Source organism: Kitasatospora sp. NPDC001132, assembly GCF_053598415.1.
In genome coordinates, this window is the sequence record NZ_JBSFKF010000013.1 from 56931 (window position 1) to 170324 (window position 113394).

The following is a 113394-nucleotide window of genomic DNA, read 5'->3' on the forward strand; positions in this document are numbered from 1 at the left end:
CACCGCTACGTCTTCGCGGTGCACGCGCTGGACGTCGAGAAGCTGGACGTCACCGCCGACACCCCGCCGGCCCAGGTGGGCTTCAACCTCACCTTCCACACCCTGGGCCGGGCGCTGCTGACCGCCGAGTACGGGGTCTGAGCCTTGGCCGTGTCCGATCGTCCGGTCGAGGTCTGGCGGCTGCCCGAGGAGGACGTCCGGGCCGGCCGCCGGGCCCTGACCTGGACGGTCGGGCCGGGCGGGGAACTGGCCGTCCTGGTGGTGCCGGAGCAGTACGCGGCGCCGGCCGGATCGTGGCCGTACGCCCGGCTGCCGTTCGACGGCGAGGTGGTGGTGCGCGGCCCGCAGGGCGAGTGGCGGGTGCCGCTGGCGGGGGTCGGGGTCCCGCCCGACCTCCTGGCGCTGCTGCCGGGCGGGCGGGTGCTGCTGGCCGGGTGCCGGGCCGAGGAGTCGACGGACGGCTGGGAGCGCAACGGCCTGGTGTTCGGGCCGGACGGCAGCCCGGCCCGGGAGCTGCAACTCGGCGATGACGTCCAGGCGTTGACCACCGACCGGGACGGCCGGATCTGGCTGGCCTTCGGGGACGAGGGCAACTACGGCGACAACCCGCTGGCCCGGTGCGGTCTGCTCGGGCTGGACACCGCCGGGCGGATCGTCTGGCGGCCGGACTTCAGGGAGCTGGGCGACGAACCGCTGGAGGGCCTCGCCGCCGCCACCGAGGGACGGCGGACCTGGCTGGCCTGGTACGGGGAGCGCAGCCACCTCACCGGTATCGACCCCGCCGAGGGCAAGCCCGTCGTCATGCGACTGCCGGCCCGGCAACCGGTCGGCTTCGCGATCGCCGGGGACCGCGCCGTGTTCCTCCAGCCAGGCGGCGAGCTGCTGCGCTGCGAGCGGGAGAGCCGGAAGGGCTGGCGGGAGGTGCGCCGCGAGCGGGTGGGCGGCCTCGGGGAGCTCGACCGGGAGCGCGCGTACGGCCGGGACGGGGCGCTCTGGTTCCGCTCCGGCAACGGCTGGTACCGGGTCGGGGCCTAGACCTGGGCCTGATCCCCCGCCGTGTGCTGGGCGTGGGACCGGTCCTCCGGGCCCGCCGCGTGCTGGGCGCGGGCGGCGAGTCGGCGCAGGTGCTCGCGCAGCGCCGGCGGCTCGTGCACCTCGAAGGCGCAGTCCAGCGACAGCAGCCGCATCGCCGTCCACTCCAGCGAGTCCGAGCGGGAGCGGAGCCGGCAGCTGTGCGCGTCGATCGGCTCGACCTCCGCGTCGCCCGGCCGCAGGCTGTGGCCGACCCGCTCGGCGGGGGCGTGCACGGTGGCGACCACGGTGCCGCTCGGTGACGGGCGGCGCAGCTTGCCCGCCACGTACGCGGCGGCGTCCTCGGCGGGGAGCGGGCGCGGGGTGAAGCGCACGCCGGTGGTGGCCGGGCCGCTCACCCGGTCGACCCGGAAGAGCCGCCAGTCCGAGCGGTCCAGGTCGTAGCCGACCAGGTACCAGCGGCGGCCGACCGAGACCAGCCGCTCGGGCTCGACCTGCCGCTTGGTCTCGGCGCCGTCGTACGCCCGGTAGCCGAAGCGCAGCCGTTCCCGGGCGGTGACGGCGCGGGCGAGCACGGTGAGGTCCTCCGGGTCGACGGTCGGGCCGTCCCCGGTGAGCAGCGGCACGGTCGCGGAGTTGAGCGTCCCGACCCGGTGCCGCAGCCGGCCCGGCAGCACCTGGAGCAGCTTGCCGAGTGCCCGTACCGAGGCCTCCTCGATGCCGACCACGGCGTGCCCGGCTGCCGCGCGGAGCCCGACCGCGATGGCCACCGCCTCCTCGTCGTCCAGCAGCAGCGGGGGCATCGCCGTGCCCGCGACCAGCCGGTAGCCGCCGTCCGCGCCCATGCTGGCCCGCACCGGGTAGCCGAGCTCGCGCAGCCGGTCGATGTCGCGCCGGATGGTGCGGGGGCTGACGCCGAGACGTTCGGCGAGCTCGCTGCCGGGCCACTCGCGCGGCGTCTGGAGCAGGGACAGGAGGCTCAGCAGCCGGGCAGGGGTGTCGGTCATGCCGTCCAGCATGCCGTCCCGGCGGGCGGCGGCGGGCGGCTGCCAACTGGGACAGGTTCTGACCTACATGCCCCGTACTGTCATGGGCGTGGAGAAGAGCGTCCCGGACGTGCGTAAGAAAGAGGACAACCGAATGAGCACCGCGGCAGCGGACCGGAGGAGGTGGATCGCGCTGACGATCGTGATGGTCGCCTCCTTCATGGACCTGGTGGACGTGACCATCGTCAACATCGCGATCCCGAGCATCCAGCAGGACACCGGCGCCTCCTTCAGCGCCATCCAGTGGGTCACCGGCGGCTACGCGCTGGCCTTCGCGATCGGCCTGATCACCGGCGGCCGGCTGGGCGACATCCACGGCCGCAAGCGGGTGTTCCTGATCGGGATCGGCGGCTTCACGCTGGCCTCGGCGCTGTGCGGGCTGGCCTCCGGCCCGGAGATGCTGGTCGCGACCCGACTGCTCCAGGGCGGAACGGCGGCGCTGATGGTGCCGCAGGTGCTGTCGATCATCCACGCGACCTTCCCGGCGGAGGAGCGCGGCAAGGTGTTCGGCCTGTTCGGCGCCGTGGTCGGCCTGGGCGCGGTCTCCGGCCCGCTGATCGGCGCGCTGCTCACCGAGTGGGACCTGTTCGGCCTGGCCTGGCGCCCGATCTTCCTGATCAACCTGCCGGTCGGCATCGCCGGGCTGCTGCTCGGCCGCCGCTTCATCGACGAGTCGAAGGCCGACCAGGCGCTGAAGCTGGACCTGGTGGGCGTGGCGCTGGCCAGCCTCGGCCTGCTGATGCTGATCTACCCGCTGACGCACGGCCGGGAGGCCGGCTGGCCGCTGTGGGGCTACCTGTCGATGGCCGGCAGCCTGCCGGTGTTCGCGCTGTTCGTGGCGTACGAGCGGGTCAAGACGCGGCGGGACGGCTCGCCGCTGGTGGAGCTGGCGCTGTTCCGGGTGAAGTCCTTCGCGGCCGGGATCTGCGTGCAGCTGGCCTTCGGCGTGGCGCTCGGCATCTACTTCCTGGTCTGGACCCTCTACATGCAGGTGGGGCTGGGCTGGAGCCCGCTCAAGGCCGGTGCGACCGGCATCCCGTTCTCGATCGCGGTCTCCACGGCGGCCGGGCTGTCGGTGCAGAAGCTGGTGCCGCGGTTCGGGCGGAAGGTGCTGCAGACCGGTGCGCTGGTGATGGCGGCGGGCGTGCTCGTCTACATCTGGGAGGCGGACCGGTACGGGACGGCGATCACGGCCTGGCAGATGGCGCTGCCGCTGGTGGTGATGGGCCTCGGGATGGGGCTGATCGTCGCGCCGATCACCGACGCGGTGCTGGCGGAGGTGCCGCGCGAACACGCCGGTTCGGCGTCCGGGCTGATCAACACGGTGCAGCAGGTGGGCAACGCGCTCGGGCTCGGCCTGGTCTCGGTGGCCTTCTTCGGGGCGATGGACGACGTCGTCGCGCCGGAGGCGCTCGGGACGGCGTTCGGCGGGGCCTTCGTGCACGCGATGTGGTGGGTCGCCGGGGTGCTGCTCGCCGTGTTCCTGCTGATGTTCGCGCTGCCGCGGCGACGCAAGGCGGCCGGTTCTGCCGGGGCGGCGGCCGGATCGGTCGGTGCCGACGGCTCGGCCGGTTCCACCGCGGAGGAGCAGGAGCCGGTCCTGCTCTGACGGAGTGCTCCCGTGCGCGGGCCCCGGTCGCGCGGCGCGGCCGGGGCCCGCGTCGCGCTCTGGGAGGGCCCGGTCGGCGTACGGCCGGCGGGGCGGGCGGTCGGGTGGGTCGGTCCGGCCAGTCGGGTCGGTCCGATCGGTCTGACCAGTCGGGTCGGTCGGTCGGTGATCAGCGCGCACCGGTCGGGGCGGCGGCGGAGGCGACGGATGTGCGGGTGGTGGTGCGCGGCTTGGCGGCGGCCTTGGCCTCCTTCGCCACGCGTTTCATCTCCTGCTTGAACTCCCGTACCAGGACCAGCGATTCGGGCCCGGTGATGTCGGCCACCGAGCGGTGCGCGCCCTCCTCGCCGTACACCCCGGCCGCCTCGCGCCAGCCCTCCGGCCGTACCCCGTACTGCTTGCCGAGCAGGGCCAGGAAGATCTGCGACTTCTGCTTGCCGAAGCCGGGCAGGGCGTTGAGGCGGCTGAGCAGCTCCTTGCCGGTGCGGACGTTCTTCCAGAGCGCGGCGGCGTCGCCGTCGTACTGCGCGACGAGGAACTGGCAGAGCTGCTGCACCCGCTTGGCCATCGCGGCCGGGTAGCGGTGGACCGCGGGCTTCGCGGAGAGGAGCGCGACGAACTCCTCCGGGTTGTAGGTGGCGATCTCGTGGGCGTCCAGGTCGTCGTGGCCGAGGCGCTGGGCGATGGTCAGCGGGCCGGTGAACGCCCACTCCATCGGGACCTGCTGGTCCAGCAGCATGCCGACGAGCGCGGCGAGCGCGCTGCGTCCGAGCAGTTCGTCGGCCTCGGGCTGCTGTGCGAGCCGAACGGTGACGTTCATGGGCTTGCCCTCCTCGGAGTTGACGTCGGGTCGGCGCCCAGTCTGGTGGAAGCGGCGTTGCCGTACGCAGTCAACACGCCCGTCACCGGGGATCTTGTCTCTTCAAGGCCTTGCCGGATCTGCATTGTTCGTTGGCGGAGCGGTTGTCGAGGACAACGGTGGAGTGGCGCGGAATGGCGCCCGCCGCGGCCTCCCTCGCCCTCGGCCTCGCGTCCTGAACCGGGGCCGCCCCTACGGGTCTTGCGCGTGGGGGCGGTTGTCGGGGTGTGCGGGGGCGGGGAGGGCGCTCGGCCGGGTGGGTGGATTTTGGGAGGGGCGGTGAGTCATTTCATATGACTATTTTTGTTGTGCCGGTGCGGTGACCTGACGGCAAGTCATTCTTGGTCCATCCGAAGCATCCAGAAAGGCCCGCCCGCCGTGACCCAGCCGTTCGAACTGCCCTCCTTCTACGTGCCGCACCCGGCACGCCTCAACCCCCATCTGGACGAGGCACGGGCCCACTCCACCGCCTGGGCCCGGAAGATGGGGATGCTGGAGGGATCAGGAATCTGGGACCAGGCCGACCTGGACGCCCACGACTACGGCCTGCTCTGCGCGTACACCCACCCCGACGCGTCGGCCGAGGCGCTTTCGCTGGTCACCGACTGGTACGTGTGGGTCTTCTTCTTCGACGACTACTTCCTCGACATGTTCAAGCGCACCAACGACCGCGACGCGGGCAAGGCCCACCTCGACCGGCTGCCGCTGTTCATGCCCGCCGACCCGGGCGCCGAGCTGCCCGAGCCGGAGAACCCGGTCGAGGCGGGGCTGGCCGACCTGTGGCGGCGCACCGTGCCGGCGATGGGCGAGGACTGGCGGACCCGGTTCGCCGCGAGCACCCGGAACCTGCTCGACGAGTCGCTGTGGGAGCTCGCCAACATCGGCGAGGGCCGGGTGGCGAACCCGGTGGAGTACATCGAGATGCGCCGCAAGGTCGGCGGTGCGCCCTGGTCAGCGCAGCTGGTCGAGTACGCGGCCGACGCCGAGGTGCCGCAGGAGGTGTCGGGCTCGCGGGCGCTGCGGGTGCTGATGGACGCCTTCTCCGACGGCGTGCACCTGCGCAACGACATCTTCTCGTACCAGCGGGAAGTGGAGGACGAGGGCGAGCTGAGCAACGGCGTCCTGGTGCTGGAGCGGTTCCTGGAGTGCTCCACCCAGGAGGCCGCCGAGGCGGTCAACGACCTGCTCACCTCACGGCTCCAGCAGTTCGAGAACACCGTGTTCACCGAACTGCCGGTGCTGTTCGCGGAGACCGGGCTCGACCCGGCGGGCCGCGCCCGGGTGATGGCGTACGTCAAGGGCCTCCAGGACTGGCAGTCCGGCGGGCACGAGTGGCACCTGCGCTCCAGCCGGTACATGAACGGTGGTGGGGCGGCCGGTGGTTCGGGCGGTGAGGTGGCGCCCGGATCGGGCGGGGCCGGGGGCGGCAACTGGTGGGACCAGTACGCGATCGGGGGCATCGGCACCTCGGCGCTGGACATCCTGCGCAGCACCGCCATGACGGCTCCGGCAGGCCCGGCAGGCCCGGCGGCCTCGGTGGGGAAGCGCGCGACGGCGGCGGCCAGGGGCGCGGCGGGCCCGGAGGGACGGCGGGCGCGGTCGTACGGCCACGTGCCGTACCGGGCGGTCGGGCCCTCCAGGCTGCCCGAGTTCAGGTTGCCGTACGAGCTCCGGCTGAGCCCCCACCTGGACGGCGCCCGGGAGCGCGTGGTCGAGTGGGCGGAGCGGATGGGACTGCTCTCGGCGGAGCCGGGCGCCCCCGCGTCCGGCATCTGGGACGCCGCGTCGATGCGCGACTACGACCTCCCGCTCTGCGCGGCCGGCATCCACCCGGACGCCACGGCCGACCAACTCGACATCGCCTCGGCCTGGTTGGCCTGGGGCACCTGGGCCGACGACTACTACCCCCGGGCCTTCGGGCACACCCGTGACCTGGGCGGCGCCAAGGCCGCCAACGCGCGGCTGTCGCTGTTCATGCCAGTGGACGGCACTCCCGCACCGGAGCCCGCCAACGCGCTGGAGCGCGGCCTCGCCGACATCTGGGAGCGCACCGCCGGTCCGATGACCGTCGAGGCCAGGGGCCGGTTCCGGACGGCGGTCGAGGCGATGCTGGACAGCTGGATCTGGGAGCTGGCCAACCAGATCCAGAACCGGATCCCGGACCCGGTGGACTACCTGGAGATGCGCCGCTCCACCTTCGGCTCCGAGCTCACCACGAGCCTCTCCCGCCTCGGCCACGGGGAGTCCGTGCCGCCGGAGGTGTACGACCACGGCTCGATGCGCGCGCTGGAGAGCTCCGCGATGGACTACGCGTGCATGATGAACGACCTCTTCTCGTACCAGAAGGAGGTCGAGTACGAGGGCGAGCTGCACAACACCGTCCTGGTGGTGCAGAACTTCTTCAACTGCGACTACGAAGCGGCGGTCCGGATCGTCGACGACCTGATGCACTCGCGGCTGGACCAGTTCCAGCACGTCGCGCAGAAGGAACTCCCGGTCATGTACGCGGACTTCGGGCTGGAGCAGGCGGCCCGGGAACTGCTCGACGGATACGTGGGCGAACTGCAGAACTGGCTCGCGGGCATCCTGGGTTGGCACGAGGGCTGCCGGCGGTACGGGACGGCCGACCTGGAGCGGCACTTCGGCGCGGGACGGGACCTGGCGGAGGCCTCGGGGGCCCGGAGGGCGGCCACGGCGGCGGCCGCCGAGGCGCGTACGGGTCCGGCGGGTCCGGCGGGGCCGGTGGGTCTGGTGGCGCCCTCGGTGCCCACGGTCGCGGCGATGCCCCCGGTACCGCTCGGCCCGACCGGCCTGGGGACGGCCTCACTGCGCCTGTCGGCCGGCGGCTGACGTTGCGGGGGCGTACCCGCGCGGGCCATCCCGTGCGGGTGCGCCGCGTCGTGGCTAGGCTGGCGAACCGGGGGTGGCACGCGCCCTCCCGGCGCGCGCACTTCGCCACACACGAGGGCAGAAAGATGGCTGCGCTACCTGAGGGCACACCCTGCTGGGCCGACGCGATGTTCACCGACCTGGAGGGCGCGAAGGCCTTCTACGGCCACGTACTGGGCTGGACCTTCGGCGAGAGTTCGTCGGAGTTCGGCAACTACACCCAGGCGTACTCGGGCGGCAAGGCAGTCGCCGCGATCGTGCCACCGATGCCCGGCGCGGAGGCCAAGTCCACCTGGTGCCTGTACCTGGCCTCGCCGGACGCCGGAGCCACCGCGGCGCGGATCCGCGCCAACGGCGGGGAGGTGGCCATGGGGCCGCTGCAGGTCGGCGACTTCGGCACGATGGTGCTCGCCAAGGACCCGGCCGGCGTGGTGTTCGGGGTCTGGCAGGCCGGGCGGCACGAGGGCTTCGAGAAGCAGGGCGAGCCCGGCGCCTACAGCTGGGCCGAGCTGGTGACCCGTGAGCCCGCGAAGGCGGACGCCTTCTTTCCGGCCGTGTTCCCGTACGGCGTGCGGAAGATGGAGGGCGGGGACTTCGACTACCGGCTGTTCCAGGTCGGGGATCGGCCGGTGCTGGGCCGGATGGGCGCGGAGGGCGACTTCCTGCCGCCCGAGGCGCCCTCGTACGTCAGCATCTACTTCGCGGTGGACGACACCGACGCCGCGATCGGACGGCTGACGGAGCGCGGAGGCAAGGTGCACTTCGGGCCGATGGACAGCCCGTTCGGCCGGTTCGCGGCGGTCGGCGACCAGCAGGGCGCGGCCTTCGGGCTGATCGACCTCGGACGGACGGTCGGCGATCAGCCGAAGACGGTGAAGGCCTGACGGGCGGCGGATCGGCGTGCTGAACGACGGGACGACCGAGGGGAGTTGCTGATGGATGAGCGCGAGGAACTCGTCGAGACGCTGGACAAGCACCGCGGCCTGCTGCGGCGCACCGTCCGGGACCTCACCGACGCGCAGGCGGCCGAACGCACCACGGTCAGCGACCTGAGCCTCGGCGGACTGATCAAGCACGTGGCGGCGGTCGAGGCGCGCTGGGCGCGGTTCATCACCGGCGGCGCGGAGGCGATGCGGGGCAGGGAGGGCGAGCACGGCCCCGGCGAAGCGGAGGCCTGGGCGGCCCAGTTCCGGATGGCGGAGGGCGACACGCTTGCCGGACTGCTCACCGAGTACGAGCGGGTGGCGCACGAGACGGACGAGCTGATCCGGACCCTGCCCGACCTCGGCCTCGCCCATGAGCTGCCGGCCGCGCCCTGGTTCCCGCCGGGGACGGCCTGGTCGGCCCGGCGGGTGGTGCTGCACCTGATCGCCGAGACCTCGCAGCACGCCGGGCACGCGGACATCATCCGGGAGTCGCTGGACGGGGCGAAGACGATGGGCTGAGCGGGACCGGGCCGGTCGGGTGGCGCTGCTGGGGGCGGGTGGACGCCCCCCGCCACCAGGCGGCTCGACGCTTCAGGGCAACTCGACGCCGAGGAGCTCGCGCAGCGCCCGACCGCCGTCCGGAGTGACCCGAAGCGCCCGGCCGGAGCCGATCCGCTCCACCCAGGCACGGTCCAACGCGGCCCGGCAGAGCGCCGCGCCCAGCGCCCCGCCCAGGTGCGGGCGGCGCTCCGTCCAGTCCAGGCAGCCGCGCACCACCGGGCGCCCGCCCGGACGGCCCGAGCGCGGCGGCAACTCGATCGCCTGCGCGGCCAGCCAGTCCCGGCCGCGCTCGGTGACGGCCAGCCCGCCCTCCTCGGTGACCAGGCCGCGAGCGAGCAGCGCGTCCGACACGGCGACGCCGAGGCGGCCGGCCAGGTGGTCGTAGCAGGTGCGGGCGCGGGCCTCGGCGCTCAGTCGGGTGGCCTCGCCGAGGGTCCGGGGTGCGGTCGTGCGGCCGGGGCCGGACTCGGCGAAGACGGTGAGGTCCTCGATCAGCGTGGCCACCGCGGGCGTGGCCAGCTGGACGTACCGGTGCCGGCCCTGCCGCTCCTCGGCCAGCAGCCCGCCCGCGATCAGCCGGGACAGGTGCTCGCTGGCCGTGGACGGCGCGACGCGCGCGTGCCGGGCCAGCTCGCCGGCGGTCCAGGCGCGGCCGTCGAGCAGCGCGGTGCAGATGGCGGCGCGGGTGGGGTCGGCGAGCAGGGCGGCGAAGGCGGCTAGCGTCATGCCTCCATGGTCGGGCCACGGGGGCGTGTTCGAGGGACTGAGCGCGGGTGGGGCCGAGTGCGGAAGGTCTGGCGCGGCCGGGTGCGGAGGTTCAGGCGCGGCCGCGTGCGGGGGCCGGGGCGGTCGCCGGGGCGGGGCCGCGTGGGGGAGCGGAGCCGGGGACATGCCTCCAGGATCGCCCCGGCACGGTTCGGCCGGCGCCGAAACGACCCGCGGCCACGATGGCGGCATGAGCGAAACCACGGCGGTCGCCGGCCCCGCGACCATGACCTTCTCCCGCTACGACGACGTCACGGCGGCGCTGGCCGACCCTGCGCTGGTCCCGCCGCCCGCCGAACCCGCGGCGCCCGGCGCCGCCCCCGGCACGGTGGCCTGGCTGCGCTCCACCGTCGCCCGGTTCAGCTCGGGTGCGCCGCACGACCGGCGCCGGGCGCTGGTGCTGGCCGACCTGGAGCGCCTTGACCCGGACCGGCTGCGGGTGGCCGCGGCCGCCGGCTTCGAGCCCGACGTCCGGCTGCGGGTGGTCCGGGTGCTCGCGGCGGAGCTCGGCCTGGCCGACCCGGAGGCGGTGGCGCGGGACGTCGCGACCGTCTCCCGGGCGTACTTCGCCGACGGCCCGCACTCCCCGGCGGAGGACGCGGCGGTCACCCGGCTGCTGCCCGCGATGGGGGACGGGGACGAGGAGACCGCCGCGAACCGGATCGGCCTGCTCGTCCAGGCCTGCGACGCCACCGCCGCCCTGGTCGAGGGCGCCCGTGGGCACGAGGACGGTCTGGCCGGCGTGCTGCGCGCGGACCCGCCGATCCGGACGATGCGTCGGCTCGCCGTCCGGGCGACCGCGCTCGGCGAGGTCGTGGTACCGGCCGGGACGCTCGTCCTGCTCGACATCCAGGCCGCCCAGTCCGGCGCGCCCGAGGGTGTCGCGCTCACCTTCGGTGCACCGCCCAGGAGTTGCCCGGGCCGCTCGCAGGCCCTGGTCATCGCCGAGGGCATCCTGTACGGCGCCTCCGATCCGGCGGACACCGATGCGTCCGCTGCTGCGCCGCCGTTCGTGCGGGACCTCGGAAAGGGTGAACTCGCCGCGCTGGTACCGGCGATGGTCGACCACGTGCTCGCGCTGGCGGCGGGCTGGACGGCCTGGGACGGTCGCCCGATCGTCAACGCCGACGGGCGGACCTACGCCCCGCACAAGGCGGTTCGCCGCATCGCCGACCATCTCCTGGACCACCTGGCCGAGTTGGAGGCCCGACTGGCGGGCCGGCCGACCGAGCCCGACCACTGGCACGCCTCCGGCGCCACCACCCCCGCCGACCTCGCCCCGTTCACCATCGCCGACCTGGACGAGGCCCGCAGCCGACTGATCCGGCTGGCCGCGATCTGGTCGCAGCGGATCGCCGCGCTGCCGGACGAACGGCTGGACGACTCGCCGGGGACGGGCTGGAGCTTCCGGGAGCTCGTCGGGCACGTCGCCGAGGCGGGGTACTACTACGCGGAATCGGTCGGGAGCACGTCCTGCGCGACCGCCGACCCGGTGGGCACAACCGCCGACCCGGCCGGTGTCGCCGGAGACCGTACGAACGACCCGACGGAGACGACCCGATGACCCCCTTCGCCGCCCTGCACCACCGCCCCGGCCGCCCGCTGCTGCTCCCCAACGCCTGGGACCACGCCTCGGCTCTCGCCCTCGCCGCCCAGGGCCACCCCGCGATCGGCACCACCAGCCTGGGCGTGGCGGCCGTCGCGGGCTTGCCCGACGGCGCCGCCGCCACCCGCGAGGAGACCGTACGGCTGGCGCGCCGGCTCGGGTGCGCCGACTTCCTGCTCAGCGTCGACGTGGAGGCCGGTTTCAGTGACGACCCGGACGAAGTCGCCGAGCTCGCAGTGGAGTTGGAGGCGGCCGGGGCGGTCGGCATCAACCTGGAGGACGGTCGGGCGGACGGCTCGCTGACCCCGTCCGCCCGTCATGCCGCGAAGATCGCGGCGGTGAAGGCGGCCGTGCCGGAGCTGTTCGTCAATGCCCGCACCGACACCTACTGGTGCGGGCAGGATGACCCCGAGACGGAGGCGCTCCGGCGCCTGGAGGTCTACCAGCAGGCGGGCGCGGACGGCGTGTTCGTCCCCGGACTGTCCGATCCGGCGGCCATCGGCCGGCTGGTCGGCGCGCTCGCCGTCCCGCTCAACATCCTCTGGACGCCGGCCGGCCCGGGCCTCGCCGAGCTGGCCGCGCTCGGGGTGGCCCGGGTCAGCCTCGGCTCACTGCTGTACCGCGCGGCACTGGCGGCGGCGGTGGCCACGGCGGCGGCCGTCGCGGTGGGCGAGCCGGTCGGTTCGGTGCCGGGGTATGCGGAGGTGCAGGCGCTCAGCGGGAGTTGAGCACCCCTAGGGCAAAGGCGCCTGCCCATGGGGGAGTTGATCCCCCGAGGGGAGCCGAGTCCCCCGGGGGGAGCCGAGTCCCCCGAGGGGAGTCGAGCCCCCCGAGGGGAGTCGAGCCCCCCGGGGGGCCGGCGTCCTCAGGCCTGGCGGCTGGCGGCCAGAGCCGCCTCGACCCCGTCCAGGATGACGTTGACGCCGCGGGCGAAGCTGCTGTCCCGGCCCGCGGCGACCTCGTCCGGAACCTCGGTGGTGTACAGCCGGTGCAGCCGGGGGAAGTCCTTGGTGGCCTCGATGACGGCGGGCAGCAGCTGGTTCATCCACTCCTGCTCGTCCTGGCCGCTGCGGGCCAGCGCGTTCACCCAGGAGGCCTCCACGGCGGCGGTCCCGATGGTGTAGCCCATGACCGCGCTCATCGCGTCGTTCGCCTGGCCGACCTCGAAGCCGGCCGTCTCCAGCACGGCCAGCAGGGCGTCGGAGAGCCGCATCCAGTTGGGGCCGAGGTAGATCATCCCGACGTCGCCGATCACCGAGACCATCCACGGGTGGCGCATGATGGCCGCGCGCATGCTCTCGGCGCACTCCATGACCGTCGCGCGCCAGACCTTCGGGTCCTCGGAGCCCTCGGCCCGGGGCTGCGGGAGGGTGCCGAAGACCTGGTCGACGACCAGGGCGAGCAGCTCGTCCTTGTTGGCGACGTGGGTGTAGAGCGAGGTCGCGCCGGCGTTCAGTCGGGCGGCGAGCTTGCGCATGCTCAGCGCCTCGATGCCGTCGGAGTCCAGCAGCGCGAAGGCCTCGGCGACGATCTGCTCGCGGCTGAGGGAGGGCTGCTCCCTCCGTCGCTGGGGCCGGTTCCACGGCAGGGGGATGCCCGGGGTCGTACCGTCCTCTGATTTGGCCGCCATGTGGGCCCTCCTCACCAGTCGTCCGGACCCGGTCCGGTCCGGCGCAGCCCGCAGCGGCTGCTGCGAACAGTGTACGGCGATGCGAACGGTGTGCGGAGGTCGAACGGTGTACGCGGTTGCGAACAGTGTGCGGTGTCCGTACAGTGTTCGGAGCGGCGCACACCGTACCCCAGGGGACGGAGGTCGGTGTGCCCGCGCCGACTTCCGCGCGGCCGACGGCCCGCGCCCGATCCGGAGTTCATCCGCAGTCCAAAGGGGGAAACGCCGTGGAACGTCATCCACAGCGCTGGCTCATCCTGGTCGTGCTCTGCCTGAGCAGCCTGGTGCTGGTGATCGACAACATGGTGCTCACGGTGTCCATCCCGCCGATCGCGGAGGACCTCAAGGCCGGGGCGCAGGACATCCAGTGGATCATCGACTCGTACATCCTGGTCTTCGCCGGCCTGCTGCTCACCTCGGGCAGCCTCTCCGACCGCTTCGGACGCAGGAAGGTGATGATCGTCGGCCTCGTGCTGTTCGGTGCGGCCTCACTGGTCGCGGCGTACGCCGGAAGCCCCGGTGAGCTGATCGCCGGGCGCGTCCTGATGGGCGTCGGCGGTGCGCTGGTCATGCCGAGCACGCTCTCCATCCTGATCACCGTCTTCGACGACGAGGAGCGCCCGAAGGCGATCGCCGCCTGGACCGCGGTGGCCATGATCGGCCTGGTCGGCGGTCCGGTGCTGGGCGGCGCGCTGATCGCGCACTTCTGGTGGGGCGCGGTCTTCCTGCTCAACGTGCCGATCGCGGCGGTCGCCATCCTCGCCGCGGTGCTGCTGATGCCGGAGTCCAAGGGGCCGTGGCGCCGTCCCGACCTGCTGGGCATGGTGCTGTCGATGATCGGCATGGCGGCCCTGGTCTGGTCGATCATCGTGGTGCCCCGGGACGGCTTCACCAGCCCGAGCACCCTCGGCGCGCTCCTCCTCGCCGTGGCCGCGCTGGTCGGCTTCGCCGTCCGGCAGGTCCGCACCGACTCGCCGATGGTGCCGCTGAAGCTGTTCCGCAACCGGGTCTTCACCGGCGCCAGCTTCTCGCTCGTCCTGCTGACCTTCGCCACCGGCGGACTGATGCTGGTCCTCACCCAGTACCTCCAGTTCGTGCTGGAGTTCTCGCCCACCGACACCGGCCTCGCCTTCATCCCGCTGGCCATCGCCTCGCTGGTGTTCAACGCGCTGGGCGCGGTGCTCGGCAAGAAGGTCCCGGCGCGGGTGCTCACCTCGATCGGCATGCTGATCATCGCGGGCGGCTTCGGGCTGCTGGCCACCCTCTCGGTCGGCGACGGCTTCACCAAGGTCGCCCTGGCCATGCTGGTGCTCGGCATCGGCTCCGGCCTCGGCATGCCGGCCGCCGCCAACGCGCTGATGGGCGCCATCCCCAGCGAGCACGCCGGCGTCGGCTCCGCGCTCAACGACACCATCCAGCAGTCCGGCGCGGCGCTCGGCGTGGCCATCCTCGGCACCGTGCTCTCCAGCACCTACACCGGCGCGATGCCCGCCGCCGCCCCCGAGGCCGCCCGCCACGACATCACCGGTGCGCTCGCGGTGGCCGGCTCCACCGGGGACGGCGGGCTGGTCGCGGCCGCCCGGGAGGCGTTCAACACCGCCACCTCCACCACCTTCACGGTGGGCGGTCTCGCGGTCGTCGCGGCCGCGGCACTCACCCTGGTGCTGATGCGCGACGGGCGGAAGGGCCCCGACGCGGGGGTCGAGGGGCCGGCGGAGCCCGCGTCCTCGCCGGTCGGCTGACCTCCCCCCTCCGGGCCGATGGCCCCGGCCGCCCCACCGCGGCCGGGGCCATCGGCGTGCGCGCGTCCCCGGCCCGCGGCGCGTAGCCTCACGCCATGCACTCGTCCTCGGCGTACCAGGAGCGCGCGTCCCGGCTGCCCGGCGCGGTCGTGTGGACGAAGCGCGCCGTCGGGCGTACGGGCGCGGCCCGGGTGCCCGTTCCTACAGCCACCCTGCCTGCCCGTGCGGCGCCCGCCCTGCCTGCCCGTGCGGCGCCCGCCCTGCCCGTCCGTGCGGCGCCCGCCCTGCCCGTCCTGCCCGACGGCTGCATGGACCTGCTGTGGACGGAGGGCCGGCTGCTGGTCGCCGGACCGGACAGCCACGCCTTCCACCCCGACCCCGCACTGCGCGGCCCGTGGGCGGGCGTACGCTTCCACCCCGGCGCCGCCCCCGCGCTGCTCGGCGTACCGGCCCACGAACTCCTCGACCGCCGCGTCGAGTTGGCCGACCTGTGGCCGTCCTCCGCGGTCCGGCGTCTCACCGAACGCATCGACGCCGCTCCCGATCCGGCCGCCGCACTGGAGGCCCTGGCCCTGCGGCTGGCGGCCGAGGCCCGGCCCGAGGACCCACTGGTCCGCGCCGTGGCCGCCTCGCTCGCCGCCGGACGCTCCGTCGCCGCGACGGCCGAGACGGTCGGCCTCGGAGCACGCCAACTCCACCGCCGCTCGCTGGCCGCCTTCGGCTACGGTCCCAAGACCCTCGCCCGGATCCTGCGCATGCAGCGCGCCCTGGCCCTCGCCCGCGGCGGCGTCCCGCTGGCCGACACGGCGGCCCGCACCGGCTACGCGGACCAGGCCCACCTGGCCCGCGACGTACGGCAGTTGGCGGGCCTGCCGGTGACCGCGCTGCTGCGCTCCTAGGGGGTGTCGCCCTGGCTCGCCCGCAGGGGCGCGAGCAGATCCACCCCGTTGCCGTCCGGATCGTGCACCACGGCGTACCGCTGTCCCCAGAAGGCGTCCCACGGCGCCAGCTCCCCGTGGTACCCGGCGCCGGTCAACTCCCCGTACAACGCGTCCACCCCCGCAGGGCTCCCGCAGTGGAACGCCAGCGCCGTCCGGGTGCCGCCGCTCGGCGGCCGCCAACCGGGATGGAACGACCGAATGGTGGCCTCGGCATCGAGCACCAGCAGCGGCCCGCCCGGCAACTCGCCCTCGACGTGCGGCTCCCCCTCCGCCCCCTCGGGAAACCCCACCCCCAACCGCCGGTAGAAGGCAACCGACGCGGCCACATCCGAAACGGCCAACCCGACGAAGGCGAACCGCGGTACACGTGTGCTGTCCATGCCCGCCACGCTAGACACCTGCCGCCCACCCGGTCTTGAACGAATCGGACACCCACCGCCGCCCGCAGCCCCGGGCGCACGGGAGGTCGGGCGGGCGGTCTCCGCCGTTCCGGGCCTGACGGGCCACGTCACGGCCCCGGGGCTCAGCCGCCGCCGTAGGTGCTCTGGGTCACGGCGAAGACGTTGCGTCCGCCCGTGGTCTCCTGCAGCGACCACAGCAGGTCGGGGTTGGTGGCGTCCTCCCAGTAGGAGAGGCTCTCGCCGCCGCTCACCCAGGCGAAGGTCGAGGGGCCCGCGGTCGGGGTCCAGTAGTAGAGCTGCTTCTGTCCCGAGGAGTTGAACCACCACCGGCCGTTGTGGGAGGCCACCCCGTTGAGCCTGTACCAGGGCAGCTGGAGGGCCTGGCTGGCGGTCGTCGTCGCGGCGAACGTCGTCGCCCCGGTCGCGAACGGGAAGCGGACGGCCCTCGACGGGCGGTTGGGGTAGTCGGTGCAGCCCGACTGGCAGGTGTACTCCGTCATCACGATCGACTTGCTGACCCGGTCGAGGGAGACCGAGGACCACACCAGCTTGTCGGCGGCGGTGGTCTGCGCGGTGATCGTGCCGACCTGGGGCAGCACGTAGGCGTAGTTGTGGGCGTAGTAGGTGGTGCCGGACTGGCGGCCGATCTGGTCGGCGGTGCCACCGGTGTCGGTGTTCAGGATCTTGCGCATGTCGAAGACGCGCATCCCGCGCCCGGTGTCGGCGACGTAGAGGTAGTCGCCGTACCAGGAGACGCCGCCGGCGTGGATCGGGATGTCCTTGAAGTCCGGCGCTGCCGCGGTGCCGGTCGGCTCCACGAGGAGGATCTTGCGGTAGGTGTTGGGGTAGGTGGCGTCCCAGTCGGCCAGGGTGATCCGGCTGCGCTGCTGGGCGCCGTCGCAGCCGTCCTTGGTGTACCAGCTCACCAGCACGAGCTGGTGGCCGTCGTAGTTGCCGCTGTTCGCCGTCCCCACGGCGTCCCGGCTCGTCGTGATGCCCTGCGGGACGCTCTGGCAGTCGGAGTTGTCGCCGTCGTCGAACCGGAAACCGGTGGACAGGCCGGCGACGGAGAAGGACGAGGGGAGCGCCTGCCGGGTGTGGTTCGCGTTCTCCATCACCGTGTGCACGGCGGAGGTGCCCAACGTCGTGACGAGGGCCGAGTTGAGCGTGTCGAACCGGTGGTAGTCCGCGGTGAGGGTGTAGTCGGACGCGGTCAGGGCCGTCGGCGCCGTGGCGGCCGCCGCCGGAGGCGCCCCGGCGAGCGCGCCGGTGACGAGCAGGCCGGCTGCCAACACCGTTCGTGCCGCGGTTCTGATGTGACGGATCATCAAGGCTTGCCTCTCCGTGTGAATGGATCAACGGGGCCACTCACGCTAGGGGCGCTCTGAGCATGTCCGCAACACCCCGAGGCGGCCGGGGCGGCGCCCGAAGCCGCTGCCGCTCGGCCGAACGCCAGCACCTCGACCGCCTGCTCCGTCGGCTCCGTACCGCGCACGTTCCCGCCCCCGGCCCGGCGCAGGACCCGGAAGTCATCGGGAAGCGGGGGCGGCAGTGGCCTCCAGCGTCTTCCGGATCGTCCGGACTCCCTGGTCGACCATCGCGGCGATGGGCTCCGCCAGGCCGTGCGGCTGCACGTCGGTGATCCAGACGAAGCGGCTGCGGACGCCGGCTTCGGCGAACACCTGCGTGGAGGCGTGGTGGTGGAGGACGTTCAGGGAGCCGCCCCCCACCGCGTAGGCGATGCGCCGGGCGCCGTCGCCCAGCGAGACGATGAGCTCGCGCACCACCGTGCCGTCCTCGAAGGTCACCACTCGGACGTCGCCTTCGACGCGGGTGTCGGTGACGAAGCCGGGGGCGAGTCTGCGGTGGACCTCACCCCAGTCGCGGATCGCTGCCCAGACCTCTTCGGGGGTGGCGTCGATCGGGACGGCTCGGTGGATGGTTGCCACGGGGATTCTCCGTTCGTCTCGGACGGTCAGTTGGTGGCGGTCGTGGCGGGGATCAGGCAGAAGGGGCCGCCCTGGGGGTCGGTGAGGACGACCCACTGACCCTCGCCCGGCTGGAAGGCGGGCCGGGAGGTTCCGAGGGCGAGCAGTTCCTCGACCGCGCGGTCCAGGTCGGGGACGGTGAAGTCGAGGTGCAGGCGGGTGCTCCCCTCGGGCCACCCCGGCGTCCGGTAGCCCTCGACACGGCCGCCACCTCGGCCACACCCCGACCGCCCTGCGCCGCCTGCTGGCACCCGGCGAACGGGACGAGGATCGGCTGACAGTCGGATGACGGGTTGCAGCGGGTCCGAGCAAAAATCGGGACCACGGAACGACGAAGGCCCGGGCCGCGTGATGCGGTCCGGGCCTCCGTGAAGGCGGAGAACACGAGATTCGAACTCGTGAGGGGTTGCCCCCAACACGCTTTCCAATTCTCCCGAACGCTGTTCGTCGGGGTTCACACCCGTCCTGACCAGTGGCGGAGCGAACCGCTGGGCGGCGGCCGAACCCGGCTGGACGGGGGTGAATGAGACCAGAACTGAGACCGGGGCGTGTGTCTCTCTGGTCGTCTCAGGCTCTACTTGCCGTAGTGGTAACGGCATGCGATGACGCACAGGGTGTCGGCCTGCTCGTCAAGGATGTAGACCAGGCGGTGTTCCTGATCGATCCGGCGGGACCAGGCCCCGGCGAGCTCGTGCCGCAAGGGTTCGGGTTTGCCGATGCCCTCGTTGCCGTTTCGGCGGATGTCGTCGATCAGCAGGTTGATGCGCTTGAGAAGGCGGCGATCGTCGGCCTGCCAGGACAGGTAGTCGCTCCAGCCGCGCTCGGTGAACTGGACCTTCACGCGCTCTGCTCGGTGAGGTCTTCGGGGTCGATCAGTTCGCGGGTCACCGCACGGCCCTCCCGGTACTCCTGCAGGGAGCGGCGGAGGTGGTCGGCGTTGGCCGGGGAGCGCAGCAGGTAGTCGGTCTCGCGGAGCGAGGCGTACTCGGCCAGCGAGACGACGACCAGAGGCTCGTGGCCGGCGCGTGTGATGACGAGCTCTTCGGCGTCGCTCTCGACGGCATCGAGCGCGGCGGCGAGATTGCCGCGGAGCTCGGTGGCACTCATCGTCTTCATGTTGTACAGAATAACGTACATCGATTGAGCGGGCCAGAGAGTAAACGACGAAGGCCCGGGCCGCTGAGCGGTCCGGGCCTTCGATCAAGGCGGAGGATACGAGATTCGAACTCGTGAGGGGTTGCCCCCAACACGCTTTCCAAGCGTGCGCCCTAGGCCTCTAGGCGAATCCTCCGAGGGAGAGCTTAGTACATGTTTCGGGGTGCTCGCGACCACCTATCCCGCAGGCGGGAGGGTGGGGGTGGCCTGTGGATCGTCGGGCCGCGGATCCGGTAGTGTGGGGGTCAGCCCCTCGTGTGGCGTCATCTCTCTGAACCCCCCCAGGGCCGGAAGGCAGCAAGGGTAGGAGGGCTCTGGCGGGTGCACGGGGGGTCTTTGCGTTCCCGGAGCCCGGTGGGGGTGAGGGGCGACGCGTTTGTCGGCCCGTCCCGATATCGTCGGTGGTGTGTCCCTAGCCCTGTACCGCCGCTACCGCCCCGAGACCTTCGCGGAGGTCATCGGGCAGGAGCACGTGACCGCCCCGCTCCAGCAGGCCCTGCGCAACAACAGGGTCAACCACGCGTACCTGTTCAGCGGGCCGCGCGGCTGTGGCAAGACGACGAGCGCGCGCATCCTGGCCCGTTGCCTCAACTGTGAGCAGGGGCCGACGCCGACGCCCTGCGGGGAGTGCCAGTCCTGCCGGGACCTCGCGACCGGCGGGCCAGGGTCGATCGACGTGATCGAGATCGACGCCGCCTCGCACGGTGGTGTGGACGACGCGCGCGAGCTGCGCGAGCGGGCGTTCTTCGCGCCGGTGCACAGCCGGTACAAGATCTTCATTCTGGACGAGGCGCACATGGTGACCTCGGCCGGTTTCAACGCGCTGCTGAAGGTGGTCGAGGAGCCGCCGGAGCACCTCAAGTTCATCTTCGCGACCACCGAGCCGGAGAAGGTGATCGGGACGATCCGGTCCCGGACGCACCACTACCCGTTCCGGCTGGTTCCGCCCGGCACGCTGCGCGACTACCTGGCGGAGGTGTGCGGCCGGGAGGAGATCCAGGTCGAGGACTCCGTGTTCCCGCTGGTGGTGCGGGCGGGTGCCGGGTCGGTGCGCGACTCGATGTCGGTCATGGACCAGCTGCTGGCCGGGGCTGCGGAGAGCGGCGTCACGTACCAGATGGCCACGGCGCTGCTCGGGTACACCGACTCCGCGCTGCTGGACGAGGTGGTGGACGCCTTCGCCGCGCACGACGGGGCGACGGTGTTCCAGGTGATCGACCGGGTGGTCGAGGGCGGGCACGACCCGCGCCGCTTCGTCACCGACCTGCTGGAGCGGCTGCGCGACCTGGTGATCCTGGCCACCGTGCCGGACGCCGGGGAGAAGGGGCTGATCGACGCCCCGGCCGACCGCGTCGCGGTGATGCAGGCGCAGGCGGACGCGTTCGGCGCGGCCGAGCTGAGCCGGGCCGCCGACCTCGTCAACACCGGGCTGACCGAGATGCGCGGCAACGCGGCGCCCCGGCTGCAGCTGGAGCTGATCTGCGCCCGGGTGATGCTGCCGGGCGCGTACAGCGACGAGCTGTCGCTGCAGGCGCGGCTGGACAAGCTGGAGCGGCGGGCCGCGGCGGGCGGGTTCGCCGCGCCGCTGGCGGCTCCGGTGGGCATGCCGACGGCGGCTCCGATGGCGGCCGCGCCGGTGGCCGAGGCTCTGGCGGCTCCCGCCCCGATGCCGGCCGCACAGCCCGTACCCGCTCCGCAGCCCGCACCGGCTCCGCAGCCCGCCGCGCCCGCCGGGCCGGCGCCGGGTGCCTGGCCGATCCCGCGTAGCTTCCCACCCGCCGGCGGTGCCCCCGTCGGCGGTGCCCCCGCGGCGCCGCCCGTGGCGCAGCCGCAGGCCGCCCCGGCCCAGGCGCCGGCTCCCGCTCCCGTGCCCGCTCCGGCCCCCGCCCCGGCGGCTCCGGGTGGGAAGCCTTCGGCCTCCGCGCAGCAGGGGGCCGCGCAGGTGCGGCAGCTGTGGCCGCAGATCCTGGAGGCGGTGAAGAACCGCCGGCGCTTCACCTGGATCCTGCTCAGCCAGAACGGCCAGGTGGCCGGGTTCGACGGCAGCGTGCTCCAGGTGTCCTTCATCAACGCCGGCGCCCGGGACAGCTTCGTCGGCAGCAACAGCGACGACGTGCTGCGTTCCGCGCTGGCCGACGCGCTGGGCGTGGACTGGCGGATCGAGTGCATCGTGGACCCGTCCGGCGGCGCCGGAGGCCCGGGTGGCGGTGCGCCGGGTGGCGGCGCCCAGAGTGGCGGTGGCTGGGGAGCCCCGGCCCGTCCGGCGGCCGCCGCGCCGTCGATGCCCGCCCCCGCGCCGACGCCCGTGCAGGCTCCGCCGGTCCAGGCCGCGCCGGCGCCCGTCCAGGTGCAGCCCGCGCAGCCCGCGCCGGTGCAGGCCCCGCCGCCCGCGGCGCCGGCCCGTCCGGTGCAGTCGGTGGCCCCGGAGGACGACATCCCGGAGGCGGACGACCCGGACCTCAAGGAGGACGTGTTCTCCGGCCAGGAGCTGATCATCCGCGAGCTGGGGGCGACGGTGCTGGAGGAGATCCACCACCAGGGCTCCTGAGCGGAGCCCTGAGCGGACCCTGAACCGGGCCCCTTTCCGGGGCCCGGAGCAGCGGGCAGCACGTAGGCTCGGCGGTGACGCACGAAGCACCGCAAGACAGCCGTGACAGCAAGGAGACAGCCGTGTTCCCCGGTGGTGGCCAGCCCAACATGCAGCAGCTGCTGAAGCAGGCGCAGAAGATGCAGCAGGATCTCGCGAAGGCCCAGCAGGAGCTGGCCGAGACGAAGGTGAACGGTACGGCGGGCGGCGGCCTGGTCGAGGCGACGGTGACCGGCGCCGGTGAGCTGGTGGCGCTGACCATCGCCCCGGCGGCCGTGGACCCGGAGGACACCGAGACCTTGGCCGACCTGGTCCTGGCGGCCGTACGGGACGCCAGCCAGACCGCGCAGAAGATGCAGGCCGAGCGCATGGGCCCGCTGACCCAGGGCCTGGGCGGCGGCATCCCCGGTCTGCCGTTCTAACCTCGGCTTCGAGTTCCAGAAGGTCTGAAGTTCAGACGACAGACCCATGTGATTTATGTGGGAGTCGGGCGTCGGGCGCTGTGTCCGACGCCCGATTCGTTGGATGATGGCACCGGAGCACCACCGGCCATCCGGTGCCATCGACGAGCCGGTGCGCCGACCAACCGGCACCACCGACCAACCGGTACCGCCGGACGACCGGCACCACCGACCATCCGAGGGAAGGCGCGACGTTGTACGAGGGCGTGGTTCAGGACCTGATCGACGAACTGGGCAGGCTGCCCGGCGTCGGGCCCAAGAGCGCCCAGCGGATCGCCTTCCACGTGTTGCAGGCCGACCCGACCGACGTGCGCCGGCTGGCGCACGCCCTGCTGGAGGTCAAGGACAAGGTCCGCTTCTGCGTGGTCTGCGGCAACGTCGCGGAGGCCGAGCAGTGCCGGGTCTGCCTGGACCCCCGCCGCGACCTCGCCGTCATCTGCGTGGTCGAGGAGCCCAAGGACGTCGTCGCCATCGAGCGCACCCGTGAGTTCCGCGGCCGCTACCACGTGCTGGGCGGCGCGATCAGCCCCATCGAGGGCGTCGGCCCGGACGACCTGCGCATCCGCGAGCTGCTGTCGCGGCTTGCGGACGGCACGGTCACCGAGCTGATCCTGGCCACCGACCCCAACCTGGAGGGGGAGGCGACCGCCACCTACCTGGCCCGGCTCTGCAAGCCGATGGGCCTGAAGGTGACCCGTCTGGCGAGCGGCCTGCCCGTCGGCGGGGATCTGGAGTACGCGGACGAGGTCACCCTCGGCCGCGCCTTCGAAGGGAGACGACTGCTCGATGTCTGACCGGACGATCAACCAGCAGCCCCACACCCCCCGCCAGCAGTCCCACGGGGAACCGGGGGCACACGCCCCGCACGCAGGGGCACACGCCCCGCACGCGGACGTCCACGCCCCGCACACCCACGGCCACGGTTCGGAGCCGGACGACTTCGCCGTGCAGATCGCCGACTCGGTGGAGAGCTTCGTGCTCGCCGTCACCGAGGTCGCCAAGGGCGACGAGCCCGGCAGCGCGGTCTCGCTGCTGCTCCTGGAGGTCTCGCAGCTGCTGCTGGCGGGCGGCCGACTGGGCGCGATCGAGGACGTCGTCCCGGAGGACCGCTTCGAGCCCGACGCGGGCCCCGAGCCGGACGGCGAGCAGCTGCGCGAGCGCCTCGCCGAGCTGCTCGCGCCGATCGACGTCTACCACGAGGTCTTCGACCCGTACGGTCCGCCGGAGAAGCCCAACGCCTTCCGGATCTCGGACGACCTGGCCGGCGTGGTCAGCGAGCTCCAGCACGGCCTGACCCACTACCGCGAGGGCCGGGTCAGCGAGGCGCTGTGGTGGTGGCAGTTCTCGTACCTCTCCAACTGGGGCACGACCTGTACGGCGGTGCTGCGGGCCCTGCAGTCGCTGATCGCCCACGTCCGGCTGGACAGCCCGATCGGCGCGGTGCCGGACGGCGCGGACACCGACGACGACGGGCTCACCGACGAGCAGCTGGAGCAGCAGGCGGGCGACCTGATGGCGGCCGAGCTCGGTCTGGGCCGCTAGGCAGCAGGTCGCAGCCGGTACAGGAACGTCTGCAGGCGGCCAGGCGGCCAGGCGATAGGCGACCGGCGGCAGGCGACCGGCGACTGGCGACCGGCGGAATTCAGCAATGGCGGGCCCGGATTGTGACGGATGCCTCAGCGCCCGGCCGGAAAAGAAAATCCGGCCGGATCGCCGCCCCCCGATCCGCCGATTCTTCGGAACCGCGCCGAATCGCCCGCAGACCTGACGGCGGAGCCACCCGCACGCCGCTCACGTGCTGAAACTACCGTCTCACCATATGGAAAGCGCCAGTCGGAGCACCCCTGCTCGGTAGACTGACGACGACCGCACCCCCCTCTTCCCAGGGGGGTACGGGGGCCCGTAGCCCCCGGAAAAGACTTCGAGTCGAGGAGCGCACGTGGGCCTTGTCGTGCAGAAGTACGGCGGCTCATCCGTTGCGGATGCCGAAGGCATCAAGCGCGTGGCCCGCCGAATCGTTGACGCCAAGAAGGCCGGCCATGAGGTCGTCGTCGTGGTGTCCGCGATGGGCGACACGACGGACGAGCTCATCGAACTCGCCGAGCAGGTGTCACCGCTGCCTGCCGGCCGTGAGTTCGACATGCTGCTGACCGCTGGAGAGCGCATCTCCATGGCGCTGCTGGCCATGGCGATCAAATCCCTGGGGCACGAGGCGCAGTCCTTCACGGGCAGCCAGGCCGGTGTCATCACCGACTCCGTCCACAACAAGGCGCGCATCATCGACGTGACGCCGGGCCGCATCCGCACCGCCCTGGACCAGGGCAACATCGCGATCGTGGCCGGTTTCCAGGGCGTCTCCCAGACCAGCAAGGACATCACCACGCTGGGCCGGGGCGGCTCGGACACCACCGCCGTGGCGCTCGCCGCCGCGCTCAAGGCCGAGGTCTGCGAGATCTACACCGACGTGGACGGCGTGTTCACCGCCGACCCGCGCGTGGTGAAGAAGGCCCGCAAGATCGACTGGATCGCCTACGAGGACATGCTGGAGCTGGCCTCGTCGGGCTCCAAGGTCCTGCTCGATCGGTGTGTCGAGTACGCCCGTCGCTACAACATCCCGATTCACGTACGCTCGTCCTTCTCGGGTCTTCCCGGGACGATCGTCAGCAATGACAACCCGAACCAGCCCGAAGGGGGCGAGATGGAGCAGGCCATCATCTCCGGAGTCGCCCACGACACCTCCGAGGCCAAGGTCACGGTCGTCGGCGTGCCCGACAAGCCGGGCGAGGCGGCGCGCATCTTCCGCGCCATCGCCGACGCCGAGGTCAACATCGACATGGTGGTGCAGAACGTCTCCGCCGCATCGACCGGCCTGACCGACATCTCCTTCACCCTGCCCAAGACCGAGGGCCAGAAGGCCATCGACGCACTGGGCCGGGTCAAGGAGGGCATCGGCTACGAGTCGCTGCGCTACGACGACGCGATCGGCAAGATCTCGCTGGTCGGCGCCGGCATGCGTTCCAACCCCGGGGTCACGGCGACCTTCTTCGAGGCGCTGTCCGCCGCGGGCGTCAACATCGAGCTGATCTCCACCTCGGAGATCCGCATCTCGGTGGTCACCCGCGCGGATGACGTCCCGGAGGCCGTTCGGGCCGTGCACAGCGCCTTCGGCCTGGACAGCGAGAGCGACGAGGCCGTCGTCTACGGCGGCACCGGGCGATGACCCGGGAGCGGAGCGGGAGCGCCGGGCGATGACCCGGGCACCGGGCCGGGACGCCGGGCGATGACCCGGCGTCCGAACCTCGCCGTCGTCGGCGCCACCGGCGCGGTCGGCGAGGTGCTGCTCGGGCTGCTCTCCCTCCGCCAGGACGTCTGGGGCGAGATCCGTCTCGTCGCCTCCCCGCGCTCGGCCGACCGTACGGCGGTGGTGCGCGGGGAGTCCGTCCGGGTCGTCCCGCTGGCCGAGGAGGCCTTCGAGGGGGTCGACGTGGCGGTGTTCGCCGTCCCCGACCAGGTCTCCGCCCAGTGGGCGCCGATCGCGGCGGCCAAGGGCGTCGTGGTGATCGACGACTCGGCCGTCTTCCGCACTGCCGAGGACGTGCCGCTGGTCGTCCCCGAGGTCAACGCGGCCGCGCTGCGGATCCGCCCGCGCGGGATCGTCGCCAGTCCGGCCGGCACCACCCTCGCGATGATCGCCGTACTCGGCGCGCTGCACGCCGAGTACGGGCTGGCGCAGCTGGTGGTCGCCTCCTACCAGGCCGCCGACGGCGAGGGCCGCGCCGGCGAGGCGGCGCTGCGCGCGCAGACCGCTCTGGTGGCGGGCGCCGAGGTCGGTCGGCAGACCGGTGACCTGCGCGCGCTGATCGCCGATCAGGGTCCTTTCGCCGCCCCGCTCGCGTTCAACGCGGTGCCCTGGACCGGCGGTCTGTGCGAGGGCGGCTGGTCGGCCGAGGAGATGGGCATCCGCGACGAGTCCCGCAAGGTCCTCGGCCTTCCCGCCCTGAAGGTCTCGGCGACCTGTGTCCACATCCCGGTCGTCCGCACCCACGCGCTGGCGGTGCACGCCCGGTTCGAACGGGAGGTCACCCAGGAGCATGCGCAGGACATCCTGCGGGACGCGCCCGGCGTGGTCCTCTACGACGACCCGGCGGCGGGCGAGTTCCCGACGCCGAACGACGTGGTCGGAACGGACCCGGTCTGGGTCGGGAGGGTCCGGCGGGCGCTGGACGAACCGGACGCGCTGGACCTCTTCCTGTGCGGGGACAATCTGCGCAAGGGCGCGGCGCTCAACCTGGTGCAGCTGGCCGAACTGGTGGCGGCGGAGCTGACGGCGGGCCAACCGACCGAGTAGGCATCGGGTTTCCCCACCTGTCTCCCCAGCTGTCCATACCTGTGTCCGCTCCTCGACACAATCTGTCCGGAATCCCGTGGGAATCCCCTGGAGCCCGCTTCCGCCGATGCGGAAGAATGGGCCCCGGGCCGGGCAACCATGACAGGGGATCGAGTGTCCAACGTGCGTGGCGAACGTGATGGTGGGGGCAAGGGCGGGCATCCCGGCGAGAGCCGCGGTGTCCTTCCCGTCGCGCGCCCCGTGGCCTGCGAGTAGGCCGGAAGAAGACCAGATGACGGCGGCCGCACCCGGTGCGGCGGACTCCGGCGCGGGTACCGACGCGGGTACCAGCGAGGACCTGCTCACCGCGACCTACCAGGCGCACTACCGCTCGCTGCTGCGGCTCGCCGCGCTGCTCCTCGACGACCTCTCGACCTGCGAGGACGTCGTCCAGGAGGCGTTCATCCGGGTGCACGCCGCCCGGCGCCGGGTGCGAGAGCCCGAGAAGACCCTGGCCTACCTCAGGCAGACGGTCGTCAACCTGTCCCGCTCCACGCTGCGCCGCCGCATCCTCGGGCTGCGACTGCTGCCGAAGCCCATGCCTGACATGGCCAGTGCAGAAGAAGGTGCCTACGATGCCCTGGAGCGCGACCAGTTGAAGGCCGCGCTACGTGGTCTGCAACGCCGTCAGCGGGAGGTTCTGGTGCTGCGTTACTTCGTGGACATGACGGAGGCGCAGGTCGCCGAGACCCTGGGCATCTCGCTCGGCTCGGTGAAGGCCTACGGCTCGCGTGGACTCGCCGCCCTCCGCGTCCAGATGGAGGCCGGACATGGCTGAGGCGGACGGCGCCTCCGGCCCGAACGGGCCTGACGCCTCCATCCCGAACGCGCCCGTCCCGAACGCGCCCGTCCCGAACGCGCCCGTCCCGAACGCGCCCGTCCCGAACGCGCCCGGCGCCGCGAACGTGCCCGTCCCGAACGTGCCCGGCGCCGCGAACGCGTCGTCGTCCGAGGCGGACTCCCTGACCCCGGAGCTGCCGGACCTCTCCACCGAGGAACGGGCGCTGCGCGAACTGCTGCACGGCGCCGTCTCCGGCATCCAGCCCGCGGCCGAGGCGCTGCCGCGGATCCGCCGGGCGGTGCCCCGCCGCCAGGCCGCCCGGCGCGGTGCCTGGACCGGGGTGGCCGCACTCGCCTTCGTCGTCGCGATCGGCCTGCCCGTCCTGCACGAGGGGGAGCACCTCGGGCTCTCCGGCGGCCCCGGATCGGCGGACGCCAAGAGCCCGGCCGCCACCTCCTCCAGCGGCGTCACCGGAAGCGCCGGTGGCACTGGCGGGGCCTCGCACGGGGACCCGAGCGGCACCGGAGGGGTCACGTCGCCGTCCGGTTCGGCCACGGCCCCGCACACCCCCGGCGGCGGGCTGACGCACACCGACGGCGGCATCGCGCCCTCCGGCACCGGCGGCGCCGACGGCGGCGGCATCGTCCCGCTCTGCACCCGGAAGGACCTCGGCGAGGGCGTCTCGCAGGTCGGCGCGGCCGACGGCACCGGGCGGATCTACGGCTCCTTCACGGTCTACAACGTCTCCGGGCACAGCTGCCGGCTCGGTGGGCCGGGCTCGGTGGCGGTCACCGCCGTCAGCGGCGGCGACCGCGGCCGCGTCCACTCCGCCGACCACGCCCCGGGCGACCCGGCCGCCGACCTGCCCGCGATGGACGGGGAGCCGCCGGTGCTCGCGCCGCGGGCCGGGTACCGGGTGCCGTTCGCCTGGGTCCCCGAACGGACCTGCACCGGCTCCGGCTCCCTGACCACCCCGGCTTCGAACGGCGTCAACCAGGTGGCCCTGCGCTCGGACGTCCCGGCCGCCGTCGAGCCCGGCGCCCCGGGCTCCGTCACCAGCGACGCGCCCAGCGCCAACCCGCCGGCCTCCTCGTCCCCGTCGGCGGACCCCACCACGGCCCCCAGCCCGAGCGCCAGCCCGACCGGGAACCCGCCCACCACGGCGCCCACCGTGACCATCGCCCACACTCCCGCCCCCGGCAGCCCGGCGGTCGCCACGGCGATCCTGCCCGTGTCGTGCGGCGGCACCGTCTACCGCGGCGGCGTCCAGGGCCTGGGCGGCCCGGCGCCGCAGCCGTCGGGTTCACCGACGGCGGGGTGACCGCCCGGCGGTGACCGGCGGTGACCGGCGGTGCCCGGCGTGCTCGGCGGGTCGTAGCGGGTCGGAGGCCGCCGGGTACGGGGCCCGGGGGGCGGGCCGGGTGTGAGGAGTGGATACCGTGGGGGTGTGTACCGGTTCCTCCTGACTCCGCGCTGGCTCGGCGGCACCGTCGTGGCCGTGGCGGCCGTGGCGGTCTGCCTGTTCCTGGGATCCTGGCAGCTCGGCCGGTTCGAGGACCGGGTGTCCACGCACCAGGAGACCAAGCAGGCGATCACCGCTTCGAGTGATGCCCGGCCGCTCGACGCGCTGCTCAACCAGGCGACCCCGCAGGTGACCACCGAGACCGTCGGCAGGACCGTCACGGTGACCGGCAGCTACGACACCGAACACCAACTGCTCGTCCCCAACCGCGTGGTGGACGGCAAGCAGGGCTACTACGTGCTCACCCCGCTGCGCACCCCCGACGGACACGCCGTCGCCGTGGTGCGCGGCTGGGCGCCCGGAACCCCGGCCGCCGCCGGGCCGCCGCCGGGCGGAGAGGTGACGGTGACCGGGCGCCTGCAGGCCAACGAGGCCGTGGGCAGCAACGGCGCGGTGGCGGGCGGCCTGCCTGCCGGGCAGCTCGGCATGATCAACCGGGCGTCGCTGCTGAACGTGCTGGAGTACGACGGCTGGTACGACGGCTGGGTGGCCGCCGACGACGTGCCCGCCGGGCTGGCCTCCGTACCGAGCGTGCAGCCGCAGGGCGGGGACGGGCTCACCCTGCGCGCCTTCCAGAACCTGGGCTACACCCTGGAGTGGTTCGTCTTCGCGGGGTTCGTCGTCTTCATGTGGTTCCGCCTGGTGCGCCGCGAGGCGGAGGCGGAGCAGGACCGGGCCCTCGGACTGGACCCGGTCCTGGACTGACCGGCGGAGTCCCGCTCCGCCCCCGGCTCAGCGCTTGGTCGGCAGGGCCGGCGCCGGCGTCGGCTTGACCGCCGGCGGGGGCGGCGTCGGAGTGGGCGTCGGGATCGCCGGCTGGGTCGGGAGCAGCGACTGGGTCGGCGAGGACGAGCCGGTGGGCAGCGGCGTCGGGTCGCTGTGGCAGTGGCCGTTGCCGCTGCCGCCGTGGTCGTCGTCGGAGTCGTAGTGGTCGATGTGGTGGTGCACGGTGCGACCGCTCTTCGACCCCTTGGAGCCCTTCGAGCCCGAGGAACCCTTGGAGCCGCCGGACCCCTTCGATCCCTTGGCGAGTTCGACGGTGCCGTCCGGGTCGGTCGGCTCGTACGCCGTCAGCAGCACGGATGTGCCCGCGGCCCCGCCGCCGACCGTGCTCCCCGTGCTCCCCGCGCCCGGTGCGCTCGCCTTGGTCGCGGTGGCGGGCGGTGCTGCGGGCGGTGCGGCGGGCGGTGTGGCAGTGGGTGCGGCGGGCGGTGTGGCGGCCGAGCTCGTGGGCACGACCGCCGAGGGGCTCGGCACCACCGGGCCCGCCGGGGGCGGGCAGGAGGCCTCGTTCTGCTGCGAGCCCGAGCAGCCGGTGAGCACCAGGGCCCCGGCGACCGCCGCCCCCGCGAGCATCAGCAGGCGTCTCACGCCTGCCCTCCGGCGCCGCTCGCGTCGGCCTCCGCCGGCGCCGCGCCCAGGTGCCGCCGGACGAAGTCGATCTCCAGCCGCAGCTGCTTGATCCGCTCCTCCACCACCAGAGACCCGTGCCCCGCGTCGAAGCGGTACACCTCGTGCGGCTTGCCGAGCCGCTCCAGCTGCTCGACGTAGTTGTCGATCTGCCGGATCGGGCAGCGCGGGTCGTTGACCCCGGCGCTGATGTACACCGGCACCCGCACCTGCTCGACGTAGGTCAGTGGCGAGGAGGCGGTGAAGCGCTCCGGGACCTCCTCCGGGGTGCCGCCGAAGAGCGTGCGGTCCAGCGACTTGAGCGCCTCCATCTCGTCGGCGTACGCCGTGTGGTAGTCCGCGACCGGCACGGCGGCCACGCCGAGGGCCCAGCTGTCGGGCTGGACGCCGAGGCCGAGCAGGGTCAGGTAGCCGCCCCAGCTGCCGCCGGTGAGCACCAGCCGGGCCGGGTCGGCGAGCCCGCTGTCGACGGCCCAGGCGCGGACCGCCGCGATGTCCTCCAGCTCGATCAGGCCGACCCGCTCGTGCAGCGCGTCCGTCCAGGCCTGGCCGTAGCCGGTCGAGCCGCGGTAGTTGACCCGGACCACCGCGAAGCCGTGGTCCAGCCAGGCGGCCGGGCCGGCGGCGAAGGAGTCGCTGTCGTGGTGGGTCGGGCCGCCGTGGATCTCGAACACGGTCGGGTACGGGCCCTGCGCGGGCGTCGTCGGCCGCTGCACCAGGGCGTGCACCCGCCCGCCGGGGCCGTCCACCCAGACGTCCTCGACCGGCACCGAACCGGGCGGCACCGTGCCGGGCGCCCGCAGCACGACCGTCCCGGAGGTGGAGCGGACGGCGGAGGGCTCGGCGGCGGAGGACCACAGGTACTCGACGGTGCCGTCCGGGCGGGCGGTGGCGCCGCCGACGGTGCCGCGCGGGGTGTCCAGGCGGGTCAGCAGGCCGTCGGCGAGTCCGTACGAGAACAGCTCGCTGCGCGCCTCGTACTCGTGCTCCACCAGCAGTTCCTCGGCGCCGGGGCGCCACTGCGCGGAGACGTCGCCGGGCAGTTCGCGGCCCTGCTCGTCGCGCAGCGGGAGGGCGGTCTCGACGCCGGTGGCGACGTCCCAGATCATCGGCTCCCAGCGGCCGGTGCGCTGGTGGGCGACCAGCAGGCGGGTGTCGCCCTCGACCGGGGCGAAGCCCAGGCAGGCGACGCCGCGCGGCTCGTCCCGGCCGGTGACCTCGTCCAGCTCGGCGACGGTCTCGACGCCGCCTTCCCCGGTGATCCGGACGACCCGGATCGCGGAGTGCATCGCGTCGCCGTGCTCGGTGTGGTCGATGGCGAGCAGTGTGCTGTCGTGGCTGAGGTCGCCGACGCCGCCGTACTCCTCGTGCCGGTAGATCTCGACCGGCCCGGCGCTGCCGGGGCGGTACAGGTGCAGGGTGGTGCCGTCCTCGTCGGTGGAGCGGCCGACGACCACGGTGCCGTCGCGGCCGAGTGCCAGGCCGGCCGAGTAGGAGGCGGCGAGGCCGGGCACGGCCTCCTCGTCGGGACCGCCCGCGAACGGCTGGCGGCGCCAGACGCCGAACTCGTCGCCGTCGTGGTCGTCGAACCACCAGACCCAGTCGCCGTCGGGGGACAGCTCGGCGTCGGTGGTGCCGTTCGGACGGTCGGTGACCTGGCGGTGGGCGCCGGTGGCGCGGTCCCAGGCGTAGACCTCGTAGGTGCCGGTCGCGTTGGACACGTACAGCGCCCGGTCCGGGGCGTCCTCGGCCCAGTCGGGCAGCGACACCCGGGCCGCCCTGAACCTCTGCTCCCACGCCGGGACGGCGCTCTTCTCCTCGCTCATCCGACCATCCAACCCGATCGGGGGGAGGGAAGGGAACGGGCGGGTGGGCTTCGGCCCGCCCGCCCGGGGTGCCGGCGGGCGCGGTGAAGACCGGCCCGGCGCCGAGGGCATCCGGACCGCGGCCGAACCGGAGGTGCAGGGGGGACCAGGAAGAAGGAGCCCTGGCCGAGCCAGAAGGCGAGTTGGGCGAGCAGGCCGGCGCCGAAGGAGCGGCTGCGGAACAGCCGGGTGTCGACCAGCGGGGTGTCGGCGGTGGCGCCTTGACCGGTGGCGCTGGAGGTGGCGTTCGGGCGCTTGACGGGGGAGCCGGTGGCAGCGCGGCCGGTGACGGACCGGCGGGCGGCGGGGCGCGGCCGACCGGCTGCTGGTCGGCCTCGCCGGACTCGGACTGCTCGCCGAACTCGCAGCAGACCAGCCGCGGTTGTGCGTCCTGGGCGACATCCAGTGGCTGGGCTGGACCGGGCCTCACTGGACGCGCTGCTGCTGGCCGCCCGTCGGTTCCAGGCCGAGGGGGCGTCCTGCTGCTCGCCGCCCGCACCGGCGGGGTGTCCGCGTCCGGGGCCGGCGGCGCCCGCACCGAACTCTCCGCCACCGGCACCCCGGCCCTCAACCCCGGCCGACACCCCGCAGCGCCCCCTCACCCCCAGGGACTCCAGATCGCCCGCCTCGCCGCCCAGGGCCTCACCAACCGCGATATCCGCCGCCCGCTCTTCCTCAGCCCCCGTACGGTCGCCCACCACCTCTACGGGGCCTACCGGAAGCTCGACATCACCTCCCGCACCGGACTCACCACCGTCCTCCGACCGGACCCCGGCCACGACGCGGGTGAACCACGCGCGGGCCCGGATCGGCGGAACGCCACGGAAGGAAGTGCACAGGGCACGGAAGGAGGAAGGTGCTCGGACGGATCCCCGTCGCCGGGTCGGCTGAGGCACGGTCACCCGGTGGGCGGGCACAACGACAGAGGCCCTATCGGATCTCTCCGATAGGGCCTCTGCACTGGGTCGGGGTGGCGGGATTTGAACCCACGGCCTCTTCGTCCCGAATTACGGGCAGGGTGGTCGCTGAGGTCATCTGCGCACGTCAGAGGTGGTGCCAGGGGCGCCGAGGGTCACTGCTGGACGGGGCGGTTGCTGTACTTTGCTGCTGTACAGCGGACGCGCGCCAGTGGCTCGTCAGCGGTCAGGCTTTTTCGGCAAGCCCCCGTGCCAGTGCTCCGTCGGCTCCTTCGCGTCGGCCGCTGGTCGGGCTGGAGTGTCACCAGGGGCGGTAGCCGTTCCGTTCCGGGTGTCTGCCTGGGGCGCACGGGTAGTGGTCGGTTGGGGGCCGGATTCGCTACCCGCGGGCCGGTCGGGTGCGCCGGTTTCACTGCTTCGGGCAGGCGGTCGCGGTTGCCGATGACGGTCGCATCGGTAGCGGGGTGAGGGGTGTGCAGACTGGGGTGGCGAGTCCGATGAGTTCCACCAGGCCTACGCCGCCGGTCGGGGGGAGGAGTGCCGACCAGTTGTTGGCCAGCCAGACGTTGCCGGACTGGTCGAGCTGCACTGCCGTGAGGTGCTGGATCGCTGCGTTGCGGAACCCCTGTGAGGGGGACAGGAACGTGCCGGTGGAGGTGCCGTTCGGGCAGGCGGCGGTGTTCTCGCCGCACAGCAGCCATACGGACGGGGCGCCGAAGCCGGCGACCCATACGCGGTCGGACCCGTCCACGGCCACGGACCAGGGGGCGACCGTGATCGGCAGCTTGTGCTCACCGGCGATGGTTCCATCGGGCCGGATCTCGGTGACGGTGTTGCTGAAGAAGTCGGGCACCCAGACGTTGTTCCTGGAATCGATGGCAAGTCCCAGGGGCCAGCTGAACGAGCTGCTCTTGACGGGCGAGAACGCGGTCGGTTTGAAGTCGGGGCCGATGACGGTGACGCCTCCACCGAACTCGACGTTGGAATCGGGCACGCGCGTTTCGTAGAGTTTGGCGCCGCTGAGGCGGGCGTTGGTGACCCAGGCCCGTCCCTGGCCGTCGATCTGGACGGCGAACGGGTGGTCGAGGCCGCCGCCGGTGATCGTGATCGCCTTCGAGGGGTCGCCGTGCGGGTAAACGATCACGCTGCCCTGGCCGGGCGCGCCTTTGATGCCATAGAAGTTGGCGATCCACACGTTGCCCTTCTGGTCGACGGCGACACCCTGCGGATGGTCGGGGCCGCCGTTCTTCCAGCCCGTGTCGGGCGACAGCGGGGTTCCGGAGGCCGAGTACTTCGAGATCGCGTCGCCCCCGTAGCTGCTCACCCACGCGGAGCCGTCATGGTCGATCGCGATACCCCAGGCCCCGGCCTTCATGCCGCCGCCGCTGATGGGACTCCCAAGGGTGGGGCGGCCGACCGGGTCGAGCACGGTGACGTAGGGGCTCGGGTCCCTGGTGCCGGCCTGCCAGTTGTTGGTCGCCCAGGCGTTTCCCTTGGCGTCGAACGCGATGCGCCCGGGGGCGTAGAGGCCGGTGTCGGTGTAGCGCAGCGCCAGGATCCAGGACGTGGGGGCCGCGGTGAGCGCGGGAGAGAAGGCGTTCGCCGTCTGCGCGAGGGCGTAGAGCTCGGCCGGGGAGAGTGTCGGGTTGTGGACGAGGTTGAGGGCCGCCTGCACCGTGTCGACCGGGGTGGTGCCACCGGGCGGTGTGGCGAGGCGGAGCACGTCCCCGCAGTGCGGGGCGTTCGGCGTCGCGCAGAGCGAGAGCAGGTTGGCGAGCGTGCCAAGGGTGGCGAGTGTCTCGTTGTTGGTGCCGTTGTCCTGGTTCGTGACGACTCCGCCCGGCTTGCCGGTGGCCGGATCGGCGAGGTTGAACGATGTCGCCGCGGCGTTCTGCAGCCCGGGGCTCGGACCGGAGATGCCGTGCTGGTCGCTGAACTGGGCCAAGGCGTAGGTGGCGGCGACGGTGGTGAGTTCGTTGACCTTCACCGCGCTCAGGGCCCGCTGGGGGACGCCACCTCCGGCGCCGATGCCGACGACGGAACGCAGCCGGAGCCCGGGAGTGTCCGCAGGCGCGGCCTCGACGTACAGCACTCCGTCTGTCGGCTGGGCGTAGGAGATGTTGAAGGAGCCGGTCGCGTCGGTTGTGGCGCGGCCCAGTGCCTCGGTTCCCTGGCGGGTTCCGACGAAGAGCGTCACCTGGGCCCCGTGTAGCGCGTTGCCCGCTCCTGCGACTGTTCCCGCCAGTGTGCTCGGGGTGGCGGCGGGAGCGTCTTGCGGGGCGCTGCAGGAGGTCAGAGCGGCGACGAGCGAGGCAGCCGCGGTGGCTGAGACGGCCGCGGTCCACCTTCGTGCACGGCGGGACGTGCCGAGTGCTGACCTGCGAGCGCGCATGATGGGGGTGGTCATCGTTGTAGGACCTTTCAAACAGAGCAGCCCGGCCGGGATGGACCATGGCCTTCACCCGGAGTTCGCCCGATCGGTGCCCAGGCCGCCAGACGTCAGCCGATCGGGATGTTCCTGCAGCCTTGTCGGGCAGCCGGAAGAGCGGCGAAGCGGATCGGGGCGATCATGCGCTCGCGTTCGGCTGCTTCTCGTCCGGTCCGGTTCCTGCTTGCGGCTTCCTCAGCGAGAACCAGCCCACCTTGGCGCCCAGCAGCCAGATCACGCCCAGATACAGGTCCGGGCCCACCTGGCGGATCTCATCGCGCACGCCGCGAGCGACGAGGGATGTTCTGGAGTAGTCGATGACGATGCACTCCTCGCCGTCCAGCCGACTCGGTCCCGGAGCGACCGTGGCGAGGACGGCGAGCGCGTCCAGTGCGGACAGCCGATTGCTCAGGTACCCGCCAGTGCGGTCGAAGACCTTTCCCCGCCACACGGCCAGGCGCACCAACGCGGCGATCGGTCGGGTCACGCCCGTGCCCGCGCCGATGATGGCGGTGCCCTCCATCGGGCCGTCGGGAATGTCACCGGGCGGGCTCGTACGGAAGAGTTCCCCCAGACGATCCTCGTCGGCCGTCAGCAACTCGGCCTCGGTGAGCGTCACGATCATCCTCCAGGTGGTTGCCTTGCCGGCTGCCTACCGCCTTCGCTCCGTCGTTCCTTGAGCAGGCCAGTGAGGTGTCCAACCCCTGGCGGTCCCGCAGCAGGACCGTGGCGTCGAGAGCCCGTCGGCGATCCAGCCAGGTCCGCTCCGCGGGTAGGGGCAACCGACGTGCGATCCGGCTGCCAGCCTTGGCCATGTGTCAACCATGGGCGCTTTGAGTCCGATCCACCTCCGCTGTTGAGCCGAACAGCTGACGGCCGCCGTGAGGAAGGTCGACCCAGCGGGCGTCCCGCAGTCGCTGCTGCGGGACGCCCGTGGGAGGCAGCCGACCTCCTGGTGCTGTGCGTTGGCATGGGAGGCCTTCGGCAGCAGGGCAGGGGAGGGCGTTCCCCAGTGAACTGCTGGGCGGAAGGCCAGATTCGTAGCCGGACTACGGGCCGTAATCCGGCTATGGATCAGATGATCTGGACGCCCGCGCGGGCGGCGAAGTCCCGGACGCCGGCACTTGTTGAGGCTTCCCTGGACGAGGCTCATCTGCGGGCTCAGGTCACCGTTGGTGGGGTCGGTCCATGCGGCAGCTGGCAGGGTGGCGACCTCCTCGGGCGAGGCCGCGCCGGCCGTGGTGCCGACGGTCCGACCCAAGTAACCACTGGTGACCGCACCACCCCTGGCCACCGGCCCATAGGGCCGGCACACCTGAACAGCCGAACGCTTCACCGGCATCCACGCTCGACCCCAACGAGCGTGGATGCCGCCGTATCGGGGCCGCTCGCTGCGGACCACGCCTCGGCCCCGCCAGGTTGCGGTGCCCCTCCCCCCGTATCCGGCAACACGGACCCAGCTCGCCAAGCGGGCCTGCCCCGTCAGGTAGGCGGCCCGACGCGGGCCGGCATCACCGCCGCCGGCTCCGCACGGCCGCAAGGGCACCTTTGACCTCTACGACCAGCGCGAGTCGGTACCGACATCGGCCACCGCCAGCCCCGGCTGGTCGAGCCCGGTCAGGGCCAAGGCAGTGCTGGTCGACCCAGCGGTCTTCCAGGACGAGGACGCGGTCGGGGGCGCGGCGGGGCGAGCAGAGCGAGGCGACGGTCCAGGACTTCTGGCCGGAGCCGTTCGCTTTGCCCTCCACGCCCGCGCCGGCTTCTGAGTCATCGGCGCCCATGAGCACATCGGCAAACACCACGGGGTCTGGCGCGACGTCATGCGCCTTGAGCGCCACAGCCCGGGTGTGACCTGAATCACACCATGGTGTCGGCGAAGTACTTCGGCTCTGCCGGCACTTCCTCAGCATCCACTGCTGGCGGTCGGGGAGGGCCGGAGCGGTTGCTGTACTTTCGTGCTGGCAGATACGCCAGAGGCCCTATCGGATCTCTCCGATAGGGCCTCTGACCTGGGTCGGGGTGGCGGGATTTGAACCCACGGCCTCTTCGTCCCGAACGAAGCGCGCTACCAAGCTGCGCCACACCCCGGTCTTTCTGTTTGTCGCTCCGTCTCCTTCGCGACGAGTAGAACTCTACCGGACGCTCGCCTAGACACGAAATCCGGTTCCGGGCGGGCGTCCGGCGGGGGTCAGCGGGGGGCCGGGGTGAGGGTGAGGAGGGTGGCCTCGGGCGGGCAGGCGAAGCGGACGGGGGTGTAGCGGTTGGTGCCGCAGCCGGCCGAGACGTGGAGGTACGAGCGGTGGCCGCCGGCGGTGTGGGTGGAGAGGCCCTTGACCCGCCGGGTGTCGATGTCGCAGTTGGTGACCAGGGCGCCGTAGAAGGGGATGCAGAGCTGGCCGCCGTGGGTGTGCCCGGCGAGGATCAGCGGGTAGCGGTCGGCGGTGAAGGCGTCGAGGACGCGCAGGTAGGGCGCGTGGACGACGGCGAGGGAGAGGTCGGCGTCGGCGGAGGGGCCGCCGGCGACCTCGCTGTAGCGGTCGCGGCGGATGTGCGGGTCGTCGAGGCCGGTGAACTCCAGGTCGAGGCCGTTCACGGTGAGGCGGCCGCGGGTGTTGGTGAGGTCGAGCCAGCCGGCCCCGTCGAAGCCGTCGCGGAGCTTCTCCCACGGGTTGTGGACGGCGCCGGTGATGCCGCGGCGGGCGGTGCCGTCGGGGTTGTTCAGGCCGTGGGCGCCGCTGCGCATGGCCTGGAGGTAGCGGGCCGGGTTCTTGCGGGCCGGTCCGTAGTAGTCGTTGGAGCCGAAGACGTAGACGCCCGGGAACTCCATGAGCGGCCCGAGCGCGTCGAGGGTGGCCGGGACGCCGAGCGGGTCGGAGAGGTTGTCGCCGGTGTTGACCACCAGGTCGGGGCGCAGGCCGGCCAGGCTCTTCAGCCAGCGCTGCTTCTTGCCCTGCCCGCTCACCATGTGGATGTCGGACACCTGGAGGATCCGGATCGGCCGGGCGCCGCGCGGGAGGACGGGGACCTCGATCCGGCGGAGGCGGAAGGCCCGGACCTCGTACCCGACGGAGTAGGCGAGACAGGCGGCGCCGGTGACGGCGATGCCGAGGGGAACGGAGTGCAGCGGTCGCATCAGGCCATGCTCTCAGACGGTCGATCAGCCGGCGCACGCCCGGCGTCGGTGGTGAGAGCGGCGGCCGCCGGCCCACCGGCCGTGCCCGGAGCGGCATTCCGGGCACGGCCGGCACTCCTGGCGCGGCGGGTACGGAGGGGTACGGCGAGTACGGCGGGGTACGGCGGTGCGGGCCGGTCCTCAGGCCGGGATGGCGTTGACGTACTCGCGCATCATCCGGGGGACCCGGTACGCGTACTGGTGCCCGCGCTTGACCTGGACGACGGAGAAGTCGACCAGCTCGGCCAGGACGTCGAGGTTGCGGGCGGGCTCCCGGTCGCCGCCGTCCGGCTCCCGGCGGACGTCGTCGATGGAGAACTCCTCGGGGAACCGGGAGAGCCGTCTGAGCGCCCGGCGCTGCCGTTCGTCGAGCAGCCCGTACGCCCAGGCGAGGCTGCGGTGCAGCGAGCGGTGGTGGGAGAGCCCGCCGACCTCCTCCTGGCCGAGGATCGGCAGCACCCGGCACTCCTCCACCAGGACGTGCAGGGGCACCGAGCGCATCCGGACGGCCGCGTTCTCGATCGCGAGCGCCAGGCCGCCGAGGCGCCGGCAGAGCTCGACCACCTGCGGCATCTGGTCGCGCAGGTCGAGGGTGGGGGCGACCGAGTGCACCCGGCGGCAGAACAGTTCGGCGGCGGGCGGGCAGCCGTAGGGGCCGTCCGGATGGTCGACCGGCAGGGGTGAGACCTCCCACAGGTCGGCGGGGACCCCGGCGGGCGCCCGCAGCGAGGTGATCATGATGTGGAGCGCAGGGTGGCGCGCCAGCAGCGCCCTGACCTGCCGGGCCACCGTGTCGATGACGTGCTCGGCGTTGTCGATGACCAGCAGCAGCTGCGGCTCGGGCGTGGTCCGCGGATCGCGGTCGAAGCTCCGGAAGAGCGTGTCGAGCGCGCGCTGGGCCTGCGCCGCGGCGGCGGCCGGGTCGACGCCCTCGGGGGTCACCGAGCCGAGTTCCAGGACCACGACGCCGTCCCGGAAGCGGTCCAACAGGTGGGCGGCCGAGTCCAGCGCCAGCCGGGTCTTGCCGACCCCGGCGGGGCCGGTGAGCACCAGCGGCCGGCCCGGGCGCAGGGCGGTCACGACGTGCAGCAGGTCGGCCCGGCGGCCGACGGTGATGTCCGTCTTGGGGCGCAGGCCCCGCCAGCGCGCGTTGTCCGGGAGTTCGGCGACGTGGGTCGGCCATCCGGCCTCCGGCCGGGCGGACAGCAGCTCCGCCGGAGCGCCCGCCTGGACGGCCCGGGAGAGCACGGTGTCGTTCCGGTCGGTCGCCGCGGAGAACAGCGCGCCCACCAGGAGTTCCACGGAACTGCGCCGCGGATTCTTGATGGCGCCGGTTTCCAGGTTACGGATGGTGCGGACACTGACGGTGGAGTGCTCGGCTAATTGCTCCTGGCTCCATCCGATCATCTTCCGTTGGGTTACCAGCATCGAGCGAAGCTGATTGTTGTCCATTCCCCCGCGCTTCCTGCCGTCGTGAGCAGAATAAAAGTCAGAACTCGATGCGCCGTTTTTGTCGGCGCCGATCACTCCGAAAAACGATCACTGCCGGCCAGGCGGTCGGACAGCCGGGCGGAGCGCAGGCGTGAACGCTCGTGTCGGCCTGGGCCGCAAGGCGCCCGGACACAAGGTGTCAGGGTCGAACGGTGCTCGGGCAGCAGTGTGTCAGTGCTGTGGAATAATGAATCGGGGACGTGGTGACGGTTTGTCGCAGCTGTTCGTGGCGGCCTTCGGCGGTGATTCGGCGTTGATTCGACGGTGAGTCGATCGCCGCCATCGGGCTACTCGAGCGACGCGCGAACGAGTGTACTACGCGGACTTTTTTCGGCGAAGTGGTCACAACGTTCGATTTGCCCCTTTGTGACCGGCAACTTCGCGCCGCCCGCGGCAGTTTTCGGCATTGGGGCCGAAATTGTACGAGCATTATCGGCCATCTTGGCCGAATCCATTCGTCCGCTCCCGGTCCCGGACGTCGATTGTTCACGGATTCGACCGCCGCGCGTTCCCGCCCCGGATCGTCGCCCGCTTCCGAGCGGAACCGCCTGCGACCCGTGCGCTGTCGGGCGACGGCCGGCCGGGACCGTCGGGGATACTCGTTCAACTGCGGAAATCCCGGTGGATGCCCAGCGGAAACCTGGTTGAGCCCACCCACGGCCGAAGGATAAGAAGAGGAAATGACAACGCTCAAGGAGCAGCTGCAAGCGGACCTCACGGCTGCCATCAGGGAACGGGACGAGCTTCGCGCGTCCACCATCCGGCTCACCCTGACCGCCGTCACCAGCGAGGAGGTGGCGGGCGAGCAGAAGCGCGAGCTGTCCGACGACGACGTGCTGAAGGTGATCGCTCGCGAGGCGAAGAAGCGCCGGGAGGCGGCCGAGGCCTTCGACACCGCCGGCCGGACGGACCAGGCGGCCCGCGAGCGGTCCGAGCGCGAGGTGCTGGCGGCCTACCTGCCCAAGCAGCTCTCCGACGAGGAGCTGGCCGCGATCGTCGCGGCCGCCGTGGCCACCGTGGCCGAGGGCGGCACGAGCGGCCCGCAGGCGATGGGCGCCGTCATGAAGCTGGTGAAGCCCAAGGTCGACGGCCTGGCCGAGGGCGGCCGGGTCGCCGCCGCGGTGAAGGCCGCCCTGGCCTGAACCGGCGCGCCCGGCCGCTCCCGCGAGCGCGCCCCGCGAGCACGCCCCGGGAACATGCCGAAGGGGCGCCCTCCGCGCTGGAGGGCGCCCCTTCGGCATGTTCCGGAGGGCCGGTCACCCGGCCGCCGGGTCAGCCGTTCCCGTTCCCGTTGCCGCCGCCGTGCCGGCCGCCGTTCCCGCCCCCGGGGAGGGGCGGCAAGGTGAACCCGCCCGGGAAGCCGCCCGGCAGCCCGCCGGGCTGGCCACCGGCCTGGCCGGGGTTCCCGCCCTGCTGCGGCGGCGGGGGGTTGCCGCCGGGCTGCGGGGCGTTCGGGTCGGCGGCCGGCGGGGTGGCGCCGGCCGCGGGGGCGCCCGGCGCGGGAGCGGCCGGCTGCGGGTCCGGGATGCTGGCGGTCTGGATCGGCTCCAGCGGGGTGCCCTTGAGCGCCTGGTTCATCGCCATCGCCCAGATCGGGCCGGGGCCGTCGGCGCCGAACACCTCGGTGAAGGGCTTGCCGCCGATGGTGATGTTCTTCATCTTGACGCCGCCGGCCGGGCCGCCGAGCCAGACCGCGGTGGCCAGCGACGGGGTGTAGCCGCTGAACCAGGCGGCCTTCTTCTCGTCGGTGGTACCGGTCTTGCCGGCGATCTTGCGGCCGTCGTCCATGGTCAGGGCGGCCGCGGTGCCCTTCTCGGTCACGTTCAGCAGGACGGCGTTGAGCGAGTCGGCGGTCTGCTCGGAGAAGGCCTGGCTGCACTGGGACTGCGGGACCGGGATGTCCTTGCCGTCCACCGTGGTGATCTTGTTGATCGCGACCGGGGTGCAGTACTTGCCGCGGGCGGCGAAGGTCGCGTAGACGTTCGCCATGGTCAGCGGCGAGAGCTCCAGGGTGCCGAGGACCATCGAGGGCACCTCCTGGAAGGCGTCGCCCTTGGCGGACTGGGTGATGCCCAGCTTGTTGGCCATCTGCTTCATCGCGCAGAGGCCGACCTGCTGCTCCATCTGCACGAAGTAGGTGTTGACCGAGCGGGCCATCGCCTCCTTCAGCTGGTACGGCCCGACCTCGCTGTCCTGCTCGTTCTTCACCGTCTCCTTGGGCTTGACGGTGTTCTTCCAGGTGCCCGAGCAGGTGGACATCTGCGGGTACTCGATCTTGTTCTCGGACGGGAACGACTGGGTGTTCGACATGCCAGACTCCAGCGCGGCCGCGGCCAGGATCGGCTTGAAGGTCGAACCGGTCTGGAACCCGTTGCCGCCGCCCATCGCGGCGTCCACGTTGAGGTTGACGACGGTCTGGTTCTTGTTGGAGTCCAGGCCGTACGGGCGGGTCTGGGCCATCGCGAGGATCTTGCCGGTGCCCGGCTCCATCATGGTCGCGGCGGCCGACACCGTGTCGGTCACGTAGACCTTCTTGGTGACGGCGTTCTGGGCGGCGGCCTGCTTGTCCGGGTCCAGCGTGGTGTAGATGTTCAGGCCGCCGGTGTTCCACACCTTCTTGCGCTCGTCGGCGCTCTTGCCGAAGGCCGGGTCCTGCTTGACCACGTGGCGGACGTAGTCGCAGAAGAAGCCCATGCCGGCCTGGGCGGTGATGCAGCCGTTCTGCGGGTCCTTGTACTTCAGGCCCAGCGGGGCGGCCTTCGCCTCCTTCGCCTGGTCGGCGGTGATGTGCTTGTTCTCCAGCATCTTGTCGATCACGACGTTGCGGCGCTTGACCGTGTTCTCGGGGTAGCGCACCGGGTCGTAGGACGACGGGTTCTGCACCATGCCGGCCAGGGTGGCGGCCTCGGCGATGGTCAGGTCCTTGTTGCTCTTGCTGAAGTAGCGCTGGGAGGCGGCCTCGACCCCGTAGGCCTGGTGGCCGTAGAAGGTGATGTTGAGGTAGTTGGTGAGGATCTGGTCCTTGGACAGGTCCTCCTCCAGCTTGATGGCGACCTTGAGCTCCTGGATCTTGCGGCCCAGGGTCTTGCGCTGGGCCTCCAGGACGGCCGCCTGGTCGTCGCCTGCCTTCTCCACGTTGACGTTCTTCACGTACTGCTGGGTCAGCGTCGAAGCGCCCTGCGCGGTGGTGCCGCTCTCCGCGTTCTTGCTGATCGCGCGGAGCACGCCCTTGAGGTCGACGGCGCCGTGCTCGTAGAAGCGGGCGTCCTCGATGTCCACCTGGGCGTGCCGCATGAACGGCGACATCTGGTCGGCGGTGATGACGGTGCGGTCGCGCTCGTAGACCTTGGCGATCAGGCCGCCCTTGGCGTCGAAGATCTGGGTCGCCTGGGTCAGCGGCGGCGTCTTGAAGTCGTCGGAGATGTTGGAGAAGCTCTCCGCCGTGTCCTTGGCGGTCAGCCCGATGGCGCCGACCGCGGGCAGGGCGAGGCCTGCCAGCAGGACTCCGGAGAGCACGCTGACGCCCAGGAACTTGACGCCGTTGCCGACGTGCTCCATCGGGGATCCGTCGGCCTTGCCGCGCGGAGCTCCGGTGTTGCCTGGGGGCTGGGATGCCTGAGGGCGCTTCGGTGCCATGAGGAGAACCCTACGTTGCGGATTCCCGCACACCGGGGCAGGTGTTCGCCTAGGCTTGTCACAAGCTTGCGACAGCTTCGGTGCGTCAACATCATTCACTCTTGTGGGCGAGGAGAGTTGCCCGGATTGCCCGCCGATGGCCGGGTTCTGAGGCGACTGTGACCTGTTGTGTCCGTGTGGCCGGTTGCTCTCCGTGACGACTCCTGTGACGAGCGTGGGGGCGCCGCTCTTGGCAAGGTGTGCGACCTGCGATCACTCCAACGAGTGAGCTGATCGCCACCCATAGTCCGATTGGGTCATTCGAGATTGAGCCCGAAGGGGCTGTTGCAAGCTGTCGTTCTTCCGTAACGTCCTCAACTGGCAACGGTGAATATGCCGTTGCCGCCGTGGGGGAGCCTCGAATACGGGAGAGGACGGCGCCGGCATGGGCTGGGTTGACGACTGGAGTGCGCAGGCCGCCTGTCGCACGAGTGATCCGGACGAACTGTTCGTCCAGGGGGCGGCACAGAACCGCGCGAAGGCGGTGTGCAGCGGCTGCCCCGTCCGGACGGAGTGCCTCGCGGACGCCCTGGACAACCGGGTGGAGTTCGGGGTGTGGGGCGGGATGACGGAGCGGGAGCGCCGGGCGCTGCTGCGCCGCCGCCCGACCGTCATCTCGTGGCGGAAGCTGCTGGAGACGGCGCGCACCGAGTACGAGGAGTCCCTCGCGACCGGGGTGATACTGACGGACTACGCCCAGGCGGGCTGAGCCCGGCCGCACCGCGCGGTCCGGGCCGGTCGGCCCTCGGGCGCGGGCCACCGCGCGCCGGCGGTCACCCCCGCGCCGTCAACCGGGCCGTGGATCCGGCCAGATCGCCCCCCGGCGAGACCGCGGCTCCGGCGAGAGGCCACGCCACACCGTCGGCTACTCGGCGCCGTTGAGCCGCTCCCCGATGGCCCGCAGGCCGTCCAGGTCGTGCACGTCCCCCGGCAGCGCCGGCACCTCCACGATCGGCACGTCCGGGTACACCGAGACGAAGCGGTCGCGGGTGCGGCGTTCGCGCCCCATGATCTGCATCCGCTCGGCGTGCAGCCGCAGCAGCCCGGCCGCGAGCAGCTCGGCCTCCGGCGAGGCGTGCTCCGAGCCGTTCTCCTCCAGCGTCTCGGCGGCCGCCAGCGCCCGTTCCGCGGTGAGCTGCGGTGCCCCGGTGCCGTGCACCCGGTTGAGCACCAGCCCGGCCAGCGGCATCCGGTCCGCGGCCAGCCGGTCCACGAAGTACGCCGCCTCGCGCAGCGCGTCCCGCTCCGGCGCGGCCACCACCAGGAACGCCGTGCCCGGCGCCTTGAGCAGCTGGTACGTGCGGTCCGCGCGCTCCCGGAAGCCGCCGAACATCGAGTCCATCGCGCTGACGAAGGTCTGCACGTCGGTGAGCAGTTGGGCGCCGAAGATCTTGCCGAGGGTACCGGTGAGCAGGCCCATCCCGGCGTTCAGGAAGCGCATCGCGCTGCGCCCGCCGACCTTGGCCGGGGCGGTCAGGATCCGGATCACCCGGCCGTCCAGGAAGGATCCGAGCCGGTTGGGCGCGTCCAGGAAGTCCAGCGCCGAGCGGGACGGCGGGGTGTCCACGACGATCAGGTCCCACTCCTCGGCGGCGCGCAGCTGCCCGAGCTTCTCCATCGCCATGTACTCCTGCGTGCCCGCGAAGCCGGCCGACAGGGACTGGTAGAAGGGGTTCTCCATGATCGCCCGGGCCCGTTCGGGCTCGGCGTGGGCCAGCACGACCTCGTCGAAGGTCCGCTTCATGTCCAGCATCATGGCCTGGAGTTCGCCCTCACCGCTGACGCCCTTGACCACCCTGGGGGTGTTGTCGAGCTCGGTGAGGCCCATCGACTGGGCGAGCCGGCGGGCCGGGTCGATGGTCAGCACCACGACCTTGCGGCCGCGTTCGGCGGCCCGCAGGCCGAGCGCCGCGGCGGTGGTGGTCTTGCCGACGCCGCCGGAGCCGCAGCAGACGATGATCCTGGTCTTCTGGTTGTCGATCAGCTCGTCCACCGCGAGCCGCCGCCCGGTGCTCCGCACCCCGCTGTTCGAGGTCATGCCGCCCCCTGCCGCTTCAGTTCGCCCGCCAGCCGGTACAGCCCGCCGAGGTCCACGCCCTCGCCCAGCAGCGGAAGTTCGTACGTGGGGAGCCGCAGTTGCTGGATGTCGGCGCGCTGCGCGCGTTCCAGCTCGACCCGCTCGGCGTGCTCCCTGGCCTGGTCCAGCAGCGGGTCGAGCAGCGGCTCCACCGCCGCCCTGACCTTCTCCGCGGTGCGTGTGCGGCCGCCGATCCCGGCCTCCCCGAGCGCCAGGGCGACCTCCTCGCGGTGGTCCCCGTCCACCGCGGCCACCGCCGCCGCGTCCAGCACCGGGGGCCGGACCATGTTGACCATCACCCCGCCCACCGGGAGCTTCGCCTCGCGCAGCTCCGCGATGCCGTCGACCGTCTCCTGCACCGGCATCTCCTCCAGCAGGGTGACCAGGTGCACCGCGGTCTCCGGCGACTTCAGCACCCGCATCACGGCCTGCGCCTGGGTGTGTATCGGGCCGATCCGGGCCAGCCCGGCGACCTCGGAGTTGACGTTCAGGAACCGGGTCAGCCGCCCGGTCGGCGGGGCGTCCATCACCACCGCGTCGTAGCGCCGCCGGCCGTCCTGGTCCTTGCGCCTGGTCGCCTCGCAGGCCTTGCCGGTGAGCAGGACGTCCCGCACGCCGGGCGCGATGGTGGTGGCGAAGTCGACGAAGCCGACCTTCTGGAGCGCCTTCCCGGCCCGGCCGAGCTTGTAGAACATCTCCAGGTACTCCAGCAGCGCCAGCTCGGTGTCGATCGCCAGCGCGAAGACCTCGCCGGGCCCGCCCTCCCCGGCCGGGAGCCCCAGTTGGGGGCGGGAGACCGAGGCGATCCGGCGCTCCTCGTACGGCAGTGCGGCGATCCCGAACAGCTCGGCGACGCCCTGCCGGCCCTCGACCTCGATCAGCAGCACCCGTCCGCCGTCCGCGGCGAGCGCCAGGGCCAGCGCCGCGGCCAGCGTGGTCTTCCCGGTGCCGCCCTTGCCGCTGACCACGTGCAGCCGGACGCCCTCCCAGTCGGGGTCGCGCCGGGCCGCCTGGTCGGGGGTGCGTGCCACGCTCCGTCTCCGTCCGTCTCCGTCTTACGGGCGTCCCCTCCTGACGAGGGTGCCCCTCACCAGGGTGCCCTCTCGCGAGGGTAACCAGGGAGCGCACCGGATGCCCGGAGCACCTGGGTCGTCAGGCCCGATCATGCCCTCTTTGTGCCCCACCTCACACGCCCGGGGGCGGGCGGCGCGGTTCGCCGCGACGGCTCGTCTAGAGTCTGGCCATGACCAAGTGGGAATACATGACGGCGCCCCTGCTGGTGCACGCCACCAAGCAGATCCTGGACAACTTCGGCGAGGACGGCTGGGAGCTCGTCCAGGTCGTGCCCGGCCCGAACCCGGAGCAGCTGGTGGCCTACTTCAAGCGGGAGAAGAACGCATGAGCAAGGTCGAGGAGAAGCTCGCCGAGCTGGGCCTGACCCTGCCTCCGGTGGCCGCCCCGGTCGCCGCCTACGTGCCGGCCGTGGAGTCCGGCGAACTCGTGTTCACCTCCGGCCAGCTCCCGGTCGTCGGCGGCAAGCTGCCGACCACGGGCAAGGTCGGCGCCGAGGTCTCCCCGGAGGAGGCCAAGGAGCTGGCGCAGATCTGCGCGCTGAACGCCCTGGCCGCCGTGAAGTCGGTGATCGGCGACCTCGACCGGATCGAGCGGGTCGTCAAGGTCGTCGGCTTCGTCGCCGCCGCCCCCGACTTCATCGCCGTCCCGGCCGTCGTCAACGGTGCCAGCGAGCTGCTCGGCCAGGTGCTGGGCGACGCCGGCGTGCACGCCCGCAGCGCCGTCGGCGTCGCGGTGCTGCCGTTGGACGCCCCGGTCGAGGTCGAGCTCGTGGTGCGCGTCAAGGCCGCCTGAGCCTGATCGCGGAGGCGGGGCCGGACACCTTCCGGCCCCGCCTCCGTGTGACCGGAGGGTGTCCGATCGACCGGTGAGCCTGGCGGGAATCGTCGGACACGCCCTAGCATCCGGGCATGGACCATCGAGCGACGACGCTCCCGATGCCGCCCGGCTGGCCCGCCCGGATCCGGGCGGTCGAATCCGGCGCGGTGACCCCGCCGGTGCCCAAGGCCGCCGCGACGGTCGTGCTGCTGCGCGACGCCGCCGACGGGCCCGAGGCCTACCTGCTGCGCAGGCGCACCTCGATGGCCTTCGCGGCCGGGATGTACGCCTACCCGGGCGGTGGGGTGGACCCGCGGGATGCCGAGGTCGAGCCGGGCTGGGCCGGACCGGCTCCCGAGGAGTGGGCCCGGCGGCTCGGGCTGGACGCCCGGACGGCGCGGGCGGTGGTCTGCGCGGCGGTCCGCGAGACCTTCGAGGAGGCCGGCGTGCTGCTGGCCGGCCCCGACTCCGACAGCATCGCCGCACCGCGCGACTGGTCCGCCGAACGGGCCGCGCTGGAGGCGCACGAGCTGTCCTTCGCCGAGTTCCTCCGCGACCACGGCCTGGTGCTGCGCAGCGACCTGCTGGGCGGCTGGGCCCGCTGGATCACCCCGGAGTTCGAGGAACGGCGTTACGACACCTGGTTCTTCGTCGCCGCGCTGCCGGCCGGCCAGCGCGCGGCCCTGGAGGTCGGCGAGGCCGACCGGGTCGCCTGGCTGACGCCGGCCGAGGCGGTGCGGGGCTACCGGGAGGGCCGGTTCGGCATGCTGCCGCCGACCGTGACGGTGCTGCGCGAGCTGTCCTCGGTGCGGACCGCGGCCGAGGCGCTGGCCGCGGCGGCCGACCGCCGGCTGGCGCCGGTCCTGGGCCGGGCCGAGGTCCGCGGCGACCGGTTGACGGTCCGCTGGCCCGGTCACGAGGAGTTGACCATCGACGGGGAGTTCCCGGAGGGCTCCTGACCGTTCCACCCACTGGGACCATCCGTACGATCCGTACGATCCGCAGGACCCGCAGGACCCGTCGGGGTCGCGAGGCCCGTACGAATCCCGCGAGGCCCGTAGGACCGCGCGGGCCCGTGTTCCCGCACGACGTGACCGACCCGTACCGACGCAGAGAAAGGACCGACGCCCGATGACCCACAACGACGTGGCTCGCCGGACGGCGCCAGAGATGCCCGCCCGCCGCCTGACTCCCCGTACCCCCGCCTGTGACAGCCAGGTCCCGTTCGCCGAGGTGGCGCAGCGCGCCCTCACCCGGGTGCTGCCGCTGCGGGCCCTGCACCGAGACGGCGGAGGCGGCCGGTGAGCGGAATCCTGCCGGGCGACCCCGCCGCCGTCGTCGGCGGCGAGGCCACCCCTCGGGCGCTGTGCGTGCTGGCACCGAACCCGTCGCCGATGACGCTGGACGGCACCAACACCTGGCTGCTCTCCGAGCCCGGCTCGGACCTCGCGGTGGTGATCGACCCGGGCCCGTTGCACGAGGGCCACCTGCGCCGGGTGATCGACCTCGCGGAGGAGCGGGGCAAGCGGGTCGCGCTGACCCTGCTCACCCACGGCCACCCCGACCACTCCGAGGGCGCGGCCCGCTTCGCCGAGCTGACCGGCACCGAGGTGCGGGCCCTGGACCCGGCACACCGGCTGGGCTCGGAGGGCCTGGTGGGCGGCCAGCGCCTGGACGTCGGCGGCCTGGACCTGCGGGTGGTGGCCACCCCGGGGCACACCTCGGACTCGCTGACCTTCCACCTGCCGGACGACGGCGCGGTGCTCACCGGCGACACCGTGCTCGGCCGCGGCACCACGATGGTCGCGCACCCCGACGGCCGGCTCGGCGACTACCTGGACTCGCTGCGCCGGCTGCACACCATGGCCTCGCACCACGGCGTGCGGACCGTGCTGCCTGGCCACGGCCCGGTGCTCGCGGACGCGCTCGGCGCCGTCGACTACTACCTGGCCCACCGGGCGGCCCGGCTCGCCCAGGTGGAGACGGCGGTCGAGACGGGCTGCCGGACCGCGCCCGAGGTGGTGGCCAGGGTCTACGCCGACGTGGACCGGGCACTCTGGCCGGCCGCCGAGCTGTCGGTGCGGGCCCAACTGGACTACCTGGAGGAGCACGGGCTGATCCCCGAGCTCGACTGACCGCGAACGCGGAAGGGCCCGTCCGATCGGACGGGCCCTTCCGCGTTCGCGGGCGTCAGCGCGAGCGGCGCGACAGCCGCTCGACGTCCAGCAGGACCACCGCGCGGGCCTCCAGCTTCAGCCAGCCGCGGCCGGCGAAGTCGGCGAGCGCCTTGTTGACCGTCTCGCGGGAGGCGCCGACCAGCTGGGCCAGCTCCTCCTGGGTGAGGTCGTGGGCGACGTGGATGCCCTCCTCGGACTGCACGCCGAACCGGCGGGAGAGGTCCAGCAGGGCCTTGGCGACGCGGCCGGGCACGTCGGAGAAGACCAGGTCGGACATCACGTCGTTGGTGCGGCGCAGTCGGCGGGCGATGGCCCGCAGCAGCGCGATGGAGACCTCGGGGCGGGCGTGCAGCCAGGGCTGGAGGTCGCCGTGACCGAGGCCCAGCAGCTTGACCTCGGTCAGCGCGCTGGCCGTCGCGGTGCGCGGGCCCGGGTCGAACAGCGACAGTTCGCCGATCATCTCGCTGGGGCCGAGCACGGCCAGCATGTTCTCGCGGCCGTCCGGCGAGGCGCGGTGCAGCTTGACCTTGCCCTCCGCCACGACGTACAGCCGGTCGCCCGGGTCGCCCTCGTGGAACAGCGACTCCCCACGGGCGAGGGTGACCTCGGTCATGGAAGCGCGCAGCTCGCCGGCCTGTTCGTCGTCGAGTGCCGCGAAGAGTGCGGCGCGCCGCAGAACGTCGTCCACGTGCTTCCTCCTTCTCGGCCGTACGGCGGGTGGGCCGTCCGGCGCAAGTTCCGTTCAGTGTTCTGCGTCACCAAGCATGGCGCATGTCGCTCCGATCATATGAGGAGGGGGTGTGCCGAGGTGTGCCGTGCGGGGCCATTCGTACCGGCCGGTTACCGGGCGGAGCCGGTGCCGGGAGCCTTTTGTCGAATCTCTGTGCGATTTGATCGAATAGACGGTCGCCCCGCGGCACCGGCCGTGCGTCAGGCGTAGAACGCCACCAGTTCCGGCGCCAGCACCTCGGCCACCACCTCGTGGGTCTGGCCGTCCAGCGTCCGGTGCTCGGCGCCGGGCACGGCCGCCGCCACCGCGCGGGCCGGGGCCCGCAGCATCTCCGGGCTGTCGCCGCCGTCCAGGGACAGGGTCGGTACGGCGACGGTGGCCAGCAGGTCGACCGGGACGGCCGAGTCGGTCCGGTCGCCGAGCGCCGCCGCGTCGTAGGCCAGGGTCGGTGCGACCGCCTCGAACAGTGACCACCCGGGCGCGCCGCGCATGCCCTCCACCGCCTCCGCCGGCGCCCCGGCGTAGACCATGAGGGCCGCGACGGCGTCCCCGCGGCGCCCCTCGGCGAGCGCCGCCGTCAGCTCGGCGACGTACTCGCGGAAGCGCTCGCTCTGCGCCTCCTCGGTGCTGAACGGCGGCTCGTAGACGGCGAGCCGGGTGATGCCGATGTCCGCGGCGGCGGCCCGCAGGGCGAGCGCGGCGCCGGCGGAGTGGGCGAAGACGCGGGCCGAGCCGCCCGCCGCCGTGATGACGGCGGCCAGGTCCTCGATCTCGCGTTCCACCGCGAAGGGCCCGTTGTCCCCGCTGTCGCCGCGCCCGCGCCGGTCGTAGGTCCACACGGTGTGGTGCGCCGCCAGCTGCTCGGCGATCGCGGCGCTCGGCCCCACGCCGCGGTGGCACAGCGCGCCGTCGACCAGGACGACGGCCGGGCCGGAGCCGGTCACGGAGCAGGCGAGGACGGTGCCGTCGGTGGAGACCACGGTGCTCATCGGGTGTTCCTTCGGTCGTGCGAGTCGGTCAGGGGGATGGACCGGGGTTCGCCGCGCAACTCATCGGTCCGGCGGCAATCTACTGTCCGGGGCCGGGTGCGCGCGGGGAGTCCGAGAGGATATACTTTACGGGTAAATTACCTGCTAATCTTTTTGTATGGTCACAACCGCCCAGTTCCGTCAGGCAGTTCGGGTCGGTCCGGCCGGAGACGGCTGGCACAAGCCTGCGCTCAGCGCCGTGGTCACCCTGGGCGCGCTCGACCTCGCCCTGCTCGGCCTCGGCCGGCTCGACCTCGCCCTCTACACCGCGGCCGGCGGCCTGGGCGCGCTGTACGGGCACGGCCTGCCCTACCGGGCCCGGGCCCGGACACTGGCCGGCGTGCTGCTCGGCACCGTGCTCAGCACCGGCGCCGCCCTCACCGCCGCCGCGCTGACCCGGGACGCCGCCGTCCTGGTCGCGGTGGCGGCGGTGCTCGCCGCTCTGCACAAACTGCTCTGCGACGCCGCCAGGGTCGGCCCGCCCGGCAGCCTGATCATCACCTTCACCTCCGCCAGCTGCGCCTTCGTCCCGCAGCGGCTCGCCGAGGTCCCGCCGCACCTGGCACTCACCGTGCTCGGCGCCACCCTGGCCTGGCTGGTCTGCATGGCCCCGGCCCTGGTGCGCCCGTACGGGCCGGAGCGGATCGCCACCGCCCGCGCGCTGGAGGCCGCCGCCCGGCTGCTGCGGACCGGGCCCGGCGCGCCGGACGGGGCCGCCCGTACCGCCCTGGTCGGCGCGGTCGAGGCGGCCTGGCAGAGCCTCGCGCTCTCCGCCCCGGCCCGGCGGCGCGCCCTCGGCGACGCGCCCGAGCGGCTGCTGGTGCGCGCGGAGGCCGCACTGGCCGGACCGGCCCGGCCCGAGGACGCCGCGCGGTACCTCGGCTGGGCCCGCGACCTGCGGCGCGGCCGCCCGCTGCCGTCGCCGGACCTCACCGAGGCGGAGGCCGCCGAGCCGGCCGCCCGCCGCCCCGGCACCCGGCCACCGCTCCGGCGGGCGCTGCGGCCCGGGTCGGCGCTGCTGCCGATCGCGCTGCGCGTCGCGGTCGGCTGCGCCGCCGCCGGGTGGCTCTCGCTGGCGCTCGGCGTCGGCCGGCCGTACTGGGCGGTGGTCACCGCGGCCTCGGTGTTCCAGGCCAACAGCACGCTTTCCTGGCAGCGCGCCCTGCAGCGGGTGCTGGGCAACCTGCTCGGCCTGCCGCTGTTCACCGCCGCGCTGCCCCTCGCGCACTCGGGCCCGGCGGCGCTGATCGGGCTCGGGCTGGTCTGCCAGTTCGGCGCGGAGGCGACGATCGCCCGCAGCTACTGGCTGGCGACGGTCTTCGTGACCCCTCTGGCGCTGCTGATGACGGAGTTCGCGGGCCCCCAGCCGGCCGGGGCGCTGGTCGCCGACCGCTGGCTGGACACCTGCGTCGGCGCGCTCACCGGCCTCGCGGCCTGCCTGCTGGTCACCAACCGCCGCACCGCCGCCCGACTGGCCCGCGCCCTGGCCGGAGCCGAGGCCGCCGGACAGCGGGCGCTGGCCGCCGTCCGCGTCGACCAGGCCGTGAGCGCCCCGGAGGCGCGCGCCGCCCGTACCGGCCTCGCCACCGCCCTGCTGGAGCTGCGCGAGGCCACCGACACCGCCGCCGGCGAGTGGCGCCGCCCCGACCTCCCGCACCAGCGCGCCACCGCCACCGAGCAGCAGGCCCACCACCTGCTGGCCGCCCTGCTGGAACGCCGCGGCCGCGGCCGCCTTCCCGACCCGGCCGGGCCCCTGCCGGACACGGCCTAGGATCGAAGCCGATCGGCAGGCCGCAGAACGGGAGCAGCACGCGTGGAGGACGTCGTCGCAGGTGTGCTGCGCCAGTGGGAGCGGGCCTACCCGGGGCTGGACACCGGCCCGATCGCCGTCCTCGGCCGGATCAACCGCTGCGCCGCGCTGCTCCAGCAGACCCCCGACCCGCTCACCCGGGCCGGCCTCACCCGCGCCGAGTTCGACATCCTCGGCGCCTTGCTCCGCCTCGACCGCGAGCTGACCCCCACCCAGCTGGCCCGGGAGAGCTTCGCCTCCGGCGCCGCCGTCACCAAGCGGCTGCGGCTGCTGGAGGAGCGCGGCCTGGTCAGCCGCCGCACCGACGACCGGGACCGCAGGGTCGCCCACCTCGCGCTCACCGAGCAGGGCCGGACGCTGGTGGACGGACTGATCCAGGAACTCGTCGCCTACGACCGCGCCCTGCTCGCCGGCCTCACCCCCGCCGAGCAGGACCGGCTCGCCGAGGCCCTCAGCGGGCTGCTGAACAGCCTCGAGGGGACGATCGGCCGCACCGTGGGCTGAGCCGCCGAGGGGGTGACGAGGCGTCAACGGCGCCGCCGCGGCACTGGCGGTGCCCGGGCGTCCTCGCCGGGGAGACCGAGCGCGCGGGCGGCGAACGCGGCGCGCAGGCGGGCGTGGTGCACCGGTCCGGTGTCACCGGCCTCCGGGACGGCGACGAGCTCCGCGTCCTCCTCGTACGCGAGGAGGACCGTCAACGCGCCGCGCACCACGCCGTGGCCCTCCGCCGGCAGGACCCCGGTCCTCCGCGCACTCCCCCTCACAGGTGACGGCCGCGGGCGGAGTTCATCGGACAACAGGCCTTGCCAGGGCCGGTTTCCGTGCTTGATCGGCCACGAGCGGTCCGCCGGTCGGCGTAGCCTTCGTGCATGGCAGAGAGCAAGGTCCGGAAGGCCGCGGCGAAGAAGCCGGTGGCGAAGAAGGCGGCGGTGAAGCCGAGGAAGCCGGAATCGCACCTGGCGATGGTGCGTCGGGCCCGGAGGATCAACCGCGAACTGGCGGAGCTGTACCCGTACGCGCATCCCGAGCTGGACTTCGAGAACCCCTTCCAGCTGCTGGTGGCCACCGTGCTGTCGGCGCAGACCACCGACCTGCGGGTGAACCAGACCACCCCGGCGCTGTTCGCGAAGTACCCGACGCCGGAGGACATGGCGGCGGCGAACCCGGAGGAGCTGGAGGAGATCATCCGCCCGACCGGCTTCTTCAGGAACAAGGCGAAGTCGCTGCTGGGCCTCTCGATAGCGCTGCGCGACGAGTTCGGCGGCGAGGTCCCGGGCCGCCTGGCCGACCTGGTGACCCTGCCGGGCGTCGGCCGCAAGACCGCCAACGTCGTCCTCGGCAACGCCTTCGGTGTTCCCGGCATCACCGTGGACACCCACTTCGGGCGGCTGGCCCGACGGTTCGGCTGGACCACCGAGGAGGACCCGGTGAAGGTCGAGGCGGCCGTCGCCGAGATCTTCCCGAAGTCGGAGTGGACGATGCTCTCGCACCGGGTGGTCTTCCACGGCCGCCGGATCTGCCACTCCCAGAAGCCCGCCTGCGGCGCGTGCCCGATCGCGCCGCTCTGCCCCTCGTACGGCGAGGGGGAGACCGACCCGGAGAAGGCACGCAAACTGTTGAAGTACGAGATGGGCGGCCAGCCAGGGCAGCGGCTGCGGCCGCCGGCCGACTTCCCCGGTGAGGCGGCCGCCCGCGCGGACGCCGCCGTCCACCAGGGACGGGTCGCGGACCTGGCGGTGGACGCGTGAGCGGGCGGTGCGGGCACCCCGGGCCGGAAGCCGGGGGAGTCGCGCGGGGCATCGAGCCGGACGGGCTGCCGGCCTGGCTGGAGCCGGTCCGTGTGGCGGCCGAGCGGGTGCTGCCGGAGCAGCTGAGCCGCTTCCTGCCACCGGCCGAGGGCGGCCGTCCGGCGGCCGTGCTGATGCTGTTCGGCGAGGGGCCCCAAGGGCCGGACCTGCTGTTGATCGAGAGGGCCCGTTCGTTGCGCTCGCATGCCGGGCAGCCGTCCTTCCCGGGCGGTGTGCTGGACCCGGAGGACGGCGATCCGAACGGCCCGGGCCCGATCGCGGCGGCGCTGCGCGAGGCCTGGGAGGAGACCGGACTGGACCCGGCCGGGGTGCAGGTGTTCGCGGAGCTGCCCCGGCTGTACATCCCGGTGAGCAGCTTCGTGGTGACCCCGGTGCTCGGCTGGTGGCGCGAGGAGACGCCGGTGCGCCCGGTGGACACGGCCGAGACCGGCGCGGTGTTCCGGGTCCCCATCACGGAGCTGGCCGACCCGGCGAACCGGGTGCGGCTGCGCCAGCCGTCCGGGCACCTCGGCCCGGCCTTCTCGGTCGCCGGGCGGCTGGTCTGGGGCTTCACCGCCGGGGTGATCGACCGGGTGCTGCACCACAGCGGCCTGGAGCTGCCCTGGGACCCGTCCCGGATCGTCGACCTCCCGGACGACGCGCTGGCGCTGGTCCGGGGCGACCTCGAACACTCCCGGGTGCTGCCGGGCGGCGAAGCCGACGCTTCGTGACCGGCCGTCGGCGCGTCCGGCGCGCGGACCGTGGGAGGGTGTCCGAGTGAACGTCCTGGATGGGCTGCTGATCGCCGCGGCCGTGGCATTCGCCGTGTCGGGCTACCGGCAGGGCTTCGTGGTCGGCGTGCTCTCACTGGTCGGCTTCCTCGGCGGCGGCCTGCTCGCCGTCGAGCTGCTGCCGCTGCTGGTGCTCGACCACATCGGCCCCGGCACCACGGCCTCGGTGGTGGCGGTCGTGGTGGTGATCGTCCTCGCCGCGATCGGCCAGGCGATCACCGCGCACTACGGCTGGAAGCTGCGCGGGCACATCGGGCGGCGCCCGGCCAGGGTGCTGGACGCGAGCGGCGGCGCGGTGGTGAACGTCGTCTCGATGCTGCTGGTGGCCTGGCTGATCGGCTCGGCGCTGGCCGGGGCGTCCCTTCCGACGGTCTCCCGGCAGGTCCGCTCCTCGGCGGTCCTCGGCGGAGTGCAGAACGCGCTGCCCGACGACGCGCCGAACTGGTTCTCGGACTTCTCCAAGGTGCTCGCCCGCAACGGCTTCCCGCAGGTCTTCAACCCCTTCGAGCACGAGCCGATCACCCAGGTCGACAGCCCCGACCCCGCGCTGGCCGCCAGCCCGGCGGTGGCCCGGGCCCGGCAGAGCCTGGTCAAGGTGGTCGGCACCGCGACCTCCTGCGGCAAGACCCTCGAGGGCAGCGGCTTCGTCTTCGCCCCGCACCGGGTGATGACCAACGCCCACGTGGTCGGCGGGGTCAACGAGCCGACCGTGCAGATCGGCGGCGTCGGGCAGCTGTACGACGCGACGGTGGTCCGCTACGACTGGCAGCGCGACATCGCCGTCCTGGACGTGCCCAAGCTGAACGCGCCCGCGCTGGCCTTCGCGGGCGAGGCGAAGACCAACGACAGCGCGATCGTGGCGGGCTTCCCGGAGAACGGCGCCTTCAACGTCCAGCCGGCCCGCATCCGCGGCCGGATCCAGGCCAACGGCCCGGACATCTACCACCGCGGGCAGGTGGTCCGCGACGTCTACTCGGTGCGCTCGGTGGTCCGGCAGGGCAACAGCGGCGGCCCGTTGCTCACCCCGGACGGCGAGGTGTACGGCGTGGTCTTCGCCAAGTCCCTGGACAGCGCGGACACCGGCTACGTGCTGACCGCGTCCGAGGTGCGCGAGGACGTCGAGCAGGGCGGCGCCGCGACCGCCCGGGTGGACACCCAGGGCTGCGCGCTCTGACCGGGCGGGGGCGGGGAGGGTGCGGGAGCGGCCGGGGAGGGTGCGGGCCCGGCCCCGGGAGTGGCCGGGGAGGGTACGGGCCCGGCTCCGGGAGCGGCCGGCGGGCGCGCCGGGCCGGACCGTCCGATATCCGTCGCTCCGTCAGGTGGCCCTGGTAGCGTCGGCCGCGCTCACCCGTTCGGCTCAACCGGGCGCCGTCCCGGTGTGGGCCGACGGGAGGGACCGGCAGTCCGATGATGGGTCATTCGCACGCGGTGAGCGGGGCGATGCTGTACGCCGCCTCGGCCCCCTTCCTGCCCCCGCTGCTGCTGCACACCACGCTGCAGCCGGCGGACATACTGATGGGTACGGTGCTGTGCGCGGGCGCGGCCCTGCTGCCCGACCTCGACCACCACGACGGCTCGATCGCCAACTTCCTCGGGCCGGTCTCCAAGGTGCTCTGCCGCTTCGTGGCCTGGATCTCCGGCGGCCACCGGCACGCCACCCACTCGCTGCTGTTCGTCGCGCTGATGGGCGGCGGGACCTGGGCAGGGGTCACCTACCTGGGCCGCAACTTCACCCTCGGGATGACCTTCTTCCTGCTGGCGCTTGCGATCCGGGCCCTGCGGCTCTGCCCGCCGGGCGACGGACCGGAGGCGTGGATCACCGTCATCGGCCTGGCCGCGCTCGGCACCTTCGGGATGAACACCTGGATGCCCAACTCGCCCGGCTGGCTGCCGTACGCGGTGGGCCTGGGCACGCTGGCGCACCTGCTCGGCGACTGCCTGACCAAGAAGGGCGCACCGCTGCTCTGGCCGCACAAGGAGCGCTACGAGATCGTGCTGATCAAGCGCAGCGGCAACAGCGTCGAGACCAAGGTGCTGGTGCCGATCATGTCGGTGGCGACCTTCGTCCTGCTCTGGTTCACCGCGCTGTCGCCGACGATCGTCAACTGAACGGGGAGCCGGGCGGGGCGCTCGGCCTGTGGGCGGCCGGTGCGTGCGGCCCGGTGTGGGCGGCCCGGCGCTTGTGGCCGGCGCGTTCGGCCGGTGCATGTGGCCGGGTGCGTTCGGCCCGTGCGTTCGGGCCGTGGACGGATGCGGCGCGAGGCCTCAGGTCTCGCGCCGCAGTCGTGCGCCCACCCAGCGGGCGCGCCGGCCGAGGATGCGGGGGATGCCGAGCTGCCGCCGCTCCGAGCGCTGACGGCCGTCGGGGCCGTCGAAGCCGAGGTCGTCCGCCCGGTCAGGACGGTGGGCGGAGCGCTGGGGGCTGTTGTGACGTCGGCCGCGCGGGGCGCCGCCGCTTTCGGGCATCCAACTCATACCGGAATGGATGCCCCTGGGCCGGTGGAGGTAACCGCCCGGGCTTCGCCGAAATTGGCCTATGCGGTTGTCATATGAGCGACAAAGTAAGGGAGTTGGGGCCAAGGACCCTTCCGCCCGACCGCACGTACGGCCGTGTCCGGCCCCGTGTCGGGCTCCGTGCCCGGCCCGTCGCCGACTCCGTGCCGGGTCACTCCTTGTGGCGGCCGACCCAGTCCAGCAGCTCGGCGGTGAACTCCTCCGGCGCCTCCTCGTGCGGGAAGTGCCCGACCCCCGGCAGCAGCCGCCAGCGGTACGGCGCCGCGACGTACTCGCCGCCGCCGAGCGCGGTGTGCGACAGCAGCACCGGGTCCGCCGCGCCCTGGACGTGCAGGGTCGGCGCGGTGATCGGCTTCTTCATCCGCCGGGCGAACTGGATGCCGTCCGGCCGGGCCATCGAGCGCAGCAGCCAGCGGTACGGCTCGATCGAGCAGTGCGCGGTGCTGGGAATCTGGATCGCCTGCCGGTACGCGCGCACCGCGGCCTCGTCCAGACCGTTCGGGCCGGTCCAGGACGTCAGGTAGTGGCCGACCAGCTCGGCGTCGTCGGCCACCAGACGGCGTTCGGGTATCCACGGCCGCTGGAAGCCCAGCACGTGCTCGAAGGCGGCGAACTGCCGGCGGTCGGTCAGCAGCGCCCGGCGCAGGTCCCTCGGGTGCGCTGCGGAGACCACGGTGAGGCTCTGGAGGACGGACGGTCGCATCACCGCCGCCACCCAGGCCAGGGTGCCGCCGGAGGCGTGCCCGACCAGGTGGGCCCGGCGCTCGCCGAGCGAGCGGATCACCCCGGTGATGTCCAGGGCGAGGTTGCCCGGGTCGTACCCGCGCGGGGTGCGGTCGCTGCCGCCGATGCCGCGCAGGTCGAGCGCCACCGCGCGGTAGCCGGCCTCGGCGAGCGCGGTCAGCTGGTGCCGCCAGGCCCACCAGTACTCGGGCCAGCCGTGCACCAGCAGCACCAGCGGGCCGGAGCCCAGCTCGGCGATGTGGAAGCGGGCGCCGTTGGCCGCGAGGTCGCGGTGCGTCCACGGGCCGGGCTGCCGGATGCTCCAGGCCTCGTCGCCGTCCGCCGGGGACCCGGCGGATGCCGCCGCGCGGGGCTCCCGGTCGGGCTCCCGCGCGGGTGCCAGGCCGATGCCCTCGGGTGTGCCCTTGGGGGCGGCGCCGGGCTCGTCGGGGTCGACGGAGCCCTCGGGGGTGAGTCCGGCGTCGGAGTCGGGGCCGGAGTCGGCGGACGGCTGCGCGGGCACGGGCTTCTGGTCAAGCGGCATACCGAGAGCGTGTCACATCCGCGGGCCCGACACGTGCCCGGCACTCGCTGTCGGCGGGTTCGGTGCCTTCGGTGCTTGTCGATGCGGGGCCGCTGGGGCCGTCGGGGCTGCTGGGGCCCCGGCCGCCTCGGCGGGCCCGGGGTGTCCGGGGCGTCCGGGGGAGCCGAGGCCGACGTGCCGACGGTCCAGCAGGTGCCGGGCCGTCGGTGCGCCGGTTTGCCGGTGCGCGCTGTACCGGTGCGTCGTTGGGCCCGGTGTGTCGGTAGGCCGGGCCGGGTCGGTTACGGGATGCGGCCGAAGGCCCGGTCGATCTCCTCCTGGGTGGCCGGGCGCGGCCGGGCGTTCTTCAGCACGTCGGCGGTCTTCTGGGCGCCCTCGATGGTGCGGACCGGCTTCTCGATCTTCTTGAACGAGCGCCAGGCCAGCATCCCGAGCAGCACCGCGAGGAGCAGGTAGGCGCCCGCCACGACCAGGAACGACCAGCCCAGCGACAGGCCCAGCGCGTGGATGCCGAAGGCCGCCGCGGCGCTCAGCATCGGGATGGAGAACAGCGCCACCACGCCGGCGACGGTCAGCGAGACGCCGCCGGAGACGCCGCGCTTGACGTCCGCCCGGATCTCGGCCTTGGCGAGCGCGATCTCGTCGTGGACCAGCGCGGACAGGTCGGCGGTGGCCGCCGCGAACAGCTGCCCCACCGAACGCTCGCCCTCGTAGGGCACCCGGCCGTTGCTGGACGGGTCTGCGGCTCCTGTGGGCATCAGCTGTTCTCCTCTGCGGCTGTGCGGCGTGACGCCGCCGCGGGTAGCGGTTCCGGGGCCGGTGGGGAGTCCCGGAGGCGTCTGTGGGTTGTCGACAGCTCAGAATCATGCCCCTACCGGTCAGTCGGACACCACTCCGGGGCCCCGCGGGAGGGACGTGTCCCGGCGGCGGGGGGCTTCCGGGCGCCTTCGCCGGGAGCCTGCGGGCGCCTCAGTCGGGCTGTCCGGGGCGGCCCCGGTAACCGGAGCCGGAGCTCGGGTCGGAGGCGGAGCCCGGGTCGGCGCCGGAGCGCGGGTCGGAGGCGTGGCCGGAGTCGGGGCTCGGGTCGGGGCTCGGGTCGGGGCCGGGGCTGTGTTCCTCGCCGGCCCGGTGGGTGAACTCACCGACCCGCGCCCGCCAGGCCGGGTCGTCCTCCTGGTAGATGTCCGGGATGCCGTCCCCGTCCACGTCGCGGTCCTCCTCCTCGCACAGTGCGCGGTAGTGCCGGTTGCGCAGCTTCAGCAGCACCGTGGCGACCACCGCGGAGAGCACCGAACCGACCAGCACGGCCGTCTTGGCCCGGGCGGCGAGCGCCGGGTCGTCCGGGAACGCCAGCTCGCTGATCAGCAGCGAGACGGTGAAACCTATGCCCGCGAGCACCGAGACCGCGACCATGTCGGCCCACTTGAGCTGCGGGTTCAGCTCGGCCCTGGTGAACCGGGCGGTCAGCCAGGCGCCGCCGAGCACGCCTATCGACTTGCCGACCAGCAGACCGATCACGATGCCGAGCGGGGCGGCCTGGGTGAACACCTCGCGCAGCTTCGGTCCGGAGACGGCCACCCCGGCCGAGAACAGCGCGAACACCGGGACGGCCAGGCCGGCCGAGAGCGGGCGGACCAGGTGCTCGATGTGCTCGCCGGGGGAGTGCTGCTCGTCGCCCTCCCGGTGGCAGCGCAGCATCAGGCCCATCGCGACGCCCGCCACCGTGGCGTGGACGCCGCTCTCGTGCATCAGCGCCCAGGTCACGAAGGCCAGCGGTACGAAGAGGTACCAGCCGTGGACACCGCGCCGGTGCAGGAACCAGAACAGCACCAGGCCGGCGAAGGCGAGGCCGAGCGCCCAGAACTTGATGCCGTGGCTGTAGAAGATTGCGATGATCAGGATCGCGATCAGGTCGTCGACCACCGCCAGGGTGAGCAGGAAGGCGCGCAGCGGGGAGGGCAGGTGGCTGCCGACCACGGCCAGTACCCCGAGTGCGAAGGCGATGTCGGTGGCGGTCGGGATCGCCCAGCCACCGGGATGCCCGCCGCTGCCGGAGTTCACCAGGACGTAGAGGATCGCGGGCAGCGCCACCCCGCAGACGGCGGCGATGACGGGCAGCAGCGCGGCGCTGGGCGTGCGCAGCTCACCCGCGACGAACTCGCGCTTGAGCTCGATCCCGGCGACGAAGAAGAAGATCGTCAGCAGGCCGTCCTTGGCCCAGGTGGCCAGGGAGAGGTCGAGGTGGAGCGGGGTGGAGGGGCCGACGGTGTAGTCGAGCACGCTCTGGTAGGCCTGAGGCCAGGCGTTGGCCCAGATCAGTGCGACGACGGCGGCGCCCAGCAGCAGCATGCCGCCGACCGTCTCGGTGCGCAGGGCGTCGGTGATGAAGGTTCGCTCGGGTAGTGACAGCCGACCGAGGAACTGCCGGCGGCGGGTCGTCGGCTCGTGGACGGGCGGCTGATCGGTCACGCGGGACCTCCTGGGACTGGGAGCGGCAACGGATGCACGGGTGGTGCAGTTGCCGACCAGACTTCCCGGCGCGCCCTGTGACGCCCGTGACTCCTGTCAAGGGTCTTGATGCGTCCTTAATAGTCTAGCGGGACGTTTGGGTGACATCCGGATTGTCTTACTAAAGGACTTAAACCCTGTGGACTGGTTCTGCACCCCGGGGCGCAGCAGTCACGGGGGGTGGTGACGTAACGGCTGACGGATCCGGCTCTGGGAAACGGCTGCGGTAACGGCTACGGGAGACAGCTGCGGGAAACGCCTGCGGGAAACGGCTGTGCCCCGGGCGGTGGTTGCCGCCCGGGGCACAGCCGTTGTCTCAAGGGGCTCGGCCGTCACCGGCCGGGTGGGTTCAGCCGTTGCCGTTGTCCGAGGACGGCAGCTGGGCCTGGATCTGGCTCATCACCGTGCTGTCGGCCAGGGTGGTGGTGTCACCGACCTCGCGGCCCTCGGCGATGTCGCGCAACAGGCGGCGCATGATCTTGCCGGAGCGGGTCTTCGGCAGCTCGCCGACCACCTTGATCTGCTTCGGCTTGGCGATCGGTCCGAGTGTGCGGCCGACGTGCGCCCGCAGTTCCTCGACCAGCTCGGGGCTGTCGGCGACGCCGCCGCGCAGAATCACGAAGGCGACGATGGCCTGACCGGTGGTGGCGTCGGTCGCGCCGACCACGGCGGACTCGGCCACGGACGGGTGGCCGACCAGGGCCGACTCGACCTCGGTGGTGGAGATGTTGTGGCCCGAGACGAGCATGACGTCGTCCACCCGGCCCAGCAGCCAGATGTCCCCGTCCTCGTCCTTCTTGGCGCCGTCACCGGCGAAGTAGCGGCCCTCGAAGCGCGACCAGTAGGTGTCGATGTAGCGCTGGTCGTCGCCCCAGATGGTGCGGAGCATGGACGGCCACGGCTCGGTGAGCACGAGGTAACCGCCGGAGCCGTTCGGCACCTCGACGGCGTTGTCGTCCACCACGGTGGCCGCGATGCCCGGCAGGGCGCGCTGGGCCGAGCCCGGCTTGGTCTCGGTGACGCCCGGCAGCGGGCTGATCATGATGGCGCCGGTCTCGGTCTGCCACCAGGTGTCCACGATCGGGCACCGGCCGCCGCCGATGTGCTCGCGGTACCAGACCCATGCCTCCGGGTTGATCGGCTCGCCGACGCTGCCCAGCACGCGCAGCGAGGACAGGTCGAACTTCGCGGGGATGTCGTCGCCCCACTTCATGAAGGTGCGGATCGCCGTCGGCGCGGTGTAGAGGATGGTCACGCCGTACTTCTGGACGATCTCCCAGAACCGGCCCTGGTGCGGGGTGTCCGGGGTGCCCTCGTAGATGACCTGGGTGGCGCCGTTGGAGAGCGGGCCGTAGACGATGTACGAGTGGCCGGTGACCCAGCCGATGTCGGCGGTGCACCAGTAGACGTCGGTCTCCGGCTTGAGGTCGAAGACCGCGTGGTGGGTGTAGCTGGCCTGGGTGAGGTAGCCGCCCGAGGTGTGCAGGATGCCCTTGGGCTTACCGGTGGTGCCCGAGGTGTAGAGGATGAACAGCGGGTGCTCGGCGTCGTGCGCCTCGGGGGTGTGCTCGGTGGACTGGCGCGCGGTGATCTCGTGCCACCAGACGTCGCGGCCCTCGGTCCACGGGGTGTCCTGCCCGGTGCGGCGGACCACCAGGACGTGCTCGACGCCGTCGGCCTTGGTGAGTGCTTCGTCGATGGCCGGCTTGAGGGCGGAGGGCTTGCCGCGGCGGTAGCCGCCGTCGGCGGTGATGACGAGCTTGGCCTGGGCGTCCTGGATGCGGGAGGCGACGGCGTCGGAGGAGAAGCCGCCGAAGACCACCGAGTGGGTGGCGCCGATCCGGGCACAGGCGAGCATCGCGATGACCGCCTCGGCGATCATCGGCAGGTAGACGGCGACCCGGTCGCCCTTGCGGACGCCGAGTTCCAGCAGCGCGTTGGCCGCCTGCGAGACCTCGTCCTTGAGCTGGGCGTAGGTGATCGAACGGCCGTCGCCGGGCTCGCCCTCGAAGTGGATGGCGACCCGGTCACCCAGGCCGTTCTCCACGTGGCGGTCGACGCAGTTGTACGCGACGTTGAGCTTGCCGTCGGCGAACCACTTGGCGAAGGGCGGGTTGGACCAGTCGAGGGTCTCGGTCGGCTCGACGGCCCAGGCGAGGCGGCGGGCCTGCTCGGCCCAGAAGCCCAGACGGTCCTCGGAGGCCTGCGCGTACGCGGCCGCGGTGACGTTGGCGGCTGCGGCGAGCTCTGCCGGCGGGGCGAAGCGCCGCTCCTCCTTGAGCAGGTTGGCCAGGCTCTCGTTGCTCAACGCGCACTCCTCATCGAGTCATGATCGGGGGCGATCCCGTGCGTGGGGATTGTCCCGTGTGTCCCAGCGCACAGCTCACCAGGCGAACGGGGCAGTTGACAAGAGGCTCCTGGGAATTGGTGTAGACCTTTGATCGGCGGTCGACCGACCTCCGGTGCGGTCCGCCGGGGAGGACCGGACGACCGCGCGGGGGCGGGTGGGCCCGTGCCCCGGCCCGCCCGGCGGGGACACGGGCCCGGCTCTCAGGCAGCCAGCCGGGGGTCCGCCTCACCACCCTCGACCGGAACCCGATCGTCCTCATTCACCCGTTCGGCCGATGCCGCGTTCGGTCGGACGCCGGGGTCGGTTCCGATCGGAGCCTCGGCGGGGCGTTCGATCGCGTTCGGATGCTTTCCGGGGTGGGCCTCGACCGGGCTGAACGTCCCGGCGGCCCGGTCCAGGACGTAGGCCTGGGCCGTCGCGAAGTCGAAGTACATCCCGACCAGCCGCAGGGTGCCCTCCTCGACCCGGCGCTCGACCGCCGGGTTCGCCATCAACTGGTCCAACTGCTGGACCACGTTGGTGATGCAGAGCTGCTCCACGACGTCCACCACGGGCCGGGAGGCGAACTCCGCCGGGACGCGTCGGAGCCGGTCCAGCGAGCCGCGGCCGTTGCGCAGCCAGCGGGCCAGCGGGGTGGGCGGCCCGGGGCGCTCGTGCACGCCGTCCAACAGGGCCTGCATCGCACCGCAGCCGGAGTGGCCGCAGACCGTGATCGACCGCACCTCCAGCACCTCGACCGCGTACTGCACCGCGGCGGCCACCGAGTCGTCCGCCGCGCCGGGTTCGTGCGGGGCCGGCACCAGGTTGCCCACGTTGCGCACGGTGAACAGGTCGCCCGGACCGCTGTTGGTGATCATGCTGGTGACCATCCGGGAGTCCGCGCAGGTCAGGAAGAGCTGGGAGGGCGTCTGCCCCTCGCGCGCCAGCCGGGCGAGTTCCGGCCGGATCAGCGGGGCGGTGTGCAGCTGGAACACCCGGACGCCGTCCAGCAGCCGGCCGTGCGGGTCCTCCTGCTGCTCGATGCAGTGGTGGCCGACCCAGGGCGTCCAGGCCCGGCAGCGGTGCGGGCCCGGTGAACTGCCCGCGCGCACGGTGCCGTCCGGGTCGAGCACCTCGTCGTCCTGGCGGCGCGTCACCAGTGAGACCCGGCCGCCCGTGTCCTGGTGCCCGGCCCGCCAGGTGTGCAGCGTCTCGTACGCGGCGTGGTCCAGGAAGGAGCCGTCGTGGACCACGGTGACCTCGGCTCCGGCCGGGATGCCGGCCAGCGCCCGGCCGAGCCTGGGCACGGTGGTGAAGGTGAGCGGGCCGTGGGTGTGGACGGTGACCGTGCCGCCGGGGCCGGTCTCCACGTCCACGTGGGCGCGGGTCAGCCGGTAGAGGGCGAGCAGCATGGCGGTGCCGGCGCCGATCGCGACGCCCCACAGCACGCCGGCGGCCACCACGCCGAGCACGGTGATCAGGTAGACGGGGAACTCGCGGTGCCGGTGCACCTTTCGGATGTGCGCGAAATCCACCATCTGCAGCCCGACCGCCAGCACCAACGCGGCGAGCGCGGCCAGCGGGATCCGGCGCAGCCCGCCGGTCAGCGCCAGCGCGGCGGCCAGCACCCAGACGCCGTGCAGTACCGAGGACCACCTGGTCTGGCCGCCGGCCCGTACGTTGGCGGTGCCGCGCACCGCGCCGCCGGCGACCGGCAGCCCGCCGACCAGGCCGCTCGCCAGGTTCGCGAGGCCCTGGCCGCGCAGTTCGCGGTCGAGGTCGCCGGTGCGGCGGGCCATCCGGTCGATCGCGACGGCGGACAGCAGCGACTCCACGCTGGCGACCGCGGTGACGGTGAGGACGGCGGCGAGCAGCCCCAGCACCGGGCCGTGCGGCAGCGCGGGCAGGAACGCCTGCGGCCGCCAGGCGGGCAGTTCGATCCGGGCGAGCCGCAGGTCCAGGGTGAACACGAGCGCGGTGGCCAGCGCGACCCCGGCCAGCGGACCGGGCACCTTGGCCAGCCGGGCACCGAACTCGCCCGCGCGGCCCGGCAGTCGGCCGAGCCGGGGCCAGCCGAGCAGGACGGCCACCGTCACCGCGCCGGCCAGCAGCGCCGGCGGGTGCGGGCCGGCCAACTGCCCGGGAAGGGCCAGGAGGTTGGCGATCGTGGAGCTCTGCGGCGAGCCGCCGAGGACGACGTGCAGCTGCGCGACGGCGATGGTGATCCCGACGCCGGCCAGCATGCCGTGCACGATCGCGGGCGAGACGGCGAGCGCCGTCCGGGCCACCCGGCGTGCGCCGAGCAGGAGTTGGAGCAGGCCGGCAGCGACGGTGACGGCGCAGGTGGCCCGCCAGCCGTACTGGGCGATCAGCCCGGCGGTGATCACCGTCAGCGCCGCGGAGGGACCGCTGACCTGGAGCGGTGTGCCGCCGAACAGCCCGGCGACGATCCCGCCCACGGCCGCGGCGGCCAGTCCGGCGGTGAGCGGGGCGCCGGTGGCGAGCGCGATGCCGAGGGAGAACGGCACGGCGATCAGGAAGACCACGAGGGAGGCGGAGAGGTCCTGGGCCCAGCGGATCCGGGGGCCGGGGCCCGGCGGTGCGTGGTCGGTGGTGTCGGAGGCGATGGGGGCACTGGAGATGTCGAGGGTCATTGTCTTCCCGTCTGTCCGGGGGAGCGAACGCAGTCAGGTCCGGCGGTGAGTCCGGGGGTGGGGCTCCGGGGCGGATCGGCTGTCGTGGGCGCGACGGTGTGGCGGGATGGCGTGGGCGCGGCGGGGGAGTGCGGGCGCCACCGGCCGGCGTTGACCATCAGGCCCGCCAGGACTCCGGGCGAGGTGCGGGACGTCTCACCGGGGCCGCCGGACGAACCATCAAGACTCGGTAAACCGAGGGTAATGAAAGCTTTGCACAGCGTGGTTCCGGGAGGGAAGCGGAAAACCCCCTGGTTCACTCCAATGGGTGGTGGCCGAACGGTCGGGAATCTGCTGGTGGCGGTGGGTCGGCCGGCCTCGGGAGCGGGCGGCGCGTGGACGCGCCCGGGCACGAGGAACGGGCCGCGGCCTCCCCGGGGTGGGGAGGCCGCGGCCCGTTCGACTGCGGCGGTGCCGGTCAGACGTGGGCGCCCGCCGGGGCCGTGTGCTCGCCGTCGTCCGCGAGCCCGCCCAGGACGAAGTCCTCGTCCACCTGGGTCGCGAGGTCGATGCCGACCTTGGAGTTGGCCCAACTCTCCGCGTTGCGGCGGTGGAAGAGCACCGCCTGCTCGGTGTAGCGGCGGGCGTCCCGCCGTCCGTACGCCGCGTCGGCCTCGATCCGCAGCTCCTCCAGCACCGTCCGGTTGGCCGGCTCCAGGGACTTCAGCGGCGGTTCGGCACCCTGCTCCAGGCGGCGCACCCAGTCCGACTGCCCGAAGGTGGTGAGCAGGTCGTCGCCGACCTCGCGGCGCAGGAAGGCCAGGTCGTCCGGGCCCTGCACCTTGTTGCCGACGACCTTCAGTCGCACGCCGAAGTCGCGGGCGTAGTCCCTGTACTGGCGGTAGACGGAGACGCCCTTGCGGGTCGGCTCGGCCACCAGGAAGGTCAGGTCGAAGCGGGTGAACAGGCCGGAGGCGAAGGAGTCCGAGCCCGCCGTCATGTCGGTCACCAGGTACTCGCCCGGGCCGTCCAGCAGGTGGTTGAGCAGCAGCTCCACCGCGCCGACCTTGGAGTGGTAGCAGGCCACCCCGAGGTCCTCCACGGTGAACGCGCCGGTGGCCAGCAGTCGGACCGAGCCCTCGTCCAGCGCGATCGGGCGGGCGCAGGAGGCGTAGACCGGATTCTCCTCGACGATCCGCAGCAGTCGCGAACCGCGGCCGGGCGGCGTGGTTTTGATCATCTCGTCGGAGGAGCGGATCAGCGGGTTGCTGCCGCGCAGGTACTCCTTGATCTCCGGCAGGCGGCTGCCCAGCGAGGGCAGTTCTGCGGCCTGGTCGTCCGTCAGGCCGAGGGCCGGGCCCAGGTGCTGGTTGATGTCGGCGTCCACGGCGATGACCGGTCGGCCCATGGCCGCCAGGTGGCGGATGAACAGTGCGGACAGCGTGGTCTTCCCGCTGCCGCCCTTGCCGACGAAGGCGATTTTCATCTGGGGACTCCGGCTCTCACTCAGGGCCCTCGGGGTGGGCCGCCTGCCCAGGGCGCGCGACGCGCTCCCCAGTTGGAAATCGTTATCGTCTCCGATAGTGGTCATGCTAGCCGGGGTTTGGGTTTCGCCGGGGGCGGGAAGTGAGGATTGCCTCTAACGGGTGATGCGGGGTTGCTGTTCCGGGAGGGGCGGCCCGTTCATTACTCTCGGGTAGGTGAGCACTGGAACTGATCCCCTCGCCCCGCTGGCCCAGCTCCCCGGGGTGCCCGACGCGGTGGCCGAGGTGCGCAAGGCCGTCGACCGGCTCTACGGCCACCGGGTGATGCGCCGCCGCGCGGCCGAGGTCACCTCCGAGTCCGCGCTGCGCGGAGCCCGCGCGTCGGCGGCCCTGGCCGGGGCCGACTGGCCGCTGGAGGAGGTCCGCCGCCGCAGCGACTTCGGCGCGGACCCCGAAGCCCGGACGGTCGGCGCGGCCCTGCGGATCGCCGCCGAGGCCGGCCAGCTGCTCAGCATCTGGCGGCACTCGCCGCTCCAGGTGCTGGCCCGGCTGCACCTGCTCGCGGTCGGTGACGGCGATCCGGCCGCCGGTCGTCCGCGGCGGGCCGGGGAGGGCGCAGAGGAGCTGTTCCCGCTGGCACTGGAGCCGGTGGAGAGCGTCGAGGTCGACGCCGCGGACGGGCCGTTGCCCGCGCTGCCGCCGGCGCCCGGTGCGGAGGAGGTCGCGGCCCGGCTCGACCAGCTCTCCCGACTGCTGGTGGCGCGCGCGGAGGGCCAGGGCGTGGGCACGCCGGCCCTCGTCGTGGCCTCGGTGGTGCACGGCGAACTGCTCGCGCTGCGGCCGTTCGGCACCCACAACGGGGTGATCGCGCGGGCCGCCCAGCGGATCGTGCTGATCGCCGAGGGGCTCGACCCGAAGTCGATCTGCCCGGCCGAGGTCGGCCTGGCGGAGCTCGGCACCGCCGCCTACCGCCGGGCCCTGGCCGGCTACCTGGCGGGCACCCCGGACGGGATGGCGGCCTGGATCGCCCACTGCGGCCGGGCGCTGCGGCTCGGCGTGCGGGAGAGCACGGCGGTCTGCGAGGCGATGCAGCGCGGGATGGTCTGAGCGGCCGGACGTGGAGCGGCGCGCACGCCCCGCAAGGGGCGTGCGGACGTCGGGAAGCGCGTGGGAACCCTGGAGGCGTGCGGGAACGAAGATGCGGCGGCACCTGATCCTGCCGGGTGCCGCCGCTGGTGCAGATACCGGGTGACCATGCATGCACCGGAAGTGCCGATCAGACGGGGATCCTGCCCGTTCGTCTGGTCCGGCGGCCCGACAGCGGGTCGGCTGCATGTGGGTGCCCGGATATCTGTACGTGCGGTCCGTGGGGCCTGAACTGCGTTGTCGGTTTGACCTCTTAGGTCCTGACCGGGTCTCGCGGGCCGTGCTTCATTTGTATCGCGTTTCGGGCGAAAGGGGAACCCGAAACGAGAAGTCTGTCCCGATTGCCCGTTTTGGCCAAGGTTTCCGGGGGTGTGGGCCCCGGCGCCTCAGGCGAGCGGGCGCCGCCGGCGGGCCAGGTACCAGATCACCCCGGCGGTCACCGCGGCCGTCCCGACCGCCACGGCGGTCAGCACCGAGCCGCTCGGAGCGGAGAACTCGGGTAGCCGCCGCCGCAGTTCCACCGGCTTGTCGAAGACCAGCACCGGCCACTCCCGGGCCTGCGCCTCCTTCCGCAGCGCGCGGTCGGGGTTGACCGCCGACGGGTGGCCGACCGCCTCCAGCAGCGGCAGGTCGGTGGAGGAGTCGCTGTACGCGTACGAGGCGGCCAGGTCGTAGCCCTCGGTCGCGGCCAACTCCCGGATGGCCGCGGCCTTGTTCTCGGCGTAGGCGTAGTACTCGATCTCGCCGGTGTAGCAGCCGTCCTCGACCTTCAACCGGGTGGCGATCACGTGGTCCGCGCCGAGCAGCCGGCCGATCGGCTCGACCACCTCGGAGCCGGAGCTGCTGACGATCACCACGTCCCGGCCGGCCGCGTGGTGCTGCTCGATCAGCGAGGCCGCCTCGTCGTAGATGATCGGGTCGATCAGGTTGTGCAGGGTCTCGGCGACGATCTCGCGGACCTGCTGGACGTTCCAGCCCCGGGTGAGCGCGGAGAGGTACTCGCGCATCTTCTCCATCTGGTCGTGGTCGGCGCCGCCGACCAGGAAGACGAACTGGGCGTACGCGCTGCGCAGTACGGCCCGACGGTTGATCAGACCGCCCTGGTAGAAGGGGCGGCTGAAGGCCAGCGCGCTCGACTTGGCGATGATGGTCTTGTCGAGGTCGAAGAAGGCCGCCGTGCGCGGCCCTCCGGGCCTCGGGCGAACGGGCGGGCGGAGCTCTTGCGGGCGGAGCTCTTCGGCGCCGGTGGTGTCGCCCTGGGACTCGTCGGCGTGGTCGTCGGCGTTCTCGGTGGTGTCCACGGGAACCGAGGATAGAGGGAGCCGCAAAACACCCCGCCATTCGGCGTACTCGCGGGCGTGCGGGTTTGTGTTTCTGGCCGCTCGGGTACACCATGGAAGTCACGGATCGTTCGCGACCGTGCTAACCCGGTCCGGCTCCTCCCCCCCGAGCCGGGCTGTGGATAGACGACCCCCGCTCTCCCCCCCGGCGGGGGTCGTCGCACGTCCGGGGCCATTTTCAGGGCCTGAACGCCTCTCGCGGCGGAGCCGCCGTCCTGGCCTCGGCGGCCTACAGGGGGTGTCGACACCTCGGCCCGCCGATCGACTTCCGTCACTCTGCGTTGCCATTCGCTCATGTTCGTCGGAGATCGAACGGCTGGTTCCGATCGGTGCCGCGAGCCCGCCCGGAGGCGGTGTCCGGAAGGCGGCGGGCGGGGGTCGGAGAGATCGGTCGAACGGGGTGCGACGGACCGCCGGTTCATCTCGGTGACCCCTTTTCGTCAATTCTTCGCCGATTAGCCCCCCGCCCGGGTGAACGATTTCATCCACAGCCCACGGGTTATCCACAGGCAATCGAATGCCGGATGACGGAATCCGGATCTCCCCCCACCGTGATGACCGGCGGCGGTCGCCGGGCAGGGCCTCACCCCTTCCTCCCTCAGAGGCCTGTCGGGCGGCCGCCCGCCGGAATCGTCCGACGTGCGTCGCCGGCCTGGTGGCAGGCGGCGCGGAGGGGAGCATCCATGTCGACGCCGATCGCCGACCACATCACCGCCGAGGGCCCCGCGGTCGCCGGGCCGCTCATCGTCACCGAGGACGAGGGCCTGGCCGAGCACCTGCTGCGGGTCTGCGCGGCGGCGGGCACCGAGCCGAGGCTGGTCCGGGGCGCCCCGCCGACGCGGGCCCTCTGGGAAGGGGCCTCGCTGGTCCTGGTCGGGGACGACCAGGCCGTCCGCTGCTCCGCGCTGGGGCGGCGCGGCGGGGTGCTGCTGCTCGGGCTGGACCTGGACGACCCCGGGGTGTGGGTCAGAGCCGTCCAACTCGGGGCCGAACACGTGCTGTTCCTGCCCGACGCGGAGGCCTGGCTGCTCGACCGGATCGCCGACGCGGCCGAAGGCGTCGGCTGCCCGGCGGTCACCGTCGCGGTGCTCGGCGGCTCGGGCGGGGCCGGGGCCTCGACCCTGGCCTGCGCGCTGGCGGTCACGGCCGCGCGGGCGGGACGGCGGACGATGCTGCTGGACGGCGATCCGCTGGGCGGGGGCCTCGACATCCTGCTCGGCGGCGAGCGGGTCAGCGGGCTGCGCTGGCCCGATCTGGCGGGCTCCCGCGGGCGGGTCAGCGGGGCCGAGCTGGCCCGGGCGCTGCCGGTGCTCAAGCGGCTCTCCGCGCTGTCCTGCCTCTCCTGGGACCGCGGCGACACCCTGACGGTGCCGCCGGAGGCCATGCGCAGCGTGCTGGCTGCCTCCAGGCGGCGCGGCGGGCTGGTGGTGGTCGACGTGCCCCGACACCTCGACGCGGCCGCGGGGCAGGCGCTGGAGCAGTCCGACCTGGCGCTCCTGGTGGTGTCGGCCGAGTTGCGCGCGGTGGCCGCTGCCGACCGCGTCGCCGCGGCGGCCCGGATGCGGCTCGGGGACGTGCGGGCCGTGGTGCGGCCGGTGCGGGCCGGCGGGCTGCCGGCCCGGCAGATCGTCCGAGGGCTGCGGTTGCCGCTGGCGGGGGAGGTGGAGCCGGAGCCGGGCCTGGCCCAGGACGTCGTGAAGGGCGTCCCGCCCGGAATCCGGGAGAGCGGCCCGCTCGCGCGCTTCTGCGCGAGCTTCCTGAACGAGGTGCTGCCGCCGGTGCCGGCGGTCGGGGGAGGTGTGTACTGATGGGCCGTCTGCGTGGAACGGTCCTCCGGGGTGGCACGCCCGGCCAGGACGGCGGTGCGCGGGAGCACCGGCCGCTGCGGAGCGTGCCGGTGCCCGGCGTGCCGCCGGAGCCCGGGCACGGGCCCTGCCCGTACGGCCGGACGGCCCGCGAGCAGCGGACGGCGGCCCTGGTGGACGCGGTCCGGCTGCGACTGGCCGAGTCGGGGGCCGCCCCGACGGTGGGCTCGGTCGCGGCAGCGCTGCGGGCCACCCGCCCGCCGCTCGGCGGGGACGAGGTCCTGGACACCGTGCGCTCGCTGCGCGCCGAACTGGTGGGTGCGGGCCCGCTGGAGCGGCTGTTGGCGGCACCCGACGTCACGGACGTCCTGGTGAACGGTCCGGAGGAGGTGTGGGTCGACCGTGGCGGCGGCCTGCAGCGAGCCACCGGTGTCCGCTTCGCCGACGCCGAGGCGGTGCGGCGGCTGGCCCACCGGCTGGCCACCGCGGCCGGCCGGCGGTTGGACGACGCCCGCCCCTGGGTGGACGCCCGGTTGCCGGACGGCACCAGGCTGCACGCGGTGCTGCCGCCGATCGCGGCCGGCTGCACGCACATCTCGCTGCGGGTCTGCCGCTCCCGGCCGTTCACGCTCGACGAGTTGGTGGCGGGCGGGTCGCTTCCACCGGAGGGTGCGGAACTGCTCGCGGGCATCGTGCGGGCCCGGCTGTCACTGCTGGTGTCCGGTGGGACTGGCTCGGGGAAGACCACGTTGCCTATGTACCGCCTCTAGAAGCTCCCGAGAGAGCCCCGCCCAGGCGAACCCGAACGGGGCTGTGACGTGCTACTTTCCGCCTACTGCCCAGCAGTCACGCGAGAAGTACCGGCGTCCGTAGGCGTCGACCCACGGACGGGTGTCGTTGGACGCGCGGGGGCGGTGTATCACCCGCACCATCGGGCGACCGCCCGTGAAGACCCGCCACCCGTTCCGTTCGCTTGCCAGCAGCCCCCGCGTGTTGCCCCGGCGAGTACCGTCCGGCAAGTCCTTCATGAACACCTTGCTCACTGGGCCACTGCCCCGGCGAGAGTGTGAGGGACACCGGTCGTGATGCTGTCGAGCCAGTGCATGGGGTCGGGCAAGTCGAGTGCAGCAGCGAACAGCGCGGCGCGGCGCCTCCGCTGGTCGTTCGCGTCCCGTGCAAGTTCGGCCACCACGATGGCTTCCCAGCGTCGTGCCATGTCGTCCGCGTGACGTCGCTGAATGACTTCCTGCTGTGCGGGGGTCATGCGCTCCCATGCGATCAGGTGCGGTCGGACGAGAGGGCCGGGGCAGTACTGCACGGTTTCGCGCAGATCGAGCAGTGAGACAGGACGGGTGGGAGCGCAGATGACGCGCTTCGGCACCGCGAGCCGGAACACCTCGGGACCGCAGATCACCAGGGTCCGGCGGCGGTGCTCTCCGCGTGCCGGCAGCAGCAAGCGCAGCACCCAGAGTGCGGCCAGGACGATAAGCTGAGTCATGTCTTAGCTCCGAGAAAGCTAGGGCCATCCCCGGGACCGTTGGCGCGGTCGCCGGGTTTTCTGTTGTGCAGACCTTACTAGGGGTCCCTACCCCTGTCTATCGCCCCCTATAGCACCCGACTCCCGTCAGCGCCCGCCGACGGTTACCTTCGTGGCATGGAGTTCGACCCGACCCGCCCCAAGTGGCGACAGATCCGCGACGAGATCGCTCGCAAGATCGAAAGCGGCGAGTATGCGCCCGGCCACCTGATTTCGGCGGTGCAACTCGAACGGGATTTCGGAGTAGCGCGTGCGACTGTTCAAAAGGTCACGGCGGCGCTCCGCGAGGATGGACTGATCCGGACTGAGACCGGGATGGGGAGCTTCGTGACAGACCGCACAAAGTAGCCCCGACCAGGCGAACCCGGACGGGGCCGGGAAGAACGCGGGTAGCGCCGTCAGTTCCTACGGTGCCGACCGCTTCCCTTCCGCAGTAGCGCAACGGGGGTGTCATCCTGCGGCGGAACGGAGTCGGCACCCCGCCGAACGATGACCGAGTACGCCTCTGAGTAGTTGGCGGCTACGCCTACCGGTTGCCACTCCGAGCCGTCCCACTCGACCACCAGACGGGGCGTGTCCTGAAAGAGAAGACCGTGCTGGGCCCCGGGGTCCAGGGCCATGGCGTCCCGGGTGCCCGGCGGTCGGTGCCGGTTGCTCCGCGCGGCGTACCAGTCGGACATGGTCTCGTCGTCGGGTTCGAGCACGGTCCTTACCTCTCCCTCGCCGTCCTTTAGAGGCTAGTGGCCAACGCCGTTCGGCGGTAAGGGCCAACCGAGTAAGGCGAACGGGGCCCGCGTCTCCAGAGCCTTGGTGTACTCGTCCCCGTCGAACTCGACGTAGTCCGTGATCGGATCTTGCGCCGCGCACAGCATCGCCAGAGCACAGCCGAGGCAGAAGTCACAGTCCGTGTCGAGGTCCCGAAGATTGGCGTAGTTCTGGCACCCGCCCCACTGGCACATCCGCCGGTGCCTGCCGCTGGTAGCCCGATCCACTCCCATCCCGACAGTCTTCCCCAACGCCCCTACTGCGGCGTCCCGTGGTAGATGGACATCCGTTGCGCGGATCGGAGCTTCATCACGAGTTCCTCCGCCGGCTGCTTGGTCGCCCACTGCACCAGCGTGGAACGAAGGCGTTCCGCGAGAGCTTCGAAGTCGCTGCCCGCAAGGTCCGGAGGCAAGGCGCCGCGCAGCTCCACCGACTCCCCACCAGCATCCAACAGCTTTTGCAGCGCCCAGTGTTCGGTGAGAAGTTGCACGCCGAACGTAATGTGGAGACTGGGTTGGTCAGGGCCGGTCCGACCCGCATGAACCCAACCGCGTGGGATGAACAGCACTTGCCCTGCCGTCAGGTTGAACTCGAAATCCGGGTCCGTCGTATCGAAGCGTTCCTTGTCCTCCGGAGCGAACCCGATCCTCGACCAGTTGTGGTGTCGGTGCTCCAGCGGGTCCACGAACGTGGGCCGAAAGAGCTGCCACCGCTTCGCGCCTTCGGTCTGGGCGATAAGAACGTGGTGGCAGTCCCAGTGCCAGCCGAATCCTTGAGCCTCACCAGCGGGGGTGAGGTAGAGATTTCCGGTGATCGGGTGGCCGAGCTGGGCGGACAGTTCCTTGCAGAACGCCACGATCGGCGGGTAGCTCTGATGCAGCCCGTTGAAGACGAGCGTGTCCGTGGGGTGGTCGGCGGATGCGCGTTCGGCAGTCAGGCCGCCGCTCCGGACCATCCCGAAACTGTAGGGGCGGACGTCCGGGTCAGCCAGGATCTCCCGCGCCGCTTGGCGAGTGGCGAGGAGTTGAAGGTCTGCAACGTCTCGGTTGAAGACCGTGGGAACCGACGGCCACGCCTTGCGGAAAACGGCCGGGTCTGTGACCAGCCTCGAAAGCGCGGTCTGCACGGCGGTGCTCCCTTCTCGTAGGGTAGGAAGGGGCGACCGCCCCACCTGAATTGGGGCGGTCGCCTCTCACTCACTTGCTGATGTGTCAGGCGCCGATCAGGTGGTCGTACTGCCCGGAGACGAAGGCGGCCTTGAGCTTCCGCAGCTCACCGGAGGTGCCGGTGATCACGGCGTTCTCGTTGTCGATGTTGGCGATGACCACCCGGCCGTTACCGGCGTCGGCGACGGCGAAGCACTGGACCTGGTCGTCCAGCTGGCTCTGCATCGCCACCGACCACTCCAGGCCGGGGTGCGACGGCGGGTTGAAGTTCAGGGACTCGCTCATGAACGTTCCTCCTTCGACTCGTGTGCACGGCAGGCGCCGTGCCGGTTTGGCAGTGCGACCGGGGACGTTCATCCCCGGGTTGTGCAACCCGTTCCCCGCCGGGATCTCTTGGCGGAGAAATCGGCCGGAACGGGAGTCGATGGGTGCTACTCGGGGGACGGCGGCAGTCTCAGGCGGCGCCGGTCGAGTTCCGCGCGAAGTCTCAGACGTCGGACGTAGGCGCGTTCGTCACGGATGATCTGGCGGCGCCGTGGGCTGAACATCGTTACGGGCCACATGAATTGGATGTGCAAGCCCCAGAGCATCCGAGCTGTGCCTACCGGGTGAGTCGCCCGGTGGAACCACAGCCGGCACCGGGAACGGGCCTTCACGCCATGACCGGGGCGGGCACGCTGGTGAGCCGCTTCCGGCCGCAGACCTGAATGCGGGACTCGTCCGGGTGCGTCAGCGCGTAGTCCGGCGGCAACAGGTAGCCGAACCGGCGACAGACGCACGACCACGTGCTGACGCCGTCCGTGCCCACGGTGCCGCTGATCGACTTGCCGCACACACACTTTCCCGCCGTGACCTGCATGCATGCTCCCTCGGGCCAAGACCGACCGCCGATCGCATGACGGCCAGTCAGTGAACTAGTCCAGAATGAAGAGTGGCCTAGTTCGGCCGCTACGGTTGCGAGTGAACTAGTCTGCTCAAACGGGGGTCGCCCACCGAGCGGAAGCGAGCGAACATGCCGAGCAAGACGCCGAAAACGTGGTCTGTGATCGCAGACCACTTCCGTCAGCGAATCCTGTCAGGGGAGCTGGAGCCGGGCGCGAAGCTGCCCAGCAACAAGGAGATCGCCGGGCGCTGGAACGTTGCCGTGGCCACGGTCAGCCGGGCACTTCAGCACCTACAGGTGGAGGGCTATCTCCGCACTTCACCGCGTGGAACATTCGTCGCGGATGATCCACGCGTGAGCGCCAGCAGTCGGGACCGTCTTGCCCGGGTGCAGAGGGTTCAGTCCAGCCTCATGGAGGGCGAGACCAGTCGCGTAACGGCTGCCGAACTCGTCATCCCGCCGCTCTACGTCGCGGATCTCTTCGACCTGGAGCACGGCGCCCAGCTGGTGCGCCGCGAGTACATCGCTGGGCGCGGCAAGTCTCGAACCCTCTTCGCGGTGTCTTGGTACCCCGCGCACTTCGCCGCGCTGGTGCCCGACTTGCTCAACACGGCTCCGGGGCGGAACGACGGAATCACGGCGCGCGTCCTCGAAGCCACTGGCCGAACCATCACAGCGGCACGCGACGACATGCACGCGCGCACGGCAGACCAGCGCGAAGCCGCCGCCTTGGCGGTACCGGTTGGCAGCTCGATCCTGGCTCTCGTCCACCGCTGGTCGGACGACGAAGGGCTGATCGAGTACACGGAGGCTTGCCTGCCTCCCCGGTTCACCATCGGCTACGAGTACACGCCGTAGGTTGACCCAGAACGCAGAAAGACCCCAGCGGGAATCCGCTGGGGTCTCTTTGCTGTTTGGGGAACCCTGCCTGCCCTGATCAGGCGGCTAAGACCGCTTACAGGTAGTCTTTCTCGCGGGCTTGACTTGCCAACTAGTCTGAGATTCAAGCAAGTTGACCCACGGGGGCGTGAAAATGGCATCACACCCAGGGTGCGTGTTTCGAGCTGGGACCGGGATCGCTGAGCGGCCAGGCCGCGAACTTCGACTGTGCTCTCCCCCCGCCCGGCAGCCGGAGCACCGGACATCAGGTGCAGATGATCACTGCGTCTGACTTCGGCGTCCGGCGCTGGTGGAGTCTCGCGCCTTCGAGCACGGGCAAGCCGTCGTTCCGGCCTGTGTCCCGCCAACACCCGAGGCACGACGCGTGGACGTTGTGACGCTCACGCCTTCCGCCGTCGCGGATCGGCTTCGTCCAGGCCAGTACGACGGCAGCCACGTGGCCTGTGCCGGTACAGCGCTGGCAGGGCACCGGCACGTTCCTGAGCCCGATCTCGGCCAGACGCGCGGCGATCTCGGTCAGCAGTGGTTCACGGTGCGGCGGTCGGCCGTGCCAGCGCCACAGGGCGGCGAGACAGGCCGCCCCCTTCCTCAGCACCCCCATACCCAGGACACCCCCCTACCTCCAGTGGTCGTGATCACTGCTGTGCCCGTGCCCGTCGCTGGCGGTCGCGGAGCCGCTGGGCGTCGTCGTCCGACAGCTTCGGCGCCGACACCGTGAAGCGCTTGCCTGGGTCGCCCTGGCGGTCGGCCATCTCCTGTGCGTGCCGCGCGGCCTGGGCGGCGAGCATCTGGGGAGAGTTCATGTCCGGCTCCGGCTGGTCAGCGAGTGCCCGAAGGTCCGGGGTCTTGTCCGGGAGCGTGGCGCTCACGATCTGCACCGACCCGGCTTCCTGCACCCAGACGCCGGCCACGCGCGCAAGGGCACGGAACAGCGCGCGGTCCTGGGCGAACGCCTCCGGCGCGGATCGTGAAACCGTGATCGAGATGCCACTGTGGAGCCCGACGAAGATCCGCGAACTGTCCGCCACCACAACGGTGTTGGCGGGAAGACGTCGCGAGACGACCGGGATCAGCCCGTAGATTCCCTCCGTCCACTGAGCGGCAGGGATCTCCGCCCGAAGCGCCTCGGCTGCCACCGGGTCGGCCCACAGGACCGTAGCTTCGGCGTCGGAGCCTTCCAGGCGCTTGATTGCGGCACTGATCTCCGCAACGGACGGAGCCGCGTGCTTGGTAACTCCCTGAAACAGAAGGCCAGTTACCCGACGGCTGTCGTTCGGATCGGCCGGTCCAGCGCCGTTGAACAGCCCGTTGTCGATCCCGCGTGCCATGGCGAGTGCAAGAGACTGGTTGATCCCGGCGACGAGATCCGGACGGGCGTCCTGAAGGACTTCGGACGACGCCTTCTCCACCGCGCCGAACTTGGCCGCCCAGCAGGTGCGGGAGGGCAGGTCCGTGCCCGGCTCCGGGATCAGGGAGTTGGCATCCACGTATCCGCCGTCGGCGGTCTTGACCGCCGGGAGCATCATCGAAGCCTCGTGCATGGTCAGCTTGTTCGAAGCCGGGATGTTCGCCAGGAAGCGAGACTTCGGGCCGATCATGTTGACCCACAGCGCGGCCGGTTCCGTGGCCGTCCACGACGCCCCATTCGGGATGGTGCGCCGGTTCACCGGTAGGAAGCCGTCCGCCGTTCGGATAGGCGCGTCGGTCATGCGGGAGTCACCCTCCATCGGATAGGCAGCGTCCAGGGAACGGGCGCTGGTGGTCGTCGTTGGGTAGGCCGGGTTGGTCACCGGGCCGAGTTCGTAGACGGTCATCGACGTGATCACGCGAACGGGAAGGCCGGTCTCGGGGTCGTCGTCGCTGGCCCGCTTCTGGCCGCCGGGGTTGACCCGGAAAGTGAACGAGCTGCCGATCACGTCGCCCCGCCGGATCAACTCGGCGACGTCTTGACCGGCCTGGGTGTTCGGGACGTCGATCTCGTAGCGAATCCCCGTCGCGTCCGCAGCAAGCCGGAGCGTTCCCGAGCTGCGCCGGCCGAGGACGTGGTCCATGTTGTGGTTGAACGTGGCCAGCACATCGCTTCGGTCCGTCGCCGGATTCCACGCGGCCGGGTCGATCCGCTCCCGGAACCCTCCGAGATCGTGACTCAGCTCGCCGAACCGAACGGCATACCCGCTGATCGTATTGACGCCTCCGGAACTCCGGATCGAGACAACGAACGGCGCCGTCCTCTTCTGGACGCCGGGATCTCGTATCAGCACAGATGGCATGGGAACCCCCTTCCTAAGGCTTCTCTCGCCCCTCTCTAGAGCGCAAGACATTCCCGCCCCTGCGTGAGCGGGTCGTCCCTCGCTTTCTCGGGGGGGACTTGAGCGCAAGAGCTTCCCGGGTGTCCAGGATGACGAACAGGTGATTTGGCGTCGTTTCCGGTTTGCTTAAGAGTTCTCTATGACGTACTGGAAAACTCGTCAAACCGTCACTACACCACCACCGGCGCTGTCCGCCCGTACTGCTGAGACTCAGGCAAGATGCGTGTATGACAGAAGTCAGGTCGGGCGGGGCTATGTGAGGGGCAGCGCGCTCAACCGCCGGCCGCTGGTCGGTCACGATGGTGGTTTGGTGTTTGGGACGTCGATCCTGACTTCCCTAAGAGTTTTCTTTAGTGTGTTGAGAAGAGGCATCAAAACGCCAAAACACCATCCTTGGCAGTCCGGGCCAGCGCTGGAGAGGCAGGCATCCCGCGCGGGCACCGCCCCAGAAGGCCGTAGATGCCCGCCTGAGGGCGTGAAGAAGCCCCGCCCGACCAACGGAGGCCAGGCGGGGCTGTAGGGGGCCGTCAGGCGGCCTGGACGCGGGCCAGAGCGGCTAGTTCCGTTGCCTCCGGGTCGTCGTGCTCACCGATTGCGAAGGACAGTCGTCCGTAATCGAATCCGGGTCCGACGGGCCTCCCCTTGACAACAACCAACCGTGCGCCCGCCTCCACCATCATGTGGCGCTTCTGGTCTTCGCCCGCCTCATGCCACAAGTCGGCATAGGTACGGCCGGTAGGGACCTGGGAAACACCCGGCGGGCGTGAAGGAAGCGCCTTCAGTCGCTTTCGTTCGCTCAGGAGAGATTCCATCATTCGCCCGTACTCGACTTCATCGTCTTCGTCATACAAGCCCGCGCTCCGGTCTCGCCGAAGTCGCGAAATGCTTTCCTTTACTCTTTCGATTTCCGTGGAGTGGTCCTCTCCGGGGTCTTCGACCTGGAGTGTGATTTGCAGATGTCCGATCCGCTTCAGGAATTCTCCTTCTGCCCATTTCTCAAGAATGTCGGCGTCCGCTTCGACGGAGTGGCCCATTCCGCGAATCTTGCATCGATAGACTCGAACATGACTTCCCGCCCATTCTTTGGCAGTGCGCCTATTGCTTCGCCTCTTCTTGCTGCTGCCATACATGGGTGCTCCGCAGATCGATCCGTCGCGATTGATTCCACCACAATAGGCGACCCGGACAAGTCGGGATTCGGCGCTGTGGATGATTGCTTCGGGGCGGGATTTGGTCTCCATGATGGCCTGGAGCTTGTACCAGTCTGAATCGCTGATAAGTGGAGGCCGGTCGATTCGAGGGTGCCCCGTGCTATCGAGGAGGGGGCGGCCTTCCCATGCCTCGAACTCCGAGCCTTTGGCCCGTCGTTCACGCTTCGCGGTGGCATCCGGGTCGTGAAGGGTGTAGCCGCGCAGATGCTCGGAACGGAGCATTGCCGAAATATGCTGATGGTCCCATTTCTTGGGCTTCTGGGGAAGCTTGCCGGTCTTTCGCATTTTCTCGCGATCGGTTGCGGTTGGGACTTTGCGGCTATCGAGGTCGTTGGCTATCGAGTAGATCGACTCTCCAGCAATTACCCGCCGAATAATCTCGCGTACGATGGGGCCCGTTTCGGGGCACTCTACGAGAACCCATCCCTTTCCTTCGGGGTTCTCTGTGACAGTCCAGCCGTATGGAATTCGCCCGCCGTGCCAGCGTCCCTGGCTTCGGAGTTCAGCCCGAGATCCAAGGACTCGTTCCCGGATCGCCTCCGCCTCCATCTGAGCCGCAAAGGCCAGAAGCATCATAATTAGCTCTGAAACGAGTGAGGTTTCCCGCATGTCGAGAACGAGCGGCGCCCCTCCCGGGCCCTCGACAAAAACGAGCAGCTTTCCGTGAAGCTTTGCCCACTCGCCCAGTGCTGCCATATCAGCCATTGACCTGACTGCGCGGTCGAGGCGCCAAAATGCAATTGCGTCATAATCGTTCGGCCGTTCCAGCCACTTGCCCAATTCCGGGCGCTTGAAGGGGCCGACCTTCGAGGCTGAGACGTCCAAATCCAACGCTTCGCCGACGACGTTCGCGCCGTTGGTGTCGCACCATCCCCGGGTCTTCTTGCGCTGCCGGGTTGGGCTGGTGGTGTTATCGGTCAGGTTCGACAGACGGATTGCGCACAGTACTCGCATGGTTGGGCTCCGCTCGATCTGTAGTCACACAGGGGGAGAGCGGGAGGACTTCCAGGGGCGGTACATAGGTGGGGTAGCCAAGACCACGCTCCTGTCAGCCCTGCTCGGCCTGGCCGGGCCGGACGAGCGGATCGTGGTCGCCGAGGACTCCGCCGAGCTGCGACCGGCCCATCCGCACGTGGTCCGGCTCCAGGGCCGGCCGCCCAACCAGGAGGGGCTGGGCGAGTTCACCCTGCGCGACCTCGTCCGCCAGGCGCTGCGGATGCGCCCGGACCGGCTGGTGATCGGCGAGGTCCGCGGGCCCGAGGTGTCGGACCTGCTGGCCGCGCTGAACACCGGGCACGAGGGCGGCTGCGGCACGGTCCACGCCAACACGGCGGCGGACGTGCCGGTCCGGCTGGAGGCCCTGGGCGCGCTCGCCGGTCTCGACCGCGCGGCGCTGCACAGCCAACTGCGGGCCGCACTCGACGTGGTGGTGCACCTGGTCCGCGATCCGGGTTCGGGGCGGCGCCGGGTGGCGGAGGTCCACACGTTGGCCGGGGCGGGAGACGGCTCGGCCGTGACCACACCCGCCGTGGCCTTCCCCGCGGCCGGCGGCATGCGTCCCGGTGCGGGTTGGGCGCGGCTGGTCGGACTGCTGGCGGCGCGCGGGGTGTCGCTCGGGCCGGGGCGGTCGTGATCGCGGCGGCGAGGGCGGTCGGCGCGGACGTGCGGGTGGTGGAACTCGCCTTCGCCCTGCTGCTGGGCGGGTGCGCCGTGGGCGCCCTGGTGCTGCTTGGTGGCCAGGGCCGGAAGGACTGGAGGCAACGGAGGTGACCGACATGGCGCAAAGTCAGATCGCACTGGGCTGGACGGTGGTGCTGTGCCTGGTGGCCGCCGCCGCATGGCGGGCGGTGCAGGAGCAGTTGCCGGGTGGGCGACGTTCCAGGCTGGTGTTGGCGGGCAGTGGGCCTCCGGTGCGGTGGCCGGGCGCGGAGGTCGTGGAGCGGAGCCGAGGGCGGAGGCGGATTGTTCGGGGTCGGAGCCGGGGCCGGTTGCCGGAGTTCCTGGCGCCCGAACTCCTGGTCCTGCCGCTGGGTTTGGCTGCCGGGCAGGCCACCGCCTCGGCGGTGCCGGCGCTCGCGGCAGTCCTGGCCGTTCCGCCGCTGCGCAGCTGGCGGCTGCGGCGACGCCTGGCGGCGGAGGCCGGACACCGGGCCGCGGCCGTGGTGGACCTCTGCGCGGGTCTGGCAGGGGAGTTGCGGGGCGGGGCGACGCCGGAACAGGCGCTGCACCTGGTCACCGCGCGGCTCGCCGCCGCCCCGGAGGCGCTGCGCAGGCTCGGTGAGGAGCCGGTGGCCCGATTGGCGGCGGGCCGGTACGGCGGAGACGTGCCCGCCGCGCTGCACCTGCTGGCCGAACTGCCGGGCGGTCGTGGGGCCGCGGCCATCGCGGCCTGCTGGCGGGTGGCCGCGGACAGCGGGTCGGGGCTGGCCGCCGCCCTGGACCGGGTCGCGGAGGCGCTGCGCGGCGAGCGGGCACTCGCGGAGGAGATCGCCGGGGAACTGGCCGGGCCGCGCGCGACGATCGCCGTCCTGGCCGCCTTGCCCGGTGTCGGACTGTTCCTCGGTGCCGCGCTCGGGGCGCGTCCGCTGGAGGTCCTGTTGCACACCCCGTCCGGGCTGGGTTGCCTCGTGGCGGGGGCGGTCCTGGAGGGGCTGGGTGTGCTCTGGACGGCGCGCATCGTCCGGGCTGCGGCCCGAGGGGCGCTGGAGGAGCCCCCGGGGCGGGGCGGGCGGCGTCGACTCGTCGACCGCGTCGCACCGGCTCCGCGGGCGGACGAGCGGCACTGCGGGCTGTCCCGGGTGCGCGCACGAGTGCTCGGGGCGGGGGCGGGGTGATCCGGGGCATCGAGTGGGCGGCGGCCATCCTCCCGGCAGGCGCGGCTGTCCTGGGGTGGGCGTGGGTGCGCGGCCGGGTGAGGCGCCGAGGGGTGTTCGCCCGGGCCCGCGAGCGGCAGGAGGCTTGGAATCGAACCGGGCTGACGGCCTTGGGGGTTGGGCGTCGGCGGCAGGCGGTGGCGGCGGTCGTCGTCGGGCTCGCGGCGACGGCACTGCTCGGTGGCGGCACCGGGCCGGCCGTCGGGCTGCTGCTGGCGGTGGGCGTCCACCGGTGGTCGGCCCGGGCGCCGTCGACGGGCGATCGCAAGGCGGTCCGCGAGGAGGAGCTTCTGACGAGGCAACTCCCCCTGGGTGCCGAGCTGTTGGCCGCCTGCCTCGGCTCGGCGGCGCTGCCCTCGGAAGCCGTGTCGGCGGTGGGCCGGAGCGTGGGGGCGCCACTGGGGCCCCGGCTGGTGGCGATCGGTGCCGAACTGGCCCTGGGCGCCCCGCCGGAGCTGTGCTGGCACCGACTGGGAGAGCAGCACCCGTCGCTGGCACCGCTGGCCCGTTGCCTGGAGCGCAGCAGCCTCGGCGGTGTCCCCGCCGCCGGCCCCCTGATCGGGCTGGCCCAGGGGCAGCGCGCGGCGGCCGCCCGGGCGGCCCACGCTCGGGTCCGCCGGGCCGCGGTGCTCGCCACCGCGCCGCTGGGGCTCTGCTTCCTCCCGGCCTTCGTCCTGATCGGCGTGGTGCCGGTGGTCGTCGGCCTCACCAGCCGCTTCGCCCAGGCGATGTGAACAAGGGCCGGGCGCGGGACAGCAGCAGACGACGACCGGCCAGCAACTGACAGCAGTGGACATCGAGCGACAGGAGAGTTTCATGACCGCAGTGATCACGATCGGGCCCGGTGCCGGGCGTCCGCTCCGCCCGTCGGCCGGCAGGTGGCGGCGGAGAAGCCGCCGGGCGGCCTGCCGGGTGCGCAGGGTGGCCCGGCTCCGGGGCCGCTCGGACGCCGGGATGACCACGGCCGAGTACGCCGTCGGGACGCTGGCCGCGTGCGCCCTCGCGGCCGTGCTGTACAAGGTGGTGACCGGCGATGCCATCACGAGTGCGCTGACCGACATGCTGGTGCGGGCACTCCATGCGGCGTAGGGCCGGGAAGCCTTGGGGCGCGGATGGTGTCGGCCGCCGCCTTCTGTCGGCCCGGCGGGCGATGGACGGCCCCGCCCCCGCCGTGCGAGGCGGACACCTCGACCCCGCCCCGCCCGCGCTCCGGGCGGGTGGTGGGGGCCCGGACACAAGCAGGGGCCGCACGGGGGAGGGCGGCGCCCGCCGGGCGTGGTCGCTGCGCCCGGGGCGGCGCGGCGACGCGGGCTTCGTGACGGCGGAGACGGCGGTGGCACTGCCGGCACTCGTCCTGCTCGCGGCGATGCTGATCTGGGGCGTGCTCGCGGCGGCCGCACAGATCCGCTGCGTGGACGCCGCCCGGGTCGGCGCCAGGGCGGCCGCGCGCGGGGAGGCGGACGCGGCCGAACTCGCCCGCGCGGCGGCCCCGCCGGGCGCACAGGTCCGGGTGGCCGTGGCGGCCGACACGGTCCGGGTCGACGTGGAGGCGCCGTGCGCGGGGCCGGGCAGACTCGGCGAGTTGTTGGCCGTCCGGCTCGGTGCGGCGGCCGTGGCGGCGCGGGAGGACGTCCTGGTGGCGGCCACGGAGGGCGGTGGTGGCCCATGGCCGTCCTGACCGGGCCGCGGGAGACGGCGGAGCGGGTGCTGCGCACTCGTGCGGCCCGAGCGGCGGCGCTGGGCGGACGAGGGCCGGACGCCGGCTCGGCGACGGTCTGGCTGCTCGCCCTGGCGATGTCGGGCACGGCGGTGTTCGCCGGGACACTCGCGGTCGGCTCGGTGGTCGCCGCTCGGCACCGGGCCGAGTCGGCGGCCGACCTCGCGGCCCTCGCCGCCGCGGACCGGCTGCTGCTGGATCAGGACGGCGGCTGCGGCCGGGCCGCCGGGATCGCCGCCGCACAGGGCGCCGGGCTGGTGTCCTGCGCGGTCGACCGGTCGGCGGACGCCGTCGAGGTGGTGGCCGAGGCGGAGGTCCGCGGGCTCCCGGCCCGAATGCCGGTCGGTCCGGCCCGGGCGAGCGCCCGAGCCGGACCGGTACGGGCTCCGGTCACCGGCTCCGAGGACGCGCCGGGCGACGGGCCGGGCGGATCCCCGGGCGACGGGCCGGGCAGATCCCCGGGCGGGGATCCGAGCGCAGCGGCGGCGGCCTCATGAACCGGTCGGCGCTCCACCGTCCGGTCCCGAGGGCGCCTCCGGTTCGTCCGTCGCGGGCTTCCGCCCGTCGTCCGGCTGCGGTCCGTCGTCCGGTGCCTCGGCGGCGCCGGGTGCTCCGGCCAGCAGGACGTCCAGGAGCCGAACGGCTGCGGCCTTGTCCAGCGGGTCGTTCCCGTTGCCGCACTTGGGTGACTGGACGCAGGACGGGCAGCCGCGCTCGCACTCGCAGGAGGCGATCGCCGTCCGGGTGGCCGTCAGCCACTCGACGGCCCGCTGGAAGCCGCGTTCGGCGAAGCCGGCCCCGCCCGGGTGGCCGTCGTAGACGAACACGGTCGGCAGCCCGGTGTCCGGGTGCAGCGGGACGGACACGCCACCGATGTCCCACCGGTCACAGGTGGCGAACAGCGGCAGCAGGCCGATCGAGGCGTGCTCGGCGGCGTGGGCGGCGCCGGGCAGTTGGTCGAGCGGGATGTCCGCGTCGAGCAGCTGGTCCTCGGTCACGGTCCACCAGACCGCGCGGGTGCGCAGCGTGCGGGGCGGCAGGTCGAGCTTGGTCTCGCCCATGATCTCCCCGGTGGAGATCCGCTTGCGGAGGTAGCCGACCACCTGGTTGACCACCTCCACCGAGCCGAAACAGAGTCGGCCCTCGCCCCAGTCCACAGTGGTGTCGGTGTCGAGGACGGAGATGGAGGTGATGTCGCGGGCGGCCGTGGTGTACGGAGGGTCGGCCGGTTCGACCAGCGCCACGGAGTTCTCCAGGTCGAACTCCCTGACCAGGTACGTGCGGCCCTGGTGCAGGTGGACGGCCCCGGTGTGGACGGTGGTGTGGGCGGCCGCGGCGTCCACCGTGCCGAGCAGCCGGCCGGTGTCGGCCTCGACGATCTGCACCGGGCTGCCGCCGCTGCCGCGCAGGTCCACCGCGTCGGCCGCGCGCTCGCGGCGGGTCCAGTACCAGGAGCCGTCGCCGCGCCGGCGCAGCAGGCCGCGCCGCTCCAGGACCGGCAGCAGCGGCTCGGTGGATGGCCCGAAGAGCTCCAGGTCGGCCTGGGTGAGCGGGAGTTCGGCGGCGGCCGCGCACAGGTGCGGGGCGAGCACGTGCGGGTTGTCGGGGTCGAGCACGGTGGCCTCGACGGGGGCCGCGAACAGTGCCTCCGGGTGGTGCACCAGGTAGGTGTCCAGCGGGTCGTCCCGGGCGATCAGGACGGCGAGCGCGCCCTGGGCCTCCCGGCCCGCCCGGCCCGCCTGCTGCCAGAGCGAGGCCCGGGTGCCGGGGTAGCCGGCCATCAGGACGGCGTCGAGACCGGAGATGTCGACGCCGAGTTCGAGAGCGGAGGTGGAGGCGAGGCCGAGCAGTCGGCCGGTGTGCAAGTCGCGCTCCAGGGCCCGGCGTTCGTCGGCGAGGTAGCCGCCGCGGTAGGCGGCCACCCGTCCGGCGAGCGGACGGCCGAGCTGGTCCTGGGCCTGGAGTGCGACGAGCTCGGCGGCCCGCCGGGAGCGCACGAAGACGACGGTGCGGGTCTCCCGCTCGACCAGGTCGGTCAGCAGGTGTGCGGCTTCGGCGGTCGCGGTGCGGCGCACGGGCGCGCCGTGCTCGCCGACGTTCTCGGTCAGCGGCGGTTCCCAGAGGCCGAAGACCATCGGCCCGCGCGGCGAGGCGTCCTCGGTGACGGCCACGGCGGGCAGGCCGGTCAGCCGCCGGGCGGTCGCGGCCGGGTCGGCGGTGGTGGCGGAGGCCAGCAGGAAGGTGGGGGACGAACCGTAACGGGCGCAGATGCGGCGCAGCCGCCGCAGCACCTGGGCGACGTGCGAGCCGAACACGCCCCGGTAGCTGTGGCACTCGTCGACGACCACGTAGCGCAACGCCTTGAGGAAGGAGGACCAGCGGGCGTGGCCGGGCAGGATGCCCCGGTGCAGCATGTCCGGGTTGGTGAGCACGTAGGAGGCGTACTGGCGGACCCACTCGCGCTCCTCGGGCGGGGTGTCGCCGTCGTACAGGGCGGCGCGGACCCTCGGCGGGGCGAGTTCGGCGGCCCGGCGGCGCTGGTCGGCGGCGAGCGCCTTGGTCGGGGCCAGGTAGAGCGCGGTGGCGCCGCGGCCGTTGCGGGCCTCGGTGCCGTCCAGCAGGTCGCTGAGCAACGGGGCCAGGTAACCCAGCGACTTGCCCGAGGCGGTGCCTGTGGCGATCACCACAGTCTGGCCGCTTTTGGCCAGGTTCATCGCTTCTGCCTGGTGCGCCCACGGCTGTTCCACCCCGACGGCGCGCGCCGCGGCCACCACCTCCGGACGGATCGAGTCGGGCCACGGTGAATAACGTGCAGGCCGGGCGGGAAGGTGCTCCGTATGGGTGAGCCGGTCGGACCGCCCCCGGCTGGTGGCCAGGGTCGTGAGCAGTGCCTCGGGCGGGCTGTGTCGGGGCGGCATGAGGACCCAGTGTGTCACCGGCGTGACGGAGAATCGTCGTAAGCCATCGTGCGGGCATGGCCGCAGGTGGTTGAATGTGGCCGTGACGGCCGTATGGCCGTGGGTCGCAGCGCTGAGGCTTGCCACGCGTTGGCTGGGCGCGCCCGGGCTCGCGACCATGCGGTGGCGGCCGTCCGGCCGAGGATCGCACATGACGTAGCAAGGCAAGGTGCTGGAGGTTCCGTGGACCTGTCCCTGTCGACCCGTTCAGTCGGCGATCGTACGGTCGTCGAGGTTGGCGGCGAGATCGATGTGTACACCGCCCCGAAGCTGCGGGAGCAGCTGGTCGAGCTCGTCAACGACGGCAAGTACCACCTCGTCGTCGACATGGAGGGCGTTGACTTCCTCGACTCGACCGGCCTCGGTGTGCTGGTGGGTGGTCTGAAGCGGGTGCGCGCTCACGAGGGCTCGCTGCGCCTCGTCTGCAACCAGGAGCGCATCCTGAAGATCTTCCGCATCACCGGCCTGACCAAGGTCTTCCCGATCCACACGTCGGTGGACGACGCGGTCCAGGCGACCGACTGACGCGGCCGGGCCGGTCCGTGCGGCCGGCCCAGCTCGTTACCTCGCGTCCGGGGCCCGGGCCCGTGTGGCCCGGTCTCCCCCGGGCGCCCCTGGGTCGGTTCAGCCGGCCCGCAGGGGCCGGACCTCCGGCCCCGGTCGGAGCACCCCGAGGGGGAGAGATGGCAACCGTCGAACTTCGATTCAGCGCGCTTCCCGAGCACGTGCGGACGGCCAGGCTGGTCGCCGCGGCCGTCGCCAGACGGGCCGGGGTCGACGAGTCGGTGCTCGACGAGGTGCGGCTCGCGGTCGGTGAGGCCTGCTCCCGTGCGGTCGGGCTGCACCAGCGCGGAGGCATCGGCGGCGCGGTCAGGGTCGCGTTGATCGATCAGGAGAAGCGTTTCCTCATCGAGGTCGAGGACGAGGCCGGCCCTGCCACCGTCCCGGCCTCCGGCGACGCCGAGGGCGGCGAGCCGGATGAGGACACCCTGGGCCTCGCCGTGATCACCGGCCTGGTCGAGGACCTGGAGGTCACCAACGGCACGGACGGTGGCCTGATCCGGATGAGCTGGCCGGTTTCGGTCGCTTCCGTCGCTGTCTGAGGCGCCTTTCCCGAGTTCGGCGTTTCGCGTTTCCGCGTGTCCGGGTTTCCGCGCTCCCGTTTGTTTCGGCGCTCCCTCGTTCCCTCGCCGTGCCGGGGGCTGGAGCCCGCTCCCCGGGCACGCGGTGACAACTCGGTGATCCCGGCGATCCACCGCTTCCGGCATGTCCGGCCCGGTGCACCGCCCCACGCCCGTGGCCGCCTCCGGCGCGCTGGACGAGGATGCCCGGGTGCCGCCGCGGACGCGGCCCGGTCGGGGTTCGGCCGACGGGCGGGCAACAGGGCAGGGGAATCGGGGGACGGACACCGGCCGTGTAGGTTCGACGACCGATGACGACCGAAACCGAAAGGCCTCTCCCGGTGAACAAGCGACTGCTGGCCGTACCCGCCCTCGGCGTGCTGCTCGCGTTCGGTGCCGTCGGCTGCGGCGGCGACGACAACAACAGCAAGCAGCTGGAGTCCTGGGCGTCGACCGTCTGCGGCGCGGCCAAGGACCCGATCGCCCAGGCACAGGCCGCGCTCGCCGACACCGGCCAGGTGAAGACCGGCGAGGCCCCGGCCGACCTCCAGAAGCGGCTCTCCACGGACATCGGGCGGTTGGCCAAGACCAACCAGGACATAGCCGCCGCCATCGACGCGGCCGGGGCGCCCAAGGTGCAGGACGGTGCGGCCCTCCAGAAGGACACCGTCGACGAGCTGAAGAAGGCTGCCGACGGCTACGTGGAGGTCCAGAAGAAGCTGGACGCGCTGCCCAACACCGACCAGGCCAAGTTCGCCGACGGGCTGCGCAGCGTGGCCGACCAGGTGCAGCAGCTGGCCTCGCTCTCCACCCAGGCGCAGAGCAAGCTCCAGCGCGGCGACCTCGGCGCGGCGATGGCCAAGCAGGAGGGCTGCAAGCCGTCCTCGACGACCGCCCCGACCGCCGGTGCCACCGGTGGCGCGGGTGCCGGCGCGAGCGGCACCCCGGCGCCGGGTGGCGCGGCCACGACCCCGGCGGCGCCCGGCACCCCCGGTGCCACCGACACCCCGGCTGCCACCCCGGCGCCCGGTGCGACTGACGGTGCGAGCCCGGCCGCGCCCGGGGCGACCACCGCTCCCGCGGCGTCGCCCGCCACCGGGGCGAGCCCCGCGCCCAGCGCGAGCTGAGCCTGGGCGGTCCGGACGACCGGCCGCGTCCGTCCCGGTGCCGGCCATGTCCGGTGCCGGGTGGCGCGGGCCCGGGGCCCGCGCGGAAAGTGGTGTCCGTGGTGGGCCGCCGCCCCGAAACCGCCGTTTTCCGCGAGCCCGGCCGCGCCCGGGGCGACCACCGCTCCCGCGCCGCCGCCCGCTACTGCGGCCCGCCCGGGCCCAGCACGGGCCGAGCCCGGGCGGGCCGGACGATCCGGCGCGTCCGTTCCGGTACCGGTCACGGCCGGTGCGGGCCTCGCGGAGGTGGTGTCTGCGGTGGGCCGGCCCCGGAACCGCCGTTTGCCGCGGGTCGGCGCCATCGGAGGGGCGGTTCCCGAGAGCTGGCAGGCCCAGGGCAGCCGCGGAACGACTTGGTGTGCGCCCACGGGCGGCGCGTGGGGGCTTTCGGGGGCGCGCGGGGTGGTGTGGGCTTCGGTTGGGTGGGCGCGGGGCGCAGGGGCGGCCGCGGGGTGGGCGGCGGGGGACAATGGCGGGGTGATCAGTAGCCCCGTTCTCGACCCGACCCGCCTCGCCAAGTTCCGTGAGGCGCTGCTCGCCGCCTCGTTCACCGCCGACGGGTGCCTGGACCTGCTCGGGCCCACCGGCTATTCGGCGTTGGCCCGCAGCGAGGCGGTCCCGGCGCTGCGGGCGACCCGTGGGGGCAGCCCGCTGGAGACGCTGGTGCGGCTGTTCCTGCTCCAGCAGCCGGTCCCGTACCGGGCGGCCGCCGCCGCGCTGCCGGTGGAGGACTGCCTGGCGGACGGCTGGCTGCGCTCCGACGGCGATCTGGTGCGCGCCACCGTCGACGTCCGACCATACGCCAACGAGGTGGCCGGGATGCCCAGTTCGGACGCCTGGGTGGTTTCCGACCTCGGTTGCGCGGTGGGTGGCGCCGGCGGCATCGGCTCCGGCGAGACCGCGCACGGGGTGGCCCGCAAGGACCTGGTGCTGGGCGTCGGCGGTGCCTCCACCACGCTGGCCAACATCACCGTGCGTCGCCCCGTCCGGGCCGCGCTGGACCTCGGTTCGGGCTCCGGCGTGCAGGCGCTGCACGCGGCCCGGCACGCCGGGTCCGTCACCGCGACGGACGTCAACCCGCGTGCGCTGCGCTTCACCGAGCTGACCCTGGCGCTGTCCGGCTTCGACAACATCGAGGCGTCCGCCGGAAGCCTCTTCGAGCCGGTCGGGGAGCGGAAGTTCGACCTGATCGTCTCCAACCCGCCGTTCGTCATCTCGCCGGCCGGCCGGTTCACCTACCGCGACGGCGGCATGGCCGGCGACGACCTGTGCCGCAACCTGGTCCGCTCGGCCGCCGATCACCTGGAGCCCGGCGGCTACTGCCAGCTGCTCGCCAACTGGCAGCACGTCAAGGGCGAGGACTGGCACGAGCGGCTGGCCGGCTGGGTCGCGGGCACCGGCCTGGACGCCTGGATCGTCCAGCGCGAGGTCCAGGACGTGGCCCAGTACGCCGAGTTGTGGCTGCGCGACGGCGGGGACCACCGCGGCCCCGGCGGCGACTACCAGGCCCGGTACGGCGAGTGGCTGGACGCCTTCGAGGCGGGCCGGGTCGAGGGCATCGGCATGGGCTGGATCACCCTGCGGGCGAGTGGCGCCGAGCGTCCGACCGTACGGGTCGAGGAGTGGCCGCACCCGGTGGAGCAGCCGCTCGGCCCGCACATCGAGGCCTGGTTCGACCGGCAGGACTTCCTCCGGTCGCACGATGACGCGGGCCTGCTCGCGGCCCGCTACGTGCTGGCCGACGAGGTGGTCCAGGAGCAGGTCGGCGCGCCGGGCGCGGAGGACCCGGAGCACGTGATCCTGCGTCACAACCGCGGCATGCGGCGGGCCACCAAGGTGGACACCGTGGGTGCCGGCTTCGTCGGGGTCTGCGACGGGACGCTGTCGGCGGGCGAGATCGTGGACGCCATCGCGCAGCTGCTCGGCGAGGACCGGGTGGTCCTGCGGGACCGGGTGCCGGAGTCGCTGCGCCTGCTGACCGAGCAGGGGTTCCTCGAGCCGGTCCGCTGAGCCCGGGCACGCCGAACCCGGGCGCGCGAGGCCGGGCACCCGAGGCCAGGCACGCCGAGGCCGGCCCCGTCGAGGCCGGCCCCGTCGAGGTGAGCCCTCGCCGGGACCGGCCCTGCCGTTGCCGGGCCGGTTCACCCGCCCGTACCCCCTGGTTCGTCCGGTCGCCGCCGAGCGGCTGTCTCCCGTTGGCTCTCCGCTGTGAAGCTCGGTCCACAGGCTGTGGACAGAGCTGGAGAGCCGGGGGCCAGGGGTGGACGCGACGACGGCGATGGTGGGCGGGTCGGTGCTCGCCCTCTTCGGTGGCGTGCTGCTGCTCTGGTGCGCCGCCGAAGTGAGCCTGCGCCTGCGGGTGCGCCGCCGGGGGGCGCCGGCGGTGGCCACCGTGGTGGCCGAGGACGACGTGCACGGCCGGCTGGACAGCGCGCCGCTGCTCTCCTTCTCGGTGCCGCCCTCGGTCGGGGAGCCCGGCGCGTTCGGGATCGCGGGGCTCGTGATCGCCCGTCCGCGCGGGCACACCCCGCTGCGCCGTCCGGACCGTTTCGTGCCCGGCGCCTCGGTGCGGATCTGTTACGACCCGCGGCGCCCGAGCCGGGTGGTGCTGGCGGCGGAGGAGGTCGGCCGGGCGGTCGTCGTCGACCTGCTGTGGAGCGTCCTGGGCGTGGGTTGCCTGGCGGCGGGCGCCGGACTCCTGGCCGCGGGCGGCTGAGCCCCCGGGAGTCCCTGAGCACGTCCCCCGAGCGCAACCCCTGCTTACACCGCCGAGCGCAACCCCTGTTCGCACCCCAGACGCACACCCGGCCCCTGTGATCCCGGAGCACCACCCCCCGCAGCGCCACCCCCGGGTACCCGCGAGCGGTTCGCGGGCGAGTGCCCGTGCCCGCCCGTCGATTTTCCGTTGACAGATCTTGAAATCCGTCATTCCATCCTCCGGAACCTGCCGAAGGCCCCCCTCCGCGGGGCGCGAACCTCCGTCATCGGGTTACCGTTCGAGTGGCGTCGGAGAGCCCGGCAAGTGAAAAAGCGGGATCCGTCCGTTTGACAAGGGTGGCCGGGGTACGGTCACACTCCGCTGGTGGGGGTGTCGTGCCGCGGCAGCCCCGGGACGGTGAGGGGGTCGGGCGGAGCGCAGCCCGTGCTGCCGCGCCGACCAGCCACATAAGGACCGGGAGAGAAGAGCGAAGGTGTCCCCGAGCAGCGAGACCGCGCACGGACAGCGACTCGTCATTGTCGAGTCGCCGGCCAAGGCGAAGACGATCAAGGGCTACCTGGGCCCCGGCTACATCGTCGAGGCGAGCGTCGGGCACATCCGCGACCTCCCCAGCACCGCGGCCGAGGTGCCGGACAAGTACACCGGCGAGGTGCGCCGCCTCGGGGTGGACGTCGACCACGACTTCGCGCCCATCTACGTGGTCAACGCGGACAAGAAGTCCCAGGTCAGCAAGTTGAAGTCGCTGCTCGCGGAGTCCGACGAGCTCTTCCTCGCCACCGATGAGGACCGCGAGGGCGAGGCCATCGCGTGGCACCTCCAGCAGGTGCTGAAGCCCAAGGTGCCGGTGCACCGCATGGTGTTCCACGAGATCACCAAGTCGGCGATCCAGGAGGCCGTGGCCAACCCGCGCGAGCTCAACCAGCGCCTGGTCGACGCCCAGGAGACCCGCCGCATCCTCGACCGGCTGTACGGCTTCGAGGTCTCGCCGGTGCTGTGGAAGAAGGTCATGCCGAAGCTGTCGGCGGGCCGCGTGCAGTCCGTCGCCACCCGTCTGGTGGTCGAGCGCGAGCGCGAGCGGATGGCCTTCCGCACCGCCTCGTACTGGGACCTGGTCGGCACCTTCGGCACCGGCCGCACCCCGGTCGACTCCGCCGATCCGGAGACCTTCGGCGCCCGGCTGGCCGCCGTCGACGGCAAGCGGATCGCCAGCGGCCGCGACTTCGGCCAGGACGGCCGGCTGAAGGCCGCCAGCGCGAACACCCTGCACCTGGACGAGCAGGCGGCCCGCCAGTTGGCCGCCGCCCTGGAGCAGACGGCGTTCGCCGTCCGCAGCGTCGAGTCCAAGCCCTACCGCCGCTCGCCGTACGCGCCCTTCCGCACCACGACGCTCCAGCAGGAGGCCGGCCGCAAGCTGGGCTTCGGCGCCAAGCGGACCATGCAGGTGGCCCAGAAGCTGTACGAGAACGGCTTCATCACCTATATGCGTACCGACTCCACCACGCTGTCGGACACCGCGATCACCGCGGCCCGGGCCCAGGTCACCCAGCTGTACGGCGCCGACTACCTGCCGGACGCCCCGCGCACCTACGCCAGCAAGGTCAAGAACGCGCAGGAGGCGCACGAGGCCGTCCGCCCGTCCGGCGACCGCTTCCGCACCCCCGCCGAGACCGGTCTGACCGGTGACGACTTCAAGCTGTACGAGCTGATCTGGATGCGCACCGTCGCCTCCCAGATGAAGGACGCGGTCGGCCAGTCCGTCACCGTCCGGGTCGGCGGCACCTCGGCCGACGGCCGGGACGTCGAGTTCTCCGCCTCCGGCAAGATCATCACCTTCCACGGCTTCCTCAAGGCCTACGTCGAGGGCGCCGACGACCCGAACGCCGAGCTCGACGACCGCGAGCGCCGGCTGCCGCAGGTCGCCCAGGGCGACCCGCTGGCCGCCGAGCGGATCACCCCGGAGGGCCACGCCACCAAGCCGCCGGCCCGCTACACCGAGGCCTCGCTGGTCAAGGAGCTGGAGGACCGGGAGATCGGCCGCCCCTCCACCTACGCGTCGATCATCGACACGATCATCCAGCGCCGGTACGTCTTCAAGAAGGGGACGGCGCTCGTCCCGTCCTTCCTCTCCTTCGCCGTGGTCAACCTGCTGGAGAAGCACTTCGGCCGGCTGGTCGACTACGACTTCACCGCCAAGATGGAGGACGACCTCGACCGGATCGCCGCCGGCGAGGCGCAGTCCGTGCCGTGGCTGAAGCGCTTCTACTTCGGCGAGGGCGAGGGCCACGCCGCGGGCGGGGCCGCCGAGGCCGGCAACGGCGACGGCGACCACCTGGGCGGCCTGAAGGAGCTGGTCACCGACCTCGGCGCGATCGACGCCCGGGAGATCAGCTCGTTCAGGGTCAGCGACGACATCACCCTGCGGGTCGGCCGCTACGGCCCGTACGTCGAGCGCGCCTCGGCCGTCGAGGGCGAGCCCGGCCAGCGTGCCGACATCCCGGACGAGCTGCCGCCGGACGAGCTCACCGTCGAGCTGGCCGAGGAGCTGCTGGCCAAGCCCAGCGGCGACTTCGAGCTCGGCCCTGACCCGGTCAGCGGCAACATGCTGGTCGCCAAGGACGGCCGCTACGGCCCGTACGTGACCGAGATCCTGCCCGAGGGCACGCCGAAGACCGGCAAGAACGCGGTCAAGCCGCGCACCGCCTCGCTGTTCAAGACGATGTCCCTGGACACCGTCACGCTGGAGGACGCGCTGCGGCTGCTCTCGCTGCCGCGGGTGGTCGGCACCGACGCCGAGGGCGCGGAGATCACCGCGCAGAACGGCCGCTACGGCCCGTACCTCAAGCGCGGCACCGACTCCCGGTCGCTCACCAGTGAGGACCAGCTCTTCACGATCACCCTCGACGAGGCGCTGGCGATCTACGCCCAGCCGAAGCAGCGTGGCCGGGCCGCCGCCGCCCCGCCGCTCAAGGAGCTGGGCAACGACCCGGTCAGCGAGCGCCCGGTGGTGGTCAAGGACGGCCGCTTCGGCCCGTACGTGACCGACGGCGAGACCAACGCGACGCTCCGCAAGGACGACGACGTCGAGACCATCACGCCCGAGCGCGGGTACGAGCTGCTCGCCGAGAAGCGGGCGCGCGGACCGGTGAAGAAGGCCGCGAAGAAGGCCCCGGCGAAGAAGGCCGCGACCAAGAAGACGACCACGGCCAAGACCGCGGCGACCAAGACCGCGGCGGCGAAGAAGACCGCCGCGAAGAAGACCACCGCCACCAAGACGGCGGCGAAGAAGACGGCGGCCAAGAAGACCGCCGCCACCAAGACGGCCGCGAGCGAGACCACCGCCACCGACGAGGGCTGAGCCCAGGTCACGGCAGCCGGGCCCGTGCCCCCGATCCGGGGGTGCGGGCCCGGGGTCGTCCGGGTCGTGCGGGGTACGTCACAACCCGGTGATGAGCGGGATCCGGAAGCCCGTTCGTCTCATTCCGGCCAGGCCCCGCCCGCTACGCTGACCGTATGACGAGCGAGGAGCAGCCCACCCCCAGCGCCGCCCCGGCCGCCAGAGCCTGGGCGTCCGACCTGCCCGAGGTCGCGCCCGCCGGGACTCCGATGGACCGTGCCCGGGCGCTGCTGCGGACACGTGCCTACCGGCGCCTGTGGACCACCCAGCTGATCGGCGGCACCGCCGACCGGCTCGGTCTGCTGGTGCTGCTCGCGCTCACCGTGATCGCCGCCGCCCAGGGCGGCCGGTTCGGCAGCTTGCCACGCAGCCTCGCCTTCGCCGTCGCCGCGGTCCTCGCCGTACGGGTGCTGGCCACCGGGCTGGTCGGCGTCGCGCTGCTCGGCCCGGTGCACAGGCTGGTCGCGGGCCGGCTGGACCGGCGCTGGACGATGTTCGGCGCCGACGTGCTGTGCGCCCTGCTGATCGGCCTCGCGCCCTGGTGGAGCGTCTGGCTGGGCTCCGCCGCCAAGCCCTCCGGGGCCGCCACCTACGTCCTGCTCGCCACCGTGTTCGTGACCGGTGCCGCCGAGCGGGTCCGGGGGATCGCCAGGTCCGCCGTCGTCCCGGGCCTGTTGCCGTCCGCCAACCCCCACCTCCCGGTCGCCGAGCAGCGCCCCTCCGCCGCCAACCTGGAGAGCGTCCGGAGCATCGACCGCTTCACCGGCTGGGTGACGGTGCCGCTCGGCGCCGTCGGCCTGGTGGCCTTCACCCTGCTCAACAACATCGGCGCGGCGCTCGGCTCCGACTGGCTCCGGGCCCACCAGCTCACCTTCGCGGCGCTCGGCGCGGCCGGGATGTTCGCCGCCTCGGCGGTCCGCGGCCACCTCCAGCAGCTGCCCGGCGGCCCCGTGTCCGTCGCGCCGGTCTCCCCGCTGCAGGGCCTGCGCGCCCCGACCGACGCGGTCCCCGGCCCCGCGCTGAGCAAGGGCCGCACCGGCAGCGCCCCGTACTTCACCTTCGCCGTCGCGGCCGGCTACGCCTCGATGGCGGGCGTCGCCGCGCTGGCCCTGCTCACCGCCGCCGAGCACCGCGCCGGGCCGATCGGCTACGGCCTGCTGGTGCTCGCCGCCAGCGGGACGCCCGCCCTGGGCGCCCGGCTCACCCGGGCCACGCTGCCCTCGCTGTCCCGCCGCCGACTGCTCGCGCTGGCGCTGCTCACCCAGGGCGTCGCGCTGATCCTGGCCGGGCTGGTGCTCGACTTCGTGCTGGTCCTGCTGCTCACCGTGCTGGCCGGCTTGGCCACCGGGATCGTGGTCTCGGCCGGGCGCACCCTGCTCGCCCAGGAGGTCGAGGAGGCCCGGCTGCCGAAGGTCACCGAGCACCTGTTCGCGGTGCTCCGGGCCGTGGTCGCCGCCGCCCTGGTCGCCGTCCCGCTGATCGCCGCCGCCTACGGGGACGTCGAGTACGGCACCGTCGAGCCCGGCTCCTTCACCTTCATCCACGGCGGCGCGGCCCTGGCCGTCGCCACCGCGGGGCTGCTCACCCTGGTGCTCGCCGCGGTCGTGCTGCTGCGCACCGACGACCGCCGCGGCACCGCGCCGTTCGTCCGGGACCTGGTGGACTCGGTGCGCGGCCCGGGCGGCCCGGTGCCGCACCGGGGCACGGGCACTGGCTTCTTCATCGCGCTGGAGGGCGGCGACGGCGCCGGCAAGTCCACCCAGGCCCAGGCGCTCGCCGAGTGGATCCGCGGCAAGGGGCACGAGGTCGTGCTCACCCGCGAGCCCGGCGGCAGCCCGGTCGGCCAGCGGCTGCGCGGCCTCGTCCTGGACGTCGGCAACACCGGCCTGTCGCACCGCGCGGAGGCGCTGATCTACGCCGCCGACCGCGCCGAGCACGTCGAGAACGTCATCCGGCCGGCCCTCGCCCGCGGCGCCGTGGTGATCACCGACCGGTACATGGACTCCTCCATCGCCTACCAGGGCGCCGGCCGCGACCTGGCCGCGACCGAGGTCGCCCGGATCTCCCGCTGGGCCACCGGCGGGCTGCTGCCCGACCTGACCGTCGTCCTGGACGTCGACCCGACCCGGGCCCGCGAGCGCTTCACCGAGGCGCTGGACCGCCTGGAGTCCGAGCCCACCGAGTTCCACCAGCGGGTCCGGGCCGGCTTCCTCGCCCTCGCCGCCGCCGACCCGGCGCGCTACCTGGTCGTGGACGGCAGCCAGGCCCCCGGCTTCGTCACCACTGCCATCCGCCACCGGCTCGACCGCGAGCTGCCGCTCTCCGAGCAGGAGAAGGCCGCGCGCGCCGAGCGGGAGCGGCTGGCCAAGGAGGAGGCCGAGCGCCGCGCCGCCGAGGAGGCCCGCAAGAAGGCCGAGGAGGAGGCCGCCGAGCGCAAGCGGCAGGAGGTGCTGGCGCAGCTGCGGGCCGAGCAGGCGGAGCAGGAGCGGCTGGCCAAGGAGGAGGCCGAGCGGGCCGCCGCCGAGGCCCGGCGCAAGGCCGAGGAGGAGGCACGCCGCCGGGCGGAGGAGGAGGCCGAGCGCCGCGCCGCCGAGGAGGCCGAGCGCCGCAAGGCCGAGGAGGCCCGACTGGCCGCGGAGGCCGCCGAGCGCAAGCGGATCGCCGACGAGGCGGCCGCCCAGGCCGAGCTCCAGCGGCAGCGCGAGCTCGCCCGCGAGGAGCAGCGCCGCCGGGCGGAGGAGGCGCTCCAGCGGGCCGAGGAGGCGCGGCTGGCGCAGGCCGCCGCGCTGGCGGCCGCGGCCGCGGCGGCGGAGTCGGCGGAGGGCCGGGCCGAGGGCCGGGCCGAGGGGCGGCCGGGGGCGGGACCGGCTGCGGGGTCGGAATCGGGTTCGGGGTCGGCTGACGGTTCGGGACCGGCTGACGGTTCGGGCTCGGGTTCGGGCTCGGGCTCGGGTCTGGGCTCGGCGGCCGGGGAGACGACCACGGAGCTGCGGGCGGTCCGGGACGTCCCGAAGGACGCTCCGCAGGACTCGGCTCAACCGTCGGCGCAGGCTCCGTCGGGCGGCGGGCTCGGGGACGAGGCGACGCGAGAGCTGTCGCCGCGGGACCGGCAGGCGGCCGTCCGGGCGGCGGAGGCCGTCGAGGCGCGCAAGGCTGCCGAGGCGCGCCGGGCCGCGCGCGCGGACGTCGGCGCGAGCGCTGGTGCGAGTGCCGGTGCGGTCGACGAGACCGCCAAGCTGCCGGTGGTGCCGGCCTCGGCGGTGGACGAGACGGCCGTGCTGCCGAAGGTCCCGGCGGAGGCCGACCGCACCGAGGTGCTGCCGCGGATCGAGCCGGGCCGTACCGACGGCCGAACCGAGGGCCGGCCGGCGCAGGGGGCGCGGCGCGCGGAGCCGGTGGACAGCACCCGCGAGCTGCCGGTGGTCGGCGCGGAGCCGGCTGCCGAGCCGCAGTCGCAGCAGCAGCCGGGTGCCGATCGGCCGCGGCCGGAGTGGGCCGAGGAGACGCCGCTGGACGACCTGCCGAGCCTCACCGACACCCTGCTCGGTTCCCACGACGAGTGGACGCGCTGGGAGCGCGGCGGCCCGGGCCAGGACGCTCCGTACGGCGGCCCGCAGGGCGGCGCGGAGCGGCCCGAGGGCCGTGGCGACGCCCGGGACAAGGGCGGCGACGGCAAGGGCAAGGGCCGTCGCTGGGGCCGCCGGGGCTGACCGGACACGCGTGGGCGGCGCCGCCGGGACCGGTTCCCGGCGGCGCCGCCGCGTTCGGGGCAGGCGTGTTCCGGGCGGACCGCCTTCCGGTGGGCCGCGTTCCGGAGGGCCGCGGTTCGGTGGGGCCGCGTTCCGTCGGGCGCCGGCCTGGCGTCCGTGAGCCGGCCCCCGCCCGCCGTGACCCGGACGGAGCAGTGGGTGTCGGAGCGGAGACGTATGCTCGACGGCGGGGAAGAGGCGCCACGAGCGCTGCCGTACGGAGCTTGGGAGCAGCAGTGGCCGTCTGGGACGACCTGGTGGGCCAGGAGCGGGTGGTCGAGCAGCTGACCGCCGCAGCCCGGGCGGCCGGGGCGACGGTCGAGGCCGGTCGCGGAGCCGCCCCGGCCGAGGGCGCGAACGCCTCCCTGATGACGCACGCCTGGCTGTTCACCGGCCCGCCCGGCGCCGGGCAGGTCACCGCCGCGCGTGCCTTCGCCGCCGCCCTCCAGTGCACCAGCCCCGACCTCGCGCTCGGCGGCACGCCCGGCTGCGGGTTCTGCGACGGCTGCCACACCGTGCTGGCCGGCAGCCACGCCGACGTGAAGTACGTCCGGACGGACGGCCTCTCCATCGGCGTCGGCGACATGCGTGACCTGGTGATGCGCGCCTCCAGCTACCCGACCGGCGGCCGCTGGTCGGTGATCCTGGTGGACGCCGCCCACCGGCTCACCGAGGCCGCCGCGAACGCGCTGCTCAAGGGCGTGGAGGAGCCCTCCCCGCGCACCGTCTGGCTGCTCTGCGCCCCCTCCGTCCAGGACGTGCTGCCGACCATCCGCTCGCGCTGCCGCCTGCTGGTGCTGCGCACCCCCGCGGCGGAGGCGGTCGCCGACACCCTCGTCCGCCGGGACGGCGTCGACCCGGAGACCGCCCGCCTCGCCGCGCTCGCCGGGCAGGGCGACATCGAGCGCTCGCGCCGCCTCGCCGTCGACGAGCAGGCCCGGACGCGCCGGGCGGAGGTGCTGCGCATCCCGCTGGAGGTCGGCGACATCGGCGGCTGCCTGGCCGCCGCCCAGCGCCTGGTCGACACCGCCAAGGCCGATGCCGAGGCGCTCGCCGAGACCCAGGACGCCAAGGAGACGGACGACCTCAAGGCCGCCTACGGCGCCGCCGAGGGCAGCAAGGCGCCTCGCGGCATGGCCGGCGCGGTCAAGGAGCTGGAGAAGCGGCAGAAGAGCCGGGCCACCCGCACCCGCCGGGAGACCCTCGGCGTCGCCCTGCTCGACCTGCTCGGCTTCTACCGGGACGTGCTCGCCATCCAGCTCGGCTCCACCGGCGCGCTCGCCAACGAGGACCAGCGGCAGGCGCTGAACCGGGTGGCCCAGGCGGGGCCGGCGGAGAGCACGCTGCGGCGGATCGAGGCGGTGCTGGCCTGCCGTCAGGCGCTGGACCGCAACGTGGACCCGCTGCTCGCGGTCGAGGCGATGACGGTGGCGCTGCGCGCGGGCTGAGCCCGGGCCGAGCGCGGTCTGGGTCCGCTCTGATCTGAGCGGCCTGAGTCCGGTCCGGTCTGAGCGCGGGCCGAGCGCGGGCTGCGGGCCTGGCCCCCGTACGCCTCCCGGAGGCGGTGCGCCGTCCCACCTTCGAGTGAACGAGCGACACTCGCCGGGAACACCGTCGTGTGACCGTCGGCCCGTTGTGCACGCTGGGGGCCGACTGCGCCCGCTGCCGGGGTGGTCGTCTCCCCTACGCGCCGGTTCCGGTTCGGCGCGGCCCCCTCCAGAGGCGGTGCGTCCCGTGGTTCGTTCGCTCCTCGTCATCCCCCTGCTGGCCGCCGCCATCGGCGGAATCTGGCTGGCCAGGGGCGCCCAACAGCGCTGGCGCGACCTACGTGCCGCCCAGACCTACGAACTGGCCGGTGACCGCTGGCCGATGCTGGTGCGGGCGGCAGGGGCGATGGTCTGCGGGGTGTGCGTCACCGCGCTGACGGTGCTCACCGCGCTCGGCGCCTTCGGCGGCCTCGGCCGGAGCACCCAGCAGCCGGACCGGGCGGAGCCGGTCATGGACACCGCGGGCTCCCGCTCCGGTGCGGGTCAAGGTGTGGGTGCGGACGCCGGGTCGGGCGCGGGGGCGGCCGTCCGGCAGCAGCAGGCGGCGCCGCCCGCGGCCGCCGAGCCCGCCGCTGCGGCCGCCGGCGGGGCCGCCCCGGCCCCCGTTGCCGCCAGCCGCTTCGACAGCGTCGGCCACCCCGGCGGCGGCGAGCTGCTCCAGTCCGCCGTGCTCGGCCCGGACGGCCAGCCCCGCAACATCCGGGTCTGGCTCCCGCCGCAGTACACCAAGGAGCCGAACGCCCGCTTCCCGGTCGTCGTGATGCACGCGGCCACGCCCCAGAAGACCGCCGACTCCGAGATCCCGGACGTCTTCGAGGGCGTCGGTTCGGCTCTCCAGAGCGGCAAGACCCACCCGTTCATCCTGGTCGCCCCCGAGGCGCCGAACGGCACCGCGTACCCCTGCGAACTGGTCGCCGCCGCCCCGGCCGCCGTCGCCGACGACGCGATGCTGCGCACCACCGTCGCGACCTCCTTCCGCACCCTGCCGCCCGGCCCGGCCTCCTGGGGCGTCCTCGGCGTCGAGGGCGGCGCGCCCTGCGCGGCCGCCGCCGGACTGTCCCGGCCCGACCTGTACGGCGTGGCCGCGGCGGTCTCCGGCCGCTACGACGCCCTCGCGCTCGCCCAGGCCGGCGCCGAGGCCCCGGCCGGCAGCGCGGCCAAGCTGCTGCTGGCCGCCGCCAAGGGCGACTCCGCCGGGCTGGACGCCGCGCGCAAGCTCCAGTCCGCGCTGAAGGCCGGCTCCGGAGCGGCGGCCAAGGCGGAGGTGCGGATCTCGGACAACGTGCAGGACTTCACCCCCGACCGGGAGCGGCTGCGGCTGGTCCGGCAGGCGGCGCAGTTCCTGGCCGAGGCGCTGGCCAAGGCGTCCTGAGGGCGGGTTCGGCGGCGCTACGCTGCCCGGGACCCCGGGGCGGGGCGCCGGGCAGCGGCGTTTCCTCCGGGGGCTTCCCCGGTTGTTCCACGTGCTGGTCGATGGCGGAGAGGTGGCGGATGAGGACCTTCGAGCGGGCCCTGGTACCGGTACGGGCGCGGGCGCGGGGATCGGCCGCGGCGCTGGTCGTCGCCGGGCTGCTGGCGGGCGGGTGCAGCCCGGACCCGTCCGGGGCGCCGACGGCCTCCGCCTCGGGCTCGGCGGCCCCGACGGGCCCGGCGGCCGTCGGGGGCGCGGCGACCCCGCTGGAGCCGCTGCCCGCCGCCGTCCCGGCCGCGCTCGCGCCGTACTACGCGCAGCGCCCGGTCTGGCAGCCCTGCGACAGCGGGTTCGAGTGCACGACGTTCCGGGTGCCGTTGGACTACGACCGCCCGGGCGAGGGCGACCTCACGCTCGCGGCCGCCCGCGCGGCGGCGGAACCGTCGGGCTCCGCCTCCGCCTCCGCTTCTCCCGCCGCGTCAGCCTCTCCGGGCAGCACTCGGCTCGGCTCCCTACTGCTCAACCCGGGCGGGCCGGGCGGTTCGGCGATCGAGTACCTGGAGACCGCCGCCCGGACGTACGACCGCGGCGTGCGGGCCCAGTACGACCTGGTCGGCCTCGACCCGCGCGGGGTGGGCCGCAGCCACCCCGTCAGCTGCCTGAGCGGCGACCGGATGGACGCCTACACCGCCGTCGGTCTGACCCCTGACGACCAGCCCGGGATCGACGCGCTGATCGCGGCCGACCGGGAGTTCGCCGAGGGCTGCCGGAAGCAGGCCGGGGCGGCGCTCGGCCACCTCAGCACCGTCGAGGCCGCCCGCGACATGGACGTGCTGCGCGCCCTGCTCGGCGACGAGAAGCTGAACTACGTCGGCAAGTCCTACGGCACCTTCCTCGGGGCCACCTACGCCGGGCTGTTCCCGAGCCGGGTCGGGCGGCTGGTGCTGGACGGCGCGATGGACCCGGCGCTCGACTCCGTCACCGGCAACCGCACCCAGGCGGGCGGCTTCGAGACCGCCTGGGCCGCCTTCGCCCAGGACTGCGCCAGGCGCGAGGGCTGCCCGCTCGGCCGTACCGAGCAGCAGGTCGGCGAGCGGCTCACCGCCCTGCTCGCGGGCATCCGTGCCGCCCCGCTGCCCACCACCGGCGGGGGCCGCCGGCTCACCGAATCCCAGGCGACCACCGGCGTCATCCAGGCCATGTACGCCGACTTCCTCTGGCCCGAGCTGCGCACCGCGCTCGCCGACGCCGAAGCCGGCGACGGCACCGGGCTGCTGAAGCTCTCCGACGACTACTACGGGCGCGAGGCCGACGGCTCGTACCCCAACCTGATGTTCGCCAACACCGCGGTGAACTGCCTCGACCTGCCCGCCCCGTTCCGCGGGCCGGAGGACGTCCAGCGGGCGGTGCCCGAGTTCGAGCGGGTCTCGCCGCACTTCGGGCGCGACATGGCCTGGATGGCGCTGACCTGCGCCTACTGGCCGGTCCTGGCCACCGGCGCGGCGCACACCATCCGGGCCGCCGGCGCCGCCCCGATCGTCGTCATCGGCACCACCCGCGACCCGGCCACCCCGTACGCCTGGGCGCAGTCGTTGGCCGGCCAGCTGGAGTCCGGCCGCCTGCTCACCTTCGACGGGGACGGCCACACCGCGTACGGGCGGCACAGCGCCTGCGTGGACGGCGCGGTGAACCGCTTCCTGCTGGCCGGGGAGGCCCCCGAGCCGGGCAAGCGCTGCGAGCGGTAGGGCGGGCCCGTGCGGGCCGTCCGACAGGTGGTTTCCCCTTCAACCGATTACCGGTGCGACGTTACGATGAGCGCCCCCTGCCACCCTGCCCTGCACCGGAGCTCATCGTGCTCGGAGTCAACGACCTGGCGACCTACGTCCTCGGCGCCCTCGTCATCATCCTGCTGCCCGGCCCCAACTCCCTGTACGTCCTGTCCGTCGCGGCCCGCAAGGGCATCCGCACCGGCTACCGGGCCGCGGCCGGCGTCTTCATCGGCGACCTCACCCTGATCAGCCTCACTTCGCTGGGCGCGGCCTCCCTGCTCAAGGCCAACCCGGCGGTCTTCGCGGTGGTCAAGTTCGGCGGCGCCGCCTACCTGCTCTGGATCGGCTACGGCATGCTCCGCGCAGCCCGCCAGCTCTGGCGCGAACGCCGGGCCGCGGCCGACCCCACCGCCGAACCGGCCCCCGAGAGCACCGAGAACCCCTTCCGCCGGGCCCTGGTGATCAGCCTCCTCAACCCGAAGGCCATCCTCTTCCTGCTCTCGTTCTTCACCCAGTTCGTCGACCCCTCCTACGGTCAGCCGGCCCTCTCCTTCGTCCTCCTCGGCGGCATCCTCCAGACCTTCAGCTTCCTCTACCTCTCCCTGCTGATCTTCGCGGGAACCACGCTCGCCGCCGCCTTCCGCCGCCGCAAGCGCCTCTCCGCCACCCTCACCAGCGGCGTCGCCGTCCTCTTCGCCGGCTTCGCCGTCAAGCTCGCCGTCTCCTCCGCCTGACCCCGCCCCGGGAAACCCGGGTACGGATCACCCGCGAACCTGTGTAGACTGGCCCGCGTTGCCGCCACACACGGCAGCGGCGCCGCCTTAGCTCAGTTGGCCAGAGCAACGCACTCGTAATGCGTAGGTCGCGGGTTCGAATCCCGCAGGCGGCTCTGTAGAAGCCCCAGGACTCACTCGCCGTGACCTGGGGCTTTTGCCTTTTCTTGGCGTGCGGGCAGGTGTCGGCGCCGCGCTACGAGATCGCTTGCGTGAGCGATGCGTGAGCGCTGGTGTTGATCTTGGTCTAACCCTTGGCCTTCTTGGCCTTGGACTTCGCCTTCTTCGCCGCCTTCCGCTTCGCCTTCTCCGCTGCGGCTGCAGCCTTGGCGTGAGCCTCGGCTTCGGTCTTCCGCTGGAGGGGGACGAGCTTCGCGGCAGCCTCGGCGGCATCCTTGGCGATCTCGGGCAGGACACTGGTGTAGATGTCCGAGGTGATCTTGATGGAGGAGTGGCCGAGCATTTCGGACACCACCTTCATGTCGACCCCGCCCGCGAGCGCGAGGGTGGCCGCGCCGTGGCGGAGGTCGTGCAGGCGGATCGGCGGCAGGCCGGACGCGGTCACGAGCCGCTCGAACATCTCGGTGACCTTGCCGGGATGGAGCCAGGAACCGTCCTCGTTGGTGAAGACCCGGCCGGTGTCCTTCCAGGCCGGCCCCCAGTCGTCCCGCTCCTTCTGCTGCCGCTCGCGGTGACGCCGCAGGACGGCCACCGTGTCGTCGTCCAGCGCCACGGTCCGGAAGCTCCCGTCGGTCTTGGGGTCGGACTCCTCGACCTCCCACCCGTCCTGCACGAGCTGGGCCGTCACGGTCAGCGAGCTGTTGTCGAGATTGGTCTCGGACCACGGCTGGCCGCACGCCTCGCCCCGGCGAAGACCGCGGAAGGCGATCACGTGCCACAGCGCGTACAGGCGGTCGGCAGCCATGAAGTCGAGGAACGCGCCGGTCTGCTGCGGCGTCCAGACCATCACGGGGGAGGGCTTCACGCCGGTCGCCTGCCACTGGGCGACCCGCTCCGGCGTCCAGACCAGAGCCTTCGGCTTGGCAGCCGGGTCGAGCTTGACGTGGGCGGCCGGGTTGAGGGTGATCAGGCCCTCGGGGATCGCTTCGTTCAGGGCGGTGCGAAGCGTGGCCCGGATGCGCTGGCGGGTGGTCGCGCCGGTCGTGCGCCGGAACGGCGGCATCTCGGCAAGCTCAGCGCGCAGAGCCTTGCGGCGGGCGCGGTTCTCCACACCCTTGATCGGAACCGTGGCGAGTTCGGCCTTCAGGGCGTGCCGCAGGGCATTGTTCTCCAGGATCTCCTCGTTGGCGTCGGCGATGTCCGTGAACATCTCGGCGAGCGTGCTCACCCGAAGCCGGTCGACGCGGATGTGCCCGATGCGGGGCTTGAGGTGGACCCGCACGTCGCACTCGTAGCGGGTGATGCCGGACTTGCGGATCTTCTTACCGGCCAACCAGGTATCGAGCCATTCGCCGACGGTGACGCGGGTGGAGAGGTCCTGACCGGACTTCAGGCGGTTGCGGGTCTCCTCGATATCGGGCAGCTGGGCCTTCTCGTCGGCGACCTTCACCAGCAGCTCGGCGACCAGGGCCAGGTCGTCCGGATCCTCCTTGCCGAGGGCGAGCAGGCCGCGAACGTGGTCGAGGTCGGCCTGAGCCTCCTTCAGCGTCTCGTAGCCGGCACGGTTGAATGAACGGCGGGTGCCGTCCTCGGCGTTGGGCAGCTCCTGGCGTATGGAGTAGGAGCCGTGCTTACGGCTGCCGGCCTTTGGGCACGCCTTGCCGAGCGGCTTCCCGGTCTCGGCGTCGCGGCAGTAGCAGCGGTGGTAGGTGGAACCCTTCATTCGTCCTCCAGATCGGTATCGGTGTTCAGCGGGGGAAGCTCGGCGTCGAGAAAGTCGAGACTCGGTGCGAGGTACGGGACTTCCAGGCCGATCTCGCGTAGTTGTGCCCTGACAGGTTGAAGCCGCTCGCGGATGGCTGCGACGAAAGCGTCGCGCTTCTCCTTCGGGCCGGGAGGCCATTCCTGCTGGAAGAACTTGAACTCCAGCTGGAAAGCGCCGTGATGCTCCTCTTGGAGCTCCTGCCAGATCCGGGCGTGCTCCCGGTAGAGGCGGAGCCGGTACATCCCGATCGAGCGGCGGTCCTCTCCGGTGAAGTGGGTGAGGGCCGACCAGCGAGGGTGGCTCAGCTCGGGCAGGTAGTCGACCCAGCCGCCGAGAGCTGGGGAGAAGAGCAGCTCGACCGGAGCGACGTCCAGGGCCTCAGCCACAACGATCAGCTCCGGAATCGTGATCGTCTTGCGCCTGCCGGACTCCCAGTTGGCGATGACGTTCCGGGGGACTTCGTAGCCCAAGTTCCCTGTTTCGTCGGCCACATCCTGCGCGGACAGTCCAAGGTCTTTCCTCCTTCGGGTGATTGCTCGGATCACGTCCTTGGTGATCCGTTCGTGCCAGTCGAGTGCGTCCTCGTCGTCGGTGGACCAGTGTTCCTCGCGGCGTTGTGTCATATCGACACAGTAGCCACTGGAAATCTCTTCTCCGTTGCGGCACTCCGCTGCAGCCCCCTTCCGGGGGAAGCTCGGATTTGGAGTTCATGTGCGAACTGGTGAGATATCGGCGACAGCGCAGGGGATGGGTCGGGCCGAACTTCTCAGGCTGCCGGCGGCTATCGACCTCGATACCGCCAACCGCGCCATCGGCCTCGGGCGGAGCAAGGGCTACGAGCTGGCCCGCCTCGGCGCGTACCCCTGCCGGGTCCTGCGGCTGGGCAAGAAGTACCGCGTGATCACAGCGGACCTTCTGCGCCTGCTCGGCATCGAGGCGGCGGCCGGTGAAGGTTCGGCGGCTGATGCAGCTTGACGTGGTGAGAGCCCGATCGACAAGCCTGTCTGCCGTGGGCGTACTTGCCCGATTGGAGTGGATCCTCCACCGGCATGACCGTACGTTCGTGGTCCCTCGGCGGCCTCGGCGGCCTCGGCCGCCGAGGGACCGCCGCCAAGGTGCAAGCAGTCCCTGCGAGTTGAGCGGACCGGAACCCCCGGTCCGCCGGCCCCAGGACGCACGAAGGCCCCCGGTGCAGCGAACACCGAGGGCCAGGCGAAGTCCTTACCCACGACCTTCATCGGCGGCGCGCGACGAATCAGGTCCCGCGCCCCAGTCTGGAGCTTCACCATGGAGTCTACGTCCCACCAGCCCGATCCGGCAGCTTCCACCGCGAGTTGGCCGCCGGTCGCGAGGCCCGGCGAGCCCGGATCCTTCCTACCGGGCCAGCAGCCGGAGCCCGTGTCCACAGCCTGTGGACACGACGCCGAGGCGGCGCCTGCCGAGCCCGCCACCCCGGACGGGACCGACCTGATGCCGGACACCGAGGCGACCGAGGGCGCCGACCTGCTCGCGCAGCTGAGGGCCCAGATCGCGAAGTTCGTGATCCTTCCCTCCGAGCAGGCCCTGGACGCTGCCACGCTGTGGGTCGCCGCGACCCACCTGCAGGGTTCGTGGCAGCACGCCCCGCGCCTGGCCGTGGTCGGCCCGGCCAAGCGCTGCGGCAAGTCCCGCCTGCTCGACGTGCTCACCGAGACGGTGCACCAGGCGGTGCTGACGGTGAACTCGACTCCGGCCGCCGTGTTCCGCTCGATCACCGAGGAGCCGCCCACCCTGCTGGTGGACGAGGCGGACACGATCTTCGGCAGCCCGAAGATGGCGGAGAAGAACGAGGAGATGCGCGGCCTGCTCAACGCCGGGCACCAGCGCGACCGATACGTGCTGCGGGTCGTCGGCAACGACCACACCCCGCGCCGCTTCCACACCTTCGTCATGGCGGCCATCGCCGGCATCGGCGACCTCCCGGACACGATCATGGACCGCTCGATCGTGATCCGCATGCGCCGCCGTGCCGAGGGCGAGAGCGTCGCCCCGTACCGCACCAAGCGCGACAGCCCCGCCCTGCACGCGATTCGCGACAAGATTGCCCGCTGGGCGGCACCGCTCGCTGGCCGGGCCCTGTGCATGGAGCCCGCCATGCCGGTCGAGGACCGCGCGGCCGACACCTGGGAGCCCCTGGTGATCGTCGCCGACCTCGCCGGAGGCCCCTGGCCCCGCCGTGCCCGCCAGGCGTGCAAGCGCATGGTCGACGCCGAGGTCCAGACGGAGGAGGACAACCCCGGCGGCGCACGGGTCCTCGCCGACATCCGCCGGATCTTCCACGCCGCCAGCGAGCCGGAGCCGGACAGCATGACCACCGGCCAGCTGCTGTTCGCGCTCAACGGCAACGAGGAGGCGCCGTGGGCGGAGTCGGCCCGAGGCGGGCTGACCCCGCGCGCACTCGGCGCGATGCTCCGCGAGTTCGGCATCACCTCCGGCAACGTGCGCCTCGGCGACGGAACCCAGCGCAAGGGCTACACACGCCACAAGTTCCTCGACGCCTGGCGCCGTTACTGCCCCACCGTCCACCCCGTCACCCCCACGGCCACGGAGGAGAGCGCGGGCGCGGGCACGGGCAGCAGAGGCTGACCAGCCTCCCCGAACTGCCGTCCCTGCCGTCCCTGCCGTAACAGCGCAGGTCACAGCACGTGCCGCCGAGACGGAACGGCCTCCCAAGACGGAAACGCTCCCGCACCGGGGACGGCAGCACCCCGCCTGCAAGACGGCGCGTGGGACGGCAACCGCCCCACCCCGCTACCGGCCCGCCGCCAGCCCGGACCTCGGCGCCAGCGGCGGGCCGATCCTGGGACGGGAAACACATCCGTCTTGTGTCGTCCCAGCCGTCCCTGCCGTAAAACCGCAGGTCAAATGCCCTCTAGCCGGGACGGATACGAGCCCCAAGACGGATACCGCACCGTCCCGAACCCGAATACCGCCGCGTCCACGGCACCACCCGGGCAGCCGAACTCGCCCCAGCCCAGAACCCGTCCCGCAGTACCAAGACGGCAAGACGGCAAAGACGGCAATCCCACAAACCGCCACCGCCCGACCCGCAAGGACCCCTCCCGCATGACCACCACCACCCCACCGCGTCTACCCCGCCCGGACGCCGTCCTCGTACAGGCCGCCATCGCGGGCGCCCTGTCCTTCGCCCACCTCCACGACATCGCCGAAGCCGCCGGACAACACGGCTGGAAAGCCTGGGCCTACCCCGTCTCGGTCGACCTGCTGCTCGTCGCCGCCTGGCACCGCATGCGGACCCTGCGCACCACCAGCCGCCCGGCCGGCACCGCCTGGACCTGGTTCGCCATCGCCCTGACCGCCTCCCTCGGCGCGAACGTCGCCACCGCCGGACTCCTCGACCTCGCCCACGTCCCTGCCTGGCTGCGAATCCTGGTCGCCGGATGGCCCGCCCTCGCCTTCTTCGGCGGCACCCTCCTCGCCCACAACACCACCGCGACCGACGTCACCACCAAACCGAGGCCCACCGAGGACGAACTCCCGCTCCGTGAAAGCCCCGAGCCCACCCTGGCAGCCCCGCCCGTACCAGAGGCGGAGCAGGACTGCCCGTCCAGCCCCACGCCTGTCACAGAGCGCAGGGATGACGGCCCAGTCTTCGACGAAGAACCAGCCGCGCCTCGCAAGCGCACCGGACGCCCACCGGCGAAGACCATGGACCAGCTCGTGGAGATGATGCGGCCGGTCGTCACCGAGCACGGCGTCAGCGTCGCCGTGGTCGAGAAGGCTCTCAGCGACGCCGGGATTCCGATCAGCAGCAAGCGCCGGACGGAGCTGATGGCGCTCCTGCGGGATGAGCAGGCCGACCCTCAGCCCGAGAACGCCGACCGCGAGCCTGAGCAGGCGCGCGAGCACCCGGTGCCCGCCTGACATGCCGCCGCTCCATGGGTGGCCGCCCGCCAATGACCCGCACGGCGTCTGGCGGGCGGCCCCTTCACCGCCAAGTGGTCTGGCGGATGTCCACCTCGTGGTCAGCAAGATCCGCCAAAGGACCGGATCACTCTTCCGCCGAACCGCGCGCCGCCCGAGCCGGACCGCGCGCCGCGTTCACACCCCGCTCGCACCACAGCACCTCGACGCCCCCGCGACAGGAGATCAGCCCGTGACCGACACTCAGCACCCCCACGGCGCCACCGGCGAGAGCGCGAAGGTGAGGAAGAAGTCCCACACCGTGAAGGGTCTTTGGCAGTGGGCGTTCGGCAACCGAGCCCCTGGCGGAGCCAGTAGTACCGCGAGTCCGACTCGTGGCCGGACTCGCGGGATCTCCGCCCCAGGGGTGGCGGAGAA

Annotated in this window: 98 protein-coding genes, 3 tRNA genes, 1 other RNA gene and 2 pseudogenes (2 of these 104 running past the window's edge); 62 read left to right on the forward strand and 42 right to left on the reverse strand. The window is 72.7% G+C overall.

The genetic code is table 11. From position 1 onward, the window contains the following. Both ACWDBE_RS19425 and ACWDBE_RS19430 read left to right on the forward strand, forming a co-directional pair. On the forward strand, positions 1-141 hold the 3' end of the coding sequence (locus ACWDBE_RS19425) for a YbhB/YbcL family Raf kinase inhibitor-like protein (RefSeq protein ID WP_449788492.1). The gene continues 378 nt to the left of window position 1, outside the view; the window shows 141 of its 519 coding nt (coding positions 379-519); its start codon lies off the left edge, out of view; the stop codon is at positions 139-141. Positions 142-150: 9 nt separating this feature from the next. Then, positions 151-1035 (forward strand): hypothetical protein, encoded by an 885-nt coding sequence (locus ACWDBE_RS19430; RefSeq protein WP_449808623.1) that lies wholly within the window; start codon positions 151-153, stop codon positions 1033-1035. Here ACWDBE_RS19430 and ACWDBE_RS19435 read toward each other — a convergent pair. After that, positions 1032-2039, reverse strand: a complete 1008-nt coding sequence (locus ACWDBE_RS19435; RefSeq protein ID WP_449808624.1) for a helix-turn-helix transcriptional regulator — start codon at positions 2037-2039, stop codon at positions 1032-1034. The genes ACWDBE_RS19430 and ACWDBE_RS19435 overlap by 4 nt on opposite strands. 133 nt (positions 2040-2172) lie before the next feature. Here ACWDBE_RS19435 and ACWDBE_RS19440 point away from each other — a divergent pair, with 133 nt between their 5' ends. After that, the gene (locus ACWDBE_RS19440) at positions 2173-3687 is read left to right on the forward strand and encodes an MFS transporter (protein WP_449808625.1); all 1515 of its coding nucleotides are present in this window, start codon (positions 2173-2175) and stop codon (positions 3685-3687) included. A 169-nt stretch (positions 3688-3856) separates the two neighbouring features. Here ACWDBE_RS19440 and ACWDBE_RS19445 read toward each other — a convergent pair whose 3' ends face one another. Then, on the reverse strand, positions 3857-4507 hold the full coding sequence (locus ACWDBE_RS19445) for an HhH-GPD-type base excision DNA repair protein (RefSeq protein ID WP_449788488.1): 651 nt from the start codon (positions 4505-4507) through the stop codon (positions 3857-3859). A 417-nt stretch (positions 4508-4924) separates the two neighbouring features. On the opposite strand from ACWDBE_RS19445, the gene ACWDBE_RS19450 reads away from it, so the two are divergent. The 3 genes from ACWDBE_RS19450 (at position 4925) to ACWDBE_RS19460 (ending at position 8880) form a co-directional block, all read left to right on the forward strand. Beyond that, positions 4925-7396 (forward strand): terpene synthase family protein, encoded by a 2472-nt coding sequence (locus ACWDBE_RS19450; protein WP_449808626.1) that lies wholly within the window; start codon positions 4925-4927, stop codon positions 7394-7396. 125 nt (positions 7397-7521) lie between these two features. Further along, entirely contained in the window at positions 7522-8319 is a 798-nt protein-coding gene (locus tag ACWDBE_RS19455; protein ID WP_449808627.1) for a VOC family protein, read from the forward strand. Between the two features lie 51 nt (positions 8320-8370). Further along, positions 8371-8880: a DinB family protein gene (locus ACWDBE_RS19460; RefSeq protein WP_449788485.1), complete on the forward strand. Its 510-nt coding sequence runs from the start codon at positions 8371-8373 to the stop codon at positions 8878-8880. Positions 8881-8952: 72 nt separating this feature from the next. On the opposite strand, the gene ACWDBE_RS19465 is transcribed toward ACWDBE_RS19460, so the two are convergent. Then, complete coding sequence (locus ACWDBE_RS19465; RefSeq protein ID WP_449808628.1) at positions 8953-9648, reverse strand: ArsR/SmtB family transcription factor; 696 nt, start codon at positions 9646-9648, stop codon at positions 8953-8955. Positions 9649-9877: 229 nt separating this feature from the next. On the opposite strand from ACWDBE_RS19465, the gene ACWDBE_RS19470 reads away from it, so the two are divergent. After that, positions 9878-11251 carry a hypothetical protein gene (locus ACWDBE_RS19470; protein WP_449808629.1) on the forward strand — a complete coding sequence of 458 codons (1374 nt, stop codon included), beginning with the start codon at positions 9878-9880 and terminating at the stop codon, positions 11249-11251. Next, positions 11248-12021, forward strand: a complete 774-nt coding sequence (locus ACWDBE_RS19475) for an isocitrate lyase/PEP mutase family protein (protein WP_449808630.1) — start codon at positions 11248-11250, stop codon at positions 12019-12021. Before ACWDBE_RS19470 ends, ACWDBE_RS19475 begins: the two co-directional genes overlap by 4 nt. Before the next feature lie 137 nt (positions 12022-12158). Here the strand turns inward: ACWDBE_RS19475 and ACWDBE_RS19480 are convergent, their stop codons facing one another. Beyond that, on the reverse strand, positions 12159-12923 hold the full coding sequence (locus tag ACWDBE_RS19480; protein WP_449808631.1) for a TetR/AcrR family transcriptional regulator: 765 nt from the start codon (positions 12921-12923) through the stop codon (positions 12159-12161). Between the two features lie 266 nt (positions 12924-13189). Here ACWDBE_RS19480 and ACWDBE_RS19485 point away from each other — a divergent pair, with 266 nt between their 5' ends. Both ACWDBE_RS19485 and ACWDBE_RS19490 read left to right on the forward strand, forming a co-directional pair. Then, positions 13190-14704 (forward strand): MFS transporter, encoded by a 1515-nt coding sequence (locus ACWDBE_RS19485; protein WP_449808632.1) that lies wholly within the window; start codon positions 13190-13192, stop codon positions 14702-14704. 95 nt (positions 14705-14799) lie between these two features. Then, positions 14800-15603 (forward strand): helix-turn-helix domain-containing protein, encoded by an 804-nt coding sequence (locus tag ACWDBE_RS19490; RefSeq protein WP_449808633.1) that lies wholly within the window; start codon positions 14800-14802, stop codon positions 15601-15603. Here the strand turns inward: ACWDBE_RS19490 and ACWDBE_RS19495 are convergent. The 7 genes from ACWDBE_RS19495 to ACWDBE_RS19525 all read right to left on the reverse strand — a co-directional run bounded on the left by ACWDBE_RS19495 (position 15600) and on the right by ACWDBE_RS19525 (position 19325). Further along, positions 15600-16025 carry a VOC family protein gene (locus ACWDBE_RS19495; RefSeq protein WP_449808634.1) on the reverse strand — a complete coding sequence of 142 codons (426 nt, stop codon included), beginning with the start codon at positions 16023-16025 and terminating at the stop codon, positions 15600-15602. The two genes, ACWDBE_RS19490 and ACWDBE_RS19495, sit on opposite strands and share 4 nt — an antisense overlap. A 143-nt stretch (positions 16026-16168) precedes the next feature. Beyond that, a complete protein-coding gene (locus ACWDBE_RS19500) occupies positions 16169-17374 on the reverse strand; it encodes a hypothetical protein (RefSeq protein ID WP_449808635.1) in 1206 nt (401 codons plus the stop codon). A 201-nt stretch (positions 17375-17575) separates the two neighbouring features. Continuing rightward, positions 17576-17995, reverse strand: coding sequence for an SRPBCC family protein (locus ACWDBE_RS19505; protein WP_449808636.1), 420 nt, complete (start codon positions 17993-17995; stop codon positions 17576-17578). 26 nt (positions 17996-18021) lie between these two features. After that, a complete protein-coding gene (locus ACWDBE_RS19510) occupies positions 18022-18285 on the reverse strand; it encodes a VOC family protein (RefSeq protein ID WP_449788475.1) in 264 nt (87 codons plus the stop codon). A 323-nt stretch (positions 18286-18608) separates the two neighbouring features. Further along, positions 18609-18875: a Txe/YoeB family addiction module toxin gene (locus ACWDBE_RS19515; protein WP_355201987.1), complete on the reverse strand. Its 267-nt coding sequence runs from the start codon at positions 18873-18875 to the stop codon at positions 18609-18611. After that, a complete protein-coding gene (locus tag ACWDBE_RS19520) occupies positions 18872-19150 on the reverse strand; it encodes a type II toxin-antitoxin system Phd/YefM family antitoxin (protein ID WP_449808637.1) in 279 nt (92 codons plus the stop codon). Before ACWDBE_RS19520 ends, ACWDBE_RS19515 begins: the two co-directional genes overlap by 4 nt. A 90-nt stretch (positions 19151-19240) precedes the next feature. Continuing rightward, positions 19241-19325: transfer RNA gene (locus ACWDBE_RS19525), tRNA-Ser, on the reverse strand. 108 nt (positions 19326-19433) lie between these two features. Here ACWDBE_RS19525 and ffs point away from each other — a divergent pair. The 10 genes from ffs to ACWDBE_RS19575 all read left to right on the forward strand — a co-directional run bounded on the left by ffs (position 19434) and on the right by ACWDBE_RS19575 (position 29632). After that, positions 19434-19530, forward strand: an RNA gene (ffs, locus tag ACWDBE_RS19530) — signal recognition particle sRNA small type. Positions 19531-19595: 65 nt separating this feature from the next. Beyond that, complete coding sequence (locus ACWDBE_RS19535) at positions 19596-21737, forward strand: DNA polymerase III subunit gamma and tau (RefSeq protein WP_449808638.1); 2142 nt, start codon at positions 19596-19598, stop codon at positions 21735-21737. A 122-nt stretch (positions 21738-21859) separates the two neighbouring features. Next, the gene (locus ACWDBE_RS19540) at positions 21860-22198 is read left to right on the forward strand and encodes a YbaB/EbfC family nucleoid-associated protein (protein WP_449788473.1); all 339 of its coding nucleotides are present in this window, start codon (positions 21860-21862) and stop codon (positions 22196-22198) included. Positions 22199-22431: 233 nt separating this feature from the next. Next, a complete protein-coding gene (gene recR / locus ACWDBE_RS19545; protein WP_350575393.1) occupies positions 22432-23031 on the forward strand; it encodes a recombination mediator RecR in 600 nt (199 codons plus the stop codon). Beyond that, positions 23024-23779 (forward strand): DUF5063 domain-containing protein, encoded by a 756-nt coding sequence (locus ACWDBE_RS19550; protein WP_449788472.1) that lies wholly within the window; start codon positions 23024-23026, stop codon positions 23777-23779. Before recR ends, ACWDBE_RS19550 begins: the two co-directional genes overlap by 8 nt. Positions 23780-24176: 397 nt before the next feature. Beyond that, positions 24177-25457, forward strand: a complete 1281-nt coding sequence (locus tag ACWDBE_RS19555) for an aspartate kinase (RefSeq protein WP_316522622.1) — start codon at positions 24177-24179, stop codon at positions 25455-25457. 60 nt (positions 25458-25517) lie between these two features. After that, the gene (locus ACWDBE_RS19560) at positions 25518-26585 is read left to right on the forward strand and encodes an aspartate-semialdehyde dehydrogenase (RefSeq protein ID WP_449788471.1); all 1068 of its coding nucleotides are present in this window, start codon (positions 25518-25520) and stop codon (positions 26583-26585) included. Positions 26586-26856: 271 nt separating this feature from the next. After that, a complete protein-coding gene (locus ACWDBE_RS19565) occupies positions 26857-27402 on the forward strand; it encodes a SigE family RNA polymerase sigma factor (RefSeq protein WP_392868345.1) in 546 nt (181 codons plus the stop codon). Then, positions 27395-28726 carry a hypothetical protein gene (locus tag ACWDBE_RS19570; protein WP_449808639.1) on the forward strand — a complete coding sequence of 444 codons (1332 nt, stop codon included), beginning with the start codon at positions 27395-27397 and terminating at the stop codon, positions 28724-28726. The genes ACWDBE_RS19565 and ACWDBE_RS19570 overlap by 8 nt, the downstream gene beginning before the upstream one ends. Positions 28727-28852: 126 nt before the next feature. Beyond that, a complete protein-coding gene (locus ACWDBE_RS19575) occupies positions 28853-29632 on the forward strand; it encodes an SURF1 family protein (RefSeq protein WP_449788469.1) in 780 nt (259 codons plus the stop codon). A 27-nt stretch (positions 29633-29659) separates the two neighbouring features. Here ACWDBE_RS19575 and ACWDBE_RS19580 read toward each other — a convergent pair whose 3' ends face one another. After that, on the reverse strand, positions 29660-30298 hold the full coding sequence (locus tag ACWDBE_RS19580; RefSeq protein ID WP_449788468.1) for a hypothetical protein: 639 nt from the start codon (positions 30296-30298) through the stop codon (positions 29660-29662). Beyond that, positions 30295-32163: a S9 family peptidase gene (locus tag ACWDBE_RS19585; RefSeq protein WP_449788467.1), complete on the reverse strand. Its 1869-nt coding sequence runs from the start codon at positions 32161-32163 to the stop codon at positions 30295-30297. The genes ACWDBE_RS19580 and ACWDBE_RS19585 overlap by 4 nt, the downstream gene beginning before the upstream one ends. A gap of 545 nt (positions 32164-32708) precedes the next feature. Here ACWDBE_RS19585 and ACWDBE_RS19590 point away from each other — a divergent pair. Beyond that, complete coding sequence (locus tag ACWDBE_RS19590; RefSeq protein WP_449808640.1) at positions 32709-33152, forward strand: response regulator transcription factor; 444 nt, start codon at positions 32709-32711, stop codon at positions 33150-33152. 376 nt (positions 33153-33528) lie between these two features. Here ACWDBE_RS19590 and ACWDBE_RS19595 read toward each other — a convergent pair whose 3' ends face one another. From ACWDBE_RS19595 to ACWDBE_RS19615, 5 genes are all read right to left on the reverse strand, one after another. Then, positions 33529-35526: an NHL repeat-containing protein gene (locus ACWDBE_RS19595; RefSeq protein WP_449808641.1), complete on the reverse strand. Its 1998-nt coding sequence runs from the start codon at positions 35524-35526 to the stop codon at positions 33529-33531. Between the two features lie 160 nt (positions 35527-35686). Further along, positions 35687-36166, reverse strand: a complete 480-nt coding sequence (locus ACWDBE_RS19600) for a hypothetical protein (RefSeq protein WP_449788464.1) — start codon at positions 36164-36166, stop codon at positions 35687-35689. 1395 nt (positions 36167-37561) lie between these two features. Then, positions 37562-37635 (reverse strand) — tRNA-Pro (locus ACWDBE_RS19605). 100 nt (positions 37636-37735) lie between these two features. Continuing rightward, positions 37736-38680, reverse strand: coding sequence for a metallophosphoesterase (locus ACWDBE_RS19610; RefSeq protein WP_392914264.1), 945 nt, complete (start codon positions 38678-38680; stop codon positions 37736-37738). 180 nt (positions 38681-38860) lie between these two features. Beyond that, on the reverse strand, positions 38861-40147 hold the full coding sequence (locus ACWDBE_RS19615; protein ID WP_449808642.1) for a helix-turn-helix domain-containing protein: 1287 nt from the start codon (positions 40145-40147) through the stop codon (positions 38861-38863). A gap of 743 nt (positions 40148-40890) precedes the next feature. On the opposite strand from ACWDBE_RS19615, the gene ACWDBE_RS19620 reads away from it, so the two are divergent. After that, positions 40891-41352 (forward strand): GatB/YqeY domain-containing protein, encoded by a 462-nt coding sequence (locus tag ACWDBE_RS19620; RefSeq protein WP_449788462.1) that lies wholly within the window; start codon positions 40891-40893, stop codon positions 41350-41352. A gap of 130 nt (positions 41353-41482) precedes the next feature. On the opposite strand, the gene ACWDBE_RS19625 is transcribed toward ACWDBE_RS19620, so the two are convergent. Then, positions 41483-43846 (reverse strand): transglycosylase domain-containing protein, encoded by a 2364-nt coding sequence (locus tag ACWDBE_RS19625; protein WP_449788461.1) that lies wholly within the window; start codon positions 43844-43846, stop codon positions 41483-41485. A gap of 424 nt (positions 43847-44270) precedes the next feature. Here ACWDBE_RS19625 and ACWDBE_RS19630 point away from each other — a divergent pair, with 424 nt between their 5' ends. After that, the gene (locus ACWDBE_RS19630) at positions 44271-44594 is read left to right on the forward strand and encodes a WhiB family transcriptional regulator (protein ID WP_195911063.1); all 324 of its coding nucleotides are present in this window, start codon (positions 44271-44273) and stop codon (positions 44592-44594) included. A gap of 156 nt (positions 44595-44750) precedes the next feature. Here the strand turns inward: ACWDBE_RS19630 and ACWDBE_RS19635 are convergent, their stop codons facing one another. Continuing rightward, on the reverse strand, positions 44751-45923 hold the full coding sequence (locus tag ACWDBE_RS19635; RefSeq protein WP_449788460.1) for an ArsA family ATPase: 1173 nt from the start codon (positions 45921-45923) through the stop codon (positions 44751-44753). Continuing rightward, on the reverse strand, positions 45920-46993 hold the full coding sequence (locus ACWDBE_RS19640) for an ArsA-related P-loop ATPase (RefSeq protein ID WP_449808643.1): 1074 nt from the start codon (positions 46991-46993) through the stop codon (positions 45920-45922). Before ACWDBE_RS19640 ends, ACWDBE_RS19635 begins: the two co-directional genes overlap by 4 nt. Positions 46994-47205: 212 nt before the next feature. On the opposite strand from ACWDBE_RS19640, the gene ACWDBE_RS19645 reads away from it, so the two are divergent. From ACWDBE_RS19645 to ACWDBE_RS19665, 5 genes are all read left to right on the forward strand, one after another. Further along, positions 47206-47364 carry a DUF4177 domain-containing protein gene (locus ACWDBE_RS19645; RefSeq protein WP_094743074.1) on the forward strand — a complete coding sequence of 53 codons (159 nt, stop codon included), beginning with the start codon at positions 47206-47208 and terminating at the stop codon, positions 47362-47364. Further along, positions 47361-47828 (forward strand): RidA family protein, encoded by a 468-nt coding sequence (locus ACWDBE_RS19650; RefSeq protein WP_449788458.1) that lies wholly within the window; start codon positions 47361-47363, stop codon positions 47826-47828. Before ACWDBE_RS19645 ends, ACWDBE_RS19650 begins: the two co-directional genes overlap by 4 nt. A gap of 116 nt (positions 47829-47944) precedes the next feature. Next, on the forward strand, positions 47945-48811 hold the full coding sequence (locus ACWDBE_RS19655) for an NUDIX hydrolase (protein ID WP_449808644.1): 867 nt from the start codon (positions 47945-47947) through the stop codon (positions 48809-48811). A gap of 172 nt (positions 48812-48983) precedes the next feature. Next, positions 48984-49157 carry a hypothetical protein gene (locus ACWDBE_RS19660; RefSeq protein WP_449788456.1) on the forward strand — a complete coding sequence of 58 codons (174 nt, stop codon included), beginning with the start codon at positions 48984-48986 and terminating at the stop codon, positions 49155-49157. Continuing rightward, a complete protein-coding gene (locus ACWDBE_RS19665; RefSeq protein WP_449788455.1) occupies positions 49154-49987 on the forward strand; it encodes an MBL fold metallo-hydrolase in 834 nt (277 codons plus the stop codon). The genes ACWDBE_RS19660 and ACWDBE_RS19665 overlap by 4 nt, the downstream gene beginning before the upstream one ends. 55 nt (positions 49988-50042) lie before the next feature. On the opposite strand, the gene ACWDBE_RS19670 is transcribed toward ACWDBE_RS19665, so the two are convergent. After that, positions 50043-50717, reverse strand: coding sequence for a Crp/Fnr family transcriptional regulator (locus ACWDBE_RS19670; RefSeq protein WP_030288117.1), 675 nt, complete (start codon positions 50715-50717; stop codon positions 50043-50045). A gap of 242 nt (positions 50718-50959) precedes the next feature. After that, on the reverse strand, positions 50960-51748 hold the full coding sequence (locus ACWDBE_RS19675; RefSeq protein ID WP_449788454.1) for an alpha/beta fold hydrolase: 789 nt from the start codon (positions 51746-51748) through the stop codon (positions 50960-50962). Between the two features lie 157 nt (positions 51749-51905). On the opposite strand from ACWDBE_RS19675, the gene ACWDBE_RS19680 reads away from it, so the two are divergent. Both ACWDBE_RS19680 and ACWDBE_RS19685 read left to right on the forward strand, forming a co-directional pair. Beyond that, positions 51906-53558, forward strand: coding sequence for an FUSC family protein (locus ACWDBE_RS19680; protein WP_449808645.1), 1653 nt, complete (start codon positions 51906-51908; stop codon positions 53556-53558). 42 nt (positions 53559-53600) lie between these two features. After that, positions 53601-54101 carry a MarR family winged helix-turn-helix transcriptional regulator gene (locus tag ACWDBE_RS19685; RefSeq protein ID WP_449788452.1) on the forward strand — a complete coding sequence of 167 codons (501 nt, stop codon included), beginning with the start codon at positions 53601-53603 and terminating at the stop codon, positions 54099-54101. A gap of 23 nt (positions 54102-54124) precedes the next feature. Here the strand turns inward: ACWDBE_RS19685 and ACWDBE_RS19690 are convergent, their stop codons facing one another. Then, on the reverse strand, positions 54125-54295 hold the full coding sequence (locus tag ACWDBE_RS19690) for a hypothetical protein (RefSeq protein ID WP_449808646.1): 171 nt from the start codon (positions 54293-54295) through the stop codon (positions 54125-54127). A gap of 171 nt (positions 54296-54466) precedes the next feature. Between ACWDBE_RS19690 and nth the strand changes: the two genes are divergently transcribed. From nth to ACWDBE_RS19710, 4 genes are all read left to right on the forward strand, one after another. Beyond that, the gene (gene nth, locus ACWDBE_RS19695) at positions 54467-55345 is read left to right on the forward strand and encodes an endonuclease III (protein WP_392868237.1); all 879 of its coding nucleotides are present in this window, start codon (positions 54467-54469) and stop codon (positions 55343-55345) included. Beyond that, entirely contained in the window at positions 55342-56115 is a 774-nt protein-coding gene (locus ACWDBE_RS19700) for an NUDIX hydrolase (protein WP_449788450.1), read from the forward strand. Before nth ends, ACWDBE_RS19700 begins: the two co-directional genes overlap by 4 nt. 46 nt (positions 56116-56161) lie before the next feature. Further along, positions 56162-57349 (forward strand): MarP family serine protease, encoded by a 1188-nt coding sequence (locus ACWDBE_RS19705; RefSeq protein WP_449788449.1) that lies wholly within the window; start codon positions 56162-56164, stop codon positions 57347-57349. Positions 57350-57582: 233 nt separating this feature from the next. Further along, complete coding sequence (locus ACWDBE_RS19710; RefSeq protein WP_449788448.1) at positions 57583-58284, forward strand: metal-dependent hydrolase; 702 nt, start codon at positions 57583-57585, stop codon at positions 58282-58284. Positions 58285-58440: 156 nt separating this feature from the next. Here ACWDBE_RS19710 and ACWDBE_RS19715 read toward each other — a convergent pair whose 3' ends face one another. The 7 genes from ACWDBE_RS19715 to ACWDBE_RS19745 form a co-directional block, all read right to left on the reverse strand. Then, positions 58441-58650, reverse strand: a complete 210-nt coding sequence (locus ACWDBE_RS19715; RefSeq protein ID WP_392868227.1) for a hypothetical protein — start codon at positions 58648-58650, stop codon at positions 58441-58443. 190 nt (positions 58651-58840) lie between these two features. Then, complete coding sequence (locus ACWDBE_RS19720; protein WP_449808647.1) at positions 58841-59956, reverse strand: alpha/beta fold hydrolase; 1116 nt, start codon at positions 59954-59956, stop codon at positions 58841-58843. Positions 59957-60237: 281 nt separating this feature from the next. After that, a complete protein-coding gene (locus ACWDBE_RS19725; RefSeq protein ID WP_449788446.1) occupies positions 60238-60714 on the reverse strand; it encodes a phage holin family protein in 477 nt (158 codons plus the stop codon). Positions 60715-60925: 211 nt separating this feature from the next. Then, positions 60926-62425 (reverse strand): Na+/H+ antiporter NhaA, encoded by a 1500-nt coding sequence (gene nhaA, locus ACWDBE_RS19730; protein WP_449808648.1) that lies wholly within the window; start codon positions 62423-62425, stop codon positions 60926-60928. 388 nt (positions 62426-62813) lie between these two features. Next, positions 62814-64772 carry an acetate--CoA ligase gene (acs, locus tag ACWDBE_RS19735; protein WP_449808649.1) on the reverse strand — a complete coding sequence of 653 codons (1959 nt, stop codon included), beginning with the start codon at positions 64770-64772 and terminating at the stop codon, positions 62814-62816. Positions 64773-65014: 242 nt separating this feature from the next. Continuing rightward, entirely contained in the window at positions 65015-67447 is a 2433-nt protein-coding gene (locus ACWDBE_RS19740) for a SulP family inorganic anion transporter (RefSeq protein ID WP_449788443.1), read from the reverse strand. A gap of 457 nt (positions 67448-67904) precedes the next feature. Then, a complete protein-coding gene (locus ACWDBE_RS19745; protein WP_449808650.1) occupies positions 67905-68912 on the reverse strand; it encodes an ATP-binding protein in 1008 nt (335 codons plus the stop codon). A gap of 214 nt (positions 68913-69126) precedes the next feature. On the opposite strand from ACWDBE_RS19745, the gene ACWDBE_RS19750 reads away from it, so the two are divergent. Continuing rightward, entirely contained in the window at positions 69127-70017 is an 891-nt protein-coding gene (locus tag ACWDBE_RS19750) for an oxidoreductase (RefSeq protein ID WP_449788441.1), read from the forward strand. Positions 70018-70442: 425 nt separating this feature from the next. On the opposite strand, the gene ACWDBE_RS19755 is transcribed toward ACWDBE_RS19750, so the two are convergent. Further along, positions 70443-71357: an HAD family hydrolase gene (locus ACWDBE_RS19755; protein WP_449788440.1), complete on the reverse strand. Its 915-nt coding sequence runs from the start codon at positions 71355-71357 to the stop codon at positions 70443-70445. A gap of 722 nt (positions 71358-72079) precedes the next feature. Between ACWDBE_RS19755 and ssd the strand changes: the two genes are divergently transcribed. Continuing rightward, positions 72080-73204: a septum site-determining protein Ssd gene (gene ssd, locus ACWDBE_RS19760; protein WP_449788439.1), complete on the forward strand. Its 1125-nt coding sequence runs from the start codon at positions 72080-72082 to the stop codon at positions 73202-73204. Further along, positions 73204-73953, forward strand: a pseudogene (locus ACWDBE_RS19765) (ATPase, T2SS/T4P/T4SS family); the annotation flags it as partial. The gene ssd and the pseudogene ACWDBE_RS19765, both read left to right, overlap by 1 nt. Positions 73954-74240: 287 nt before the next feature. Here the strand turns inward: ACWDBE_RS19765 and ACWDBE_RS19770 are convergent. Beyond that, positions 74241-74699: a hypothetical protein gene (locus tag ACWDBE_RS19770; protein WP_449788438.1), complete on the reverse strand. Its 459-nt coding sequence runs from the start codon at positions 74697-74699 to the stop codon at positions 74241-74243. A gap of 156 nt (positions 74700-74855) precedes the next feature. Here ACWDBE_RS19770 and ACWDBE_RS19775 point away from each other — a divergent pair, with 156 nt between their 5' ends. Next, complete coding sequence (locus ACWDBE_RS19775) at positions 74856-75086, forward strand: GntR family transcriptional regulator (RefSeq protein ID WP_449788437.1); 231 nt, start codon at positions 74856-74858, stop codon at positions 75084-75086. A 50-nt stretch (positions 75087-75136) separates the two neighbouring features. Here ACWDBE_RS19775 and ACWDBE_RS19780 read toward each other — a convergent pair whose 3' ends face one another. From ACWDBE_RS19780 to ACWDBE_RS19795, 4 genes are all read right to left on the reverse strand, one after another. Next, on the reverse strand, positions 75137-75442 hold the full coding sequence (locus tag ACWDBE_RS19780; RefSeq protein WP_449788436.1) for a DUF6087 family protein: 306 nt from the start codon (positions 75440-75442) through the stop codon (positions 75137-75139). A 317-nt stretch (positions 75443-75759) separates the two neighbouring features. Further along, positions 75760-76629, reverse strand: coding sequence for a JmjC domain-containing protein (locus ACWDBE_RS19785; RefSeq protein ID WP_449788435.1), 870 nt, complete (start codon positions 76627-76629; stop codon positions 75760-75762). Positions 76630-76714: 85 nt separating this feature from the next. Then, positions 76715-76954 carry a hypothetical protein gene (locus ACWDBE_RS19790; protein ID WP_449788434.1) on the reverse strand — a complete coding sequence of 80 codons (240 nt, stop codon included), beginning with the start codon at positions 76952-76954 and terminating at the stop codon, positions 76715-76717. A gap of 367 nt (positions 76955-77321) precedes the next feature. Continuing rightward, positions 77322-77528 (reverse strand): hypothetical protein, encoded by a 207-nt coding sequence (locus ACWDBE_RS19795; RefSeq protein WP_449788433.1) that lies wholly within the window; start codon positions 77526-77528, stop codon positions 77322-77324. 153 nt (positions 77529-77681) lie between these two features. Between ACWDBE_RS19795 and ACWDBE_RS19800 the strand changes: the two genes are divergently transcribed. After that, positions 77682-78410 carry a GntR family transcriptional regulator gene (locus ACWDBE_RS19800; RefSeq protein ID WP_449788432.1) on the forward strand — a complete coding sequence of 243 codons (729 nt, stop codon included), beginning with the start codon at positions 77682-77684 and terminating at the stop codon, positions 78408-78410. A 677-nt stretch (positions 78411-79087) separates the two neighbouring features. On the opposite strand, the gene ACWDBE_RS19805 is transcribed toward ACWDBE_RS19800, so the two are convergent. Both ACWDBE_RS19805 and ACWDBE_RS19810 read right to left on the reverse strand, forming a co-directional pair. Continuing rightward, entirely contained in the window at positions 79088-80722 is a 1635-nt protein-coding gene (locus ACWDBE_RS19805) for an HK97 family phage prohead protease (RefSeq protein ID WP_449788431.1), read from the reverse strand. Positions 80723-81288: 566 nt separating this feature from the next. Further along, positions 81289-82926, reverse strand: a complete 1638-nt coding sequence (locus ACWDBE_RS19810; protein ID WP_449788430.1) for a recombinase family protein — start codon at positions 82924-82926, stop codon at positions 81289-81291. Between the two features lie 70 nt (positions 82927-82996). Between ACWDBE_RS19810 and ACWDBE_RS19815 the strand changes: the two are divergent. From ACWDBE_RS19815 to ACWDBE_RS19845, 7 genes and pseudogenes are all read left to right on the forward strand, one after another. Then, a pseudogene (locus tag ACWDBE_RS19815) lies at positions 82997-83605 on the forward strand (ATPase, T2SS/T4P/T4SS family); the annotation flags it as partial. Next, complete coding sequence (locus ACWDBE_RS19820) at positions 83602-83742, forward strand: hypothetical protein (RefSeq protein ID WP_449788429.1); 141 nt, start codon at positions 83602-83604, stop codon at positions 83740-83742. The pseudogene ACWDBE_RS19815 and the gene ACWDBE_RS19820, both read left to right, overlap by 4 nt. Before the next feature lie 218 nt (positions 83743-83960). Further along, complete coding sequence (locus tag ACWDBE_RS19825; protein ID WP_449808651.1) at positions 83961-84806, forward strand: type II secretion system F family protein; 846 nt, start codon at positions 83961-83963, stop codon at positions 84804-84806. A gap of 176 nt (positions 84807-84982) precedes the next feature. Further along, positions 84983-85579 carry a type II secretion system F family protein gene (locus ACWDBE_RS19830; protein ID WP_449808652.1) on the forward strand — a complete coding sequence of 199 codons (597 nt, stop codon included), beginning with the start codon at positions 84983-84985 and terminating at the stop codon, positions 85577-85579. An 82-nt stretch (positions 85580-85661) separates the two neighbouring features. Continuing rightward, positions 85662-85934 (forward strand): DUF4244 domain-containing protein, encoded by a 273-nt coding sequence (locus ACWDBE_RS19835; protein ID WP_449788426.1) that lies wholly within the window; start codon positions 85662-85664, stop codon positions 85932-85934. A gap of 244 nt (positions 85935-86178) precedes the next feature. Next, positions 86179-86523, forward strand: coding sequence for a TadE family type IV pilus minor pilin (locus ACWDBE_RS19840; RefSeq protein ID WP_402409468.1), 345 nt, complete (start codon positions 86179-86181; stop codon positions 86521-86523). Beyond that, a complete protein-coding gene (locus ACWDBE_RS19845) occupies positions 86511-87059 on the forward strand; it encodes an Rv3654c family TadE-like protein (protein ID WP_449788425.1) in 549 nt (182 codons plus the stop codon). Before ACWDBE_RS19840 ends, ACWDBE_RS19845 begins: the two co-directional genes overlap by 13 nt. Here ACWDBE_RS19845 and ACWDBE_RS19850 read toward each other — a convergent pair. Beyond that, positions 87054-89480, reverse strand: a complete 2427-nt coding sequence (locus ACWDBE_RS19850; RefSeq protein WP_449788424.1) for a DEAD/DEAH box helicase — start codon at positions 89478-89480, stop codon at positions 87054-87056. The two genes, ACWDBE_RS19845 and ACWDBE_RS19850, sit on opposite strands and share 6 nt — an antisense overlap. Before the next feature lie 222 nt (positions 89481-89702). On the opposite strand from ACWDBE_RS19850, the gene bldG reads away from it, so the two are divergent. The 12 genes from bldG (at position 89703) to ACWDBE_RS19910 (ending at position 107284) form a co-directional block, all read left to right on the forward strand. Next, positions 89703-90044, forward strand: coding sequence for an anti-sigma factor antagonist BldG (gene bldG, locus ACWDBE_RS19855; RefSeq protein WP_316522720.1), 342 nt, complete (start codon positions 89703-89705; stop codon positions 90042-90044). A gap of 158 nt (positions 90045-90202) precedes the next feature. After that, positions 90203-90622, forward strand: a complete 420-nt coding sequence (locus ACWDBE_RS19860; RefSeq protein ID WP_449788423.1) for an ATP-binding protein — start codon at positions 90203-90205, stop codon at positions 90620-90622. A gap of 359 nt (positions 90623-90981) precedes the next feature. Continuing rightward, complete coding sequence (locus ACWDBE_RS19865) at positions 90982-91767, forward strand: hypothetical protein (RefSeq protein ID WP_449788422.1); 786 nt, start codon at positions 90982-90984, stop codon at positions 91765-91767. Between the two features lie 516 nt (positions 91768-92283). After that, on the forward strand, positions 92284-93816 hold the full coding sequence (locus tag ACWDBE_RS19870; protein ID WP_449808653.1) for a DUF7059 domain-containing protein: 1533 nt from the start codon (positions 92284-92286) through the stop codon (positions 93814-93816). A 250-nt stretch (positions 93817-94066) separates the two neighbouring features. Next, on the forward strand, positions 94067-94522 hold the full coding sequence (locus tag ACWDBE_RS19875; protein WP_449788420.1) for a hypothetical protein: 456 nt from the start codon (positions 94067-94069) through the stop codon (positions 94520-94522). 475 nt (positions 94523-94997) lie between these two features. Further along, positions 94998-97880 carry a type I DNA topoisomerase gene (topA, locus tag ACWDBE_RS19880; protein WP_449788419.1) on the forward strand — a complete coding sequence of 961 codons (2883 nt, stop codon included), beginning with the start codon at positions 94998-95000 and terminating at the stop codon, positions 97878-97880. 155 nt (positions 97881-98035) lie between these two features. Further along, positions 98036-101629, forward strand: a complete 3594-nt coding sequence (gene tmk / locus ACWDBE_RS19885) for a dTMP kinase (protein WP_449808654.1) — start codon at positions 98036-98038, stop codon at positions 101627-101629. A gap of 275 nt (positions 101630-101904) precedes the next feature. Continuing rightward, a complete protein-coding gene (locus ACWDBE_RS19890; protein WP_449788533.1) occupies positions 101905-103116 on the forward strand; it encodes a DNA polymerase III subunit delta' in 1212 nt (403 codons plus the stop codon). Positions 103117-103402: 286 nt separating this feature from the next. After that, positions 103403-104587, forward strand: coding sequence for a hypothetical protein (locus tag ACWDBE_RS19895; protein ID WP_449788417.1), 1185 nt, complete (start codon positions 103403-103405; stop codon positions 104585-104587). Between the two features lie 119 nt (positions 104588-104706). After that, the gene (locus ACWDBE_RS19900) at positions 104707-106371 is read left to right on the forward strand and encodes an alpha/beta hydrolase (RefSeq protein WP_449808655.1); all 1665 of its coding nucleotides are present in this window, start codon (positions 104707-104709) and stop codon (positions 106369-106371) included. A gap of 107 nt (positions 106372-106478) precedes the next feature. Further along, the gene (gene leuE / locus ACWDBE_RS19905) at positions 106479-107129 is read left to right on the forward strand and encodes a leucine efflux protein LeuE (RefSeq protein WP_449788415.1); all 651 of its coding nucleotides are present in this window, start codon (positions 106479-106481) and stop codon (positions 107127-107129) included. A gap of 81 nt (positions 107130-107210) precedes the next feature. Then, positions 107211-107284 (forward strand) — tRNA-Thr (locus ACWDBE_RS19910). A 131-nt stretch (positions 107285-107415) separates the two neighbouring features. On the opposite strand, the gene ACWDBE_RS19915 is transcribed toward ACWDBE_RS19910, so the two are convergent. Both ACWDBE_RS19915 and ACWDBE_RS19920 read right to left on the reverse strand, forming a co-directional pair. After that, on the reverse strand, positions 107416-109011 hold the full coding sequence (locus ACWDBE_RS19915; protein WP_449808656.1) for a tyrosine-type recombinase/integrase: 1596 nt from the start codon (positions 109009-109011) through the stop codon (positions 107416-107418). Beyond that, positions 109008-109676 (reverse strand): helix-turn-helix domain-containing protein, encoded by a 669-nt coding sequence (locus ACWDBE_RS19920; RefSeq protein WP_449808657.1) that lies wholly within the window; start codon positions 109674-109676, stop codon positions 109008-109010. The genes ACWDBE_RS19915 and ACWDBE_RS19920 overlap by 4 nt, the downstream gene beginning before the upstream one ends. A 124-nt stretch (positions 109677-109800) precedes the next feature. Between ACWDBE_RS19920 and ACWDBE_RS19925 the strand changes: the two genes are divergently transcribed. The 4 genes from ACWDBE_RS19925 to ACWDBE_RS19940 form a co-directional block, all read left to right on the forward strand. Further along, a complete protein-coding gene (locus ACWDBE_RS19925; protein ID WP_396477159.1) occupies positions 109801-110028 on the forward strand; it encodes a hypothetical protein in 228 nt (75 codons plus the stop codon). Between the two features lie 312 nt (positions 110029-110340). Then, on the forward strand, positions 110341-111678 hold the full coding sequence (locus ACWDBE_RS19930) for a DUF3631 domain-containing protein (protein WP_449808658.1): 1338 nt from the start codon (positions 110341-110343) through the stop codon (positions 111676-111678). A gap of 480 nt (positions 111679-112158) precedes the next feature. After that, a complete protein-coding gene (locus ACWDBE_RS19935) occupies positions 112159-112977 on the forward strand; it encodes a DUF2637 domain-containing protein (protein ID WP_449808659.1) in 819 nt (272 codons plus the stop codon). A gap of 406 nt (positions 112978-113383) precedes the next feature. After that, positions 113384-113394: the 5' portion of a MobC family plasmid mobilization relaxosome protein gene (locus tag ACWDBE_RS19940; RefSeq protein ID WP_449808660.1), read on the forward strand. The gene runs 550 nt beyond the window's last position; only the first 11 of its 561 coding nucleotides appear in the window; its start codon is at positions 113384-113386; its stop codon lies beyond the right edge, outside the window.

Excerpts from the sequence above, each read along its gene's own strand:
- ACWDBE_RS19435 (WP_449808624.1), bottom strand. The coding sequence starts at position 2,039 with ATGACCGACACCCCTGCCCGGCTGCTGAGCCTCCTGTCCCTGCTCCAG.
- ACWDBE_RS19440 (WP_449808625.1), top strand. The coding sequence starts at position 2,173 with ATGAGCACCGCGGCAGCGGACCGGAGGAGGTGGATCGCGCTGACGATC.
- ACWDBE_RS19445 (WP_449788488.1), bottom strand. The coding sequence starts at position 4,507 with ATGAACGTCACCGTTCGGCTCGCACAGCAGCCCGAGGCCGACGAACTG.
- ACWDBE_RS19455 (WP_449808627.1), top strand. The coding sequence starts at position 7,522 with ATGGCTGCGCTACCTGAGGGCACACCCTGCTGGGCCGACGCGATGTTC.
- ACWDBE_RS19460 (WP_449788485.1), top strand. The coding sequence starts at position 8,371 with ATGGATGAGCGCGAGGAACTCGTCGAGACGCTGGACAAGCACCGCGGC.
- ACWDBE_RS19465 (WP_449808628.1), bottom strand. The coding sequence starts at position 9,648 with ATGACGCTAGCCGCCTTCGCCGCCCTGCTCGCCGACCCCACCCGCGCC.
- ACWDBE_RS19470 (WP_449808629.1), top strand. The coding sequence starts at position 9,878 with ATGAGCGAAACCACGGCGGTCGCCGGCCCCGCGACCATGACCTTCTCC.
- ACWDBE_RS19475 (WP_449808630.1), top strand. The coding sequence starts at position 11,248 with ATGACCCCCTTCGCCGCCCTGCACCACCGCCCCGGCCGCCCGCTGCTG.
- ACWDBE_RS19480 (WP_449808631.1), bottom strand. The coding sequence starts at position 12,923 with ATGGCGGCCAAATCAGAGGACGGTACGACCCCGGGCATCCCCCTGCCG.
- ACWDBE_RS19490 (WP_449808633.1), top strand. The coding sequence starts at position 14,800 with ATGCACTCGTCCTCGGCGTACCAGGAGCGCGCGTCCCGGCTGCCCGGC.
- ACWDBE_RS19495 (WP_449808634.1), bottom strand. The coding sequence starts at position 16,025 with ATGGACAGCACACGTGTACCGCGGTTCGCCTTCGTCGGGTTGGCCGTT.
- ACWDBE_RS19500 (WP_449808635.1), bottom strand. The coding sequence starts at position 17,374 with ATGATCCGTCACATCAGAACCGCGGCACGAACGGTGTTGGCAGCCGGC.
- ACWDBE_RS19520 (WP_449808637.1), bottom strand. The coding sequence starts at position 19,150 with ATGAAGACGATGAGTGCCACCGAGCTCCGCGGCAATCTCGCCGCCGCG.
- ACWDBE_RS19550 (WP_449788472.1), top strand. The coding sequence starts at position 23,024 with ATGTCTGACCGGACGATCAACCAGCAGCCCCACACCCCCCGCCAGCAG.
- ACWDBE_RS19560 (WP_449788471.1), top strand. The coding sequence starts at position 25,518 with ATGACCCGGCGTCCGAACCTCGCCGTCGTCGGCGCCACCGGCGCGGTC.
- ACWDBE_RS19565 (WP_392868345.1), top strand. The coding sequence starts at position 26,857 with ATGACGGCGGCCGCACCCGGTGCGGCGGACTCCGGCGCGGGTACCGAC.
- ACWDBE_RS19570 (WP_449808639.1), top strand. The coding sequence starts at position 27,395 with ATGGCTGAGGCGGACGGCGCCTCCGGCCCGAACGGGCCTGACGCCTCC.
- ACWDBE_RS19585 (WP_449788467.1), bottom strand. The coding sequence starts at position 32,163 with ATGAGCGAGGAGAAGAGCGCCGTCCCGGCGTGGGAGCAGAGGTTCAGG.
- ACWDBE_RS19595 (WP_449808641.1), bottom strand. The coding sequence starts at position 35,526 with ATGACCACCCCCATCATGCGCGCTCGCAGGTCAGCACTCGGCACGTCC.
- ACWDBE_RS19610 (WP_392914264.1), bottom strand. The coding sequence starts at position 38,680 with ATGCGACCGCTGCACTCCGTTCCCCTCGGCATCGCCGTCACCGGCGCC.
- ACWDBE_RS19615 (WP_449808642.1), bottom strand. The coding sequence starts at position 40,147 with ATGCTGGTAACCCAACGGAAGATGATCGGATGGAGCCAGGAGCAATTA.
- ACWDBE_RS19620 (WP_449788462.1), top strand. The coding sequence starts at position 40,891 with ATGACAACGCTCAAGGAGCAGCTGCAAGCGGACCTCACGGCTGCCATC.
- ACWDBE_RS19625 (WP_449788461.1), bottom strand. The coding sequence starts at position 43,846 with ATGGCACCGAAGCGCCCTCAGGCATCCCAGCCCCCAGGCAACACCGGA.
- ACWDBE_RS19630 (WP_195911063.1), top strand. The coding sequence starts at position 44,271 with ATGGGCTGGGTTGACGACTGGAGTGCGCAGGCCGCCTGTCGCACGAGT.
- ACWDBE_RS19635 (WP_449788460.1), bottom strand. The coding sequence starts at position 45,923 with ATGACCTCGAACAGCGGGGTGCGGAGCACCGGGCGGCGGCTCGCGGTG.
- ACWDBE_RS19645 (WP_094743074.1), top strand. The coding sequence starts at position 47,206 with ATGACCAAGTGGGAATACATGACGGCGCCCCTGCTGGTGCACGCCACC.
- ACWDBE_RS19650 (WP_449788458.1), top strand. The coding sequence starts at position 47,361 with ATGAGCAAGGTCGAGGAGAAGCTCGCCGAGCTGGGCCTGACCCTGCCT.
- ACWDBE_RS19655 (WP_449808644.1), top strand. The coding sequence starts at position 47,945 with ATGGACCATCGAGCGACGACGCTCCCGATGCCGCCCGGCTGGCCCGCC.
- ACWDBE_RS19660 (WP_449788456.1), top strand. The coding sequence starts at position 48,984 with ATGACCCACAACGACGTGGCTCGCCGGACGGCGCCAGAGATGCCCGCC.
- ACWDBE_RS19675 (WP_449788454.1), bottom strand. The coding sequence starts at position 51,748 with ATGAGCACCGTGGTCTCCACCGACGGCACCGTCCTCGCCTGCTCCGTG.
- ACWDBE_RS19680 (WP_449808645.1), top strand. The coding sequence starts at position 51,906 with ATGGTCACAACCGCCCAGTTCCGTCAGGCAGTTCGGGTCGGTCCGGCC.
- nth (WP_392868237.1), top strand. The coding sequence starts at position 54,467 with ATGGCAGAGAGCAAGGTCCGGAAGGCCGCGGCGAAGAAGCCGGTGGCG.
- ACWDBE_RS19710 (WP_449788448.1), top strand. The coding sequence starts at position 57,583 with ATGATGGGTCATTCGCACGCGGTGAGCGGGGCGATGCTGTACGCCGCC.
- ACWDBE_RS19715 (WP_392868227.1), bottom strand. The coding sequence starts at position 58,650 with ATGAGTTGGATGCCCGAAAGCGGCGGCGCCCCGCGCGGCCGACGTCAC.
- ACWDBE_RS19720 (WP_449808647.1), bottom strand. The coding sequence starts at position 59,956 with ATGCCGCTTGACCAGAAGCCCGTGCCCGCGCAGCCGTCCGCCGACTCC.
- ACWDBE_RS19725 (WP_449788446.1), bottom strand. The coding sequence starts at position 60,714 with ATGCCCACAGGAGCCGCAGACCCGTCCAGCAACGGCCGGGTGCCCTAC.
- ACWDBE_RS19740 (WP_449788443.1), bottom strand. The coding sequence starts at position 67,447 with ATGACCCTCGACATCTCCAGTGCCCCCATCGCCTCCGACACCACCGAC.
- ACWDBE_RS19745 (WP_449808650.1), bottom strand. The coding sequence starts at position 68,912 with ATGAAAATCGCCTTCGTCGGCAAGGGCGGCAGCGGGAAGACCACGCTG.
- ssd (WP_449788439.1), top strand. The coding sequence starts at position 72,080 with ATGTCGACGCCGATCGCCGACCACATCACCGCCGAGGGCCCCGCGGTC.
- ACWDBE_RS19770 (WP_449788438.1), bottom strand. The coding sequence starts at position 74,699 with ATGACTCAGCTTATCGTCCTGGCCGCACTCTGGGTGCTGCGCTTGCTG.
- ACWDBE_RS19775 (WP_449788437.1), top strand. The coding sequence starts at position 74,856 with ATGGAGTTCGACCCGACCCGCCCCAAGTGGCGACAGATCCGCGACGAG.
- ACWDBE_RS19790 (WP_449788434.1), bottom strand. The coding sequence starts at position 76,954 with ATGAGCGAGTCCCTGAACTTCAACCCGCCGTCGCACCCCGGCCTGGAG.
- ACWDBE_RS19795 (WP_449788433.1), bottom strand. The coding sequence starts at position 77,528 with ATGCAGGTCACGGCGGGAAAGTGTGTGTGCGGCAAGTCGATCAGCGGC.
- ACWDBE_RS19800 (WP_449788432.1), top strand. The coding sequence starts at position 77,682 with ATGCCGAGCAAGACGCCGAAAACGTGGTCTGTGATCGCAGACCACTTC.
- ACWDBE_RS19805 (WP_449788431.1), bottom strand. The coding sequence starts at position 80,722 with ATGCCATCTGTGCTGATACGAGATCCCGGCGTCCAGAAGAGGACGGCG.
- ACWDBE_RS19810 (WP_449788430.1), bottom strand. The coding sequence starts at position 82,926 with ATGCGAGTACTGTGCGCAATCCGTCTGTCGAACCTGACCGATAACACC.
- ACWDBE_RS19835 (WP_449788426.1), top strand. The coding sequence starts at position 85,662 with ATGACCGCAGTGATCACGATCGGGCCCGGTGCCGGGCGTCCGCTCCGC.
- ACWDBE_RS19845 (WP_449788425.1), top strand. The coding sequence starts at position 86,511 with ATGGCCGTCCTGACCGGGCCGCGGGAGACGGCGGAGCGGGTGCTGCGC.
- ACWDBE_RS19850 (WP_449788424.1), bottom strand. The coding sequence starts at position 89,480 with ATGCCGCCCCGACACAGCCCGCCCGAGGCACTGCTCACGACCCTGGCC.
- ACWDBE_RS19860 (WP_449788423.1), top strand. The coding sequence starts at position 90,203 with ATGGCAACCGTCGAACTTCGATTCAGCGCGCTTCCCGAGCACGTGCGG.
- tmk (WP_449808654.1), top strand. The coding sequence starts at position 98,036 with ATGACGAGCGAGGAGCAGCCCACCCCCAGCGCCGCCCCGGCCGCCAGA.
- ACWDBE_RS19900 (WP_449808655.1), top strand. The coding sequence starts at position 104,707 with ATGAGGACCTTCGAGCGGGCCCTGGTACCGGTACGGGCGCGGGCGCGG.
- ACWDBE_RS19915 (WP_449808656.1), bottom strand. The coding sequence starts at position 109,011 with ATGAAGGGTTCCACCTACCACCGCTGCTACTGCCGCGACGCCGAGACC.
- ACWDBE_RS19920 (WP_449808657.1), bottom strand. The coding sequence starts at position 109,676 with ATGACACAACGCCGCGAGGAACACTGGTCCACCGACGACGAGGACGCA.
- ACWDBE_RS19925 (WP_396477159.1), top strand. The coding sequence starts at position 109,801 with ATGGGTCGGGCCGAACTTCTCAGGCTGCCGGCGGCTATCGACCTCGAT.
- ACWDBE_RS19930 (WP_449808658.1), top strand. The coding sequence starts at position 110,341 with ATGGAGTCTACGTCCCACCAGCCCGATCCGGCAGCTTCCACCGCGAGT.
- ACWDBE_RS19935 (WP_449808659.1), top strand. The coding sequence starts at position 112,159 with ATGACCACCACCACCCCACCGCGTCTACCCCGCCCGGACGCCGTCCTC.